The sequence below is a fragment of the Bradyrhizobium sp. AZCC 1678 genome (assembly GCF_036924765.1).
GTDB classification, from domain to species: Bacteria; Pseudomonadota; Alphaproteobacteria; order Rhizobiales; family Xanthobacteraceae; genus Bradyrhizobium; species Bradyrhizobium algeriense.
In genome coordinates, this window is record NZ_JAZHSE010000001.1 from 850689 (window position 1) to 965395 (window position 114707).

108 protein-coding genes, 3 pseudogenes and 1 riboswitch (2 of these 112 cut by a window edge) are annotated in these 114707 nt (G+C 63.1%); of the genes and pseudogenes, 52 read left to right on the top strand and 59 right to left on the bottom strand.

Annotated elements, in window-relative coordinates; all coding sequences use genetic code 11:
• Both V1294_RS04055 and V1294_RS04060 read left to right on the top strand, forming a co-directional pair.
• Positions 1–103: the 3' end of an ATP-binding protein gene (locus tag V1294_RS04055; protein ID WP_334495310.1), read on the top strand. 2057 nt of this gene lie to the left of the window's left edge; the window shows 103 of its 2160 coding nt (coding positions 2058–2160); its start codon lies beyond the left edge, outside the window; it ends in the stop codon at positions 101–103.
• Between the two features lie 47 nt (positions 104–150).
• Positions 151–1230: a response regulator gene (locus V1294_RS04060; RefSeq protein WP_334495311.1), complete on the top strand. Its 1080-nt coding sequence runs from the start codon at positions 151–153 to the stop codon at positions 1228–1230.
• 24 nt (positions 1231–1254) lie between these two features.
• Here the strand turns inward: V1294_RS04060 and V1294_RS04065 are convergent, their stop codons facing one another.
• From V1294_RS04065 to V1294_RS04090, 6 genes and pseudogenes are all read right to left on the bottom strand, one after another.
• Entirely contained in the window at positions 1255–2490 is a 1236-nt protein-coding gene (locus V1294_RS04065; protein ID WP_334495312.1) for a type II restriction endonuclease, read from the bottom strand.
• Complete coding sequence (locus V1294_RS04070) at positions 2487–2948, bottom strand: very short patch repair endonuclease (RefSeq protein WP_334495314.1); 462 nt, start codon at positions 2946–2948, stop codon at positions 2487–2489. Before V1294_RS04070 ends, V1294_RS04065 begins: the two co-directional genes overlap by 4 nt.
• The gene (dcm, locus tag V1294_RS04075; protein ID WP_334495316.1) at positions 2941–4203 is read right to left on the bottom strand and encodes a DNA (cytosine-5-)-methyltransferase; all 1263 of its coding nucleotides are present in this window, start codon (positions 4201–4203) and stop codon (positions 2941–2943) included. Before dcm ends, V1294_RS04070 begins: the two co-directional genes overlap by 8 nt.
• 93 nt (positions 4204–4296) lie before the next feature.
• Positions 4297–5485 (bottom strand): annotated as a pseudogene (locus V1294_RS04080) (flavin monoamine oxidase family protein).
• A 264-nt stretch (positions 5486–5749) separates the two neighbouring features.
• On the bottom strand, positions 5750–7576 hold the full coding sequence (typA, locus tag V1294_RS04085) for a translational GTPase TypA (protein WP_108520794.1): 1827 nt from the start codon (positions 7574–7576) through the stop codon (positions 5750–5752).
• Between the two features lie 496 nt (positions 7577–8072).
• Positions 8073–8344: pseudogene (locus V1294_RS04090) on the bottom strand (Crp/Fnr family transcriptional regulator); the annotation flags it as partial.
• 206 nt (positions 8345–8550) lie between these two features.
• On the opposite strand from V1294_RS04090, the gene V1294_RS04095 reads away from it, so the two are divergent.
• Positions 8551–8931 (top strand): response regulator, encoded by a 381-nt coding sequence (locus V1294_RS04095; RefSeq protein ID WP_334487933.1) that lies wholly within the window; start codon positions 8551–8553, stop codon positions 8929–8931.
• 22 nt (positions 8932–8953) lie between these two features.
• Here V1294_RS04095 and V1294_RS04100 read toward each other — a convergent pair whose 3' ends face one another.
• Both V1294_RS04100 and V1294_RS04105 read right to left on the bottom strand, forming a co-directional pair.
• The gene (locus V1294_RS04100) at positions 8954–10516 is read right to left on the bottom strand and encodes an alkaline phosphatase D family protein (protein WP_334495318.1); all 1563 of its coding nucleotides are present in this window, start codon (positions 10514–10516) and stop codon (positions 8954–8956) included.
• A 91-nt stretch (positions 10517–10607) separates the two neighbouring features.
• Positions 10608–12029: a TAXI family TRAP transporter solute-binding subunit gene (locus V1294_RS04105; RefSeq protein WP_334495319.1), complete on the bottom strand. Its 1422-nt coding sequence runs from the start codon at positions 12027–12029 to the stop codon at positions 10608–10610.
• 219 nt (positions 12030–12248) lie between these two features.
• Between V1294_RS04105 and V1294_RS04110 the strand changes: the two genes are divergently transcribed.
• Together V1294_RS04110 and V1294_RS04115 are read left to right on the top strand one after the other, a co-directional pair.
• Positions 12249–12554, top strand: a complete 306-nt coding sequence (locus tag V1294_RS04110) for a 4a-hydroxytetrahydrobiopterin dehydratase (RefSeq protein ID WP_334487942.1) — start codon at positions 12249–12251, stop codon at positions 12552–12554.
• A 104-nt stretch (positions 12555–12658) separates the two neighbouring features.
• Positions 12659–13045 carry a YkvA family protein gene (locus V1294_RS04115; RefSeq protein ID WP_108520845.1) on the top strand — a complete coding sequence of 129 codons (387 nt, stop codon included), beginning with the start codon at positions 12659–12661 and terminating at the stop codon, positions 13043–13045.
• A gap of 124 nt (positions 13046–13169) precedes the next feature.
• Here the strand turns inward: V1294_RS04115 and V1294_RS04120 are convergent, their stop codons facing one another.
• The 3 genes from V1294_RS04120 to V1294_RS04130 all read right to left on the bottom strand — a co-directional run bounded on the left by V1294_RS04120 (position 13170) and on the right by V1294_RS04130 (position 16835).
• Positions 13170–14342 carry a TAXI family TRAP transporter solute-binding subunit gene (locus tag V1294_RS04120; protein ID WP_334487946.1) on the bottom strand — a complete coding sequence of 391 codons (1173 nt, stop codon included), beginning with the start codon at positions 14340–14342 and terminating at the stop codon, positions 13170–13172.
• Between the two features lie 52 nt (positions 14343–14394).
• A complete protein-coding gene (locus V1294_RS04125; RefSeq protein ID WP_334495320.1) occupies positions 14395–15279 on the bottom strand; it encodes a hypothetical protein in 885 nt (294 codons plus the stop codon).
• A gap of 581 nt (positions 15280–15860) precedes the next feature.
• Positions 15861–16835 carry an NADPH:quinone oxidoreductase family protein gene (locus V1294_RS04130; RefSeq protein WP_334495321.1) on the bottom strand — a complete coding sequence of 325 codons (975 nt, stop codon included), beginning with the start codon at positions 16833–16835 and terminating at the stop codon, positions 15861–15863.
• A gap of 120 nt (positions 16836–16955) precedes the next feature.
• Between V1294_RS04130 and V1294_RS04135 the strand changes: the two genes are divergently transcribed.
• From V1294_RS04135 to V1294_RS04165, 7 genes are all read left to right on the top strand, one after another.
• On the top strand, positions 16956–17795 hold the full coding sequence (locus V1294_RS04135; RefSeq protein ID WP_334495322.1) for an SDR family oxidoreductase: 840 nt from the start codon (positions 16956–16958) through the stop codon (positions 17793–17795).
• A gap of 168 nt (positions 17796–17963) precedes the next feature.
• On the top strand, positions 17964–18620 hold the full coding sequence (locus tag V1294_RS04140; RefSeq protein ID WP_442895317.1) for an invasion associated locus B family protein: 657 nt from the start codon (positions 17964–17966) through the stop codon (positions 18618–18620).
• Between the two features lie 200 nt (positions 18621–18820).
• Entirely contained in the window at positions 18821–20038 is a 1218-nt protein-coding gene (gene rlmN / locus V1294_RS04145) for a 23S rRNA (adenine(2503)-C(2))-methyltransferase RlmN (protein ID WP_334487957.1), read from the top strand.
• Positions 20039–20184: 146 nt separating this feature from the next.
• Positions 20185–20676 (top strand): hypothetical protein, encoded by a 492-nt coding sequence (locus tag V1294_RS04150; protein ID WP_334495324.1) that lies wholly within the window; start codon positions 20185–20187, stop codon positions 20674–20676.
• Positions 20677–20770: 94 nt separating this feature from the next.
• Positions 20771–21532, top strand: a complete 762-nt coding sequence (locus V1294_RS04155; RefSeq protein WP_334495326.1) for a phosphatase PAP2 family protein — start codon at positions 20771–20773, stop codon at positions 21530–21532.
• A gap of 124 nt (positions 21533–21656) precedes the next feature.
• A complete protein-coding gene (gene argG, locus V1294_RS04160) occupies positions 21657–23003 on the top strand; it encodes an argininosuccinate synthase (protein ID WP_334495328.1) in 1347 nt (448 codons plus the stop codon).
• Positions 23004–23186: 183 nt separating this feature from the next.
• Entirely contained in the window at positions 23187–24947 is a 1761-nt protein-coding gene (locus tag V1294_RS04165) for an alkaline phosphatase (protein WP_334495330.1), read from the top strand.
• 26 nt (positions 24948–24973) lie between these two features.
• On the opposite strand, the gene V1294_RS04170 is transcribed toward V1294_RS04165, so the two are convergent.
• Positions 24974–25594: a TetR/AcrR family transcriptional regulator gene (locus V1294_RS04170; protein ID WP_334490127.1), complete on the bottom strand. Its 621-nt coding sequence runs from the start codon at positions 25592–25594 to the stop codon at positions 24974–24976.
• A gap of 226 nt (positions 25595–25820) precedes the next feature.
• On the opposite strand from V1294_RS04170, the gene V1294_RS04175 reads away from it, so the two are divergent.
• The gene (locus V1294_RS04175) at positions 25821–26777 is read left to right on the top strand and encodes a homocysteine S-methyltransferase family protein (RefSeq protein ID WP_334495332.1); all 957 of its coding nucleotides are present in this window, start codon (positions 25821–25823) and stop codon (positions 26775–26777) included.
• 53 nt (positions 26778–26830) lie between these two features.
• On the opposite strand, the gene V1294_RS04180 is transcribed toward V1294_RS04175, so the two are convergent.
• From V1294_RS04180 to V1294_RS04205, 6 genes are all read right to left on the bottom strand, one after another.
• A complete protein-coding gene (locus V1294_RS04180) occupies positions 26831–28882 on the bottom strand; it encodes an OmpA family protein (RefSeq protein WP_334495334.1) in 2052 nt (683 codons plus the stop codon).
• 186 nt (positions 28883–29068) lie between these two features.
• The gene (locus V1294_RS04185) at positions 29069–29299 is read right to left on the bottom strand and encodes a hypothetical protein (RefSeq protein WP_334495336.1); all 231 of its coding nucleotides are present in this window, start codon (positions 29297–29299) and stop codon (positions 29069–29071) included.
• Between the two features lie 92 nt (positions 29300–29391).
• Positions 29392–29778: a VOC family protein gene (locus V1294_RS04190; RefSeq protein ID WP_334495338.1), complete on the bottom strand. Its 387-nt coding sequence runs from the start codon at positions 29776–29778 to the stop codon at positions 29392–29394.
• Between the two features lie 42 nt (positions 29779–29820).
• Positions 29821–30648, bottom strand: a complete 828-nt coding sequence (locus V1294_RS04195) for an FkbM family methyltransferase (protein WP_334495339.1) — start codon at positions 30646–30648, stop codon at positions 29821–29823.
• A gap of 270 nt (positions 30649–30918) precedes the next feature.
• Positions 30919–32913 carry an ABC transporter ATP-binding protein/permease gene (locus V1294_RS04200; RefSeq protein ID WP_334495341.1) on the bottom strand — a complete coding sequence of 665 codons (1995 nt, stop codon included), beginning with the start codon at positions 32911–32913 and terminating at the stop codon, positions 30919–30921.
• Between the two features lie 87 nt (positions 32914–33000).
• Complete coding sequence (locus V1294_RS04205; RefSeq protein ID WP_334495342.1) at positions 33001–35145, bottom strand: hybrid sensor histidine kinase/response regulator; 2145 nt, start codon at positions 35143–35145, stop codon at positions 33001–33003.
• A 233-nt stretch (positions 35146–35378) separates the two neighbouring features.
• Between V1294_RS04205 and V1294_RS04210 the strand changes: the two genes are divergently transcribed.
• Together V1294_RS04210 and V1294_RS04215 are read left to right on the top strand one after the other, a co-directional pair.
• A complete protein-coding gene (locus V1294_RS04210) occupies positions 35379–35789 on the top strand; it encodes a helix-turn-helix domain-containing protein (protein ID WP_334495344.1) in 411 nt (136 codons plus the stop codon).
• A complete protein-coding gene (locus tag V1294_RS04215; RefSeq protein WP_334495346.1) occupies positions 35786–36718 on the top strand; it encodes an IS3 family transposase in 933 nt (310 codons plus the stop codon). The genes V1294_RS04210 and V1294_RS04215 overlap by 4 nt, the downstream gene beginning before the upstream one ends.
• A 554-nt stretch (positions 36719–37272) precedes the next feature.
• Here V1294_RS04215 and V1294_RS04220 read toward each other — a convergent pair.
• The 6 genes from V1294_RS04220 to V1294_RS04245 form a co-directional block, all read right to left on the bottom strand.
• Positions 37273–38427: an IS110 family transposase gene (locus V1294_RS04220; protein ID WP_334495347.1), complete on the bottom strand. Its 1155-nt coding sequence runs from the start codon at positions 38425–38427 to the stop codon at positions 37273–37275.
• A gap of 90 nt (positions 38428–38517) precedes the next feature.
• Positions 38518–39303: a succinate dehydrogenase iron-sulfur subunit gene (locus V1294_RS04225; protein ID WP_334487983.1), complete on the bottom strand. Its 786-nt coding sequence runs from the start codon at positions 39301–39303 to the stop codon at positions 38518–38520.
• A 105-nt stretch (positions 39304–39408) separates the two neighbouring features.
• A complete protein-coding gene (gene sdhA, locus V1294_RS04230) occupies positions 39409–41280 on the bottom strand; it encodes a succinate dehydrogenase flavoprotein subunit (protein WP_334495349.1) in 1872 nt (623 codons plus the stop codon).
• Positions 41281–41283: 3 nt separating this feature from the next.
• Positions 41284–41658, bottom strand: a complete 375-nt coding sequence (sdhD, locus tag V1294_RS04235; RefSeq protein WP_334490129.1) for a succinate dehydrogenase, hydrophobic membrane anchor protein — start codon at positions 41656–41658, stop codon at positions 41284–41286.
• 14 nt (positions 41659–41672) lie between these two features.
• Positions 41673–42071, bottom strand: coding sequence for a succinate dehydrogenase, cytochrome b556 subunit (gene sdhC, locus V1294_RS04240; RefSeq protein WP_334487987.1), 399 nt, complete (start codon positions 42069–42071; stop codon positions 41673–41675).
• Positions 42072–42283: 212 nt separating this feature from the next.
• Positions 42284–42481, bottom strand: coding sequence for a hypothetical protein (locus tag V1294_RS04245; protein ID WP_334495350.1), 198 nt, complete (start codon positions 42479–42481; stop codon positions 42284–42286).
• A gap of 177 nt (positions 42482–42658) precedes the next feature.
• Here V1294_RS04245 and V1294_RS04250 point away from each other — a divergent pair.
• Positions 42659–43520 (top strand): annotated as a pseudogene (locus V1294_RS04250) (sulfite exporter TauE/SafE family protein).
• Between the two features lie 18 nt (positions 43521–43538).
• Here V1294_RS04250 and V1294_RS04255 read toward each other — a convergent pair.
• The gene (locus V1294_RS04255; protein ID WP_334495351.1) at positions 43539–43844 is read right to left on the bottom strand and encodes a DUF3658 domain-containing protein; all 306 of its coding nucleotides are present in this window, start codon (positions 43842–43844) and stop codon (positions 43539–43541) included.
• 26 nt (positions 43845–43870) lie between these two features.
• The gene (locus tag V1294_RS04260; RefSeq protein ID WP_334495352.1) at positions 43871–45397 is read right to left on the bottom strand and encodes a malonate--CoA ligase; all 1527 of its coding nucleotides are present in this window, start codon (positions 45395–45397) and stop codon (positions 43871–43873) included.
• 89 nt (positions 45398–45486) lie between these two features.
• On the opposite strand from V1294_RS04260, the gene V1294_RS04265 reads away from it, so the two are divergent.
• Entirely contained in the window at positions 45487–46248 is a 762-nt protein-coding gene (locus V1294_RS04265; protein WP_334495354.1) for an SDR family oxidoreductase, read from the top strand.
• A gap of 114 nt (positions 46249–46362) precedes the next feature.
• Here V1294_RS04265 and V1294_RS04270 read toward each other — a convergent pair whose 3' ends face one another.
• A complete protein-coding gene (locus V1294_RS04270) occupies positions 46363–47286 on the bottom strand; it encodes an aminotransferase class IV (RefSeq protein ID WP_334495357.1) in 924 nt (307 codons plus the stop codon).
• Positions 47287–47468: 182 nt separating this feature from the next.
• Positions 47469–47549, top strand: a riboswitch (ZMP/ZTP riboswitch).
• Positions 47550–47584: 35 nt separating this feature from the next.
• On the opposite strand from V1294_RS04270, the gene folB reads away from it, so the two are divergent.
• From folB to V1294_RS04290, 4 genes are all read left to right on the top strand, one after another.
• Complete coding sequence (gene folB / locus V1294_RS04275; RefSeq protein WP_334487999.1) at positions 47585–47995, top strand: dihydroneopterin aldolase; 411 nt, start codon at positions 47585–47587, stop codon at positions 47993–47995.
• Between the two features lie 286 nt (positions 47996–48281).
• A complete protein-coding gene (locus V1294_RS04280; protein ID WP_334495359.1) occupies positions 48282–48836 on the top strand; it encodes a fasciclin domain-containing protein in 555 nt (184 codons plus the stop codon).
• 178 nt (positions 48837–49014) lie between these two features.
• The gene (locus V1294_RS04285) at positions 49015–49644 is read left to right on the top strand and encodes a cytochrome b/b6 domain-containing protein (protein ID WP_334488003.1); all 630 of its coding nucleotides are present in this window, start codon (positions 49015–49017) and stop codon (positions 49642–49644) included.
• A gap of 17 nt (positions 49645–49661) precedes the next feature.
• Complete coding sequence (locus tag V1294_RS04290) at positions 49662–50447, top strand: molybdopterin-dependent oxidoreductase (protein ID WP_334495361.1); 786 nt, start codon at positions 49662–49664, stop codon at positions 50445–50447.
• 156 nt (positions 50448–50603) lie between these two features.
• Here the strand turns inward: V1294_RS04290 and V1294_RS04295 are convergent, their stop codons facing one another.
• The gene (locus V1294_RS04295) at positions 50604–51797 is read right to left on the bottom strand and encodes a YbfB/YjiJ family MFS transporter (protein WP_334495363.1); all 1194 of its coding nucleotides are present in this window, start codon (positions 51795–51797) and stop codon (positions 50604–50606) included.
• 92 nt (positions 51798–51889) lie between these two features.
• Positions 51890–52753, bottom strand: coding sequence for an EamA family transporter (locus V1294_RS04300; protein WP_334488014.1), 864 nt, complete (start codon positions 52751–52753; stop codon positions 51890–51892).
• Between the two features lie 256 nt (positions 52754–53009).
• On the opposite strand from V1294_RS04300, the gene leuB reads away from it, so the two are divergent.
• Both leuB and V1294_RS04310 read left to right on the top strand, forming a co-directional pair.
• Positions 53010–54122: a 3-isopropylmalate dehydrogenase gene (gene leuB, locus V1294_RS04305; RefSeq protein WP_334495365.1), complete on the top strand. Its 1113-nt coding sequence runs from the start codon at positions 53010–53012 to the stop codon at positions 54120–54122.
• Positions 54123–54148: 26 nt separating this feature from the next.
• Positions 54149–54793, top strand: coding sequence for a DapH/DapD/GlmU-related protein (locus tag V1294_RS04310; RefSeq protein ID WP_334495367.1), 645 nt, complete (start codon positions 54149–54151; stop codon positions 54791–54793).
• Between the two features lie 623 nt (positions 54794–55416).
• On the opposite strand, the gene V1294_RS04315 is transcribed toward V1294_RS04310, so the two are convergent.
• Both V1294_RS04315 and V1294_RS04320 read right to left on the bottom strand, forming a co-directional pair.
• A complete protein-coding gene (locus V1294_RS04315; RefSeq protein ID WP_334488023.1) occupies positions 55417–55800 on the bottom strand; it encodes a hypothetical protein in 384 nt (127 codons plus the stop codon).
• Positions 55801–56019: 219 nt separating this feature from the next.
• Entirely contained in the window at positions 56020–56823 is an 804-nt protein-coding gene (locus tag V1294_RS04320) for a hypothetical protein (RefSeq protein WP_334495369.1), read from the bottom strand.
• Positions 56824–56940: 117 nt separating this feature from the next.
• Between V1294_RS04320 and V1294_RS04325 the strand changes: the two genes are divergently transcribed.
• Both V1294_RS04325 and V1294_RS04330 read left to right on the top strand, forming a co-directional pair.
• Positions 56941–57975 carry an aspartate-semialdehyde dehydrogenase gene (locus V1294_RS04325; RefSeq protein ID WP_108520717.1) on the top strand — a complete coding sequence of 345 codons (1035 nt, stop codon included), beginning with the start codon at positions 56941–56943 and terminating at the stop codon, positions 57973–57975.
• Positions 57976–58004: 29 nt separating this feature from the next.
• The gene (locus tag V1294_RS04330) at positions 58005–58559 is read left to right on the top strand and encodes a TIGR00645 family protein (protein WP_334495371.1); all 555 of its coding nucleotides are present in this window, start codon (positions 58005–58007) and stop codon (positions 58557–58559) included.
• A 169-nt stretch (positions 58560–58728) separates the two neighbouring features.
• On the opposite strand, the gene V1294_RS04335 is transcribed toward V1294_RS04330, so the two are convergent.
• A complete protein-coding gene (locus V1294_RS04335) occupies positions 58729–59373 on the bottom strand; it encodes a carbonic anhydrase (protein WP_334495372.1) in 645 nt (214 codons plus the stop codon).
• Positions 59374–59490: 117 nt separating this feature from the next.
• On the opposite strand from V1294_RS04335, the gene V1294_RS04340 reads away from it, so the two are divergent.
• Complete coding sequence (locus tag V1294_RS04340) at positions 59491–60369, top strand: HpcH/HpaI aldolase/citrate lyase family protein (protein WP_334495374.1); 879 nt, start codon at positions 59491–59493, stop codon at positions 60367–60369.
• A gap of 62 nt (positions 60370–60431) precedes the next feature.
• Here the strand turns inward: V1294_RS04340 and V1294_RS04345 are convergent, their stop codons facing one another.
• The 3 genes from V1294_RS04345 to V1294_RS04355 form a co-directional block, all read right to left on the bottom strand.
• Entirely contained in the window at positions 60432–61220 is a 789-nt protein-coding gene (locus tag V1294_RS04345; RefSeq protein WP_334495376.1) for a hypothetical protein, read from the bottom strand.
• Positions 61221–61291: 71 nt separating this feature from the next.
• Positions 61292–61897: a 3-isopropylmalate dehydratase small subunit gene (gene leuD, locus V1294_RS04350; RefSeq protein ID WP_108520706.1), complete on the bottom strand. Its 606-nt coding sequence runs from the start codon at positions 61895–61897 to the stop codon at positions 61292–61294.
• Positions 61898–62034: 137 nt separating this feature from the next.
• Positions 62035–62433, bottom strand: a complete 399-nt coding sequence (locus V1294_RS04355) for a metallopeptidase family protein (protein WP_334504485.1) — start codon at positions 62431–62433, stop codon at positions 62035–62037.
• Positions 62434–62544: 111 nt separating this feature from the next.
• Between V1294_RS04355 and V1294_RS04360 the strand changes: the two genes are divergently transcribed.
• From V1294_RS04360 to V1294_RS04370, 3 genes are all read left to right on the top strand, one after another.
• Complete coding sequence (locus tag V1294_RS04360; RefSeq protein ID WP_442895421.1) at positions 62545–62871, top strand: hypothetical protein; 327 nt, start codon at positions 62545–62547, stop codon at positions 62869–62871.
• Between the two features lie 242 nt (positions 62872–63113).
• Positions 63114–63353, top strand: coding sequence for a hypothetical protein (locus V1294_RS04365; RefSeq protein WP_334495378.1), 240 nt, complete (start codon positions 63114–63116; stop codon positions 63351–63353).
• A gap of 130 nt (positions 63354–63483) precedes the next feature.
• A complete protein-coding gene (locus tag V1294_RS04370; RefSeq protein WP_334488048.1) occupies positions 63484–63777 on the top strand; it encodes a hypothetical protein in 294 nt (97 codons plus the stop codon).
• A gap of 306 nt (positions 63778–64083) precedes the next feature.
• Here V1294_RS04370 and V1294_RS04375 read toward each other — a convergent pair whose 3' ends face one another.
• The 10 genes from V1294_RS04375 to ffh all read right to left on the bottom strand — a co-directional run bounded on the left by V1294_RS04375 (position 64084) and on the right by ffh (position 72214).
• Positions 64084–64455, bottom strand: a complete 372-nt coding sequence (locus tag V1294_RS04375; RefSeq protein ID WP_334495380.1) for a hypothetical protein — start codon at positions 64453–64455, stop codon at positions 64084–64086.
• A gap of 212 nt (positions 64456–64667) precedes the next feature.
• Positions 64668–64877 (bottom strand): hypothetical protein, encoded by a 210-nt coding sequence (locus V1294_RS04380; RefSeq protein ID WP_334488052.1) that lies wholly within the window; start codon positions 64875–64877, stop codon positions 64668–64670.
• A 100-nt stretch (positions 64878–64977) separates the two neighbouring features.
• Entirely contained in the window at positions 64978–66384 is a 1407-nt protein-coding gene (gene leuC / locus V1294_RS04385; protein ID WP_334488055.1) for a 3-isopropylmalate dehydratase large subunit, read from the bottom strand.
• A gap of 409 nt (positions 66385–66793) precedes the next feature.
• Positions 66794–67174 carry a 50S ribosomal protein L19 gene (rplS, locus tag V1294_RS04390; RefSeq protein ID WP_057852665.1) on the bottom strand — a complete coding sequence of 127 codons (381 nt, stop codon included), beginning with the start codon at positions 67172–67174 and terminating at the stop codon, positions 66794–66796.
• A gap of 103 nt (positions 67175–67277) precedes the next feature.
• Positions 67278–68012: a tRNA (guanosine(37)-N1)-methyltransferase TrmD gene (gene trmD / locus V1294_RS04395; RefSeq protein ID WP_334495382.1), complete on the bottom strand. Its 735-nt coding sequence runs from the start codon at positions 68010–68012 to the stop codon at positions 67278–67280.
• A gap of 108 nt (positions 68013–68120) precedes the next feature.
• Positions 68121–68780, bottom strand: a complete 660-nt coding sequence (locus V1294_RS04400) for a TapB family protein (RefSeq protein ID WP_334495383.1) — start codon at positions 68778–68780, stop codon at positions 68121–68123.
• Positions 68781–68851: 71 nt separating this feature from the next.
• Positions 68852–69538, bottom strand: a complete 687-nt coding sequence (locus tag V1294_RS04405; protein ID WP_334495385.1) for a hypothetical protein — start codon at positions 69536–69538, stop codon at positions 68852–68854.
• A 116-nt stretch (positions 69539–69654) separates the two neighbouring features.
• Positions 69655–70179 carry a ribosome maturation factor RimM gene (rimM, locus tag V1294_RS04410; RefSeq protein WP_334495387.1) on the bottom strand — a complete coding sequence of 175 codons (525 nt, stop codon included), beginning with the start codon at positions 70177–70179 and terminating at the stop codon, positions 69655–69657.
• A gap of 19 nt (positions 70180–70198) precedes the next feature.
• On the bottom strand, positions 70199–70531 hold the full coding sequence (gene rpsP, locus V1294_RS04415; protein ID WP_108520681.1) for a 30S ribosomal protein S16: 333 nt from the start codon (positions 70529–70531) through the stop codon (positions 70199–70201).
• Positions 70532–70669: 138 nt separating this feature from the next.
• The gene (gene ffh, locus V1294_RS04420) at positions 70670–72214 is read right to left on the bottom strand and encodes a signal recognition particle protein (protein WP_334495389.1); all 1545 of its coding nucleotides are present in this window, start codon (positions 72212–72214) and stop codon (positions 70670–70672) included.
• Between the two features lie 456 nt (positions 72215–72670).
• Here ffh and V1294_RS04425 point away from each other — a divergent pair, with 456 nt between their 5' ends.
• Positions 72671–73735: an MBL fold metallo-hydrolase gene (locus V1294_RS04425; RefSeq protein WP_334495391.1), complete on the top strand. Its 1065-nt coding sequence runs from the start codon at positions 72671–72673 to the stop codon at positions 73733–73735.
• Between the two features lie 51 nt (positions 73736–73786).
• Here V1294_RS04425 and V1294_RS04430 read toward each other — a convergent pair whose 3' ends face one another.
• Positions 73787–75358, bottom strand: coding sequence for a winged helix-turn-helix domain-containing tetratricopeptide repeat protein (locus tag V1294_RS04430; RefSeq protein WP_334495393.1), 1572 nt, complete (start codon positions 75356–75358; stop codon positions 73787–73789).
• A gap of 177 nt (positions 75359–75535) precedes the next feature.
• On the opposite strand from V1294_RS04430, the gene V1294_RS04435 reads away from it, so the two are divergent.
• The 3 genes from V1294_RS04435 to V1294_RS04445 are packed head-to-tail and all read left to right on the top strand — an operon-like array spanning position 75536 to position 81980.
• Positions 75536–78370 (top strand): calcium-binding protein, encoded by a 2835-nt coding sequence (locus tag V1294_RS04435; RefSeq protein ID WP_334495395.1) that lies wholly within the window; start codon positions 75536–75538, stop codon positions 78368–78370.
• Between the two features lie 27 nt (positions 78371–78397).
• Positions 78398–80539 carry a type I secretion system permease/ATPase gene (locus V1294_RS04440; protein ID WP_334495398.1) on the top strand — a complete coding sequence of 714 codons (2142 nt, stop codon included), beginning with the start codon at positions 78398–78400 and terminating at the stop codon, positions 80537–80539.
• The gene (locus V1294_RS04445; protein ID WP_334495400.1) at positions 80526–81980 is read left to right on the top strand and encodes an HlyD family type I secretion periplasmic adaptor subunit; all 1455 of its coding nucleotides are present in this window, start codon (positions 80526–80528) and stop codon (positions 81978–81980) included. The genes V1294_RS04440 and V1294_RS04445 overlap by 14 nt, the downstream gene beginning before the upstream one ends.
• A 14-nt stretch (positions 81981–81994) precedes the next feature.
• On the opposite strand, the gene V1294_RS04450 is transcribed toward V1294_RS04445, so the two are convergent.
• Together V1294_RS04450 and V1294_RS04455 are read right to left on the bottom strand one after the other, a co-directional pair.
• Positions 81995–82699, bottom strand: coding sequence for an SIMPL domain-containing protein (locus V1294_RS04450; protein ID WP_334495402.1), 705 nt, complete (start codon positions 82697–82699; stop codon positions 81995–81997).
• A gap of 5 nt (positions 82700–82704) precedes the next feature.
• Positions 82705–83415 (bottom strand): GyrI-like domain-containing protein, encoded by a 711-nt coding sequence (locus V1294_RS04455; protein ID WP_334495404.1) that lies wholly within the window; start codon positions 83413–83415, stop codon positions 82705–82707.
• A gap of 349 nt (positions 83416–83764) precedes the next feature.
• Here V1294_RS04455 and dapF point away from each other — a divergent pair, with 349 nt between their 5' ends.
• The 3 genes from dapF to V1294_RS04470 are packed head-to-tail and all read left to right on the top strand — an operon-like array spanning position 83765 to position 86466.
• Positions 83765–84637, top strand: a complete 873-nt coding sequence (gene dapF, locus V1294_RS04460) for a diaminopimelate epimerase (RefSeq protein WP_334495406.1) — start codon at positions 83765–83767, stop codon at positions 84635–84637.
• A gap of 5 nt (positions 84638–84642) precedes the next feature.
• Positions 84643–85911 (top strand): tRNA (N(6)-L-threonylcarbamoyladenosine(37)-C(2))-methylthiotransferase MtaB, encoded by a 1269-nt coding sequence (mtaB, locus tag V1294_RS04465; RefSeq protein WP_334495409.1) that lies wholly within the window; start codon positions 84643–84645, stop codon positions 85909–85911.
• A gap of 6 nt (positions 85912–85917) precedes the next feature.
• Positions 85918–86466, top strand: a complete 549-nt coding sequence (locus V1294_RS04470; RefSeq protein ID WP_334495411.1) for a 2'-5' RNA ligase family protein — start codon at positions 85918–85920, stop codon at positions 86464–86466.
• Here V1294_RS04470 and V1294_RS04475 read toward each other — a convergent pair.
• Entirely contained in the window at positions 86438–87073 is a 636-nt protein-coding gene (locus tag V1294_RS04475) for an RluA family pseudouridine synthase (RefSeq protein ID WP_334495414.1), read from the bottom strand. The genes V1294_RS04470 and V1294_RS04475 overlap by 29 nt on opposite strands.
• Positions 87074–87251: 178 nt before the next feature.
• On the opposite strand from V1294_RS04475, the gene ftsY reads away from it, so the two are divergent.
• On the top strand, positions 87252–88199 hold the full coding sequence (gene ftsY / locus V1294_RS04480) for a signal recognition particle-docking protein FtsY (protein ID WP_334488085.1): 948 nt from the start codon (positions 87252–87254) through the stop codon (positions 88197–88199).
• 1 nt (position 88200) lies between these two features.
• Complete coding sequence (locus V1294_RS04485) at positions 88201–88803, top strand: septation protein A (protein WP_334488087.1); 603 nt, start codon at positions 88201–88203, stop codon at positions 88801–88803.
• 52 nt (positions 88804–88855) lie between these two features.
• On the opposite strand, the gene V1294_RS04490 is transcribed toward V1294_RS04485, so the two are convergent.
• From V1294_RS04490 to ccmA, 6 genes are all read right to left on the bottom strand, one after another.
• Positions 88856–89215 (bottom strand): ComEA family DNA-binding protein, encoded by a 360-nt coding sequence (locus V1294_RS04490; protein WP_334495416.1) that lies wholly within the window; start codon positions 89213–89215, stop codon positions 88856–88858.
• Between the two features lie 102 nt (positions 89216–89317).
• Positions 89318–89911, bottom strand: coding sequence for a DsbE family thiol:disulfide interchange protein (locus V1294_RS04495; protein ID WP_334495417.1), 594 nt, complete (start codon positions 89909–89911; stop codon positions 89318–89320).
• The gene (ccmD, locus tag V1294_RS04500; protein ID WP_334495419.1) at positions 89908–90087 is read right to left on the bottom strand and encodes a heme exporter protein CcmD; all 180 of its coding nucleotides are present in this window, start codon (positions 90085–90087) and stop codon (positions 89908–89910) included. Before ccmD ends, V1294_RS04495 begins: the two co-directional genes overlap by 4 nt.
• A gap of 4 nt (positions 90088–90091) precedes the next feature.
• Positions 90092–90823 carry a heme ABC transporter permease gene (locus V1294_RS04505; RefSeq protein ID WP_334495421.1) on the bottom strand — a complete coding sequence of 244 codons (732 nt, stop codon included), beginning with the start codon at positions 90821–90823 and terminating at the stop codon, positions 90092–90094.
• 107 nt (positions 90824–90930) lie between these two features.
• Positions 90931–91599: a heme exporter protein CcmB gene (gene ccmB / locus V1294_RS04510; RefSeq protein ID WP_334495422.1), complete on the bottom strand. Its 669-nt coding sequence runs from the start codon at positions 91597–91599 to the stop codon at positions 90931–90933.
• A complete protein-coding gene (gene ccmA, locus V1294_RS04515) occupies positions 91596–92198 on the bottom strand; it encodes a heme ABC exporter ATP-binding protein CcmA (protein ID WP_334495424.1) in 603 nt (200 codons plus the stop codon). Before ccmA ends, ccmB begins: the two co-directional genes overlap by 4 nt.
• Positions 92199–92423: 225 nt before the next feature.
• On the opposite strand from ccmA, the gene acnA reads away from it, so the two are divergent.
• The 3 genes from acnA (at position 92424) to V1294_RS04530 (ending at position 96870) form a co-directional block, all read left to right on the top strand.
• On the top strand, positions 92424–95144 hold the full coding sequence (acnA, locus tag V1294_RS04520; protein ID WP_334495426.1) for an aconitate hydratase AcnA: 2721 nt from the start codon (positions 92424–92426) through the stop codon (positions 95142–95144).
• A gap of 146 nt (positions 95145–95290) precedes the next feature.
• On the top strand, positions 95291–96052 hold the full coding sequence (locus V1294_RS04525; RefSeq protein WP_334488107.1) for a DUF1223 domain-containing protein: 762 nt from the start codon (positions 95291–95293) through the stop codon (positions 96050–96052).
• Positions 96053–96498: 446 nt separating this feature from the next.
• Positions 96499–96870 (top strand): DUF2794 domain-containing protein, encoded by a 372-nt coding sequence (locus tag V1294_RS04530; RefSeq protein WP_334488111.1) that lies wholly within the window; start codon positions 96499–96501, stop codon positions 96868–96870.
• Positions 96871–96978: 108 nt separating this feature from the next.
• On the opposite strand, the gene V1294_RS04535 is transcribed toward V1294_RS04530, so the two are convergent.
• The 4 genes from V1294_RS04535 to V1294_RS04550 form a co-directional block, all read right to left on the bottom strand.
• Positions 96979–97509: a GNAT family N-acetyltransferase gene (locus V1294_RS04535; protein ID WP_334495428.1), complete on the bottom strand. Its 531-nt coding sequence runs from the start codon at positions 97507–97509 to the stop codon at positions 96979–96981.
• A 140-nt stretch (positions 97510–97649) separates the two neighbouring features.
• Entirely contained in the window at positions 97650–98441 is a 792-nt protein-coding gene (locus tag V1294_RS04540) for a Bax inhibitor-1/YccA family protein (RefSeq protein WP_108520643.1), read from the bottom strand.
• Between the two features lie 241 nt (positions 98442–98682).
• Entirely contained in the window at positions 98683–101253 is a 2571-nt protein-coding gene (locus V1294_RS04545) for an ABC transporter permease (RefSeq protein WP_334495430.1), read from the bottom strand.
• Positions 101250–101963 (bottom strand): ABC transporter ATP-binding protein, encoded by a 714-nt coding sequence (locus V1294_RS04550; protein WP_334488118.1) that lies wholly within the window; start codon positions 101961–101963, stop codon positions 101250–101252. Before V1294_RS04550 ends, V1294_RS04545 begins: the two co-directional genes overlap by 4 nt.
• Here V1294_RS04550 and V1294_RS04555 point away from each other — a divergent pair.
• The 11 genes from V1294_RS04555 to lpdA all read left to right on the top strand — a co-directional run.
• Positions 101962–102678, top strand: coding sequence for an arylesterase (locus V1294_RS04555; protein WP_334488120.1), 717 nt, complete (start codon positions 101962–101964; stop codon positions 102676–102678). The two genes, V1294_RS04550 and V1294_RS04555, sit on opposite strands and share 2 nt — an antisense overlap.
• 180 nt (positions 102679–102858) lie before the next feature.
• Entirely contained in the window at positions 102859–103395 is a 537-nt protein-coding gene (thpR, locus tag V1294_RS04560; RefSeq protein ID WP_108520635.1) for an RNA 2',3'-cyclic phosphodiesterase, read from the top strand.
• A gap of 198 nt (positions 103396–103593) precedes the next feature.
• Positions 103594–104775 (top strand): cell division protein ZapE, encoded by a 1182-nt coding sequence (zapE, locus tag V1294_RS04565; RefSeq protein WP_334495433.1) that lies wholly within the window; start codon positions 103594–103596, stop codon positions 104773–104775.
• Positions 104776–104921: 146 nt separating this feature from the next.
• Positions 104922–105890 carry a malate dehydrogenase gene (mdh, locus tag V1294_RS04570; RefSeq protein ID WP_108520631.1) on the top strand — a complete coding sequence of 323 codons (969 nt, stop codon included), beginning with the start codon at positions 104922–104924 and terminating at the stop codon, positions 105888–105890.
• Positions 105891–106024: 134 nt separating this feature from the next.
• A complete protein-coding gene (gene sucC, locus V1294_RS04575; protein WP_334488128.1) occupies positions 106025–107221 on the top strand; it encodes an ADP-forming succinate--CoA ligase subunit beta in 1197 nt (398 codons plus the stop codon).
• A 2-nt stretch (positions 107222–107223) separates the two neighbouring features.
• Positions 107224–107700: a DUF1579 family protein gene (locus tag V1294_RS04580; RefSeq protein WP_334495435.1), complete on the top strand. Its 477-nt coding sequence runs from the start codon at positions 107224–107226 to the stop codon at positions 107698–107700.
• A 46-nt stretch (positions 107701–107746) separates the two neighbouring features.
• On the top strand, positions 107747–108631 hold the full coding sequence (gene sucD / locus V1294_RS04585) for a succinate--CoA ligase subunit alpha (RefSeq protein ID WP_334357024.1): 885 nt from the start codon (positions 107747–107749) through the stop codon (positions 108629–108631).
• 133 nt (positions 108632–108764) lie between these two features.
• Positions 108765–111722 (top strand): 2-oxoglutarate dehydrogenase E1 component, encoded by a 2958-nt coding sequence (locus tag V1294_RS04590; protein WP_334495437.1) that lies wholly within the window; start codon positions 108765–108767, stop codon positions 111720–111722.
• A 152-nt stretch (positions 111723–111874) separates the two neighbouring features.
• On the top strand, positions 111875–113119 hold the full coding sequence (gene odhB / locus V1294_RS04595; RefSeq protein ID WP_334495439.1) for a 2-oxoglutarate dehydrogenase complex dihydrolipoyllysine-residue succinyltransferase: 1245 nt from the start codon (positions 111875–111877) through the stop codon (positions 113117–113119).
• An 82-nt stretch (positions 113120–113201) separates the two neighbouring features.
• The gene (locus tag V1294_RS04600; RefSeq protein WP_247782597.1) at positions 113202–113948 is read left to right on the top strand and encodes an SDR family oxidoreductase; all 747 of its coding nucleotides are present in this window, start codon (positions 113202–113204) and stop codon (positions 113946–113948) included.
• A 34-nt stretch (positions 113949–113982) separates the two neighbouring features.
• On the top strand, positions 113983–114707 hold the 5' portion of the coding sequence (gene lpdA, locus V1294_RS04605; protein WP_334488145.1) for a dihydrolipoyl dehydrogenase. The gene runs 679 nt beyond the window's last position; only the first 725 of its 1404 coding nucleotides appear in the window; it begins with the start codon at positions 113983–113985; the stop codon falls past the right edge of the window.

Below are 114707 nucleotides of genomic sequence, written 5' to 3' on the forward strand. Positions count from 1 at the left end.
AGGGTTTACACTCAAGAACAACGGAACTGGGTTAGGCTTGAACATTGCGAGAGAAGCGGCTCGCGAGGTCCAATGCGACTCTTGCTTGCCATCTCCATGTTAGGCAGGGCACTCGTTTTGAGATACGCTTTCCAAGTGTGAGGTAATTACGTGTCACAGAGGCTCCTTTTTGTCGAAGACATAAAAGCTCAACGTTTGCTATTCGAGGAAGCTCTCGAAGAATGGAACACAGCTAACGCCGACAAACAGTTTGAACTCGCAACTGCCGAAACATACGAAGCTGCGACGCAGATGCTAAGGACATCGCGATATGACGCGGCTTTGTTGGATTTGCGTCTACCCGGCGAGAATGGAAATCTTCTCGGGGAAGAGTTGGCAAAGGCGTGCGTATTTCATTATGGCATTCCAGCCGCTGTCATCAGTGGACATCCTGCAGATTTTGATCAGTCTCGGTTTAACAGAATGGTGGCAATCTTCGATAAGGGAGATGGCGACGCGTACGAGAAAGCAATTGAGTGGTTTGGTGGCCTCTCGCACATGATGACCGTGCTTTCTGGGGCGAGGCAGACAATCCAGCAACTCGGTGCAACCGTTTTCTTTCTTCGAGTGTGGCCGCGATGGAGTGCCTATGAGCGATTAAAGGGTATCGATGACAATCATCTAGTTGGGATCGTTAGTCGGCAATACGCGAGCCACGTTGCAGACATTCTGGGTATCGATTCGGAGGAAAACGTAAAGTGGCACCCTTTCGAGAACTACGTTGTTCCTGCTCTGTTAGAAGATCGGCCGCACACGGGTGATCTATTTGACTTGGACGGTGAGTTTTGGATCGTGCTTACTCCTCAATGTGACATGGCAACAGAGAAGGCCGTTAGCGTGCTCTTGGCTCGTTGCGAGCAGAAGCCGGAAAAGGCTGTGTGGGAGAAGTATGTTGCTGGGCTCCAACCCGGATCGTCCGCTTCAAAGAGGGGCGACGCCGACAGATTCTTTGGAAGGCTCGTAAATCAATCTGAGCCAGCGCAGCACTTTCTTCCGCCCCTGCATGACGGATTGCCTTTAATGGTTGATTTTAAGAATTTGCGGACGATTCCGTATGCTGATCTTAAGCAGAGTTTGAATACACGAGTTGCTTCCGTGGCTAATCCGTTTTTGGGGAATTTAACCCAGCGATTCGGCGCATATGTTAGTCGTATGGGCCAACCCAACATTGACACGAGCCATTTCGCTTGACCGCTTATCCCCGTAGTCAACCGGTCATGGCGGCTGTCGCGATCTTGCGAGTTCGACGAACTCGGTTAGACTCATCAAGGCCTTCTGTTGCGAATGTTTGAAGGTTTCATGCAATTGCTTCGGGAGCACAAGCTGGAGATGTTTTGCCCTCATTTCGTTAGTTTGATTCTCGGAAATTCCTGGCTCCAAAGTAAACAAGTGCTTTGTCTTAATCCTATTGGCTTCAGACAGGACTTGACGCCACCGATCTTTGCAAGTGGATTTTGCGCCCAGCATGATGAGGTCGTTTGCCGGAAATTCGAGTAGGCCATATTCCTTTGCACCTGGAAATAGAAAGTCCGGCTTGTTGTTGTTCTCCGTCTTCGCTCCTCTTTCGAACTTCAACTCATTCAGCCTGAAAATAGTAGCTAAGTGATTCTCTAGAGCGGAGCCGGCGCGTGATTTGCGGCGATTTTGAACGCTTAAAGAGAATTTGATAAAGCCTTCGACATCAGCCCGCTTCCCCAACATGAAGCCATCAGCAAGTCGATTTGACACGATATGCCGTTCGAGCGTTCTGAACAGCCTCTCCTCGAATTCGATCCAGGTCGTCAAGGCGTGATCGGGGCTATCTATCGCACTTACGTCAGGCGCGTGCTTGCGTACAAAGATGGAGAATTGATCCGTAGAAGGAAATCTCGGGCCAAACTTCTTCAAGAGCAGATCAAGCCACTCGTCTTCAGTAATTATTGCTTCAATCTCGATCATTTCGAGAATGTAACGGGCGGTGAACGATAGCTCTTGACCATGCTCGCGACGGAAGTCGCGCTGATTGTCTTCGAACTTATCGTCTGTCGCCTGCAGGCCGAATAACCAAAGCAACTGCTGCCTAATGGCACTATCCGAAGCGCAGCTCATCGCGAGTAAGGGGCCTGTCCTCGGCTTGCAGAAGAACAGCGTGTCGCCGGCGCGAGCCTTATAAACGACTTCCTCAGCTGCAGCCGGATAATAGAGTCTGTACTCTGGCTCCCTACGTGGTTGATTTTTCCGACTGTTGTACCACGTACCTTCAAGCTCAAGTCGAAATGGGGGAGTATCGTCTTGAAGTCTGATATATGTGACCGCAATCTTTTGCTTGCCGTCGGGCGAGCCGAGGAATTCTCGAAAGGCGTCTACGCCTTGGTACTCGTGACCACGAGACGTTTCAGGATCAATCTCTGTTGCTGCGAGGGTCTTTGCGGCTGCTCCCACAAAATACTCTGAAAGGTAGCCTTGTCTCATTTTTTGCTCGTCCCCCGCAACTCATGTTGTTCCCTGCGTGAGGAGAGCCAGCGCGCAGTTCTATCAATAGTTGATTTCGCAGGAAGCGACTCCCGTCCTTTGAGCCCGCACTCCCAGATAACGCAGCATCGCCAGCCAGCCTCTTTGAGAGCAATGATCGCGGTCTGATCAACCGTTCGATTACGATTAATCTTCTTGCGCCAGAAATCTATTCTCGTCTTCGGCCATTTGAACAGATGACAATCATGCCCATGCCAAAAGCAACCATGGACAAAAATTACGGCCCGGTGCTTGGGAAACACAAGGTCGGGCTTACCCGGCAAGCGCTTGTCGTGAAGCAGGTAGCGAAAGCCTCGCGCATGCAAGCCGCGCCGGATGATCAGTTCGGGTTTGGTATTTTTGCCGCGGATGCCCGCCATCATTCGGCTTCGAACAGCGGCCGAAACGACGTCAGCCATAAGCAAAGGCTCGTTCTGGCTCTTGGATAAACGGAAGTTCCGGCTGTTTTTCGGGTTTTCTGGCTCCGCGATTCTCAGTCGCGCTCAGAATATGCGGCTTCATAAGTTCGGCAATCGAACTGACGACCGGAACGACAACTGCATTTCCAAACTGTCTGTACGCCTGAGTGTCCGAAACCGGAATCCGAAAGTCCGACCCGTCGACGTGCCTAAAGCCCATGAGCCTTGCGCACTCACGTGGCGTCAGTCGGCGTGGTCGCTTGCGTGGTTGAGCGATCAGAACTTCTGATCCGTCCTTGAAGTAGCGCGCTGAAAGGGTGCGAGCCACGTCGTCCGGCCCGAACAGGCTGTAACCAAACCCATTGCCCTTGGCCTCGTGCTTGTTCTTGTAGTCCTTCAGATAGTTCCAGAGATGGGCAGTCAGCGTGTATTTCGGGTCAGTAGTATCGTGCGAGTCCAGAATTGATCCAAGTTTTGGCCCTTGTTCGGGAACGACAAGCTGGTCGAAGTTAAACCGGCTCTCATTCTTGAAGCCGACGATGAAGATGCGCTCGCGCTTCTGCGGAACCCATGGAGCAGAATTGATGACGCGATGATGCACCTCATATCCAAGCTCGTTGCGCAGAACATTGACGATAGTCGCAAACGTGCGACCCTTGTCATGCCGCTGCAAGTTCTTGACGTTCTCGAGAAGGAATGCCGGTGGTTGATGTTGCGCAATGATTTGCGCGAGATCAAAGAACAAGGTGCCTTGTGTGTCGCACAGAAAACCATGGGGCCGACCGAGAGCATTCTTTTTCGACACGCCCGCAATCGAAAAGGGCTGACAGGGGAAGCCCGCAAGAAGAACGTCATGTGCGGGGATCAGTGAAGGGTCCTTCGAATAATCCCTGATATCCCCGGCGATCGGATGGTCATTCCCGAAATTTTCCCGATAGGTGATTTGGGAATACTTGTCCCATTCGGACGTGAAAACGCATTGGCCCCCGATCGCATCGAAGCCGATTCTTAAGCCACCTATGCCGGCAAACAGATCAACAAACCTGAACGCCGCAGGCTTCTTTCGCTTTTCCGGCAAACGGGCCAGGTGCTCCTTCAGCCACTTGATCGCGATAGGGGAAGGCCGCGACTCACCGCTCTCATATCGAATAACCGTGCGCTCGGTGACGCCAAGTAAATCGGCTGTCTCGGACCGGGTCAGCCCCGTTTTCAGCCGAAGGGTTTCGAATTCGACCGAATGAGCGGCGCGGGTCATGAGGACTCTTTCGCTGGGATAACAATGGACAATCTGTCAGTGATTCGTCCCAGGATGTATACTTGTTCACGGTATGTTCCGTCAACAAATGGCTTAGTCCAGCGCCTCGGTTGCAGCCAAAATCTCGCCCGCCGCCCTCTCTCCGCTGTCCCGTGCCCCATGCGCGGTCGAGAAAAACTCCGGCGAGGTGGCTTCTCCCGCAAAGAACAGCCGGCCGTCGACCGGCGCGGCCAGCACTGCCCGATCCCCCGCATGGCCGGGCAGCGCGTGCGAATAGGAGCCGCGCGCGAAGGGGTCGTGGGCCCAGCGTGATTCCGCAAGCGGCCTCAGCTTGTGGCGAAAATCATTGCCGAGGATTGAGGCGATCTCGTTGATGCTCTCTGCGGCGAGCGCGCCTTCGCCGGCGTCTTCCAGCGATTGCGCAAAACGGCCGCCGAAAAAGCCTTCAATGCACGGTTGGCCGAACGGGCGCAGATGATAGGTGCCCATTGCGGTGCGCATGGTGGCGGCGCGCAGATTGCCTTCTTTCGGCAGCGCCTCCGGCTCGTCGAGCGCCAGCGTCACCTTGTCGGCGAGGCCGAGCGGCAGGCCGCGCGCGGCGTCGACTTTGGCCGGCAAGGGGCGGGTGAAAGCGGATCGCCTCGTCGGCGATCAAATTGGTCGGCACGGTGACGATGACCTTGTCGGCCATAAGCGTGCCCTGCGAGGTCTCGATGCGGACGCGCTTTGCCGAATGATCGATCAGCGTTACCTTGCAATTGAGCGCGGTCGGACATGACGCGCCATAGGCGGCAATCAGCGCACCGTAGCCCCGGCGGATGCGCCAGTTGCGGTCGGTGTCCTCATAGGCGTTCATGTCGAGCAGGGAGACCCGATCGAGCTCGCAGCCGTTGACGTAGGTCGAGATCGCATCGATCATCGGATTCCAGCGATTGCCGGGTTCGAGATAGAGGCTGGCGGCGCAGTCGCGGCCGGTCTTCGCAGCGGCCACCGCACCCTGCTCAGCGCGGTCATAGAAGGCATTCAGCGCGCGCATGAAGTCGTCGCGGTCGTCTTGCGGAAACGCCTTGCCATAGGCGCGTTCGTCCCAGGGCGGCAACGACCGGTTGATCTCGAAGCCGAGCTGCTCGGCGATCGCGACGAAGGAATTCTCGTCTGCCGAATGCAGCCAGCCGCAGCCAGCGTCGAAGGTGACGTCAGGCGAGGCCATGATGGTGTGCGCTCGGCCGCCGACGCGGTCGCGCGCTTCCAGCACGAGGACGGAGAGGCTGGAATTCTTCAGCGCATTCGCAGCGCCGAGGCCCGCGGCGCCGGCGCCGATGATGGCGACATCGACTGAGGAGGGGAGGGACGACATGCCCTTGCCTCTAGCATGTTCGCGGTCGCGTCTAAAGCCACCCCGCGCATGGCCGTCATCACTCGCCTGTGCGCAATTGCGCACTGGGGCGGGTGATCCAGTATTCCAGAGACATTTTTAATTGAATCGAGAGGGCGCGGCGTACTGGATGCCCCGCCTTCGCGGGGCATCATGACGAGAGAGTTCGGCTTACGCCACCGCTTCCTTGGCCTTTTCCGCGCGCTTGCGGTCGTTGGCGTCCAAAAACTTCTTGCGCAGGCGGATCGACTTCGGGGTCACTTCGACCAGTTCGTCGTCCTCGATATAGGCCAGCGCCTTTTCCAGCGTCATCCGGATCGGCGGCGTTAGCCGCACCGCCTCGTCCTTGGAGGTGGTGCGGATGTTGGTGAGCTGCTTGCCCTTGAGCACGTTGATCTCGAGGTCGTTGTCGCGGGTGTGCTCGCCGACGATCATGCCCTTGTAGACCTTCCAGCCCGGCTCGATCATCATCGGGCCGCGGTCTTCCAGCTTGAACATCGCGTAAGCCACTGCTTCGCCCTGATCGTTGGAGATCAGCACGCCGTTGCGGCGGCCCTGGATGTCACCCTTGTAGTTCGCGTAGCCGTGGAACAGTCGGTTCATGATCGCAGTGCCGCGAGTGTCGGTCAGCAATTCGCCCTGATAGCCGATCAGGCCGCGGGTCGGCGCGTAGAACACCAGCCGCAGGCGGTTGCCGCCGGAGGGACGCATCTCGATCATCTCGGCCTTGCGCTCGCTCATCTTCTGCACGACGACGCCGGAGTGTTCCTCGTCGACGTCGATCACGACTTCCTCGATCGGCTCCTGCCACTGGCCGGTCGCCTCGTCCTTCTGCAGCACGACGCGCGGACGCGACACCGAAAGCTCAAAACCTTCGCGGCGCATGGTCTCGATCAGGATCGCGAGCTGCAATTCGCCGCGGCCGGACACTTCCATGGCATCCTTGTCCGTCGCCTCGACTACGCGCAGCGCGACATTGCCTTCGGCCTCGCGCAGCAGGCGGTCGCGGATCATGCGAGAGGTCACCTTGTCGCCTTCGGTACCGGCGAGCGGCGAGTTGTTGACGATGAACGACATCGACACCGTCGGCGGATCGATCGGCTGCGCCACCAGCGGCGTTTCAACCGACGGATCGCAGAAGGTATCGGCGACGGTGCCCTTGGTGAGGCCAGCAATCGCAACGATGTCGCCGGCGTCGGCTTCCTCGAGCGGGGTGCGCTCGATGCCGCGGAAGGCGAGGATTTTTGTGATGCGGCCCTGCTCGATGGTCTTGCCGTCGGCGCCGAGCACCTTCACGGCCTGGTTCGGCTTGATCGAGCCCGAACTGATGCGGCCAGTGATGATGCGGCCGAGATAGGGGTTGGCTTCGAGGATGGTGCCGATCATCCGGAACGGGCCTTCCTCGACGGTCGGCGGCGCGACGTGGCGCACGATCAGGTCGAACAGCGGCTGCATGCCGGCATCCTGGGAGCCGTCCGGGCTGTCGGCCATCCAGCCCTGCTTGGCCGATCCGTACAGAATCGGGAAATCGAGCTGCTCCTCGCTGGCATCGAGTGCTGCGAACAGGTCGAACACTTCGTTGATGACTTCGGTCGGGCGCGCGTCGGGGCGGTCGACCTTGTTGATGACGACGATCGGCTTCAGTCCGACCTTGAGCGCCTTGGAGACCACGAATTTGGTCTGCGGCAGCGGACCTTCGGCCGCGTCGACCAGCACCAGCGCGCCATCCACCATGTTCAGGATGCGCTCGACCTCGCCGCCGAAATCGGCGTGGCCGGGGGTGTCGACGATGTTGATGCGGGTGTCCTTCCACTGCACCGAGGCCGCCTTGGCCAGAATGGTGATGCCGCGCTCGCGCTCCAGGTCGTTGGAGTCCATCGCGCGCTCGGTCACCTTCTGGTTTTCGCGATAGGTGCCGGATTGCTGCAGCAGGCGGTCGACGAGGGTGGTCTTGCCGTGGTCGACGTGGGCGATGATGGCGACGTTGCGAAGGTTCATGGCTCTTCTTCTGGTCGTGCATGGTGGATGCGCGATCTCACCGGAAAACCGGGACCCACTTTTCCGGATCGCGCTTCTAAAACCTGGAATACCGGCGCGTGATGACGCTTCTTCGAATTGTCATCTCGCTCCATCTATTTTGTTTGAGCATGATCTCCGGGCAAACGCGTACCGCGTTTGTCCCGAGGGAAAACCGGTACCCACTTTTCCGGATCATGCGCCGGGGGCGCTTTCCCCCCAAAAAGGAAGCCCGGCCAAAAGGACCGGGCAATACCTTACGCGTTGCGGCGCAATATATTCAGAAAACGCCAAAAAACAATGGTTTGTTTGGCATTTGGTTAGCTGATTTTGGGTGCGGAAGCCCTTCAATTGCCCCTTTCGGGGTCGGGATGGATCCCCGCAAAACCTCCTCAAAATGGCCCTTCACGGCCTCGTTGCCGCCGCAGACCGGTTCCGCAGCACATCCGGGCTGCGGACCAGGATTCGAGCCGCGCCGGCTGACGATGCCGACGACCGCGCCCTCGCGGCCGATCAGGATGGTCTCGACATCGCGGCCGCCCTCGTTGGCGACCCTGTAGGACACGAGGCTGGGGCCGCAGGGGAAATGCACCGTCTCGACATTGTCGCCGGACTGTAGAGCAAATCGTTCGGATCGGCGTCGGCTGCGACGAGGTGCGGTTCGATCAACGCGAAATCAGCGTCATTCAAACGGTGCAGTAGATTGTTGAATGGCCGCTCGCCGGCGATCCCGGCTCGTCGCGTGAGCATGAAAATTCCTCGTTTCCCTCCCAAAGACAAATAATCGGTTTGGTGCGGCCGATATGTGCACTAGTGGACAGACGGTAGAACGGACATATGGTGGTTTCAGTTCCGGAACTGGCGGATGCGCTTCTATGGGCGTCGGCTGACTTTGCGTCTTCCGGCTTCGGCCCGGGCTTCTTAATCAAATGCTGAACCTTGAACTGGCGAGAGACATGGAACCCGCCTCCTACAACGGCATACCCAACGACGTGTTGATCGTTGAAGACGATCCAATCATCGCGCTTGATTTCGAAGACACGATTTTGGGGTTTGGCGTGAAGACGGTGCGGAGCGCCGCGAACGTGGCCAAAGCGCTCGATATGATTGCCGACCGGCCGCCGGAATTCGCGCTGCTCGATGTCAGCCTCATCCGCGAGAAGAGTTTTGCCGTGGCCGAACGGCTCGAGGCGCTGAACATTCCGTATGCCTTCGTCAGCGGCTATGGCGCCGACGCCCGGCTCCCGGCCGCATTCGCGACGAAGCCGCGGCTGCCCAAGCCCTATTCGACCGACGCGCTGCAGGCGCTATTGAAGAACGGCGGCATCAGGCCTTGAGCGGTTGCGGCCGTCGCGACGGCTACACCGGTTTGGGATCGAGCGTCGTCGACCACAGCGCCACGTCGGCGCGGTCGCGCAAGGTCACCGTCATCTGGCCGGTCTTGCCGTCGATCCTGACGTGGCCGAAGAACTGCATTCCGGCCGATGGCGGCAGGTTTTGATTGCCGGGCCCCGGCGCCTTGATGAACTTCACTTCCGGTCCGAAGGTGTTGTCGAGGTCGTTCGGTCCGAACGTGCCGGCGTGCAGCGGCCCGGCGACGAACTCCCAGAACGGGTCGAACTCCCCAAACTGCGCCTTGTCGGGGTTGTAGTAGTGCGCGGCCGCGTAGTGCACGTCCGCCGTAAGCCACACGGTGTTGACGACGCCTGACGTCTTGATGAAGCGCAGGAGGTCGGCGATCTCCAGTTCGCGGCCGCGCGGCGGCCCGTCGCCCTGCGCAACGGCCTCCGAGCCTTTCTTGTTGCGAGCATCGTCATAGACGATGATGCTGAGCGGCATGTCGGAGGCGATTACTTTCCAGGTAGCGCGCGAGTTGAGCAGTGCGCGTTTCAACCAGGCGACTTGCTCGGGCCCGAGAAAATAGCTTTCCGGCCCGTAGGCCGTCTCCTGGTTCGGGCCGTTGGCGCCGCGATAGCTGCGTTCATCCAGCATGAACACGTCGAGATGGGGCCCGTAGTTGAGCGTGCGATAGACCCGCCCCGGCTCGGTGATGCTCTCGCGCATCGGATACATTTCGTGGAACGCGCGTGCCGAACGGGCCGCGAGCGCGGTGATGTTGCGTTCTTTGTAGGCCGCGGGCAATTCCTTCGACAGCGACCAGTTGTTGACGACTTCGTGGTCGTCCCACTGCACCAAGACCGGCACCTCGGCGTTGAACGCGCGCAAATGCTCGTCCATGAAATTATACTTGTGCGCGGCGCGGAACTCGTCGAGCGTTTCAGCGACCTTTGACTTTTCCGGGGTGGTCACATTCTTCCAGACCTTGCCGTCGGGCAGCGTCACCTCGCTCTTGATCGGTCCGTCGGCATAGACGGTGTCGCCGGAGTGCAGCAGGAAATCCGGGCGATGCTTGCGCATGGTGGCGAAGGTGAACATGCCGCCATCGTCAGGGTTGATGCCCCAGCCCTGTCCGGCGACGTCGCCGCCCCAGACGAAATTGACGTCGCGGCGATCGCCAGGGGCGGTGCGGAACCGCCCGACCACCGGCTCGCTCTCGATGCCGATGTGCGCGAGGTCGCGAAACCGGACACGGTAGAAAATCTCCTGCCCGGCAGGCAGGTTCTCCAGCAGCATTTTCGCGGTGAAGTCGCTTTCGGGCAGGGCCGCGATCGGCGGCAGCGTCCGCGCGTTGGCAAAGGACTCCGCCGTGGCGACTTCGACCAGCATTTGCGACGGACGGTCGGCGCGCGCCCACACCACGCCGCCGTCAGTGCCGACGTCGCCGGATTGCACGCCGCATGTCACGATCGGCCGGTCGGCGGCGCGGCTGAGATAAGGCATTGCGAGCGCGCTGATGGCGCCTGCGCCAGCGGTGGAGAGAAAACGACGCCGGGAAAATCCGCGAGAAACCCTCAACGTCATGCAAGCCTCCTTGGGTCCGGCGCCAGAATGCAATAATAGCGGCGACAGACCTAGAAAGAATTGACGACGGTTCGATTACCGGAATTGCAGATCAGGCGTTGCTGGCCGCGCGGAATTGTGCGCTCGCCCGCTGCAGGTTTTGCGGCATGCTCATCAACAGCGCCTTGCGGTCGGCCACCGCGTTGTGGAACTGCTCGATCGCGATGTTGAACGCGGTCAACGTGCCTTCCTCGATCGTCCCGTGCTCGTAGCATAGCAGCGTGTGGCGCAGAATAGCGTCCGCTTCCGACTGCATCTGGTCGAGCTCTTCCGTCGAATCGCATTGACGCGCGGTGGCGAGCATGTCGAGGAGCCGGTCGCGCTGCGAGGTGTTGACGTTGCGCTCATCCTTCTTGAGATAGCCGGCGAACCAGGCGCCGGCGGAGCCCATCGCCGACAGCGCCATTAGTGCCCACCAGATGTAATCGCTGTAGCGGTCGAGGAAGGTTTTTTCCTCGCCGTCGACAAAGGCGGCGGCGCCGGGATGAACGGGGATCGTGGCGTCCTTGTCGGTATCGGGCGTCTCGATCTTGGCGGCCAGCGGAAATTCGTTCTTCAGCGTCTGGCGGATTGCAAACAACTGCCGCGTAAAGATGGCGACGGTCGATTCCGCGACGCCCCTGCGCGCCACGATGTGGTGCGAGAAGCTGATCGTCTTGATCTCTTCCTCGGGCCGGCTCGGCGCGCTGCCAAATGTTCCGGCCGGGATCTCGGAGGCCTCATAGGCGGGATGGTTCTGCGCAATCGCCTCGGCCGAATCGATCGCGAGGAATTTCGGCGTGCCGCCGTCGCGCGCGGAGGCTGCGATTGCATCCGCCGTGATCTTGCTGTTGACCGGGCCGGCGGCAAGATAGGCGTCGGCCTTCTGGTTACGAATGGCCTCGGCAGCCTCGTTGGCGGGGAACTGGACGATCTCGACCTTCGCCGGATCGACGCCGTATTGCCGCAGGATCACCTTGAGCAGATTGACGTTGGCCTGGGTGCGGCCGACGACGCCGATGCGGCGCCCGGCGAGCTGGCCGATTTTCGTGACGGCGGGCGCGGCCTTCCTGCCCTTGGTCTTGGCCGCAGTCGGCACCCACAGCACCACGACGTTCTTGCGCAGCGTTGCCACGGCCTGCGCATTCTTCGGCACATCGAGGTCGCCCCTGATGATGGCGAGATCGGCCTTGCCTTCTCCGAGCAGATTGGCGCTCGCCACCGCGCCATCGGTCTGCACCGGGCGCAGCCGGACCACGCTGTTTCGCTGGTTGTTGAAGGCCTGGGTCAGGTTCTGAACGACCTTGAGGTCGTCGCTGTTGGCCGGGCCGACGGCGATCCGCAGGGTCACGGGCCGCATGGCAAAGTAATAGCCGGCCACCAGCGCACCGACGATGGCCAGCACGCCAGCCAGCGTGACGAAGGTCAGCCGTCGTTTCGCTGAGCGAGGCGAAGGTGGGGCCGGCTGTTCCGAAAGAAGGGGGCCGTCGGTCATCAATCCCTGGATGATCGTTGGAGGTGCAACTTCATGCCGCCGGGCACACTTACACGAGCACCCTAGCAAATTTCCCGCTTAACCATTGTTACATCTGCGTCATGGTTACCGGCGCCCCCAAAACCGCCATTTGGCACCCGCTGCGGACCCATTTAGGCGAGGGATCCCCGATGCGGCCTTCGGTGTTAGGGTGGAGGTGGTCTGAAACGGGAGGCGATCATGGCGGAACGGCTGTCGGCGGAGACACGGAAATCGGCGCTGGCGGAACTTCCCGGCTGGTCCGAGACGCCGGGACGCGAGGCGATCGGGCGGACCTTCACCTTCAGGGATTTCAACGAAGCCTTCGGATTCATGTCCCGCGCCGCGCTGGTGGCGGAAAAAAGCGACCATCATCCGGAATGGAAGAACGTCTACAAGACGGTGGACGTGGTGCTGGCGACCCACGACGCCGGCGGCGTCACCCGGCTCGACATCGATCTGGCCAAGGCGATGAATGCGATCGCGAGGCAATTGGGCGTCACCTGAGTTCGTGCGCCCGCGATCTTGCGGGGTGGGGCGGACATCCCCAATTCTTGAATCATACGATCGGCCGCGGCGATCTGCCGCGCCGGATCAGAGGGAGCGCCGCGATGGCATCGTCCGATCACACCGCAGGTTTCGATCCGGCCGACCGGCTGGCGCAGGATCGTGAGAGCGTGCGTCGGCGCTTCTGGATCAAGTTCAAGCAGGTGGTGGCGCAGCTTCCCTTCGCCGAAGACCTGCTCGCAGCCTATTATTGTGCGTTCGACAGGGAGACGCCGCGTCACGTGCAGGCGGCGCTGCTTGGCGCCGTCGCCTATTTCATTCTGCCGCTCGATTTCATGCCGGACATGCTGCCGTTGCTCGGGTTTACCGACGATGCCGCCGTCCTGGCCACCGCCATCCGCATGGTCGCGGGCCACATCACGCAGGAGCATCGCGATGCCGCCCGCGCGGCACTGAAGCGCGGGATCGACACCGCTGGAGTGACGGAATAGCCCGCGTCCAGAGCCTTTTCCGTTCCGATTGCATCGGAACGGGCTCTGGATTTTGGTTTGACGCGTTTTCTCGACGCGAGCCTGCCCGGATCAAGTCCGTGGCAGGCTTTTCGCTGGAAAACGCTTAGCGCTGCGCCGGAGCCTGCGCCCTTGCGCTTCGCTCGGCTTCCCAGGCCTGGAATTGCTTGAACAGGGTTTCCTTGTCCGCGTCCGTCTTGACGTTTGCCGCGGTCGCCGGGCTCTGTTTCAGGAATTCCTCGAATCTCGCGCGCGACACGGCCTCGACGTTATGGCTCTTGAGCCATTGCTCGGCGACCGGCAGACGCTGCCAGTCGGGCAACGGCGCCGACAGCGAGACCTCCTTCCACTTCGGGTGGAACGGCGGGTTCTGGAACGTCGGAAACTTCGTGAAAAACGCGTCCACGAACAGAGCCAGCTTGCGATAGCGGTCGGTGTTGGGGGCCCAGTTGTAGGCGGCGAGCACCGCAGGCACGGCGATCGTATCGACCTTCCCCCCTTCCGCGATCAGGTTGGGATAGTCCTTCGACGTAAGGGTCGCGGGCAGATAGTCGGTCTGCAGCGGCCGCGAATAGTCGACCGGAACGAGGTGGAAACGATCGTCCTTGAAGCCTGCGACCGACTTGTAGGGTTTGCCGCCGACGGCAATCACCGCGTCGATCTCGCCGGCCCTCATCTTCTCCATCGCGATGCGCTGTTCGAGATAGAGGAAGTTAGGCTTGATGCCGAGCCGCTCGAACACGATCGCCGCGGTGACGAAGGTGCCGCCGTTGGGAAGATCGACACTGACCTTCTTGCCGTTGAGCTGGCTGATGTTGGTGACCGATTTCGAGGCGAGGACGTACATCTCTTCATTGTAAAGCTTGGTCACATAGGTGAACTGCTTCTTGATGTCCTTTGCGAAGCCTTTTTTCTCCAGATAGTCGAGCGTGTCGGCTCGCACGATGCCGAGGTCGACGCCCTGCAGGAACAGGATGTCGGCGACGCTCTGCACAGAGCCGCGCCCGACGATCGGAAGTACGCGTAACTTGTTTCCGTCGTCGAGCACGGAAGCGAGGTCGGCACCGAATTGCACATAGGTGCCGCCGATCGTCCCCGAGATCAGTGTGACCGTATTGGCGTTCAGCGCCTGCTTGGTGGCGACCGAACCGAACTGAAAAATGGCCTTCAGGCTTTCGCTGACCTTGGCCGGATCGTACTCCGTCTCTGCCGCCCGGGCCGCCGTGTTGCTGCATGCCATCGTCATGGCGAGCAATGCCATTCCGAACAAATGTCGCATAGATACCTCTCGCGCTGGTCTTGAGTATTTCTCTAATTCAGTAATTAATTGCCTAGTTCTGCAGCTGACCGAGCCGCCGCTTCGCGTCTGCTGAACCGAGTTGGGCGGCCTTCTGATACCAAACCCGCGCCGCTGCCGGATCGGGCGTGATGCTTCGCAAGTCCTGGCTGCCCAGCACCAGCGGATCATACGTTCCCGCCAGCATCAGCGCGGCTTCCGCCTCCTGGGCGTCCGCGGCCCGTTCGAGCAGCAGTCGGGCGGAAGTGATGTCGCCGATCGCAAGCAGGCTCTTCGCCCGCTTCAGCAGCGCCGCAAGCTCATCCGGATCGATACGTCGAACCGGAGCCGCTTCACGCGTCACCGGAACGGGCTCACGAACGACCGGAGCGACCGCGACCACCGGGGTCGTCGGTGCTACCGCAGCGACCTCACGGGCGGCTTCGCGCGCCACCGGCTCCGGTACCGCGACCTTGCCCTTGAGCGCACTCTGATAGGCGGCGGCGATTTCGTCGCGCGTCGGCGATGCCGATGCCAGCGCATTGGGCGGCGTGCGGCGCGCAGCCGCAACTTCCGCTCCGGACGGTTCGGCGGCGAGCGGCGGCGCGGCAATGCGCTGCGGCTGCGCAGGCTCCGGCACCGCTGCGGCGAGCTGAGCGGGCGGCGGCGCGCTGCCGCCACCACCACCGCCGAGCGAGGCGTTGAAGATGACAGCACGGGTCGAGTCGATGGAAAACAGTGCGAGAACGGCCGCTATTGCCGATACCACCACGACGCCGGTTACGATGCGCCCCGCGCGCGCCTTCTTCAGCCCACCGCTGCCGAACCGCCGGTCACCGCCGGCGAAAGCATATTCGGAAAGCTGCTGGTGAGACTCTTCTTCGTAGTTGGAGAGGAAAAGCGGTACCGGCTCGTGCGGCGGAAGCTCCTCCGGCAGCACATCCGTCCGCTCAAACGACAGCGCAAAGGGCTGCTCGTATTGAGGCTGCTTATACTGAGGCTGCTCATACTGAGGTTCCGGCTCATATTGAGGTTCCGGCTCATACCGTAGCTGCTCTCGTAGCTGCGCGTATCGAGATTGATCCGCTTCATACAACCGTGGATCGCTGATAGCTTCGTCGAACCGGTCAAACGGATCTCTTGGCTGTGTTGGCAGCCTGGTATTCTCCGCCATGGATGATGCTCCCCACTACTGAACGCAACTACGGGCGTCCCCTGCACCTTGCTTCTTGCTCTTGTCGACGTACAGGAGCCCCTTAACTGATGGTTAAAATCGCACACGGAATGGGCTCAAAAAACGGCGGCGGCCGGTGCGAATGAGGAGATATTTTGGTATCATTGAGGCGGAGAAGCGGCATAAGCGGGTTTTGGAACACGCATTGTTACCGGGAAATGATCTCGGTGAAATGACATTGGAGACATGCGTCACACAGCGGCACAGGTCTCCGGGCCACGCATCGCACGGGCCGCTTGCGCTTCTTCAAGCGGACGACCATTCAACGGATGGCCCGGCATCGCCTCTCAGGGATGCAGGATCACCTTGCCCATCGCCTGGCGGCCGGCGAGCACCTTCAGCGCTTCGGCGGTTTGCGCCAGCGGGAACGTGCGATCGACATGCGAGGAGATCTTGCCTTCCGCGGTCCACTTCACGAGCTTTTCCAGGTTGGCGCGGTTCTTCTCCGGGTTGACCCTGGTCCATGCACCCCAGAACACGCCGCGTATATCGCAACCCTTGAGCAGCGCGAGGTTTAGCGGCATCTTCGGAATGTCGCCCGCGGCAAAGCCGATCACCAGGAAACGACCTTCCCAGGCGATCGAGCGCAATGCGGCTTCGGCGTAAGTGCCGCCGACCGGATCGAAGATGATGTCGACGCCCTTGCCGCCGGTGAGCCGGCGCAAGCCCTCCTTCAGGTCTTCCTTGCTGTAGTTCAGCATGAGCTCGGCGCCATGCGCCTTGGCAAATTCGAGTTTCTCGTCCGACGACGCGCAGGCGATCACCTTCAGGCCCATCAGCTTGCCGAGTTCGCAGGCCGCAAGTCCGGTTCCGCCAGCAGCGCCCAGCACGGCCAGCGTCTCGCCGGCCTTCGGGCTGGCGCGGTCTTCCAGCGCATGCAGCGCTGTGCCGTAGATGATGATGATGCCGGCGGCGCGATCGAAATCCAGATTGTCGGGAATTTTCACAATAGAGCTCGCGGGCAGCGCGATCTTTTCGCGCGCGCCGTTATGGCCGCAGGACGCCACCACGCGGTCGCCGACCTTCAGGTCGGTGACGCCGGCACCGACGCTTTCGATCACGCCGGCAACCTCGGCGGCCGGCGAAAACGGGAATGGCGGCTTGATCTGGTACTTGCCCTGGATCATCAGGATGTCGAAGAAATTCAGTGCCGCGGCCTTGATCGCAATCACGGCCTGTCCCGGTTCGGCCACCGGATCGGGGACGTCGGCCAGCACGAGGTCGTCGGGTTGGCAATATTGCGAGCAGAGAATGGCTTTCATGGGCGCACCTGATTTTCGGGCCGAGAATATAAGAGGCTGGCAGCTTCTTGCCGGATTTGAAGCCGGGCTACAATCCGATTCAGGCGCATGGCCTTATGGTGATCGAAGGGGATTCAAAAGATGTTTGAAAAGGGCTTGCTGGCGGGAAAGCGGATATTGGTCACGGGCGGCGGTTCGGGGCTCGGGGCTGCAATGGGGCACCGCTTCGTCGAGCTTGGCGCGGAGCTGATCATTTGCGGCCGCCGGCTCGAATTGCTGGAGGCGACGGCAGCAAAGATGCGCAGCGAACTCGGCGGCAGGGTAGGCGTGATCGGCTGCGATATCCGCGACAGTGCCGCGGTCGATGCCATGATGGAGGAAATCTGGCGCGAGGCGCCGATCGACGTGCTGGTCAATAATGCCGCCGCGACCTTCATCGCGCAGACCGAACATCTGTCGTCGCGGGCGGCGGATGCGGTCCTGGCGCCGACACTGCACGGCACGATGTATTGCACGCTCGCCGCGGGCAGGCGCTGGATCGACGGCAAGCACAAAGGCGTGGTGCTGAGCATTCTCTCGACTTCGACGATCACTGGTCGCGCCTTCACGGTGCCGTCGGCGATGGCGAAATCCGCTGTGCTCGCGATGACCCGAAGCCTTGCGGTGGAGTGGGGACCCAAGGGTGTGCGCACGGTCGCGATCGCGCCCGGCGCGTTCCCGACGCCGGGCGCTTCGGGTCAACTCCGTCCCGAGGGCCGCGATGAAAGCTGGGCGCAACGCAATCCGCTCGGGCGCGCCGGCGAGCATGGCGAACTTGCCGATCTGGCGAGCTTTCTGATTTCCGACCAGGCCGGCTATATCAATGGCGAGATGGTCGTGCAGGATGGCGGCGCGCATTTGCGCAGTTCCGGCGCCGAGGATCTGCTGCAATGGACCGATGCACAGTGGCAGAAACAGCGCGAGCGCCGGTCGAAAGGTTGAACCCGAATCCCGCGCCTTGATTCCTCAAAGGGACCTGTTACGAAGGCGCGGCTGCGACGGTGAGCAACACTGTAACTGCCTTCCCAAAAAAGCATTTCCCGGCTATCCATCCCCGGCCACGCGATGCGCCCTCGGGCCATCTTCCAGTCACAATGATGAGGGAACCAGTTGTCCGTGTTGCGAATACAGACATTTCTGGTTGCGATTGCAGTGCTGTGTGGGGCGACATCCCTCGCGCAAGCACAGGGCGCTGCTTCGAAGGGCGCCAAGGAACCTGCAAAGGAAGCGGCCAAGCCTGCGCCAGCACCGGCGGCAAAGCCGACGACGGCCAAGCCTGCGAAGCCGGAACCGGCGGCGACCGCCGCTGTCGGCAGTGCGGAGCCGACCTTGATCGGTCAGTACGGTACCTGGGGCGCCTACACGGCGACACCGAACGGCAGGAAGGTTTGCTTTGCGTTGGCGAAGCCATCGTCGTCGAAAACCAATCCGCCGAATCGTCCGCGCGATCCCGCCTACGCTTTCGTCTCGACGCGTCCGGCCGAAAAAGTCGTCAACGAAGTGTCGATCATGATCGGATACGCGCTGAAGCCGGGCTCGGAATCCTCTCTCGAGGTCGGCGGCTCGGCCTATGCGATGTATACTCAGGGCGACGGGCTCTGGATCAAGAACGCCGCGGAGGAAGAGCAGATGGTCAACGCCATGCGCAAATCCGCCGAAGTCACCGTAAAGGGCGTTTCGGCCAAGGGCACCGAGACCACGGACGTCTTCTCGCTGAAGGGGCTGGCCCAGGCGCTCGACCGGCTGGCGCAGGACTGCAAGCGCTAGGCCGCTTTTAAGCCCAGAATGACGTTGTTTAGAGGGCCTAGAAGGCCTATTTGAGTGCTACCTCGTAGGTGGGCAAAGGCGCATCGCGCCGTGCCCACCGTTAACGCTTGCGGTGGGCACGGCGGAGTTCATCATCGGGCGCGCATTCGCGCGACCCGGTGGCTTTGCCCACCCCATGTATCTCAAGAACAGAAACACAAATGACCGTCGCTTCAATCGAGAGCAGTTCCTCGGCTCAGGCTCCCCTCGAGAAGGTTCCGCTCGAGACCTATGTGCCGCCGGCAAAACCTTCGCTGATCGGCCTGTCGCGCACCGAGATCGCCGACCGACTGGGCGAGATCGGCGTTGCGCCCCCGCAGCGCAAGATGCGCACCCAGCAGCTCTGGCACTGGATGTATGTCCGCGGCGCCAAGGCTTTCGACGAGATGACCAGCATTTCGAAGGAAATGCGTGCGCAGCTGGAGCAGCACTTTACCGTCGACCGCCCCGAAGTGGTGGCCGAGCAGGTTTCCAACGACGGCACCCGCAAATGGCTGTTGCGGCTGCCGAGCGGTGACGCGTTCCAGAAGGCGCATGAAGTCGAGTGCGTCTACATTCCCGAAACCGATCGCGGCACGCTCTGCGTTTCATCGCAGGTCGGCTGCACGCTGAATTGCTCGTTCTGCCACACCGGCACGCAGCGGCTGGTGCGCAATCTCACGGCCGGCGAGATCGTCGGCCAGATCATGGTGGCGCGCGACCGCCTCAACGACTGGGCCGATCGCGAGACCCCGACCGGCAGCCGCCTCGTCACCAACGTCGTCATGATGGGGATGGGCGAACCGCTCTACAATTTCGACGCGGTGCGCGATGCGCTCTTGATCGTTGCCGACAATGAAGGCATCGGCATTTCCCGTCGCCGCATCACGCTGTCGACCTCGGGCGTGGTGCCGAACATCATCCGCACCGGCGACGAGATCGGCGTCATGCTGGCGATTTCGCTCCACGCTGTGCGTGACGAGTTGCGCAATGAGCTGGTGCCGCTAAACCGCAAATATCCGATTGCCGAATTATTGCAGGCCTGCCGCGACTATCCGGGCTCGTCGAATGCGCGGCGCATCACCTTCGAATATGTGATGCTCAAGGGCGTCAACGATTCCATGGATGACGCCAAGCTGCTGGTGAAATTGCTCAAGGGCATTCCGGCGAAAATCAACCTGATTCCTTTCAACCCGTGGCCGGGCACGAAGTATGAGTGCTCGGACTGGGAGCAGATCGAAAAATTCTCCGAATATATTTTTAACGCCGGCTACTCCTCGCCGGTGCGCACGCCGCGCGGCCGCGACATTCTCGCCGCCTGCGGCCAGTTGAAATCGGAAACCGAAAAACTGTCCGCGCGCGAGCGCCAGGCGCTGCGCGCCATGGCGATGACGGATTGATACAATGGCGCGAGCCGTCACTCAGGCCGTCATTGCGAGCGAAGCGAAGCAATCCATCTCTCGGCTTGCTGAGAGATGGATTGCTTCGTCGCTTCGCTCCCTTGCGCAAACGCTTCGCGTTTGTCGCACGCAATGACGTGTGAACCATGTCCCTGATCGGCCGCCTCTTCGTCATCCTGTTCGCCTTCCTCGCCGCCTGCTTCGTGGCGGGAATGATCGTGGTTGGCGCGGTGCTGTATCCTGAGTTCAGCGATCTCGGTGGTGGGGAGATCGACCAGAGCGCGGTCAATGTCGTGCTCGGCTTCGGCTTCATCTTTCTCTCCGGCTTCGCGCTGCTGCCGGCGCTGATCGTGGTTCTGATCACCGAGGCCTTCTATATCCGCAGCGTGCTCGCTTATGCGGTCGGCGGCGCGATCGTGGGCGCGGCCTGCTATCTCGGCCTCATTCCGTTCGATCCGGAGACGCTGAAATTCGATGGCATCGTGCGCCGCCACCTCGAAATCATGACCGGTGCGGGCATCGTCGCCGGCCTGATCTTCTGGCTGATCGCGGGCCGATCCGCCGGCGCCTGGCGAGAACCGAGGCCTCCCTTGCGGCCACCGCCGCCATTGCCGTCGCAGTCCCGGCCGCAGGCGTGATCTCTGGTCTCTTCTTCCCTTCTCCCACAAGGGGAGACAGGGAAGATGAGCTTCTGCCTTTTCATCACCAACCGCCTCGGCTAAACCCCGCGCCATGAACCGGACCGGACTTGTAATCGCGTTGGGCCTATCGCTCGTCATCGGACTGCTGTTCGGGATTTTCCCCGAACTCGACCTGAAGCTGGCGGCATTGTTCTTCGATCCCGCAAGCACATCATTTCCACTGAAACAGAGCGGTCTTGCCGCGTTCGCGCGCGACGGCGCGATGTGGATTGCCTGGGCGCTGGCGCTGCCTGCGCTGATTGCCATCGTGGGAAAGCTGGTGCGGCCGGACCGGCCGATGCTGGTTCCGGGACGAGCGGCGGTGTTTCTGCTGGTCACCATCCTGCTCTCCGCCGTCGTGCTGACCAATCTCACCTTCAAGAGCTATTGGGGACGGCCGCGGCCCGTGATGGTGGCGGAGTTCAACGGGCCCTGGCAATTCGTGCCATGGTGGGATCCGCGCGGCGAGTGCGGGCGTAACTGCTCGTTCTTCTCCGGCGAGGGCGCCACTGCGTTCTGGGCCTACGCGCCCGCGGCGCTGACCCCGCCGCCGTGGCGGCCTCTGGCCTATGTGGCGGCGACCGTGTTCGGGGTCGTAACTTCTGTGCTGCGAATGGCCTTCGGCGGGCATTTCTTTACCGACGTCGCCGCCGCCGGCCTCGTCAGCTTCTTCGTGATCTGGCTGGCCTATGCCTGGATTTACCGCTGGCCATCGACAAGGCGGTCGGATGAGCAAATCGAGGCCGCGCTGGCGCGTTGGGGCTGGCCCGGCTACCGGCTGTTGCAGCGCTGGCGCGGGCGCGAGGCGGGGTAATCCGATCCGAGCCGCCAAGGGCTATTAAAAAGGGCCATTAAACGCGTGCCCACCAGCGCGAAATTTGTTATTCGCGCCCTCAAGCCGCACACGGCATCCGCCATTTCGACCGATTGGAAGCTCGATGAGTACGATTCTGAAAAGCCTGCCCAAAGGGGAAAAAGTCGGCATCGCTTTCTCGGGCGGTCTCGACACCAGCGCGGCGCTGCTCTGGATGAAGCAAAAGGGCGCGCGCGTCTTTGCCTATACCGCCAATCTCGGCCAGCCCGACGAGGCCGATTACGACGAGATTCCGCGCAAGGCGCTGGAGTTCGGCGGCGAAAAAGCCCGCCTGGTGGATTGCCGCACCCAACTGGTCCACGAAGGTATCGCCGCCATCCAGTCCGGCGCCTTCCACGTCTCGACCGGCGGCATCGCCTACTTCAACACCACGCCGCTCGGCCGCGCCGTGACCGGCACGATGCTGGTTGCGGCCATGAAGGAGGACGGCGTCAACATCTGGGGCGATGGCTCCACCTACAAGGGCAACGATATCGAGCGGTTCTACCGCTACGGCCTGCTGACCAATCCGAGCTTGCGGATCTACAAGCCCTGGCTCGACCAGCTGTTTATCGACGAACTGGGCGGCCGCGCGGAAATGTCTGAATTCATGACCGCCAACGGATTCGCCTACAAGATGAGCGCCGAAAAGGCCTACTCGACCGACAGCAATCTGCTCGGCGCGACCCACGAGGCCAAGGATCTCGAGCACCTCGACAGCGGCATCAAGATCGTCAATCCGATCATGGGCGTGCCGTTCTGGCGCGACGACTGTGCCGTCCGGGCCGAAAAGGTCGCCGTGCGTTTCGAAGAGGGCCAGCCGGTCGCGCTGAACGGCCAGACCTTCGCTGATCCCGTCGCGCTGTTCCTTGAGGCCAACGCCATCGGCGGCCGGCATGGCCTTGGCATGAGCGACCAGATCGAGAACCGCATCATCGAGGCGAAAAGCCGCGGCATCTACGAAGCCCCCGGGATGGCGCTGCTGCACATCGCCTATGAACGCCTGGTCACGGGCATCCACAACGAAGACACCATCGAGCAATACCGGATCAGCGGCATGCGCCTTGGCCGGCTGCTCTATCAGGGACGGTGGTTCGATTCCCAGGCCCTGATGCTGCGCGAAACCGCCCAGCGTTGGGTGGCGCGCGCCGTCACCGGCGAGGTGACGCTCGAGCTGCGCCGTGGCAACGACTACTCGATCCTCAACACCGAGAGCCCCAACCTGACCTATCAGCCGGATCGGCTGAGCATGGAGAAGGTGGAGGATGCCGCGTTCACGCCGGCGGACCGCATCGGCCAACTGACCATGCGCAACCTCGACATTGCCGATACCCGCGCCAAGCTGGATCTCTACGGCAAGACAGGCTTGCTATCGAGCCCGGAAGGCTCCGACATCTTCAAGCTTGAGAGCGACAAGGGCGACAAGGGCTGAATCGGGCGGGAGTATCCTTAATTTTTCTGGATCATGCCGCGGGGCTTTGATTCCTCCCGGCCCGGCTGCCGACTCCCTGTGTTATGGAAGCGTCATTTTGCGCGGCTAGGCTCGCCGCGCCGCGCGCATGCGGCGTCGAATCTCGCCGTTCGCTGCGCCATTAGCGATCGCGGGGCATCGATCATGATCAAGCCAATTGCCGCAACCGCCGCTGCCATCCTGTTGTCGGCGTCGCCGACAGCAGCTCAAACGATCTATCCGATCGACCGCGCCGAAATCCTCGCCGGTGCCCATTTCGATTTCAAGGTCGAGTTTCCCGATCGCGTCGACCCGGCAAAACTGAAAGTGACGGTCAACGGGGCGGAATATTCCGCCGCGTTCGGCCAGAGCGGAAGCTTCGTCGATCGCGAAGATGGCAAGGACCAGTCGGCGCTGATCCTGCGCAATGTCGCATTGCCGAAACCCGGCAGCGTCACGGTTGAGGTCAGCGACGGTACGCGCAGCCGCAGCGTCGTGTGGACGGTTTATGATACCGGTCCGCGCATGGCGAAGAACGTGATCCTGTTCATCGGCGACGGATTGTCGCCCGCCCACCGTGTCGCCGCGCGCATCCTCTCCAAAGGGATTGCGGAGGGTAAGAGTCGCGGCAAGCTTGCCATCGACGACATGCCGCACATGGCGCTGGTGGCGACAGCAGGCTCGGATTCGATCATCACCGATTCGGCGAACGCCGCCAGCGCCTACGCCACCGGCCACAAGACCGCCGTCAACGCGATGGGCGTCTACGCCGACCGTACCGCAAGTCCGTTCGACGATCCCAGGGTCGAAACCATAACAAGCGTGGCGAAGCGGCGGCTTGGCCTGGCGATCGGTATCGTCACCAACACCGAGATCGAAGACGCTACGCCTGCGGCGATGGTGGCGCATACCCGACGCCGTGCCGCTTATGACGAGATCGTCGAGCAATATTTCGCCGCCAAGCCGGACGTCCTGATGGGCGGCGGTAGCGCGAACTTCCTGCCGAAGGCTGCGGCTGGTTCCAAACGCAAGGACGACATCGACTACATCGCCCGCTTTCGCGACGCCGGTTATCAGGTGGCGATGACGAAGTCCGAGATGGACGCGTCGGCGGCGAAATCGGACACGCGCCAATTGCTCGGGCTGTTTGCGACCGGCAACATGGATGGCGCACTGGACCGCAAGTTTCTCAAAGGCGGCGGGGTCAAGAAGTTTCCCGACCAGCCCGACCTGACCGAACAGGTGCAGGCGGCGCTGAACGTGCTTTCGAGGAACGAGGCCGGCTTCTTCCTGATGGTGGAGTCCGGGATGATCGACAAATACGCGCATCTCCTCGACATGGAGCGCGCCGTCTACGACACGATCATGCTCGACAACGCCGTTCGCCTGACGCGCGACTGGGTGCGCGCTCGCGGCGACGACACGCTGATCCTGGTGCTGGCGGACCACAATCATCCGAACAGCCTGGTCGGAACCATCAATGACGACATGAGCACGACGCCCAACGTGCCGCTGCGCGAACGCGTCGGCACTTACGACAAAGCCGGATTCCCCAACTATCCGGCTCCCGATGCTGAGGGCTATCCGTCACGCGTCGATGTCAGCCGGCGGCTCGCGATCTTCTCGGCGAGCCTTCCGGACCATTACGAAACCTTCCGTCCGAAGCTCGACAATCCCAACGAGCCAAGCGTCAAGGGTGATGCACCGGGTACCTTCAAGATCAACGAGAAGTACAAGGATGTCCCGGGGGCCGTGCTGCGCCTCGGCAATCTGCCGGCGATGATGGGCGCCAGCGTGCATTCGGGAGAGGACGTGATCCTGACGGCGACCGGCCCCGGCAGCGACCGGGTCCATGGCTCGATGGACAACACCGATGTATTCCGCATCATGGCGGACGCGCTCGGCCTCGCAGCCGCGGGCATGTAGAGCAAGATGGCTCTGCTTCGGTCGCGTCAGGAAAGCGATGGCGGCGCAAACATCAGCTTGACGCAGCTTCGAAAGATCAGGATCTGCCGTTCGAGACGGCTCGGATCGTTCAACGTCTTCGACATGATGATGGCGCCGTCGACGATGCAGGACAGCATGTCGGCGACATCGTCCAGATCGACCGGTTCTCTCGGCGGATACACCGCGGCGATTCCGTCGAGAATCCCGCGGAAGCGCGCGTTCCAGTCCCGCACCGACCGCGCGGTCAGTTCGCGCACTTCGCGATCGAACAACCGTTCCTGATAGCAGATGCTGGCAATCAGGCAGCCGGGATGGCCGTTCGGCAGGTCGGACATCGTCTCCGCAAGCAGCTTCAGCGAGATGAGGAAGGCCTGCAGCGGGTCGTCCGAAAGCTGATGACCGCGCGCGAAGATTTCGTCGAACAGATGATCATTCGTCGCGACATAGCGGCGAAGCATCTCGCGGGCGAGCGCATTCTTATCCTTGAAGTGATAGAAGAAGCCGCTTTTGGTGAGCCCGGCCTCGGCGATCACTTCGTCGATCGAGGTCGCGCCAAATCCCTTGGCGAGTACGGCGGCCTCGGCAATCTCGAGAATTCGCTCGCGCGTTGCCTCGCCCTTTCCCATCCGCTTTTCTAAAACTGCACTCACGGTACGGTTTCTCCCATTGCCGACGGCGCGGCGGTTTTGCGCCTCAGCCGCAACCATTTGAATTCGTATCATTTTGCAGCTTCAGGTTCATCCGCACCGCGGGCAGCCTAGGAAGCCGCGACACTATGCTGCACCAACATCGCCGGACTTAGCCGAGGCGGGGAGACCTACCGACGGCATCCAAATTTCCGGAGATGTAGAAATGGCCAAATACCGAGACGATCTTCCGCAACGGCGCGGCGGCATTTTCCTCACCGATGGCGGCATGGAAACGACGCTGATCTTCCACCAGGGAATCGAACTGCCGCACTTCGCCGCCTTCGTGCTGCTCGCCAGCGCCGAAGGCCGGCAGCAATTGAAGCAGTATTACGCGAGCTATCTCGCGGTGGCGCGCGAGCACGGCACGGGCTTCGTGCTCGACAGCCCGACGTGGCGCGCCAATCCGGATTGGGGCGTGAAGCTTGGCTACGATGCGGTCGCGCTCAAGACGATCAATGTCCGTTCGATCGCATTCCTCGAGGAGTTGCGCGCCGGTTGGGAAAGGCCGGACGCGCCCTGTGTCATCAGCGGCGCGATCGGCCCACGCGGCGACGGCTACAAGGCAGGCAACATGGAGGCTGCGGAAGCCGAGGCCTACCATCGGGCGCAGATCGCGGCCTTCGTCGAGGGCGGCGCCGACATGGTCACGGCCTATACGCTCACCAGCATCAATGAAGCGATCGGCGTCGCACGCGCAGCCAATTCGCTGGGAATACAAGCAGCCATCTCGTTTACCGTGGAGACCAATGGCCGCCTGGTGAAGGGAGAGACGTTGCGTGAGGCGATCGAGACCGTGGATCGCGAGACCGACAACGCGCCCGAATACTTCCTGATCAACTGCGCCCATCCGACGCATTTCGAAGATGCCTTGAAGGCGGGCGAGGCCTGGACGGAGCGTATCCATGGCGTCAGGGCCAACGCCTCGACGAAGAGCCATGCCGAGCTCGACGAATCCGAAACGCTCGATTCAGGTGACCCTGCCGATCTTGGGCGGCGTTACCTGAAGCTCAGGGGCGCGTTTCCGAAGATGTGCATTCTCGGCGGCTGCTGCGGCACCGATCACCGGCACGCCGCGGCCATTTGCGACGCCTGCGTCACGCCGCGGGCACTCAGCGCGTGAAACAAAAAAGGCCGGGATTGCTCCCGGCCATTTTCATTTGGTGACGAGCCGCCTCAGCGCGGCGGCGCGGTGCCGGGCGGGGGCGGCGGCAGCGAGGCCTGCCCGCCATTGAGCAGCGGCGTGATGTTGCGGATGGTGACGCGCCGGTTGATCTCGCTCGGCCCGTCGATCTGCTCCTTCGGATACTGCTCGCCATAACCCTGCGAGGTCAGGTTCTCCGCCGGCACGTTGAACTGCTGCGTCAGCAGCGTTGCGGCGGATTCCGCGCGGCGGTCCGACAGCGACAGATTGTCGACGTCGGAGCCCACCTTGTCGGTGTGACCTTCGATCAGGAACACTGCGCGCGGGTTGGCCTGGATCGCCTGGTTCAGGCCGTCGGCGATCACCTGCAGCTTCGCCGCCTGGTCCGGCGGGATCTCCCACGAACCGGTCGCGAAGTTGATGGAGTTGACGTCGATGCTCGGCATCTGCATCCGCACATTTGGGCTGTAGCGGATTTCGTCGAGCGAGTAGCGCCGGTTGATCCGTTGCACCGGCGGCGCCCTCAGGGTTTCGTAGATCACTTCCGGGGGTGCTTCGTCCGCGGCGACGATGTAGCGGTCGTATGGCATGTTGACCACTGGCGGCGGCAGATCGACATAGAAGCCGCCGACTGCTTGCGGATCGCGGTAGCTGTTGTCGATGATGATGATCTCACGGCCACGGTCGTCCCGGCGGATGCGGCGCAGCAGCCGCCCGTCACTGCCGACCACGGTGATGATCTGGCTGCCATCCGGCCGGACTACGACGGTGCGGGTTTCGCCGCCGACGGTCTGGGTCTGGATGTCGCGCGCACCATAGCGGAAGCGATAGAGATCGTTGCCGCGGACGTATTGTTGTCCGCTCGGGTCACGGATGATGACGCGGTCCGGCTCATAGTAGACCGTGCGGCCGCCCTCGGTGACCTCCCGTCGCTGGCTGTGCATGTTGGCGATGGTCGCGCCGGCCACGGCGCCTGCGACGACGCCCGCGCCGATCGCGAGCGGCGTCAGGTTTTCACGCCGTGGCTGTGGCGGTGGCGGTAGTGGCGTTGTGACCGTGGGTGCGGCCCGGAACGCGGGTGCAACCGTCGGCGGAGCGAATTGCGCCCTGCCGGGCGGGGGCGCTGCGGCTGGCGTGCCGGGGACGACACTTGGCGCCGCGGCGCCGGCGGGAGCCGCGGGTGGAGTTCCCGCGGCGGGCGGCGCGGCTGGAGCCCCCGCAGCCGGCGGCGCTGTCGGCGCACCGGGTCGCGCCGGTGGCGCTCCGGCGGCCGGAGGCGTCGGAGTGGCTTGGCCCGCAGCTGGGGGCGCGCCGGGGCGGCCAGTCGGGGCGGTTGGCGCGGCCGTCGGGGCACCCGCGGCCGGAGGTGTTGCGGTCGGTGCGCCAGGCGGTGTCGCACCGGGACGCGGCGGCGCGGCTGTGCTTCCGCCGGGCGGAGGCGCGGTCGTCGGCGATGCCGCTGGCGCGGGTGCCGCCGGTGTGGCGGCAGGCGCGGGTGGCTGCCTGGTGCCGGCGGCCGGTGGCGGCACAGGCGAAGGCGTCGCCTTCTGGGATGAAGGCGGCGGCGGGGTCGGAGCCGGTGCGGCCGGTTGCTTCGGCGCCGCAGGCGCTGCTGCTGGCGGCGGAGGTGGCGTCGGCGTCGGGCGCGAAGGTGCGGCCGCCGGGGGCGGCGGAGGCGGGGTCGGCGCCTTCGGCGCGGCAGCCGGGGGCGGCGGCGCTGGTGTCGGCCGAGGAGGAGCAGCCGCAGGAGGCGGCGGAGGTGGTGGCGTCGGGCGCGGGGGTGCAGCCGCCGGCGGCGGGGGTGGCGTCGGGCGCGGTGGCGGAGCCGCAGCAGGCGGGGGCGGCGGCGGCGCTGCTGGACGCGGAGGTGCTGCGGCCGGGGGCGGTGGAGGAGCCGGCGCCTTCGGCGCGGCAGCCGGCGGCGGAGCGCCCTTCGGCGGCGCCTTGGGTCTGCCGTCGGGGCCGACCTCTTCCTTGGCTTGCGCCACGACGAGCGGTGCGGTCTGCGCATGCGATGCGGAGGTCGCGAGCTGCGTCGCCGTCAAGGCAGTCGTGGCGAGCAGCAGGATGCGGAGGTTTGTCATGATGTCCTTGGTCCCCGGAATAGGCCTGACAGCAACGGAGCGGCCTTCATTGGCATGTCAGTTGGTCGATTGAACGGCTAATCATTAGGCCGGATTGTGGCGGCCTACAAATGGTCGGATGGTTTTTATTTCATAAGCACAATGGGTTGCATGCAGCATTATTCATTGCGCGTTCAGGCGAAGTATTCATCCGGCACCCGGATCGGTGGCAGGATTGGGTGTGCGAGGGCCATTCGGCCCGCGTATCGGTAACTCATCCGGCATCTTGCCCGGCAGCTCCTCCGGTTGTGGTGGTTGGCCGGGTTCGCGGAATGGTGGTGGCACCTCCGGGCGAGGATTACCCGGAGGGTTCTCCGGCGGAGGCTCGGTTGGTTGTCCCGGTGTCGCCGGCGGTATTTCCGGCGGTTCGATCGGCATCGCGTCTCCCGAAGTTTCAACTCCAGGAATGACAACGGCGAGGTCGGCACGAAGTTCCCGTGCCCCTCGCCAATGGAACCGGCCGGAACCGGCTATGTCGGCGTGTGGCAGACGGCCTCGATGTTGTGGCCGTCGGGGTCGAGCACGAAGGCGCCGTAATAGTTCGGGTGGTAGTGCGCGCGAATTCCCGGCGCGCCGTTGTCGCGCCCGCCGGCCGCCATCGCGGCCTTATAGAAGGCGTCCACCGTGGCGCGGTCCTTGGCCAGGATCGCGACGTGCAACGGCTTGTCCAACCCGCCTTCGCCACCGATCCAGAAATCGGGCTTTCCATTGGCGCCGAAGCCTGCCGCGGGATCGTGGCCGTGTTGTTCCTGGGTGACTTCCATCACGAGGGTGTAGTCGAGCGGCGCCAGGGCTTTCAGATAGAAGGTCTTGGAACGTTCGTAATCCGAAACCGGAAATCCGACGTGGTCGATCATCAAGCTCTCCTTCGGTTCGAGCAATGGCCGGGCAAGGGAAATTCAGCCTCGCGCCAGCAGGGTGTTGCTGCGGGTCTTGCCGGTGTCGATATAGCCTCGCGCGCGCATGTCGGCGATGCAGTCGTCCAGCCACTCGTCCTTCGACAGATGCTCGATCACGATCGCGCGGGGCCACAATGCCTGCGGTGCTTCGGCGAAGAAGCCGGTCAGCACGCGATCCTCAAAACCTTCGACATCGATCTTGAGCGCGTCGACATGCGAGACGCCGGCTTCTTCGAGGATGCGCTGCAGCCGCAGTGACGGTACCTTGATCGCCTTGGCGGAGGCGTCGCCCGACACGATGTGGCTGGCGCCGAGATTGTCGCCGTCGGTTTCGATCAGCAATTCGCCATCGTCAGGACCGGCGGCGGCCGCGACCAGTCGCACCTGGGTGAAGCCGGAGGCTGTGTTGTTGAAGGCGAGGCGCGCATGGGTGACCGGATGCGGCTCGATCGCGATCACCTTGCCGCCGGCGCCGACATGGCGCGCCAGCGCAAGCGCGTAGGTGCCGACATTGGCGCCGACATCGACGAACACCCCGCCCACGGCAACATGCGCGCGCAAGAAATCCAGCTCCTCGATGTTGTAGGCGGGGTTGAACAGCGCGCCGCGCTCGGTGGCGCTGGCCTGATGGTAGAAGCGGAACGAGGCGCCTTGATATGGCACGTCGACGGGACCCGCGCGTAGCAGATTCACCAGCCGCGACAGCCAGGGCCGGAACGCGCCACGCTTCAGTCGCGTGCGGTGGGCAAGCCGAATGATCGCGGCCTGTGCGGCATTCGGGGCGAATGCGCCGAACGGCGCGGGAGACGGATCGTTGTCGGGCGTCAAGCAAAAGTCCTCGGGTAGAAGCGCCGCATGCATAGCCGGTTTTGCGGTAGTGAAATAGGCCAATCGTAGTCATGTTCGACCGGCCTGTCGTGCCACGAATGGGGTGTCCAGCACGCCGCGGCCCATCCACGTCATTGCGAGCCAACGGGTCGGCGCGAAGCGCCGCCCGATGACAGGCTCCGCGAAGCAATCCATAGCGCGGCAAGTGGAGAGGTAGATTGCTTCGCTGCGCTCGCAATGACGGCTGGATGGATCGTGCGCATTCCTCTACTACGCCGCCTTCTTCGCAGCTTTCCGATGGCGCAGGAAGCGGCCGAGCAGGCGTCGCCTGTCCTTGCGCGGGATCAGGTTGACGTCGCTGACGAGCTTGGCGCCGCCCTTGCGTCGCTCCAGCACGATCTTGCGGCTGTGAAACGCCTCCAGCTCGGCGCGGTGGGCGACGCTGACGATGGTGGCCATCGGTAGCTCCTTGATGACGATCTCCATCATCTTCTCCTGGCTCTTCTCGTCGAGCGCGGAAGTGGCCTCGTCCAGCACCACGATATCGGGGTTGTGCAGCAACAACCGTGCGAACGCCAGCCGCTGCTTTTCGCCGCCCGACAGCGTCTGGTCCCACGGTCCTTCTTCCTCGATCTTGTCCTTGAGGTGATCGAGGCCGACCTTGTGCAGCGCGTCGCAGATCTGCTCAGTGAGCCAGTCGTCGGCCGCGCCGGGATAGGTGATCGCGCGCCGCAGCGTGCCGGACGGAATGTAGGACTTCTGTGGCAGCATGAAGAGCCGGCGATCGGGATGGAAGTTGACGCTGCCGCCGCCCCATGGCCACAGCCCCGCCAGCGCGCGAACCAACGCGCTCTTGCCGGTGCCGGATTCACCCGCCACCAACAGGCGCTCGCCGGGTTCGATCGCCACTTCGGTTTCATCGACCACCGCTGTGCCGTCGTCGAGCGTTACCGACAGATCGTTGAGGCTGAGCATGGTTTCGCCCTTGGTTTCACCGCGTTGGATGCGCCCGATGCCGTCGCCCTGCTCGGCGCGTTCGAGGCCGTCGAGCGACATCATCAGCGAGGCGATGCGGCGGGCGCAGGCGTTCCAGTCGGCAAGCCGCGGATAATTGTCGACCAGCCAGCCGAATGCCGTCTGCACGATAGTAAAGGCAGACGCCGCTTGCATCACCTGGCCGAGCGTCATGCTGCCGTCGAGATATTTGGGCGCGCACAACAATATCGGAACCACCGGCGCAATCAGCCCGGATCCCTGCGACACCACCGTAGTGCGCATGTGCTGGCCGGCGAGCCGCGCCCATTGCCGCAGCACTTTTGAAAAGGTCTTGTTGATGCCGTCGCGCTCTTCCTCTTCGCCGCCGAGCAGCGCGATGCTTTCGCCATTCTCGCGCACGCGGGTCAACGCATATCGGTATTCGGCTTCGGCCTGGTTCTTGTCCTCGGACACCTGCACGAAGCTTCGTCCGATCGCTGTGATCGAGCCGGAGGCGATCGCCGCGTAAACGATCGCAGCGATCACGAGGAAGCCGGGGATAGTGACGGTCGAGCCGCCCAATGTCAGCGTCAGCGCACCGCCGATGGTCCAGAGCACGACAATGAAGGTCGCGGCCGAGAGGAACGCCGATGTGACGCCCGCGACGAAATCCACCGGTGAGTCGGTCGCAATCCTCAAATCCTCAGCGATGCGGTATTCCGGATTCTGGTGATCGCCGCCGACCAGATTGAGCTGATAGTAGCGGCCGCTGGCCAGCCAGCGCGAGATCACCGCATTCGTCAGCCAGGCGCGCCAGCGGCGCTGGATGCCCATGCGGGCGAACACCTGCGTCACGCCGAGCAGAACGCTGCCGATCGCCAGCGGAAAAAACACGGCGGTGAGGTAATAGACGGTCGCGGCATCGCGCTTCTCGATCGCATCGAAGATCGCGCGATTCCAGACATTGATGCCGTATTGAAAGCCGACATTGGCGACGATCAGGAGCAATAGCCCGATCGAAAACAGCCACGCCAGCCGGTCGCCGTTCCTGCCCCAGTAGCCGCGCGCACTGATCCAGAACCGCGTCAGCAGATAATCCTTGCGCGCTTGCTCGGCCTCTTGCGGCGATAATTCCGGATCGGTCTCTACGACCTCCGGCGGCGGCGGTTCGACCTGATCGCCGCCTTCGGCAACGACTTCAGCAAATTCCGATTTTGTTTCTGATTCAGCGGACTTCTTCGCGTCGGATTTATTGACGCGCGGTTTGAGCTTTGCATCTCCCTTGGCCATGCCGCGATAACGCTAGGGGAAATCAGATGGTTCCTTGTGGCTTCAGCCTGCTCGCATCCTTCGCTCGCAATGACGGGCGTGGCGGGATCAAATTACTTCGTTGGCGCGCCTCACCTTGCGCAAGCGGCCCACCCCGTGCAGCACGCGCGAGAGCTGCTCGACGGAATAGGGCTTTTGCAGCAACTCGAAACCGTGGCTGCCATGTTCCGACAGCACGTGACTGTAACCGCTGGTCAGCACGACCGGCAGGTCGGCGTGCCGGCGACGGATTTCCTGGGCGAGTTCGAGGCCGGTCATGCCCGGCATGACCACGTCGGTGAACACCACATCGAAACGATCGGCGCCGACGGCCAGCTCTTCGAGCGCATGCGCGGCGCTGCCGACCAGTCGGGTAGTGTAGCCGAGATCGGCCAGTGCGTCGGTGGCGAATTGCCCGACCTCGGAATTGTCTTCGACCACCAGCACCGACATCCCGCTCCCGGCGATCGCCGTGGCATCCGCCGCCGGCGTCTGTCGCGATTTCCCGCTGCCGGCGGTGCGCGGCAGGTACAGCGTGAAAATACTGCCCTTGCCGACTTCGCTGGCGACGGCCACTTCGCCGCCGGATTGCCTGGCGAAGCCGAACACCTGCGACAGGCCGAGCCCGGTGCCATGGCCGGCCTGCTTGGTCGTGAAGAAGGGTTCGAAGATACGTTCGAACTGATCCGGCGGGATGCCGCTGCCGGTGTCGGCGACGGATACGGCGACATAGCCATAGGGATTTTGCGACAGGGGCGCGGCGTTGGGCAGACTGGCCGCCATGCCCACCGCAATCGTCAGCCGTCCGCGGCCCTCCATGGCATCCCGCGCGTTCACGGCCATGTTGATGATGGCGGTTTCGAACTGGCCGGCGTCGGCGTTGACCAGGCACGGTTCTTCCGGGCCAAGGATGACGATCTCGATGCGCGAACCGATCAGGGTGCCGATCATTTCGGCCAGCGTCTGCACGCTTCGCCCGACCTCGAACACCTCCGGCTTCAATGTCTGCCGCCGCGCGAAAGCCAGCAACTGCCCGGTCAGCTTGGCGGCGCGGGTCACGGTATCGGAGATCGCATCGATATAGCGCAACCGGCGCGGCTCCGGCAGGTCGGGCCGCCGCAACAGGTCCACCGAAGCGCGGATCACCGTGAGCAGATTGTTGAAGTCATGCGCGACGCCGCCGGTGAGCTGGCCCAGCGCCTCCAGCCGCTGGCCGTGCTTGAGCGCTTCTTCGGCCACCTGCCGCTTCTCGGCCTCGAAATAGAGATGGCGCGTCCGGCGCAAGGCCAGCCCCAATAGGGCAAACAGCAGCGCGGTGGCCGGCGCGCCGAAGATCAGATGCTGGCTCATGGTGGACAGCCAGCGCGCGCGGATCGCCGAGGTCTCGAGGCCGGCGCCGACATAGATCGGGTATTCGGCGAGCCGCCGGTAGCCCAGGCGGCGTTCGATGCCGTCGGTCGGCGATGTCACCGTGATGAGGCCGGGCGTTGGACTGGCGGCGATTGCTTTCCCGATCGGGCCCTTGGGGTCGAGACGGATGTCGCGGTCGACGGTGGGGAAACGCGCCAGCACGGTGCCGTCCGTCCGGCCAAGCACGAAGTAGCTGCCGGGCTCGCGGCCGATCCGGGCGTAGTAATTCTCGAAATATTCCGGGAACACGGAAGCCTGCAGCACGCCGGCGAAGCCGCCATCCTCGCTCGGCCGTCGTCGGCTGACGCCGAAGAACGCGGCGCCCTGATAGGGCGGCCGCGGCTTCAGCGCTTCACCGATATAGGTTCCGATATCGCCGGCCGCCGCGTGGGCCCTGAAATAATCCCGGTCGGAAAAATCGATCCCGGGTGCCGGCACCACCAGGCTGTTGACGAGGGCGTGGCCCTTGGCGTCGAAAATCCAGGCCGATTTCACCTGCGGCAGCGAAGCGACCAGTTGTTTCAGCCGCAGATGCAGCAATTGCTCGCGCGCAACGATCTCGGCGTCGGGAACGTCGCGGATGATCTCGGCCATCTCCGACAGGCTGCGGTCGATGGTCTCGAACACTTTCAGCGCATGTTCGTGCGCGACATCCAGCGCGCGTTCGATTTCGCGGTCGGCGGTTTCGCGGATCGAGACCCAGGAGACGGCGGATGCAAATACAAACAGGGCCAACGGGAGGGCCAGCGAAGCGACCATCATCCATTGCAGTAGTCTCAGCGAATTACGTTGCTCGATCCGCACGGGCGCTCCGGCTCCGCGCCGAGCTTAACGCAATCTTTCGTTGAGAACAAAGTTGGGCGACGAAGGGAACTTCCTTCCGGACGGATCGATCATAATCGATTCAAATATCGCCATTCCCGGTCCGGTAGCTCTTCGTGGCCCGGATGGAGCGGAGCGTAATCCGGGATTCTCACTGGAGTGCACCCCAAAAGTGAGACACGGGAAATTAGGGACAGTTCTCTAACGGAGAACGCATGTCCAAGAAATCTCCCCGTATTTTCAGCCGAGAATTCAAGCTTGAGGCGGTGCGCCGCATTTTGGCGGGCGAGCGCATAAGGGCTCTTTCACAGGAGCTGAATGTGCTGCGCAAGGATCTCTATGCATGGCGCGATCTGTTTCGGGCGGGCGGGGCGGAGGCGCTGCGGCCGCTGGGTCGACCGCGGAAGGGCACTGCCGTTGTCGCGGCGAAGGTGACGGAGCGGGCGCGCGAGGTTGCGGCTGGCGACATTGCCGCGCCAGAGCGGGTTGCCGAACTTGAGCGCAAGATCGGCCAGCAGCAGATCGAGCTCGATTTTTTTCGGCAAGCCTTGCGGCGGGTCAAGGAAGCACGCCGGCCGAACGCCGGACCTGGCGTGACGGGATCTACGCGGTCATCCAGGCGATGACGATCCCCCTGCTGCAAGGCGAACTCACGATTGAGCGGATGTGCGTGCTGGCTGGCGTCAGCCGGGCCGGCTACTACCGGCACTGGGCGGCCTCCGCCCCGCGCGTGGAAGAAGCCGCTGTGCGGGACGCGATCCAGCGGTTGGTGCTTGCGTACACGCATTACGGCTATCGCCGGATCGCCGCGCAGTTGCGACGTGAAGGCTTTGCGGTGAACCGCAAACGCGTGCTGCGCCTGATGCAGCAGGATAATCTGCTGTGCCTGCGGCGGCGGCCGTTTGTGCCGGTTACGACAGACTCGCGCCACTCCTGGCGCGTGGTACCGAACCTGGCCCGCGGCATGGTGCCGAGCGGCCTCGACCAGCTCTGGGTGGCGGACATCACCTACATCCGGCTGCAGGAAGAGTTCGCCTATCTCGCCATCGTGCTCGATACCTTCAGCCGGCGCGTGGTCGGCTGGGCCCTGGAAACGCACCTGGAGGCGCGCCTGGCGATCGCCGCACTCTCCATGGCGCTGGAGGCGCGCCGGCCAACGCCCGGCAGCCTGATCCACCACTCCGACCGCGGCATCCAATACGCCTGCGGCGACTACACTGAACTACTCCAGCGGCACGACATTGCCCCAAGCATGAGCCGGGTTGGCAATCCCTACGACAATGCCAGAGCCGAGAGCTTCATGAAGACCCTCAAGCAGGAGGAGGTCAACGGCCAAACCTACCGCGATGCGCAGCATGCGAAAAATGCCATCGGCACCTTCATCGAGGAGGTGTACAACCGCCAACGGCTGCACTCGGCGCTGGCTTACCGGCCTCCCGCCGAGTTCGAAGCAAATCTACCGGGCTGCGGGGCTGCTGCGCAGCAGCCCCGCAGCCCGGCCGCTATCTCTCAACCCGCCCTGCCGCCACAAGCGGCGGGCACAACCTGTCCCTGATTCTTGTGTCTCACAGCAGGGGTGCACTCCACACGGCCGGATAAACCTGTCCCGGATTTCGCTTCGCTCCATCCGGGCTTGTATGGGGTTGTGGTTGTCAAGGGGAATGATTGATCAGGGCATGTGTTGCTCCCGGTCGTTGTCGTGGAGCGCGCTGCGCTCGCAGTGGCTGTTTCGTTCCGATGGTTGATCGCTGCGCCAGGCGCGGCCGCGGTCAAGGTTGGCCGCAGGCCACCGCCGGAGGCGGCGCGTAGCGACCTTGACGGCGGCAAGGCTGGCGCGAAGCTTTCGGATCGGAACGTTTTGGTGCGCGCGGTGAGCGGGTTGACGCGACATCCTGGACTGGGCCGTGACGTTGTTATGCGGCAGACACCGCATCAACTTGTATCCGGTCGGGTGTGGTGACCCGGACCCTGATCTTTCATGCACGGGTGAAGGTAAGGCCCAGAAGAGACGGGACCCATCTACGAAAGCGGAATCCGAAGACCCAAACCCGGGTTCGGTCACACGTCTGTCCTGGGTCACGTCGGCCGTCATTGGCGCACCGGCGTTCGTTAGAGGCTTGGGCGCAGCGCCGCGCCGGTTGGCACGAGGCCGGTTTCCAGATAGCGCCACAGTGCCACCATCAGCTTGCGCGCCAGCGCTACGATGGCGATCTTGCGGATGCGGCCCTTGAGGTTGCCAACCCGCGCGCGGAACCAGCGGCTCAGCTCGCTGTCGGGCTGATGGCTCAGCCACAGCCAGGCGAGCTCGATTGCGGTCGTTCGCGCCCGGCGATTGCCCGCCTTGCTGATGCCTTGTTGTCGACGGCGGGCGCCGCTGTCGTAGGGCATGTCGGTCAGTCCGACGCAACTGCCGACCTGACGCCGGTTCTTAAAGTCACGGTAGAAGACCTCGTTGGCCAGGAGCTGGGCGATGTGCGGGCCGATTGCCTTGAGTTGGGCAAGCTGAACCGCCTTCGCCTCGACCGAGTCCTTTGCCGGTGCCCGATGCGCGGCCGCATTCGCCGCCTCGAGCGCCTTGATCTGCGTGTGCACCAATACCAGCCGCTCATGCTCGCGGCGGATCTCGTCCTTCAGCCGTGGCGGCAGAACGCGCCCATCGCCGGTACGCACCTCGTCCAGACCCGACAAGAAGCCCGGCTTCAGGGGCATGACATCGCGGATGCCCTGGCCATGCAGCAGCCCCTTGATCCGGTTGCTGTGCCCGGTGCGCTCCTTCAGCAGCCGCTCGCGCTCGCGCGTGCGCCGTTTGCGATCCTCGTCCTCAGGCGTGGGAACCCGAACCATGCTGCAAACCCGCGGTTCGCCCCGCAGATACGCCAGAAACGAGCGCATCAACTGCGCCAGGTCGATCCGATCGGTCTTGGCCCGCCGGGCCCGCCGGTTCACCTCGATGCTCGACGCATCGATCTCGTAATTGAGTACCTCGTTGTCGGCCAGCCAGCGGTGCAGCCAATGACCGTCGAGACCCGCTTCATAGCAGGACAGAATACGAACCGGCTTCCCCGCCTGCGCCGCCTTCGCCCGAGCCTTGACCAGCAAACCCGACAGCGCCGCCAGGTCGCCCCCATCAATCCGGTAACGGCTCATCTTCTCGCCGCCAGGCATCATTATGCCCAGCTGCCATTTCGCCTTGCTCAGTTCGAAAGCAATGTAAACCGTGCCATACTCGCAGCCGGCGGGTGTGCCAGTGTGATCAGTGCGCATCGTTGATCCTCCGGGTGGTTGGGTGCTCGCAAACTCAGCTTACCCCTGACCACCTGCCACCCCATAGGATCTACGGGACAGCGCCAGCCCCTAGATCTGGCGCTCGACCATCTTCAGCTTGAGTTCGGCGATGGCTTGCGACGGGTTCAGGCCCTTCGGGCAGGCCTTGGCGCAATTCATGATGGTGTGGCAGCGGTAGAGCCGGAACGGGTCTTCGAGGTTGTCGAGCCGTTCGCCGGTGGCCTCATCGCGGGAGTCCGACACCCAGCGATTCGCCTGCAGCAGCGCCGCCGGCCCCAGGAAGCGGTCGCTGTTCCACCAATAGCTCGGGCAGGAGGTCGAGCAGCAGGCGCAGAGGATGCACTCGTAGAGGCCGTCGAGCTTTTCGCGGTCCTCGTGGCTCTGCTTCCATTCCTTCTGCGGCGTCGGCGTAGTGGTCTTCAGCCACGGCTCGATGGAAGCGTATTGCGCGTAGAAATTGGTGAGGTCGGGCACCAGGTCCTTCACGACCGGCTGGTGCGGCAGCGGGTTGACCTTGACGGCGCCGCCCGCGGCCACGTCGTGCATCGACTTGGTGCAGGCCAGCGTGTTCTGGCCGTCGATATTCATGGCGCAGGAGCCGCAGACGCCTTCGCGGCAGGAGCGGCGGAAGGTCAGCGTCGGATCGATATGGTTCTTGATCCAGATCAGGCCGTCCAGCACCATCGGCCCGCAGTCGTTGATGTCGACGTGATAGGTGTCGACGCTCGGGTTCTTGCCGTCGTCAGGATTCCAGCGATACACCCTGAACTCGCGCGTCTCGGTCGCGCCCGCCGGCATCGGCCAGGTCTTGCCGCCGGTGATCCTCGAGTTCTTGGGAAGTGCGAATTCAGCCATATGTCCTGCCTCTGCCGTTCTTCTCGTCATTGTCGGGCTTGACCCGGCAATCCATCCTCTTTTGAAGCCGGATGCGCGGAACAAGTCCGCACATGACAAGTACGATCAATACACCCGCGCCTTCGGCGGGATGTACTGGACGTCGTTCGTCATCGTGTAGTCGTGCACCGGGCGATAATCGATCGTGGTGTTGCCGCCATGGTCGATCCACGCCAGCGTATGCTTCATCCAGTTCTTGTCGTCGCGCTCGGAAAAGTCCTCGCGCGCATGCGCGCCGCGGCTTTCGGTGCGGTTCGCCGCCGAATCCATCGTCACGACCGCCTGCGCGATCAGATTGTCGAATTCGAGCGTTTCGATCAGGTCGGAATTCCAGACCAGCGAGCGGTCGGTGGTGGCGACGTCGCCGATGCCGCCATGGACCTTGTGGATCAGGTTCTGGCCTTCGTGCAGGATCTCGCCGGTGCGGAACACCGCGCAATTGCTCTGCATGACGTGCTGCATGCCCTCGCGCAGCTTCGCGGTCGGCGTGCCGCCGGAGGCGTAGCGATAGCGATCGAGCCGGCCGAGCGCCAGATCGGAAGAATCCGCCGGCAGGTCCGGTTGCTTGCCGCCCGGCGTCAGTTTTTCCGCAAGCCGCAGCGCAGCCGCGCGGCCGAACACGACGAGGTCGATCAGCGAGTTGGAGCCGAGGCGGTTGGCGCCGTGCACGGACACGCAGGCGGCTTCGCCGATCGCCATCAGGCCGGGCACCACCGCATTGTCGTCGCCGTTGATCTTGGTCAGCACTTCGGCGTGATAATTGGTGGGGATGCCGCCCATGTTGTAGTGCACGGTCGGCACAATCGGGATCGGCTCGCGGGTGACGTCGACATTGGCAAAGATTTTTGCCGATTCGGAAATGCCCGGCAGCCGTTCATTCAGCACCTTCGGGTCGAGATGGTCGAGGTGCAGGTAGATGTGGTCCTTCTTCTTGCCGACGCCGCGGCCCTCGCGGATTTCGATCGTCATCGAGCGCGAGACGACGTCGCGGGAGGCGAGGTCCTTGGCGGAGGGCGCGTAACGCTCCATGAAGCGTTCGCCCTCGGAATTGACGAGATAGCCGCCTTCGCCGCGGGCGCCCTCGGTGACGAGGCAGCCCGAGCCGTAGATGCCGGTCGGGTGGAACTGGATGAATTCCATGTCCTGCAGCGGGAGACCGGCGCGCAGCACCATGCCGCCGCCGTCGCCGGTGCAGGTATGCGCCGAAGTGCAGGAAGCGTAGGCGCGGCCGTAGCCGCCGGTCGCGAGGATCGTGGTTTGCGCGCGGAAACGATGCAGCGTGCCGTCGTCGAGCTTGAGCGCGATCACGCCGCGGCAGACGCCCTGGTCGTCCATGATCAGGTCGATGGCGAAGAACTCGATGTAGAATTCGGCCGAATGGCGCAGCGCCTGGCCGTACATCGTGTGCAGCATGGCGTGGCCGGTGCGGTCGGCCGCGGCGCAGGTGCGCTGCGCCTGGCCCTTGCCGTAGTCCATGGTCATGCCGCCGAACGGGCGCTGATAGATCTTGCCGTCCTCGGTGCGCGAGAACGGCACGCCCCAATGCTCGAGCTCGTAGACGGCTTCCGGCGCGTTGCGCACCATGTATTCGATCGCGTCCTGGTCGCCGAGCCAGTCCGATCCCTTGACGGTGTCGTACATGTGCCAGCGCCAGTCGTCCGGATGCATGTTGCCGAGCGACGCCGAAATGCCGCCTTGCGCGGCGACCGTATGCGAGCGGGTCGGGAACACTTTGGTGATGCAGGCGGTGCGCAGGCCGGCTTCCGAGCAGCCGACCACGGCGCGCAGGCCGGCGCCGCCGGCACCGACCACCACCACGTCGTAGGTGTGGTCCTCGATCGGATAGGATTTACCGTTGGTGGCAGGACTACTTCCGATTCCGCCACCGCCGTTGGTGGCCTTGCCGTTGCCTTGAGCAGCCGTCCTTTGAGTAGCCATGGGTTACACTCCCGATGACAATTTAAGGATCGCGTAAATCGAGGCCAAGGCCACCGCGATACAGAAGAAATTATTGGCCATCACGCTGGCGAGCTTCAGCTTCTCGTGGTGCACATAGTCCTCGATCACGATCTGCATGCCGATCCGCATATGCCAGGTGCTGGCGATGATGAAGAGGACCAGGATGATCGCGATCGGCAGCGAGCCGAGAATTTGCGCGGCGCCGGCCTGATTGCGGCCGATCAGCATCAGGACGATCACGATGACGGGCATGATCAGGAGCACCATCGCCACCGCCGTCAGGCGCTGGCGCCAGAAATCGGTGGTGCCGGAATGCGAGGAACCGAGATTGCGGACGCGGCCGAGCGGCGTGCGCATCGAGCGAGGGCCGCTCATCGTCCGCCTCCGACCGTATAAGCGATGATCCAGACCAGCACGGTCAGCGAAATTCCCGCGATCAGCGCGCCCCAGGTCAGCGCCTCGCGCTCATTGGCCTTGAACCCATAGCCGAGGTCCCAGAAGAGGTATCGGATACCGCTGCACAGATGATGCAGCAGCGCCCACGTGTAGCCGAACACGATCAGCTTGCCGATAATGCTGCCGGTAAAGGCCTGGACATTGGCGTAGGCCCCCGGGCCGGACGCCGCGGCAATCAGCCACCAGGAGAGCAGCAGGGTGCCGAAATAGAGCGCGATTCCGGTGGCGCGATGGATGATGGAAAGCGCCATCGTCAGGGTGACGCGATAGGTCTGCAAATGGGGCGATAGCGGTCGTTCGATCCTGGCGGTCATTCGGCGGCTTCATGTTGTGTGGAACCGCGGCCGGCCCATGGGGATGCGCGGTAGATGAATTCTATTTACGTAGTCGCACCAGTCCGCGCAACGATCAAATCGCTTGAAATGGAACTAGCGTTCATTGCTAGGAGGCTATGAAACGCGATTAATCAGCGGCTTGGTATACCACGACCATTTGGCACGATTTAAGAATTGAATATTGATTCTGTTTATCGATCAACGCGGGCCTGCGCACCTGGCGGATCGACGCCGCGCCAGTGTTCGACGAGGTAGTCGACGAAGGCCCAGATCGTCGGCGAAGCGAGCCGCGACGGCTGAAACATCAGGTGCAATGGCGTCGATGCCGGCTCGTAGTCGGCGAGCAGCCGCACCAAGTGGCCGGCGGCCAGATCGGCCTGGCCTGCCACGACGGCACCCGCACGACGCCGGGCCTTCCCTCGGCAGCAGTGGCGAGCGCGTCGAGGCTATTCATCCAGAGCCGACCCGATATGCGGATTTTGCGGCCCGCTTCGAAGCAGCTAAGTCTCGCGGAACGGCCATCCAGACGCGCGGCCGCAGGTTCTGAACGTGGGATGCTCACAGACATGGTGGCCGGCCTCGATCCCCAGGAACTCATCGAACTCGCCTTGCTCCTGATCGCGGTGGGGGCGTTGTCGGGATTTCTGGCCGGCGTGTTCGGCATCGGCGGCGGCGCCATCCTGGTGCCGGTGTTCTACGAATGCTTCCGGCTGGCCGGCGTGCCGCTGGAGGTGCGGATGCCGCTCTGCATCGGCACCTCGCTTGCGATCATCATCCCGACCTCGCTCTCTTCGTTTCGCGCTCATTACAACAGGGGCGCGGTCGACCTGGACATCCTCCGGCGCTGGTGGCTGCCGGTCGTGCTCGGTGTTACGGCCGGCAGCGTCACTGCACGCTTTGCGCCGGAGCGCCTGTTCAAGATCGTGTTCGTGATAGTGGCGTGGTCGGCGGCGGCGCGGCTGTTGCTGGCGCGGGAAAGCTGGAAGCTCGGCGACGACGTGCCGAAGGGCTTTCTGATGCGTGTCTACGGCTTTTTCGTCGGGCTGTTATCGACCTTGATGGGCGTCGGGGGCGGACTGTTCGCGAACATGCTGATGACGTTCTACGGCCGGCCGATCCATCAGGCGGTCGCGACCTCGTCGGCGATTGCGGTGTTGATCTCGATCCCCGGCGCGATCGGTTATGTCTATGCCGGCTGGCCCGCCGCGGCGCGCTTTCCCGACGTCGCCCGCGCTGCAACTGCCATTCACGCTTGGCTATGTCTCGCTGATCGGCGCGCTATTGGTGATGCCGACCACGCTCGTTACGGCTCCGCTCGGGGTGAGGGTTGCGCACGCGTTGTCGAAACGCGCGCTGGAAATGGCGTTCGGCGCGTACATGTTCATTGTCGGCGGCAGGTTTGCGATCAGCCTTTTGAACGGGCAGTAGCCGTTCGGCGCAGGCGGCCTAGTCCTTCAGTCGCACTTCGCTATGACGCCATTTGCGGAGATCGCCGGCGCCTTCGATCCGATCAGACTCGGCTAACGCCCCGATGCGGGCGCCGAGGATCTCCTCATTGATTGCCAGATCGAGCTCCTCGCATCGCTTCATTGCCCTGGCGATGATCATCGCGGTCTTCTGCAACCGTGAGGTCATGACCGAAAAGATGAGCTGGTCGAGATCAGCTTCGGATATCGAATCTGGAAGAGAAACCTCTTCCCATCGAAGCGTGCTGCTAATGGCGGGAATTTCACCGGAAGGTGCCTTGCCCATTGTCCGTCCCCCCAGGCCTACGGCACCTACTTCGCGTATATCTTCGCGTAGGTATCCCGCAAAATATTCTTCTGCACCTTGCCCATGGCATTGCGCGGCAGTTCGTCGACCACGAACACACGCTTCGGCATCTTGAACTTCGCGAGCCTGCCGTCGAGCGCGTTCAGCACGCCCGCTTCGGTGATATCGGCGCCCTTGTTGCAGACCACCACGGCGGTAACGCCTTCGCCGAAATCGGCATGCGGCACGCCGATCACGGCGGATTCGATCACGCCCGGCATGGCGTCGATCTCGCTCTCGATTTCCTTCGGGTAGACGTTGAAGCCGCCCGAGATCACCAGGTCCTTACCGCGGCCGAGGATGTGGACATAGCCCTTGGGGTCGATCTTGCCGAGATCGCCGGTGATGAAGAAGCCGTCGTCGCGGAATTCGGATTTTGTCTTCTCCGGCATCCGCCAGTAACCCCTGAACACGTTCGGGCCCTTGACCTCGATCATGCCGATCTCGTCGCGCGCAATCTCCTTGCCGGTCTCGGGATCGGTGACGCGGACGGAGACGCCGGGCAAGGGATGACCGACCGCGCCGGGTACGCGCTCGCCATCATAGGGGTTGGAAGTATTCATGTTGGTTTCGGTCATGCCGTAGCGCTCGAGCACGGCGTGCCCGGTGCGCGCCGACCACTCGCGGTGGGTATCGGCGAGCAGCGGCGCGGAGCCCGAAATGAACAGCCGCATATGCTTGGTTGATTCCTTCGACAGCGCCGGGCTTTGCAAAAGCCTTGTGTAGAAGGTCGGCACGCCCATCAGCACGGTGGCGCGCGCCATCAGCTTGATGATCATTTCGGGATCGAACTTCGGCAGGAAGATCATCGAGGCGCGGGCGAACAGAGTGACGTTGCTCGCCACGAACAGGCCGTGGGTGTGGTAGATCGGCAGCGCGTGGATCAGCACGTCCTTATTCGTGAAGCGCCAGTAGTCGACCAGGCTGTAGGAGTTCGACGCCAGATTGTCGTGCGTCAGCATCGCGCCTTTGGAACGGCCTGTCGTGCCCGAGGTGTAGAGGATCGCCGCAAGGTCGTCATTGGCGCGCGCGACGGTTGCAAACGCAGCTTCCGCTTTGGCGGCGGCATCCGTGAGCGATCCCGTTCCGTCGGGCCCAAGCGTTTCGACTTTTGCCTTCACCTTCGCCGCGATCGCGCCGATGCCTTCCGCCTTCGAAGGATCGCACACGACCAGCGACGGTTCGGCGTCGGAGATGAAGTAGTCGAGTTCGTTCAGCGTATAGGCGGTGTTGAGCGGCAGGTAGACCGCGCCCGCGCGCACGGTCGCGAGATACAGCACCAGCGCCGGCACTGATTTCTCGGTCTGGGCTGCGACGCGGTCACCGGGCTTGACGCCGCGCGACACCAGCACGTTCGCCATCTGCCCGGCGCGGGCAATCAGATCGCCATAGCTGATATGCGTGCCATCGAGCATTTCGATCGCGAGCCGGTTCGGATCGTCGAGCGTGTCGAACAGGCGGGAAAACAGGTTGGCGTTGGCGGTCGTGTTCATGCATCATTCCCTGAGAGGGCGCTGGCCTGCGGAATTTCGCCGGCTGGAATAGCAAGAACGACCTTCATAAAGCAACGGAGACAGTTTGCATGACAAATAGCGGGAAACGCGTGGCCTGGGTGACGGGCGGTGGCAGCGGAATCGGCGCGTCAGGGGCGGAATTCCTGGCGGCGGATGGCTGGATCGTGGTGGTTTCGGGCCGGCGCAAGGACGCGCTGGACAAGGTGGTGGCAAACATCACCAAAAAGGGCGGCAAGGCCGAGGCGATCGCGCTCGATGTCAGCAACAAGGCCGACGTGGACAAGGCGGCGGAACAGATTCTCGCCAATCACGGCCGGATTGATCTCTTGGTCAACAGCGCCGGCATTAACGTGCCGAAGCGAAGCTGGGCCGACATGGAAGTGGACGGCTGGGACAAGGTCGTCGATATCAACCTGAATGGCGTGCTCTACTGCATGCGCGCGGTGCTGCCGGCGATGCGGAAGCAGCAGGACGGTTGCATCATTAACGTCGCGTCCTGGGCCGGCCGTCACGTCTCGAAAATGCCGGGCCCGGCCTACACCACCACAAAACATGCGGTGCTGGCGCTGACCCATTCCTTCAACATGGATGAATGCGTCAATGGCCTGCGCGCCTGCTGCCTGTCGCCCGGCGAGGTCGCGACCCCGATTTTGAAGCTGCGCCCCGTGGTGCCGTCAGAAGAAGAGCAGGCGAAAATGCTGCAGCCGGAAGATTGCGGTCGCACCATTGCCTTCGTCGCCAGCATGCCCGCGCGGGTGTGCATGAACGAGATCCTGATCAGCCCGACGCATAATCGCGGGTTCATCCAGACGCCGCACAATCGGGATTAGGACGAACTCCCTCCATCGTCGTCCCTGCGAAAGCATGCGAAAGCAGGGACGACGAGAGAGATGGGGCGTCACGGCACGGCTCGGGCTCTCAAAAGTTTCGCAAATCACGATAATTCAGTCGCCGGCCTCGGCCTCCAGGGGGCGGACCGGCGTCCGGTGCCAGCCCTCCTCGTGCTTGCGCCAGTAGGTGTCCTTGAGCCGCATTGAGATCGGCCCGGGCCGATCGTTGCCGAGGATGCGCGCGCCGATGCGCGACGCGGGCATGACGCCGCCGGCCGTCGTCGCCAGGAAGACCTCGTCCGCGTGGTCGAGCGCCGATCGGGGAATCGGTTCAACCGCAGCCTCGATGCCGAGTTCGGCGCAGAGCTCCAGCACCGATCGGCGCGTGATGCCGTGCAGGCTGCCGCGATCTGATGTCGTCACCCTTCCGTCCTTCACGAGGAAGACGTTGAAGCCCGGCCCTTCAGTCAAGAAACCTTGCGTGTCGCACAGCACTGCGGTGTCGAAATTGGCGTCGTGCGCCTCCAGCAGGCCGGAGGTCAGATCGTTCCACTGATAGTTCTTGACCGTGGGATCGACCGAGGCGTCGGGCACGCGCGGCGTCGAGGCGACCCAGACATGGGCCCCGCGCGCCTGTACGTCCTTCGGAACGACATCGATCCAGGGCAGCGCATAGGCGATCAGGTGGTTTTCGCAATCGGCCGGCCGGCGTGATCCCGCAACGCGCGGCCGTCCGCGCGAGGCCACCATCGCGACATAGGCGTCCGAAAGGCCGGTCAGCGCCACGCAGCGATGCAGGATCGCCTCGATCGCGGTGCTGTCTTCCGGTGGCCGGATCCGGCGCTTCGCCATCGAGCGCTCGAAACGATCGAGATGGTCGGCAAGCCGGAAGAAGCCGCCCTTGAACACATGCACGACGTCGTAGACAACATCGGACCGCGTAAAACCCCAATCCGTGACGGGCAGCGTCGCTTCGGCGATCGGGACGAAGCGCCCCCTGACATAGCCGGCACCCTCGGCGAAGATCGAGTCCTTCATGCGTCATCTCCCAAGCATCACACAGGTATCGCAAGGGCTCCAGCCATCCCAAGCCGTTGCGCGGCGCCACAGTAATGCCAGTTATTGGTAACCGTACAATTCCACATTCATTGCAGCGCTCCGAAGCCAGCTCGGAAATGTCAGGCTCACCCTTGAGCCGCGTCGATTGTGCCTCTATACAAGCAATCTCGCGCGACTGGCGATCGCAGATGGAGCACCATCGGGAAGCGCGAGGAATTGCGCCGCGCGCCTGGGCAATCGGATAATCCGATCCACCTTCTCGTGAAGGAGCGGCCCAATGTTGACGACCATCCAGATCGCCGGATTGCAGACCTTCGGATACCATGGCTTGTTCGAGGAAGAACGCAGCCTCGGCCAGAAATTCACCTTCGACATCGACGCGACGTTGAATCCGGCTCCAACGCACCGGGACGACAGATTGGATGCATCGATCCGCTACGATGCCGTGGTGGACGCCGCGGTGAGCCTCGCCGGCGCGATGAAATATCAAACGCTGGAAGCGCTCGGGGAGGCCGTTGCGATCGGCCTGCTGCGACGCTTTGCATTGATCGACACCATCACCGTTGGCGTGTCCAAGTTCAGCCCCCCAATCCCGCATACGCTCAGCAAGGTCGGAATCGCGGTGCGCCTGGCGCGATCCGATCTGGCGAATTCGCCGACGGCGGAGGCGCTGGAAGTACTTGTCTAGATTGTTGCGTTAGCTTCGTAGATCCTCCGGGTGGTTGGGTGGTCGCAAACTCAGCTTACCCCTGACCACCTGCCACCCCATAGGATCTACGGGTGTCCGTCGACGCACGGCCTGCCCCCGCAAAAGTTTCAGCCATCACGATAATTTATTCGCCGAAACCGGCCGAAAAACCTCCCGTAGCTCGGCCCAACGACGACGAAATCAACCCGGTCCATCGGCCTGGCGTCGTTGTTTTCAGCACCGGCGGATGCCCCGCCGGCCATCGCAATCCTCGGGAGAAGATTCCATGTCCAAACGTATTGCACTTCTGTCCGCCGCCGCCTTCAGCGCACTGGCTTTCACCGCCTCCATCACCGCGCCCGTCAGCGCGGAGGAAAAGACCGTGATGGTCGGGGGCGCGGCAATGTTCCCCTCCAAGAATATCGTCCAGAACGCCGTCAACTCGAAGGATCACACCACGCTGGTTGCCGCGGTGAAGGCCGCCGGTCTGGTCGAAACCCTGGAAAGCAAGGGCCCGTTCACGGTGTTCGCGCCGACCAACACCGCCTTCGGCAAGCTGCCGGCCGGCACCGTCGAGACGCTGGTGAAGCCTGAGAACAAGGCGACCCTGACCAAGATCCTCACCTACCATGTCGTGCCCGGCAAGCTCGCCGCGTCCGACCTGAAGGACGGCATGAAGCTCAAGACCGCCGAAGGCGAGCAACTCTCGGTCAAGCTTCAGGACGGCAAGGTCTGGATCATCGACGCCAAGGGTGGAACCTCGATGGTCACGATCTCGAACGTCAATCAGTCGAACGGCGTGATCCATGTGGTCGACACCGTGCTGATGCCGGCGTCCTGAGCTCCCGCGCGCCCCTGACTGGTCCCAACAGGGCGTGTGGATTGGCGAGCCGGGGCAACCCGGCTCGCTTTTTTGTGAACCCGATACGCGCCGTGCATCGATCTGATAGCGTCATGGCAGTAACGGAAAGCCGGTTCCCGGCGTATAATTGGTAGCGAATTGCAAGCGGGGAAGAGCCATGTCGGCCGTAACAGTCAGCGACGAACACGCCGCGTCAACCAAGGCCAAGGTCATTCAGCCGGCCTGGGTGCGGGCGCTGCATTGGACCAACGCCTTCGCGATGGTTTTGATGATCATGTCGGGATGGCAGATCTACAATGCCTCGCCGCTGTTCGATTTCCGCTTCTCCCCGAGCATCACGCTGGGCGGCTGGCTCGGCGGCGCGCTGCTCTGGCATTTCGCCGCGATGTGGCTGTTGATGGTCAACGGCCTGATCTATCTGACTGTGGGTCTTGCCACCGGCCGCTTCCGCAAGAAGCTGCTGCCGATCACGCCGGAGGGCGTGATCTCGGATACCAAGGCGGCGCTTACCGGAAAACTATCACACGACGATCTCACCAAATACAATTACGTGCAAAAATTGCTTTACGCCGGAATCATCGTCGTCGGCATCCTCATCGTGCTGTCGGGCCTGGCGATCTGGAAACCTGTCCAGTTGCAATATCTGACGGCGCTGTTCGGCGGCTACGAGGCCGCCCGCTACGTCCATTTCTTCTGCATGGCTGGCATCGTCGCCTTCATGGTGGTTCATGTCGCGCTCGCACTTCTGGTGCCGAAGAGCCTGCGCGCCATGATCATCGGCCGCTAATTCAAGGGAGCACGGTCATGGGCCGCATGCGCAACCTCCTCATCCCCGGCGTCGACAAGACGCTCCTCATCAGGGACGCGGTGAAGACGATGCCGGATCTCACGCGCCGGCGCTTTATCTCGGGCGGCGCCAGCCTCGGTGCGCTTACGCTGCTGACGGGTTGCGACGTGACCGACAGTTTTTCGGCCGAGGAGATGCTGAAGCAGGTCTCGAAGTTCAATGACGGCGTGCAGGCGTTGATCTTCAACCCCCATGCGATGGCGCCGACCTTCCCGGAAAGCGCCATCACAAAACCGTTCCCGTTCAACGCCTATTACGACCTCGAGGAAGCGCCTACGGTCGACGGCGAGAGCTGGAAGCTCGAGGTGCGCGGTCTGGTCGAAAACAAGAAGTCCTGGACGCTGGAAGAACTCTATCAATTGCCGCAGGTCAAGCAGGTCACGCGCCACATCTGCGTCGAAGGCTGGAGCGCGATTGGAAGCTGGACCGGCACGCCGCTGCGCGATTTCCTGAAAGTGATCGGCGCGGATACCCGCGCGAAGTATGTCTGGTTCCAGTGCGCCGACAAGGACGGCTACAACTCGCCGCTCGACATGGCGACCGCGCTGCATGCGCAGACCCAGATGACCTTCAAGTTCGGCGACGATATCCTGCCGCGCGCCTACGGTTTTCCGATGAAGATCAGGGTGCCGACCAAGCTCGGCTTCAAGAATCCGAAATATGTGATGTCGATGGAAGTCACCAACGACTACAAGGGCGGCTTCTGGGAAGACCAGGGGTATAATTCGTTTAGTGGGAGTTAATCAGAGCGAACTGCCTCGTCGTCCCTGCGAACGCAGGGACCCATAACCACAGGATTTCGTGGTTATGCGAAGCTGTTGCTCCAGCCTTCTCCAAAATTCAGATCACGCGGTATGGGTCCCTGCGTTCGCAGGGACGACGCGCGGATAGAGAACGCATCATGTCGAAATTTTCGGCCCGACCTTCCTCTGAAACGCCGACAGCACCGCGCCCAGCGCCAGCATCGCCGCGGATACATTCAGCGCAAACGACAGGCTGCCGACCGCGTCCGTGATCGCGCCGACCACGATCGGTCCGAGCGTCTGGCCGATGCCGAATGAAATCGTCAGGGCTGCAATCGCCGTCGGCCAGGCCTGCGGCGGATAGTTGAAGCGGACGAAAGCGGTGGTGGAGCCGACCACCGCGAAGAAGGCGACGCCGAACACCAGTGCTGAGATCGCGAGCAGCCATACCGAATGCCCGAAGATCGGCAGCGCCGCGCCGACGGCGTTGGTGCCGAGGATGATGGTGGTGGCGAGTCCGCCGCGGTCGAGCGCCAGCACGCGCCGCCACACCCATGGGGTCACAAATGCGCTGAGGCCGATCAGGCCCCAGAATGCGCTCTGTGCCAGCGCGCCGCCGCCGGCGTCGCGGACGTAGGCGATCATGAAGGTCATGTAGGCGATGTAGCCGGCGCCGAACAGGAAGTAGCCGATCAGATAGACCAGCACCGGCCGGATGGAGAATTTGGCCGGCGCCGCGCTGTCGATCGCAGCACCGCTGCCGAGCGGCGCCAGCAACAGCGGCAGGATCAGGACGGCGCAGAGCAGCGTCATGGCCCACCACACGATCCACCACGATCCGGGCCCAAAGCCCTGCAGCACGAATGGCGCGATCAGGCCCGATGAGATAATGCCGAGCCCCGGCCCGGCATAATACAGGCTGAGCAGGAAGTTGGCGCGTTCGGGGCGTGTTTGCGCGATCGTGGCGGCCAGTGCCGCGCCGCCGACGAACCCACCCGCCGCGCCGACACCCGCCAGTAATCGCGCAAAGCTCAGCACGAAAAAATTGCCGGAGACGGCGCATAGCGCCAGCGAGGTGATGGCGGCAAGCGTTCCCCAGCGGACGGTTTGCGGCAGCCCGAAGCGCCGAATCATCCGTGAGGCAAGCAACGCGCCCGCCAGGTAACCGACGGCGTTGATCGTGTTCATGAAGCCGGCCGCGGAATAGGACCAACCGAGCGCGTCGCGCATGTCGGGCAGCACCAGCGCATAGGCGAAGCGGCCGATTCCGAGACCGATCGTTGGCGCAAGCGATAGAATGAGGATCAGCCACGCAGGGTGCGCGTAGATGTGTTGGTCGGGGGCTTTCACAAAATTCTCCGGCGGCGGCCATTCTGGCAGGCAAAGCGGCCGTTGCACAGCGGCACGGGGAGCAACGGTGTCTTGCCAATCCCGCAACGGGATCAGCCAATCAGCACCAGGGCTACGCCGAGCACCGTCAGTGCAGATCCCGCCACGATGCGTGCGGTGATCTCGATGTGCTTGAGCAGCATCGCGCTCAGCGCCACCGTGACCAGCGGATAGATCGCGGCCAGCGGCGCCACCAGCGTGATCGGACCGTTGCGGACCGCGGCGAACAGCGTCAGCGCGCTGAGGCCGTTGCTGATCCCCGTCATCGCAAACCAAAAGAGACCGGCACGCGGCGCCTGCACCAGAAAGCTGCCCTTGCGGACGCGCTGCACCGTCAGCACCACCAGCGAGGACATGACGTAGCCGATCAGGCAGGCCCAGAGCGGACTTGGCCAGACCGCAAGCCCGAGCTTGACGATCGGCGGCACGACGCCGCGGATCAGCGCGCTGCACAGCGGCAACAGCAGCGCCCAGCTTCGCCAATGGCCGAGGTCGCGCGGGCGGGTCACGGTGATGATCGCAGCCCCGGCGACCGCCACGACGAGGCCGAGGAGTTGCGGCGGATGCAGCGGCTCGTGCAGCAGGATCACCGCCGTTGCCACCGCAAACAGCGGCGCGAGGTTGCCGAGGGTGGAGGTGATCACGGGCCCGAGCGACCGGTTCGAAGCAAAGGTCAGCAGCGTCAGCGAAGCCGGGAAGAACAGGCCGATGGCGATGAAAATGGGCAGGCCGTGCCAAACCACCGGCTCGTCCTGGAGGATCAGCGGCGACAGCAGCAGGAACAGCACCGTGAAGGAGGGGACGCTAATCGCGGCCCCCGACAACGGCTCGACGGTCCGCAAGCCGAGCTGTGCCAGGACGACCCCGGCGCCCAGGAAGAAGGCCGAGGCGAAGGCGTAAATGATGGCTGATGTCATGAGGTCCGTCTGGGTGCCTTCTTGAGGGGGCGCGGGTTGCTCGTTCCCTGCCTTTTTGGCCTGCCTGCGATGCCTTGCCAATCCGCTTCCGGCGTTTTAGCACTCCGCCCGGAATTCACATTTTCCGTCATGCCCGGCCTTGTGCCGGGCATCCACGTCTTACTGCCAACGCAAACGGGACGTGGATGGCCGGGACATTTGGGCGAAGACGCGCTTCGCGCTTTTGCCCGGCATTGACGAACTGGAGGTAAACCACATGGCGACCCATAAACTGCTGCTTCTCCCCGGCGACGGCATCGGCCCCGAAGTGATGGCCGAGGTGCAACGCCTGATCGACTGGCTGAACAAGCAGGGCATCGCGTCATTCGAGACCGAGCAGGGTCTGGTCGGCGGCTCGGCCTATGACGCACATAAGGTGTCGATCTCGGAAGGTGACATGGCCAAGGCTGTGGCTGCGGACGCCATCATCTTCGGCGCCGTCGGCGGGCCGAAGTGGGACAGCGTGCCCTACGAGGTGCGCCCCGAGGCGGGTCTCCTGCGGCTGCGCAAGGATCTCGGCCTGTTCGCCAATTTGCGCCCTGCGGTGTGTTACCCGGCGCTGGCGGATGCCTCCAGCCTGAAGCGCGAGGCGGTCGAAGGCCTCGACATCATGATCGTGCGCGAACTCACCGGCGGCGTCTATTTCGGCGAGCCGAAGACGATCACTGATCTGGGCAACGGCCAGAAGCGCGCCATCGATACCCAGGTCTACGACACCTATGAAATCGAGCGCATCGGCCGCGTCGGCTTCGATCTGGCGCGCAAGCGCCGCAACAAGGTGACCTCGATGGAAAAGCGCAACGTCATGAAGTCGGGCGTGCTTTGGAACGAGGTCATGACGGCGGTGCATGGGCGCGAATACAAGGACGTGACGCTTGAACATCAGCTCGCCGATTCCGGCGGCATGATGCTGGTGAAGGCGCCGAAACAGTTCGACGTCATTGTAACCGACAATCTGTTCGGCGACATGCTGTCGGACATCGCGGCGATGCTGACCGGTTCGCTCGGCATGCTGCCTTCGGCCTCGCTCGGCGAAGTCGACGCCAAGACCAAAAAGCGCCGCTCGCTGTTCGAGCCGGTGCACGGCTCGGCGCCCGATATCGCAGGCCAAGGCCTCGCCAATCCGATCGCGATGATCTCCTCGTTCGGCATGGCGCTGCGCTATTCCTTCGACATGGGCGCGCTGGCCGACAAGGTCGATGCGGCGATCGCAGCCGTGCTCGCCAGCGGACTGCGTACCGCTGATATCAAGTCTGAGGGCACGACGGCTGCCTCAACCACGCAGATGGGCGAGGCGATTTTGAAGGAATTGCAGAAGCTGCACAGCTAGAGTCGTAGCCCGGATGGAGCAGTCTGATGGACACCTCGCATCGCCCCAAGCTCGCGGAAACAATTGTCCATGAAACGGTGCGGCTGCGTGAGGCGCAGATCGGCCGGCGTTGCGAAGTCCTGAACAACACGCGCATCGAATATGCCTCGCTCGGCGACTATTCCTATCTCGGGGAGAATTGCGAGGTCGCCGACGCCGTGATCGGGAAGTTCACGGCGATCGCCAATTCGGTCCGGATCGGCGCGCCGAACCATCCCATGGGCCGGCCATCGCAGCATCGCTTCACCTATTGCCCGGAATATTACGAGCCGACGGCGACGCGCGACCGCGACTTCTTTGCGGAGCGCCGCGGCGACCGGGTGATCGTCGGCAACGATTGCTGGATCGGCCATGCCGCCATCCTGCTGCCGGGCGTGACGGTCGGCGACGGTGCGGTGATTGCTGCGGGCGCCGTCGTCAGCCGCAGCGTGCCGCCCTATACGATCGTCGGCGGCGTTCCCGCGCGAGCGATCCGCAAGCGCTTTCCGGATGCAGTTGCCGAAAGCCTGCGCCGCATCGCCTGGTGGGACTGGCCGGATGAGATCATCTTCGAGCGCCTGGGCGATTTCCGCTCCGAGGCGATCGAACAATTTTGCGAGCGGTATGACCCGGCTCTGCCTCCGAGCAGGTAGATCGACGGGGCGGAATCGGCGAGCGCGCTGTCGTCCCGGCCCGTAAACGCAACTGCGCACCAGGGCGTGTGCTCATAAAGCGAATGTCGGCTCTCGCGGCCCAGCGGATCCTAAAAAATAAGTTATAGCATTACCGCTCGTGACCCAGAACGGCCCTCAGCCATAACGCCACCATCACGGTGCGCGCTTGTATCTCGGCGTGCTATTCAGTACCACGCCGGAATATATATCTCTTGATTTCCATAGCGTATCACCGGCGCTACGGGCGGGCCGTATGGATCGACCCGGTCGTCCTGAGGGCGATAACGATATCGTGGAACGATATTATAATCCCAGTAAGGCGTTGTCGTTACCACGGGTACCCTGACGAGTTCACGAACGACTTTGGCCTTCCGCGCATGCGCTGCAGCACTGAACGTCCCCAGGTTACACAGGATCAGGGCCGTTCCGAGAGCTACGGTCATTATCCTCATGCCTCGACCTCCTTGCCGCAGATGCAAATTAACAAGCACCTGCTCATAACCGTTCCGGGTGATTAAAGGCGACGACGCGCCCTGACTGGGCCGCGGGTTTATGAGTACACATCCTGGTTCGAGACGACGCGGGATTGCTCTTCCGCTAAATCAATACAGCGGGAATTGGGTCGGCTGGCCGCCCAAATCTGACGGTGGGTTGAGCGGCTGGCGGTCGATCGGGCGATTCAGGTTTTCGCGCGCGAACGTTGGATACCCGTATGGCGACGGGAAGGCGTAGTCCAGGAACTTGCGGTCGCCTGGCAGCACCTCGGTGCCGGCATCGAGCCATGAGCGCGTAGTGACGAAGACGCGGGTGCGCGGGCCCTGCTGGTAGGAACGGTTGGGACCGTTCGCCCCGTAATAAGGGCGGCCGTCCCGGTCATATCGCTGCTGCTTGGACTGGGCGTTGGCGGAAGCCGAGCCAATCGCGACGAGGGCAGCCGCGGCAAGCAACATCGCGAGCTTGCTCGCAGCGGGGAATTTTCGGGTCATTGCATCCTCGTCATTGTCCCGCCCTTACAGGTTGGCGGATCGTCAGATCTGATTACAGACATTGTAGCCACGGCGGGACCATCGTCGCTAGGTCAATTGCGCCACACCGCGCCGGAATAATGCGGCACGAAGCGAAAAAGTTTCATGAAAACCAGTGTCTTGGCTGCTTGTTGCCACAATTGTGAGAGGCCGCGGAAGCAGACCCCGCCAAACGCCGGATTACAGGGCGCCGCGCAAATGCGGGTTATCGGCGCCCGTCACCCAATCCGCTGACAAGACCGGCGCGCCCGATGTCGCGCAATCGCTGCGCCTGACTTCGGCGTGGGCGAACAATTCCGTCAGTTTTGTATCGTTTCCGGCCGTCAGCAGAATCAGCCGGTTCAGCATGCAGCCGATCGCGGTGCGGCGGGCCGGCAAATCCTCGCCCAGGCATGACCAGCCGGAGAGACGGAATTTCGGCTCATCGACATGCCTATAAAATCGGAGGCAGGCGCGGGCGGCCTCGGTGCCGCCGACCCGGCGAAACAGAGTCACGGCGCCGAACTTGCTGTCGATGATGCCTGCCGCCTCCAACTCGCGCGGGCCAGCCGGATCCATCCTTGCGGCAAGGTAGCCGGCCGCCGAGCCGACCTGATCGATTTCTTCACCCGGACGATAGATTTCGAGCTCGGCGACCGGCGTGCCGCCGATGCCGCTCCAGCGGAACACGTCCTTGCGACCACCCTCGGGATGCCGAAAAACTTCGTAAGTCTCTGTCTTGCCTGGAAAAATGAGCTGGCTTACCGCGAACGCAGGCGCTGTGCGTCCGGCCTGGCTCCAGGTGTTCGGCGACGTCTCCATCGCCGTCACATCGGGCAAATGGTGCCATAGCGCGGTACCGCAAATGGCCATCAGCGCCAGCGTCATCAGATAGGCGCAGAGCCGTGCCAGCGTGCCGCAGACCTCGTCAACGAAGCTTGCCAGCGCCGGGTGAATTCTCGTCGTATAAGGGGAATTGGCCGAACCGGCCGGAAACGAATGCATCAAACGCCCAAACACAGCCGTCAAACGTTGTCATATCGGTGTTTCTCGCATAGAAGCGCTGCCTTCTCCCTTTCCGCTTGACGCGGCGGGGCGGCATTTTTCCTCGGAGAGTGAACGATGGGTTACAAAGTCGCTGTCGTCGGTGCGACCGGCAATGTCGGGCGCGAAATGCTCAATATTCTCGACGAGCGCAAATTCCCCGCCGACGAGGTCGTGGTGCTGGCCTCGCGCCGCAGCGTCGGCGTCGAAGTGTCCTATGGTGACCGCACCCTGAAGGTCAAAGCGCTCGAGCACTATGACTTCTCCGATGTCGATATCTGCCTGATGTCGGCCGGCGGTTCGGTGTCGAAGGAATGGTCGCCCAAGATCGGCGCTGCCGGTGCGGTGGTGATCGACAACTCATCCGCCTTTCGGATGGATCCGGACGTGCCGCTGATCGTTCCGGAAGTGAACGCGGATGCGACCGCGGGCTTTGCCAAGAAGAACATCATCGCCAACCCGAACTGCTCGACCGCGCAGCTCGTGGTCGCGCTGAAGCCGCTGCACGACAAGGCCACCATCAAGCGCGTCGTGGTTTCGACCTATCAATCGGTCTCGGGCGCCGGCAAGGACGCGATGGACGAGCTGTTTTCGCAGACCAAGGCCGTCTACACCAACAGCGAACTCATCAACAAGAAGTTCCCCAAGCGCATCGCCTTCAACGTCATCCCGCACATCGACGTCTTCATGGAGGACGGCTACACCAAGGAAGAGTGGAAGATGATGATGGAGACCAAGAAGATTCTTGATCCCAAAATCAGGCTGACCGCCACCTGCGTGCGCGTGCCGGTGTTTGTCGGCCATTCCGAGGCCGTCAACATCGAGTTCGAGAATCCGATCACGGCTGATGAGGCGCGCAACATCCTGCGCAATGCGCCGGGTTGCCTGGTGATCGACAAGCAGGAGCCCGGCGGTTACGTCACGCCGTATGAGGCTGCCGGCGAAGACGCGACCTATATCAGCCGCATCCGCGAGGACGCCACGGTGGAAAACGGCCTGGTGCTGTGGTGCGTCTCCGACAATCTGCGCAAGGGCGCGGCGCTGAACGCCGTGCAGATCGCCGAATGCCTGATCAACCGCAAGCTGATCACCGCGAAGAAGAAGGCGGCGTGAGTTAAGCGCGTCGAGGAGCCGGGATTGTCATGACGGAAGAGCCGGCTCCCTATCGCCACAATCCGCAGCTCAAGCGCGCCGAGCGCGGCTTCGAGAGCCTGCTCTTCAACAGCCGCTGGTTGATGGCGCCGTTCTATTTCGGCCTCGTCGTCAGCCTTGCGGTGCTGTTGTTCAAATTCTGCGCGGTGCTGTGGGAGTTCATCGTCCACGCGCCGGGCTCCAAGGAATCCGACATCATCCTCGGCGCGCTGGCGCTGATCGATCTCTCGCTAACGGGCAACCTGATCCTGATCGTGGTGTTCTCGGGCTACGAGAATTTCGTCTCCAAGATCGATCCGGGCAGCCATCCGGACTGGCCGGAATGGATGACCAAGGTCAGTTTCGGCGGGCTCAAGCAAAAGCTGATGGCCTCGATCGTCGCGATCTCGGCGATCCAGGTGCTGAAGGCCTTCATGAACATCGACGCCGCCTTCGATCCGACAAAGCTCGCCTGGCTGGTCGGCGTCCATCTGGCGTTCGTGGTTTCGGCCTTCATGCTGGCGATATCCGACCGATGGGGCGGCGGCGACCACGGCGGCGAATAGTGATTCGTTGGGTGGGCAAAGCCACCGGGTCGCGCGAATGCGCGCCCAGCGACGAGCGCAATTGCGCTCGCACAGTGATGACAGGCTCCGCGTGCCCACCATTCAGCATTGCGATCGAGGACAGGTGATGGACACGGCGCGTTGCGCCTTTGCCCATCTACGCGACCGCCTATGCCGCTTCGCTCACGCTGCGGAATTCCTTCGCTTCCGGGTCGAGCACGAACAGCGAGCCTTCGGCGACGCCGAAATAGGCGCCGTGCAATTCCATCTCGCCGCGCTCGACGCGGCTGCGCACGAACGGAAACGTCATCAGGTTTTCGAGTGAGCGGAACACCGCGGCCTTCTCGATCCGCGTGGTGAAATCCTGCCTTGTCTCGTGCTCGCGCTGGCCGACCTTTTCGCCCGGCTTGATGAACATCGCCATCCAGCGGCCGATGAAATCGCCCGGCGACAGCGGGTCGATATCGTCGATGAAGGCGCGGATGCCGCCGCACTGCGCATGGCCGAGCACCACGATGTGCTTGATGTGCAGCACCTGTACCGCGTATTCCAGCGCCGCCGACACGCCGTGGGCGCCGCCGTCCGGCTGGAAGACCGGTACCAGATTGGCGACGTTGCGTACCACGAAGAGTTCACCGGGGCCGGCGTCGAAAATCACTTCCGGCGAGACGCGCGAATCGCAGCAGCCGATCACCATCACGGCGGGCGACTGGCCGCGCTCGGAAAGTTCCCGGTAGCGCGTCTGTTCGGTCGGCAGCCGCTGCGAGGTAAAGGCCCGGTAGCCGTCGAGCAGGTGTTGCGGGAATGGAGCCATGGTGTCCTGTCTGTACCCGAGCATGGCTAACCATAAGCCGATGACGGGAACAAGGCTTTCGGACCCCGGTTTGAAATGTTAGGGCGTGGGGCTCGAAGCCTCCAGAGGAACCAGCCCATGATCCGTCCGCGCCGCAGCCTGTTGTTCATGCCGGGGTCGAACGCGCGGGCGCTGGAAAAGGCGCGCAGCCTGCCGGCCGACGGCATCATTCTCGACCTCGAGGATTCGGTGGCGCCGGACGCCAAGGCGATGGCCCGCGACCAGATCGCAAAAGCCATTGCGGCCGGCGGGTTCGGCAAGCGCGAGGTGCTGATCCGCGTCAACAGCCTCGATACGTCGTGGTGGGTCGACGACGTCACCATGGCCGGCAAGGCCCGGCCCGACGGTATCCTGGTTCCCAAGGTTTCCACCGCGGCCGATCTCAACGCCATCGCCAACCGCCTGAGCGACATCAATGCCGATATGTCCATTCGGGTCTGGGCCATGCTCGAAACCGCGCGCGGGGTGCTGGACGCCGACAAGCTCGCGGCGGCATCGAAGGATTCCGAGACCCGGCTTGCGGGCTTCGTGTTCGGGCCCAATGATATCTCGCGGGAGACGCGGATCCGCATGCAGCCCGGCCGCGCGGCGATGATCCCGATGATTACGCACTGCATCCTGGCGACGCGCGCGCACGGGCTCGAAATTCTCGACGGGCCCTACAGCGACATCAGCAATATTGATGGCTTTGCGACCGAATGCGCGCAGGGCCGCGATCTCGGCTTCGACGGCAAGACGCTGATCCATCCGAGCCATATCGAGGCGTGCAACGCCATTTTCACGCCGCCGGCCGAGGAGGTCGAGCAGGCGCGCAAGATCATCGCGGCATTCGAGAAGCCGGAAAACGCCTCACGGGGCGCCATCCAGCTCGACGGGCGGATGGTGGAGCGGCTGCATGCCGACATGGCGAAGCGGACGATCGCGATTGCGGACGCCATCGCGGCGATGGGGCACTGAAATCTTTGCTCAACGGCGTTTCTTCCTTCCCTTGTGGGAGAACGTAAGACAGCACGCTGCGGCTACGAGCCGAATCTCTCTGCCGCCCAGGCATAAAGGCTGCCGGGCATCGGCTTTTCGCCGCCGCGGCCTTTCGGCGAGATGTGCAGGCCGACGATCTCGGGATCGGCGAGCAGGCCTGAAAAATCCGCCGGCTCGAAGAACAGTTTCGGCTCGGCATGCACAGCGTAGAAGGATTGCTTCGGCAGCGCGTGCTGCAATTCACCCGAGCGGCGCGCGAGCGCAGTCAGCGCTGCCGGGCCGTAGATTGCGACGCGGATGTCGGAGAGACGGCTCGATCGGCGTCGCAGCTGGCGCAGCATGAAGGTGAGGCGATGACGCAGCGCCAGCCAGTCCGGCGTCAGATCCTCCTGCTCCATCAGATCCTCGAATGCCAGCACGATCGGATCGTCTGACGGCAGGTACAGCACCGAATTGCCGAGCTGGCGCGGCCGTTCCCAGGCGAAATAAGGTTTGGCCGGATCGATCTCGACCGGCTTCAGCAACAGCACATCGGCGTCGAGCCACAGGCCGGCCTTTTCGGCCATCAGCCGCATCCGGAAAAAGTCGCTGAACTGCAAAATGGTCCAGTCGCGCCAGCTTCCGTCCGGCTCGGGCGGGCGCAGCCGTTCGGAAAACGAATGCGGCAGGATCGCCTCGGCCTCGGCATTGCCGACGCCGTCGGGCAGGCCCGGCAGCGGATCGAAACTGTAGACGGTGACCTTGTGGCCGGCGGCGACCTGCGACCGCAGGCAGGTCAGCCGCAGCCCGTCGAGCCGGCCGTGCCAGAAAGTGACGACGTCAGGCCGCATCCGCGTCGCCTCCGCTTAACGAAAGAGCCCCGATGTGATCGGGGCTCTCGTAACACGATCAGGCGACACGATCACGCCCAGGCGCGCTCTTTCTTCAGCTTCGCCTCGTAATCGTCGATCGACGATTTCTTTTCCATGGTCAGGCCGATGTCGTCGAGGCCGTTCATCAGGCAGTGCTTGCGGAACGGATCAATCTCGAACTTCACCTTGCCGCCGTCGGGGCCACGGATCTCCTGGTTGGCGAGGTCGATGGTCAGGGTGGCGTTGGCGCCGCGCTCGGCGTCGTCGAACAGCTTGTCGAGGTCGTCCTGGGTGACGCGGATCGGCAGAATGCCGTTCTTGAAGCAGTTGTTGTAGAAGATGTCGCCGAACGAGGTCGAGATCACGCAACGGATGCCGAAATCCAGGAGCGCCCACGGCGCGTGCTCGCGGCTGGAACCGCAGCCGAAATTGTCACCGGCGACCAGCACCTTGGCGTTGCGGTAGGCCGGCTGGTTGAGCACGAAGTCCGGATTCTCGCTGCCGTCATCCTTGTAGCGCTGCTCGGAAAAGAGCCCCTTGCCGAGGCCGGTGCGCTTGATGGTCTTCAAATACTGCTTCGGGATGATCATGTCGGTGTCGACATTGATGATCTTCAGCGGCGCCGCGACGCCTTCCAGTGTGGTGAACTTTTCCATCGATCGCACTTCCCGGTTGAAATGGGGGCAAGGCCGATAATTTATCGCGAATATGGCCCCTGCAAAAGGCCGATTTGCGCATAGGCCGCCTGTTCTGGCGCGATTGGGCGAACGGCGCCTGGTCGCCCGAAAACGCCTTAGCCCGCGGAGGCCTCGATCGCCTCCATATCGGCGTCCGACAGCCCGAAATGGTGCCCGATCTCGTGGATCAGGACGTGGCGGACGATATGGCCCAGCGTTTCCTCATGCTCAGCCCAGTAGTCGAGGATCGGCCGGCGGTAGAGCCAGATCATGTTGGGCAGGCGGGCGACGTCGTCGTTGCTCTGCTGCGGCAGGCCGATGCCCTGGAATAAGCCGAGCAGGTCGAACTCGCTTTGCGCCTGCATTTCGTCCAAAACCTCGTCGGTCGGAAAATCGTCGACGCGGATGACTACACCCTGGCACAGGGTTCGAAACGTCTTTGGCAGGCGCTCGAACACCTCATGCGCCATGGCTTCCATCTCGGCGAGCGAGGGGGCTTTTGCTTCGGTCCACATCAGGACGTATTTAGCGTGTGTTATGCCCGTGCGCATCCTGGTTTTGCGGAGTTGACCTCGGCGCGCCAATCGGGGACCGTACGGGGGATATCAGGCGTGGGTGGACTGAAGATGAAGCGGATTGTGACGATCGCAGCATGGGCTGCTTTTGCCGGGCTCCTGCTCCCCGGTACGATGGCGCAGGCGCAGACGGCATTGCCGGAGCTGCGGGTCGGGGTGGCGCTGAAGCCGGTCGTCACGGATGTGTCCGCGCAGCGCCGGCGGCCGCTGCGGCGGGTGCCGATCTATCGGCAGGAGGAATGGGCGCCCGACGTCTACCCGCGCTACAACCCCGGCCCCAACGCCGTGCGCTCTTGCACCGCGCATTACGTGCAGGAGTACCGGCCGAGCGGCACGGTGATCACCCCGCGCATGAACTGCTACTGGCGGCCGGGCTAGATTTTTTCTTCCATTTTTTGACGCGTCCTGACGCGACGGGGATTCGGCTTTTGCGTTGAAGTCGCGACGGCGTCCTGCGCCGGTTGGCGTGCGCAAGGGATTGCGGCGAGCCGCAGCCGTCATCCGTTCATCTTCGTGACGCATTCATTCAGAGCCCATTCAAGTCGCTCGCGTCAGATTGCGTACAGCGTTGCGGCGAGCGATTCGGCGCAGACGTGGACACCGACCCAAGGAGAGCATTCATGCAGTTCACGAAAGTTTTGGGGCTCGCCGCCGTTGGCGCGTTGCTCGCGCTCGCAGCTCCAGCCGAGCGCGCCAATGCGCTGTCGCTCAGCAATCCCGGCGCCGCCGCGGCGGTTCAGGAAGACGCCAGGCTGGCGACCACGGAAGTGCATTGGCGGCATCGTCACCATCATCGGTGGCACCGCTGGCACCATCACCGCGGCCATCACCACCATCACCGCCACTGGCACCGCTGGTAAGTGCGACAGCTTGGCGCAGATATCGCACAGGTCCGCTTCATTGCGGGCCTGTTTTCGTTTTGGCTGGGCCTTGAAACTGGCGGGATTGCTGCGCGTATTTGATGGTCGTGATCAACGAGAGGAGTCCGTCATGAAGAGCTTGATCGGGGCAGCCTTTGTCGCAAGCGCGCTCGTGGTTGCCGGATCGGCCGCGATCGGTCCGGTCGTCGCGGCGCCGCAGACGAAGGCGCAGAGCGCCGGCACATCCGACGTCACTGATTTCAGCGCACACCGCTATAACAGGCGCTACTATCGTCATTACGGCTACTATCGTCCGTACGACCGTCCCTATTACTACAATCGGCCGGTCTACTATCGGCCGTATCCCTATGACTCGCCGGCGCCGTTCACCTTCGGCATCGGGTTCGGGCCGTTCTGGTGGTGAGCGTGCACAACTTCGGTCAGCCGCAAAAAATCTCTTCAGCGCTCCTTCCTGCGCATTCATGGCGCGTTCACGTGCCTGTCTCTAATTTCACATTGGGAGCGATCGCAAAGGGATGCGACGGGGCCAACCGCAGTGCGGCGCAAGGCACCGTTGCCGGTTAGGGAGGATTCATCCATGTCGATATCGAATCCCGGACGCGGCCTAGTCCGCTGTCTGGGCGTTACTGCTGCGGCGGTATTCGCGCTCGCAGCGACATCACAACAGCGCGCCGAGGCGCTCTCGCTTGCAAGTCCCGGCGCGGCGCCTTCAGTAAAATACGCAACCGACGGACTGACGACCCAGGTTCAACACCGCGGTGGGATGGGCGGCGGCGGCTTTCGCGGTGGTGGCGGCGGTGGTGGTTTCCATGGCGGCGGCTTCCGTGGCGGCGGTGGCGGCGGCTTTCATGGCGGTGGCTTCCGCGGCGGCGGAGCGGCATTTCATGGCGGCGGTTTCCGCGGTGGCGGCGCGGCCATTCACGGCGGTGGATTCAGAGGTGGTGGGATGGCGATCCACCGTGGCGGTTTTCGTGCGGCGCCGGTCTTCCATGGCGGCGGCCACCGCTTCGCACATCGTCACGCGTTCCTCCGGCCTCACGTCTTCCATCGGCCGCACTTCCACCACCGGCGCCACTTCCACAGCCGCTTCTACTTCGCGCCGGCCTACTACACGTACCCGGCCTACTATTATCCGCGCCGCTGCCGCGTGATCTTGACCTATTACGGGCCGCGCAAGATCTGCCGTCCGTGGTGGCGCCACCGCTATTACGCATACCGGTATTGGTAAGATCAGGCTGAAACGAAACAGGCGCCCCGTTCGGCGCCTGTTTTTTTGAGCGGCAAACGCTCAGTTCAATCCCAATCCTTGCCTTCCCAAGGCTTGATCTTCCAAGGGGTCAGCTTCGCCAGCCGCCACTGTGCCCAATGTTCCGGCGGCCAGTGACTGAGGCGCGAGGTTTCCTTGGCGACGGGCTGCAGGTCGACGATGCGCGGCGCCATGCGCCGCCGCACCTGCCGCGTCGCCTCGCTGATCATATCGACAAATTCAGGCTTGTCCGTCACGGCCAGGTCCCTCGCGAACGCGCTTCGCAAGGGACCACTCTGCGCTCTGCCTGTTAACGTGGCGTTGCCAGAACGTCTCGCTATCTAGGCAAAGGGAGGATTAACGCCACTCCCTGATGTCGACGAAGTGCCCGGCGATCGCCGCCGCTGCTGCCATGGCCGGCGACACCAGATGGGTGCGGCCCTTAAAGCCCTGGCGGCCCTCGAAATTGCGGTTCGAGGTCGAGGCGCAGCGCTCTTCCGGGGACAGCTTGTCGGGGTTCATGGCGAGGCACATCGAGCAGCCCGGCTCGCGCCATTCGAAGCCGGCCTTGATGAAGATCTTGTCGAGGCCCTCGGCTTCGGCCTGTTCCTTCACGATGCCCGAACCCGGCACGATCATCGCATTGACGTGGGCGTTGACCGTCTTGCCCTCGGCGACTTTCGCCGCGGCGCGCAGATCCTCGATCCGGCCGTTGGTGCAGGAGCCGATGAAGACGCGATCGAGCTTGATGTCGGTGATCTTCGTCCCCGCCGCCAGGCCCATATATTTCAGGGCGCGGTGCTTCGACAGCCGCTTGGCCTCGTCCGCGATCTTGTCGGGATCCGGCACGAAGCCTGTGATCGACACCACGTCCTCGGGCGAGGTGCCCCAGGTCACGATCGGCGGCAGCTTTGCCGCGTCCAGCCGGATCTCGTGGTCGAAATGCGCGCCGTCGTCGGAGCGCAGCTTTTCCCAATAGCGCATCGCGGCGTCCCAGTCGGCGCCCTTCGGCGACTTCGGGCGGCCTTTCAGGAATTCGAACGCCTTTTCGTCCGGCGCGATCAGGCCGGCGCGGGCGCCGCCCTCGATCGACATGTTACAGACCGTCATGCGGCCTTCCATCGAGAGCGCACGGATGGCGTCGCCGGCATATTCCAGCACGTAGCCGGTGCCGCCGGCGGTGCCGATCTCGCCGATGATCGCCAGGATGATGTCCTTGCCGGTGACGCCGTCGGGCAATTTGCCGTCGACCACCGCGCGCATGTTTTTTGCTTTTTTCTGGATCAGCGTTTGCGTCGCCAGCACGTGTTCGACTTCCGACGTGCCGATGCCGTGCGCCAGCGCGCCGAACGCGCCATGGGTGGAGGTGTGGCTGTCACCGCAGACGATGGTGGTGCCGGGCAGCGTGAAGCCCTGCTCGGGGCCGATCACGTGGACGATGCCCTGGCGCTTGTCGAATTCGTTGAAATATTCGACGCCGAACTCCTTGGCGTTGTCCGCCAGCGCCCGGATCTGCTCGATGCTTTCAGGGTCGGGATTGGGTTTGCTGCGGTCGGTGGTCGGGACGTTGTGATCCACGACGGCCAGCGTCTTTTCCGGCGCGCGAACCTTGCGCCCCGTCGCGCGCAGGCCTTCGAACGCCTGCGGCGAGGTCACTTCGTGCACCAGATGGCGATCGATATAGAGCAGGCATGTGCCGTCATCGGCTTCGTGCACCAGATGGTCGTTCCAGATCTTGTCGTACAGTGTGGTCGGTTTGGACATGAGCGTAAGCTCCAAAATGAAATTCTGTGTGAGCGGTCAAGCGCGGATACGCGCAAGCAACGGACGTCGGCGCAGCATCAAGCTGCGCGCGTAAGCTCGGATGTCGCCGACGTCGCGAACCGTCCGAAGAACCGGCCGGGCAGCCGCGAGCGATCGTCGATGACGATGGGTGCGACGCGCGAGCCCGCAGAATTCGTCCGATCTAGAACCATTCCAGCCTCATAGCACATGAGGTATCTAAGGGCGATATGCGTTTGTGACCACCCGTCATTGCGAGCGAAGCCAAGCAATCCACCTTCCCGCCCGGGGATAGATGGATTGCTTCGCTGCGCTCGCAATGACGGGGAGGCGCAACAAAAAAGCGCGGGGCAAAACCCCGCGCTTTTCGTCACATCTCCTGGGAGACGAATTACTCGCCGACGGCGGTCGCGCGGTCCTGCTTCTCGACGATGCGGGCCGACTTGCCGCGCAGTTGGCGCAGGTAATACAGCTTGGCGCGACGCACCTTGCCGCGGCGCACCACCTTGATCGAGTCGATCATCGGCGACATCACCGGGAACACGCGCTCTACGCCTTCGCCGTAGGAAATCTTGCGGACGGTGAAGCTCTCGTTGAGCCCGCCGCCGGAACGGCCGATGCAAACGCCTTCATAGGCCTGCACGCGGGTACGCTCGCCTTCGACCACCTTGACGTTGACGATCACGGTGTCGCCGGGGCCGAATTCCGGAATCGACTTGGTCGCCGACAGCTTTTCGAATTGCTCTTTTTCGAGCTGTTGAATGAGGTTCATTGAAATCTCCATCGGCGGCGCGCCCGGCAGCGGGCTGCGCGACGTCCATCTATCCTGCCATTGCGCGGATTTGGCGCTCGTATAAGGCATAGGCGGGCGCTTGTCACCCGTCTGTCGTTCTTTTTGTGCCTTTTTGGCCGGGCCTCGCGGCCCATAAATCCGGCCGGCGCGTCCGGGTCAGGGCCTCGGCTTCGGCCCGGCGCCATGCCGCCACTTTGGCATGGTCGCCTGAGATAAGGATTTCCGGGATGCCGCGGCCCTCGAACTCCTGCGGGCGGGTGAATTGGGGGTATTCCAGTAGTCCTTCGGAAAAGCTTTCGTCCTCGCCCGAGGCCTGCTTGCCCATCACACCCGGCAAAAGCCGCACGCAGGCGTCGATCAGGGTCATCGCGGCGATCTCGCCACCGGACAGCACATAGTCGCCGATCGAGACCTCCTCGAGGTGCCGGGCTTCGATGACCCGCTGATCGACTCCCTCGAACCGGCCGCAGACGACCAGCGGCCCGGGGCCAGCGGCGAGTTCCGCCACAAGCGACTGGGTCAATGGCCGACCCCGCGGGCTCATCAGCAGGCGCGGGCGATCCTGGCCAGCGTCCGCGGCATCGATCGCCGCCGCCAGCACATCGGCCCGCAGCACCATGCCCGGGCCGCCGCCGGCCGGCGTGTCATCGACGCTGCGGTGGCGGTCGGTCGCGGAATCCCTGATGTCGCGCGCCTCCAGTTCCCATAGGCCTGAAGTCAGCGCCTTGCCGGCCAGGCTGATGCCGAGCGGCCCGGGAAACATCTCGGGGAAAAGCGTGAGGACGGTGGCGCGCCATATCGTCGGAGAAGAGCTCATGGGCTCTCGTTACGGCACCACGGCCGTAACGTCGAGACTCTGTGTCACCGCAGTTCTGAGTCGCTCTTGCGCCGGGGCAGGAGGGCCCGACAACGACATCGCAAACGGCTATTTCTTGCGGCCGTACTCGATGAGCTCCATGGAATTGTTGGCGAGCAGGTTGCCGTTCCCACGTGCAACCAGGGTGCGCTTTACCCAGTGGTCGATCGATGGGGCGTACCAGGTCTGCTGCTTGATTTCCATTTTGCGGGTTGGGTCGTTGGTTGGCCGCCTGGAGACCGTCGTTTCGATCTTGAATGTCTCGAACGTGCCCGCCTTCGTGGTGATGGTTTCCTGACCTACGACCTGCGAGCGGCCGGACCGCTTCCAGATGTTGCCATTGCCGGCGTTGACGTCGTCGCCCTGGAATTTCCAGCTTGCGTCTGCTTTCAGCGGCAACTGGATTCCTGAGCCATCGTGGGGCTGGTACTTCCACGGAGCCGCGCCTTTCAGATTCCAGGATCGGTCGAAGACATTGAACCCGCCCTCGCTTTCCTTGCCCTGGGTAGTAAAGCGAACGCTGATTTCGGTGGGCGTCACCTCGGTGACCAGACTTTTCCGAATCGCCTTGACCGTTCCGCTGATCTCGTCTCGCACTTCATAGGTCCAGAAGTCGCCCTGCAGCGGCTCTTCCATCGAGATCACTGGCTTGGCCGCCGCGGATCCGGACTGGGCCGGTGCCTCGCTCGCAGTCTGCGCCTGCACGTTGCCGGCGAGCAGGTAAATCATCCCCATCATCACGTAACGATACATCGGCTACCCCCGGGGCATTTCTCATTTATGGAATGTGCGACGACCAATCAGCGGCGGCCGTATTCGACCAACTCGGCAGCGCTCCTGTCGCGGACCTTGCCTTCCGACCTGCTGACATGGGTGCGCTTCACCCAATGATTGATCGCGGGCGCGTACCAGGTCTGCTGCTCGGATAGATATTTTTTGGTCGCATCGTTGGAGTTGCGCGACTCGTAAGTCGTCTCGATTCTGAATGTCTCGAAGGTGCCGGCGCGGGTGGTCAAGGTTTCCTTCGCGGTCACCTTCGAAGTGCCTGAGGTCTTCAGACTGACACCGGAAGATGTGTTGGAATCGGTGGACTTGAAAGACCATGTCTTCCCGATCGCAAGGGGCGCACGAATGCCCGTGCCGTCATTTGGCGTAGAACGCCAGGTGCCGGTATTGATGAGATCCCACGCGCGGTCATAGGTGTAGTAGCCGCCGTTGGGTCGACCGAGAACGGCGAGCCTGACGCTGATTTCCTTAGGGGTTATGTCGGTGATGGTGTGGGTAACCGTCGACTTGAGATCGCCGGAGATGTCGTCGCGAAGCTCGTAAGTCCAGTGGTCGCCAATCTGCGGATCCTCCATGGTCTCCTGCGGGCTGGGCGACTCGGTGGATGCGGGGGCAGGCGGTTGGCTCGGCGGCGTCTGGGCGGACAGGACGCTCGCGGACGCAAGCAGGCCAATCGTTGCCAGAAGGCAGCGGCGCATCATGGAAAACTCCGGATTTTCAGAAATCACTCTCGGGCGGGAAACAACCCAAAGGTGAACGAGCCGGATGTTAAGTGCAAGCTCTTTGTCGGCGGCGCTTGAAGTCCGTCATCACGCTGTCATTCGGCTGAGCGGGCGTCGTCGCCTTCGATTTCGTGCGGCAGTTCGATCACCACGCGGCGGCCTGCGAGATCGACCGTCGGCACCACCGCATTGGTGAACGGCAGCAGCATGGTCGGCCCCTGCGGCGGCGCGATCTCGATAATGTCGCCGGCGCCGAAATTATGGATCGCGATCACGCGGCCGAGCGGCTCATCCGTGGCGTTGACGGCCGCCAGCCCGATCAGGTCGGCGTGATAATATTCGTCCTCATCGGTCTCGGGCAGTTTTTCGCGCGCGACATAGAGCTCGATGCCGTTGAGCCGTTCGGCGTCCTCGCGGGTGGCGATGCCCTTCAGCGTCGCCACCAGATGGTCCCTGGCCTCGCGGACATGCGTCACCTCGAACTGGCGCGCGCCGTCCTTGGTCATCAGCGGGCCGTAATGTTTTACGGCCAGCGGATCTTCGGTGAACGTCCACAGTTTCACCGCGCCGCGCACGCCGTGCGCAGCGCCGATACGGGCGACGCAAATCGGTGCTGCCACCGTCGTGCGCCGCTACGCTTTACGCCTTTGCGGCGGCTTCGGCGCGCGCCTTGCGCTCCTTGCGCGGCACGGCCTTTTCCGGGTTGCTGCGGGCGGGGCGCTTGACGATGCCGGCGGCATCCAGGAAGCGGGTCACGCGATCCGACGGCTGCGCGCCCTTGGCGAGCCAGGACTTCACCTTGTCCATGTCGAGCTTCAGCCGCGACTCATTATCTTTCGGCAGCAGCGGGTTGAAATGACCGAGCCGCTCGATGAAGCGGCCGTCACGGGGAAAGCGCGAGTCGGCAACGACGACGTGATAGACCGGGCGCTTCTTGGTGCCTGCGCGAGCGAGGCGAATAACGACTGACATTTGGTTCTCCTGAGTGTGGGTTAATTGAAAGTCTGTTTGGTCGAATTCGTCATTGCGAGGAGCGAAGCGACGAAGCAATCCAGCTTGGTTCTTGGCGAAGGGTGGATTGCTTCGCTGCGCTCGCAATGACGGAAGAGGTCATTTCTTCTTCCCGGGAAAGCCGCCGAGGCCCGGCAAGGTCGGCTTGCCGCTGAGGCCTGTAAGGCCCGGCACATTCGGCAGTCCCTGACGCAGGCCGACCGGAAGATCCTTCGGCAAATTCGGTAGGCCGCCAGCGCCGCCCTGCATCTTGTCGGCCAGCGCCTTCATTTCTTCCGGCGAGGGCGGCTTCATGCCGCCGCCAAAGCCCATCGCCTGCGCGATGCCGGCCATCGGGCCGCGCTTGCCCGAGCCCATGGCCTTCATCATGTCGGCCATGTTCCGGTGCATCTTCAGGAGCTTGTTGACCTGCTCGACATTCTGGCCGGCGCCCGCGGCGATGCGCTTCTTGCGGCTGGCTTTCAGGATGTCAGGGTTCTTGCGCTCGGCCCGCGTCATCGAATCGATGATCGCGACCTGGCGCTTCAAAATCTTGTCGTCGATCCCGGCGGCGGCGATCTGATTCTTCATCTTGGCAACGCCGGGCATCATGCCCATCAACCCGCTGATGCCGCCCATGTTCGCCATCTGCAGCAACTGCTCGCGCATGTCGGTCAGGTCGAACTGGCCCTTGCGCATCCGCTCGGCGGTGCGCGCGGCCTTTTCGGCGTCGATATTCGCCGCCGCGCGTTCGACCAGCGACACCACGTCGCCCATGCCGAGGATGCGGCCGGCGATGCGGCTCGGATGAAAATCTTCCAGCGCGTCGGTCTTTTCGCCGGTGCCGATCAGTTTGATCGGCTTGCCGGTGACCGCGCGCATCGACAGCGCGGCGCCGCCGCGGCCATCGCCGTCGACGCGCGTCAGTACGATGCCGGTGAGGCCGACGCGCTGATCGAAGGCGCGCGCGAGATTGACCGCGTCCTGGCCGGTCAGGGAATCCGCGACCAGCAGCACTTCATGCGGATTGGCCGTGGTTTTGATCTCGGCCGCTTCGCTCATCATCTCTTCGTCGAGCGTGGTGCGGCCGGCGGTGTCGAGCAGCACCACGTCATAGCCGCCGAGCTTGCCGGCTTCGAGGGCGCGTTTGGCGATCTGCGCCGGCTTCTGGCCGGCCACGATCGGCAGCGTCGGAATATCGAGGTCGCGGCCGAGCACGGCCAATTGCTCCATCGCCGCCGGGCGGTAGATGTCGAGCGAGGCCATCAGCACCTTGCGCTTGTCGCGCTGGGTCATGCGGCAGGCGAGTTTTGCGGTGGTGGTGGTTTTGCCGGAGCCTTGCAGACCGACCATCATGATGGCGACCGGCGGCACCGCATTGAGGTCGATGGTCTGGCCGTCGGAACCAAGCGTGGCGATCAGTTCGTCATGGACAATCTTGACCACCATCTGGCCGGGCGTCACCGACTTGACGACGGTGGCGCCGACCGCCTGCTCGCGGACGCGGTCGGTGAAGCCTCTGACCACGTCGAGCGAGACGTCGGCTTCCAGCAGCGCGTGGCGCACCTCGCGCATCGCGGCGTCGACATCGGCCTCCGACAGCGAACCGCGGCCCGTCAGCCGATCGAGTATCCCACCAAGCTTTTCCGACAGATTGTCGAACAATGCCGTTGTCCTTTGTCCTGCTGTTCGCAGGCGCTATATCGATTCATCCACCACTGTCATCGCCCGCCTTGTACGCAATTGCGCACAAGGCGGGGTATGACGACCTACATATGTCTCGGCGGAACACGCCGAAACGATCGTCCAAACGCTTTCGCGCCCGAGGGCGCATCGCGCTGTCGGGCGTTGGCCTCCGGTCTCATGGGCCGGGCGGCGGGTCGAAAAGAACGTCTTTCCGAGAAAGTGCGCGGGTTAAACGCCGGGAAGGGGCGGAAGTCAAGGAGAAACTGGGGTATAATGCCCCGCGAGCTTAGTTCTAAGGCTCTGAAGCATCGACGCTTTTAGCGTTTAGGACAAGTCGGAGCGCGCGTGCCCTTTTACCGCAGGTTCCAAGTTGAGCCATGACACGCCATATAAAGCCCCATGTCATCCACTCTCTCCCGCCCTTCGCGATCTTCCGTGCCCATCACCCGCCGCCGTGTCTTTACAGTGCTTGCCGGCGCCGCCGCAGCCATCGGTGCGCCCTCGATCTGGATCAGCAATATGAAGACCTATGACGGCCCCGTTTCCGATCATTTCGACGGAACCCGCTTCTTCGATCCCGATGGCGCGCCGCCGAAATCATTGGCCGAGGTGCTGCGCTGGCAGTTCGGCACCGATCGCAAACGCGCGAGCTGGCCGGATTGGGTGCCGAATGCCCACAGCGATACGCCGCCGCCGCGCGTCAGCGATGACAAGGTGCGGCTGTCCTATGTCGGCCACGTCACCTGGCTGATCCAGACCCGGGATCTGAACATCCTCATCGATCCCGTGTGGTCGATGCGGGCCTCGCCGGTTTCCTTTGCCGGGCCGCGGCGGCACAACGATCCCGGCATCGCCTTCGACGCGCTGCCCAAGATCGACGTCGTGCTGGTCTCGCACGGTCATTACGACCATCTCGACATCGCGACGCTGTCGAAGCTTGCAGAAAAGTTTTCGCCGCGCGTGATCACGCCGCTCGGCAACGACGTCACCATGCGTGATACGGACAGCGCGATCAAAGCCGAGGGATTCGACTGGCAGGATCGCGTCGAACTCGGCAACGGCATCGCGGTGACGCTGGTGCCGACGCGGCACTGGTCGGCGCGCGGATTGTTCGATCGCAACAAGGCGCTGTGGGCGAGTTTTGTGCTGGAGACGCCGGCGGGGAAACTCTACATCGTCTGCGACTCTGGTTACGGCGAGGGCAAGCATTTCCGCCGCGTCGCCGAGAAGCACGGGCCGCTGCGGCTGGCGATATTGCCGATCGGCGCCTATGAGCCGCGCTGGTTCATGAAGGACCAGCACATGAATCCGTCCGATGCGGTGAAGGCGCTCGCCGATTGCGGCGCGCAAGAAGCGCTGGCGCATCATCACGGCACGTTCCAGCTGACGGATGAAGCGATCGACGAGCCGGTCAATGCGCTGGCCGATGCGCTCAAGGAGGCGAAGATTCCGCCCGAGCGGTTCGCGGCGCTGAAGCCGGGGCAGGTGGTGGAGATTTAAAGCCGTGTTCAAGCGAAGTGGGTTCGCGAAGAAAGCGCGTCAAACAAATTCCTAGTCCAGACCGGCCCGCCGAAGACCTTCCAGATAATGTTCGAGGTCGGCCGCGTGCTGGATCGGCACGTGATCCCTGACCCAGGCGAGCGAAACACTGGGCTGCGCGCGACGCAATTCCTGGAGCGCAGCAGTGGCGATCTCCAGAGACGCGGTCATGCCGGCGGCAGCGGTCAGCACACGGTGGGCGGCGGCGTAATCGCTGCGGAGGCGGACGGCGGTCCGCGCCATCTGCAACGCCTCGTCGTAATTGCGTCCGATATATTGGGCCATGCAGGCAGAGCCGTAGTAAAGCGCCAGGAACGGATCGCGCGGGCTGAGCCGGATCGCGCGGCGGGCCGCCTCGACGCCTTCTTGCCAGCGGCCGCAAAATCCCAATGCGGCGGCATAATAGTTTTGGACCTGCGAAAAATTCGGATTGAGGCGCAGCGCCAGTTCGAATTCGGCCAGCGAATCGTCGAAGCGTCGCGTGATCAGATAGACCGCGCCGAGCGCAAAATGCGCCCATGCGTCCTCACTGTCGGCCCGGATCGCCGCCAGCGCCGTACTTTCGGCGATTGGCACGATGTCCTTTAACTCGACCCATCCCATGTGGGCGCCGAATGTATAACTGGCGCCGAGCACGCCGAGCGCCTGCCCGTTGTTGGGATCGATGCCAATCGCCTTCTGCAACAGATCTTGCGCGATGGCGTGATCCTGCTGCGTCACGCGCCAGTAATAAGAAAGCCCGCGCATCACCAGGTCCCAGGCGTCGAGGTTGCCGGGCGGCTTGCGCCGGGCACGAAAATTCTCGGCTGCGTAGAGCTGCGGCTCGATCGCAGCGACAATCGCCTCGGTGATCTCGTCCTGCACAGCGAATATATCGGCGACGTCGCGGTCGTAACGTTCCGCCCAAACGTGGCTTCCGTTGGCGACGTCGTTGAGCTGCGCGGTAATGCGTACGCGCCCGCCGCTTTTGCGCACGCTGCCTTCGAGCACGTAGCCGACGCCAAGATCCTTGCCCACTTGCTTCAAATGGACGGCCCTGCCCTTGTAGACGAACGAAGAGTTGCGCGCGATGACGAAGAACCAGCGCAGCTTCGATAGCGCGGCGATGATATCTTCACTGATGCCGTCGGAAAAATAATCCTGCTCCGGATCACCGCTCATGTTGCTGAAGGGCAGCACGGCGATGGCAGGACGATCAGGAAGCGGCGGAGCGGGTTGCGAGAGCTTGCCCGCTGCATCCGGAGGCGAATCGATTGCGTGGGGCGCCTGGTCTGCTTGTGTGCGTACCTCGCCAGTGAAGCGGAGACCCTTACGCGCGATGGTGCGGATCAGCTTCTGATCGCGGCCGTTGTCGCCGATTGCCCTTCGCGCCGCGTAGATGCGGCTTGTCAGCGTCGTGTCCGATGCGCTGCGTCCCCGCCAGACAGATGCAATGAGGTCATCCTTGGTGACGACGCGATCGCGATTCTGGATCAGGTAAATCAGCAGATCGAGCACTTGCGGTTCGACCTCAACCGATTCCGGTCCGCGGTGTAATTCGCGAAGATCAGTATCGAGGATGTGATCGACAAGAATGAATCGCACGTTGGTGACCCAGCCGGCAGTGGTCACCGGGTCGTGAACCATATCACAGTTGGGAAAACAATCAGAAAATCTGGACCACAATTCAAGGCCGCCTGAAGCGAAGCTTCAAGTCTGGCACGCGAGCTGCGGCTAAGCGTGACGCTGAGGGGCTTATCTCTTCGGAAGGAATTTTTTAGCATGGCTGTCAAGGCGTCATTTTCTCCCAACGGCTTTCTCTCGGTCTTCGGCGACGTAGCCACCAACAGCGTTAAATTAAGTCGCGATGCGGCAGGTAACATTCTCGTCAACGGCGGTGCTGTCCCGATCACGGGAGGTAAAGCAACCGTCGCCAACACCATCAAAATCCAGGTGTTCGGTCTCGACGGCAACGACACGCTCACGATCGACGAAGCCAACGGCGCAATGCCTGCTGCCGAGATGTTCGGTGGCGCTGGCAACGACACGCTCACCGGCGGCTCGGGCAACGACCAGCTGTTCGGCCAGAATGGCAACGACATCCTGCTCGGCAAGGGCGGCAGCGACCTGCTGTTCGGCGGCGCCGGCAACGATACGCTCACCGGCGGCGACGCGGACGACCAGATATTCGGCGGTGCCGGCGACGATCGCATGATCTGGAATCCGGGTGACGACAGCGACCTGCTCGAAGGCGGCGACGGCACCGATACTGCCGAGGTCAATGGCGGCAACGGCGCCGAAACGTTCACGATCACCGCCAACGGTACCCGCGTGCGCTTCGATCGCATCACCCCCGCGCCCTTCTTCCTCGATATCGGCACCACCGAGAACATCGTGGTCAACGCCAATGGCGGCGACGACGTCATCACGGCCGGCAACGGTCTCGCCGCCCACGTGAAGCTGACCCTGGACGGCGGTGCGGGCAACGACACCATCACCGGCAGCGACGGCGCGGATATGCTGATCGGCGGCGATGGCAATGACCTTATCATTGGCGGTCGCGGTAATGACACGGCCATGCTTGGTGCCGGCGACGACACGTTCGTCTGGAATCCCGGCGATGGCAACGACACCGTCGAGGGCCAGGACGGCACCGATACGCTGCAGTTCAACGGCTCCAACATCACCGAGAATATCAACATCACGGCCAATGGCACCCGCGGACGCTTCACCCGCGACGTCGCCAATATCACGATGGACACCAACGGCGTCGAGCGCGTCAACTTCGCGGCTCTCGGCGGCGCCGACAACATCACGGTCGGCGATCTGAGCAATACCGGCATCAAGCAGGTTGCGCTCGACCTGAGCGCGACGCTCGGCAGCGGCACCGGCGACGGTGCGGCCGATCAGGTGACGGTCACCGGCACCGGCGGCAACGACCAGATCCAGGTGGTGGCCGGTGCCGGCAGTTCCGTGACGGTCAGCGGATTGGCGGCGCAGGTTTCCATCACCGGCGTGGAAAGCGCCAACGACGTGCTGACGGTCAACGCCGGCGCCGGCAACGACGTCATCAATGCCCAGACCGCATCCATCAAGCTCGTCATCGACGGCGGCGCCGGCAACGACACCATCACCGGCGGCCGAGGCGCCGACACTTTGATCGGCGGCACCGGCAACGACACCGTTGTCTGGAATCCCGGCGAGGGCAGCGATGTCGTCGAAGGCGGAACGGGTACGGACACGCTGGTCTTCAACGGCTCCAACGCCGGCGAGCTGATGGACATCTCGGCCAATGGCGGCCGGACGCGGCTTACCCGCGACGTCGGCGGCATCGTCATGGATCTCAACGCCGTCGAGAAAATACAGCTCAACGCCCTGGGAAGCGCCGACACCATCACGGTCAACGATCTGGCCGGCACCGGCGTCACGCAGGTGGCGATCGACCTCGGCGCCACGCCCGGTGCCCCGGGTGGTGACAGCCAGCCGGACACCGTGATCGTCAACGGCACCGTCGGCAACAACGCCATCAGCGTCGTCAAGAGCGGCGGATCGCTGGTTGTGAACGGCCTGGCCGAGCAGGTAACGATCGCGAACGCCGAAGCCGGCGACGCGCTGGTGATCAACGGCGGCCAGGGCAACGACACCGTCGATGCCTCCACGATCGCGGCCGGCGCGGTCAAGTTGACGCTCAACGGCGGCGTCGGCGATGATGTCATCAAGGGCAGCGCCGGCGATGACCTCGTCTTCGGCGGTAGCGGCAACGACACGGCGTTGCTGGGCGCCGGCAACGACACCTTCGTCTGGAATCCAGGCGACGGCAACGATACCGTCGAGGGTCAGGCCGGTATGGATACGCTCTTGTTCAACGGCGCAAACATCAGCGAGAACATTGATATCTCGGCCAATGGCAGCCGCGCGCGGCTGACACGTAACGTCGCCGGCATCGTCATGGACCTCAACGGTGTCGAGAACATCCAGCTCAATACGTTGGCTGGTGTCGACCTCATCACGGTCAACGATCTGACCGGAACCAACGTCACTCAGGTCAATCTCGATCTGGGCGGCAATGACGGGGCGGAGGACACGGTCGTCATCAACGCAACCAACAGCGACGATGTGATCACAGTCACCAACAATAATGGTGTCATCACGGTGTCAGGTCTCGCGGAGGACGTGACGATCAAGGGGTTCGAGGCCAATGATCGCATCGTGATCAATGGCCTCGGCGGCGACGATATCATTGAGGCGTCGGGAATGGGAACGGGCATCTTGCTCACCGCCAATGGTGGCGACGGCGATGACGTCCTGGTTGGCGGTCCCGGCAATGACATTCTGACAGGTGGCGCGGGCGACGATGTCCTGCTTGGCGGCGCCGGGCAGGACGTGCTCGACGGCGGGCCTGGCGACAACATCGTCATTCAGGATAGCGGCTTCAGCTTCCTGCCTCCGGCCGCTCCGGCGGAGAGCGCTTCGATGTCGGATGCCGCGAGTGCCGCTCTGCTCGGGCAGTTCATGGCATCGAGCTTCGTCACGGCGGGCGAGGGCCATGGTGAGATGCCGATTGCCGATCCGCAAGCCGGTCAGCAGCCGGCGTTGGCAATGCCGCAGCACGCGTAAGCACGACGCTGCCCTGGAGAAATAGTGATGAGCGCTGAAACCGACAGCACGCGACGAGTCGACTCGGGACTCGAAGCTCTCGTGACGTTGTTGCATTTCCAGGGCGTCGCGGCCGATCGCCAGCAGATCAGGCATCGGTTCGGAACGGACAAGATTGGCGCATCGGAGATTCTCCGGTGCGCCAAGGCTCTCGGATTGAAGGCCCGGGCCTGCCGCACCGATTTGTCGCGGCTTGCCAGGATACCCTTGCCCGGGATTGCGAGCTTGCGCGACGGCGGCTTCATGGTGGTTGCCAAGGCCGACGACGAGAAAGTTCTGGTTCAGTCGCCGACGGAATCCAGGCCCACCTTGATGACGAAGGCCGAGCTTCTCGCCATCTGGGACGGCGGCTTGATCCTGATGACACGCCGCGCCGGATTATCCGATGTCACCCGACGCTTCGACATCACCTGGTTTCTCGGTGCGATCCACAAATACCGGCATCTCTTGGGGGAAGTGCTGGTCGCGTCGTTCTTCTTGCAGATATTCGCGCTGGTATCGCCGCTGTTCTTCCAGGTGGTCATCGACAAGGTGCTGGTGCATCGCTCGCTGAGCACCCTCGACGTGCTGATCATCGGCCTGGTGGCGATCTCGATGTTCGAGACCGTGCTGGGCATCCTGCGAACCTATCTGTTCTCACATACCACCAACCGCATCGACGTCGAACTCGGAGCGCGCCTGTTCAATCATCTGCTGGCCCTGCCGATGGCCTATTTCCAGGCGCGTCGCGTCGGCGATTCGGTCGCGCGGGTGCGCGAACTTGAGAACATCCGCAATTTCCTTACCAGTTCGGCCCTGACGCTGGCGATCGACCTGCTGTTCACCTTCGTATTTCTGGCGGTCATGTTCGCCTATTCGCCGCTGCTGACCTGGATCGTGCTCGGCTCGTTCCCGTTTTACATCGCGATCTCGGCCGGCGTGACGCCGCTGTTCAGGCGGAGGCTCGACGAGAAATTTCGGCGCGGCGCCGAGAATCAGGCTTTTCTGGTCGAGAGCGTGACCGGGATCGAAACGCTCAAGGCGATGGCGGTCGAGCCGCAGATGCAGCGGCACTGGGAAGAACAGCTTGCCGGTTACGTGGCGGCGAGCTTCCGAGTCTTGTGTCTCGGCAATACTGCTAGCCAGATGGTGCAGTTCGTCAGCAAGGTCGCCAGCGCGGGTATTCTGTATTTCGGTGCCAGGCAGGTGATCGACGGCGGCCTGTCGGTCGGTGAACTCGTGGCCTTCAGCATGCTGTCCGGGCGGGTCAGCGCGCCGGTATTGCGTCTCGCGCAGGTTTGGCAAGATTTTCACCAGGCGCGGCTGTCGGTCCTCAGACTGGGCGACATCCTCAACACGACGGCTGAACCGACCTATTCGGCTGGGCGCACCCAGTTGCCCGCGATCCGCGGCAACATCACCTTTGACCACGTGACATTCCGCTATCGCGTCGACGGACAGCAGGTGCTGCATGACGTCAGTTTCGATGTGCCGGCCGGGCAAATGGTCGGCATCGTCGGGCCTTCAGGATCTGGCAAGAGCACGTTCGCGAAGCTGGTGCAGCGGCTCTATGTGCCGGAAAGCGGGCGCGTCCTGATTGACGGCATGGATCTCGCGATGGCGGACCCCGCCGGGCTACGCCGCCAGATAGGCGTCGTCCTGCAGGAAAACGTGCTGTTCAACCGCTCGGTGCGCGAGAATATCGCGCTCAGCGATCCGGCCATGCCGATGGAGCGCGTCATCGCTGCGGCGACGCTGGCGGGGGCGCATGAGTTCATCCTCGAACTGCCTGAAGGCTACGATACCATTGTCGGTGAGCGGGGCTCGACCCTCTCCGGCGGCCAGCGCCAGCGTATTGCGATAGCCCGCGCGCTGATCGCCGATCCGCGCATCCTGATCTTCGACGAGGCCACAAGTGCGCTCGACTACGAGAGTGAGCGCATCATTCAGCAGAACATGAAAGAGATCGCCAAGGGACGAACCGTTTTGATCATCGCGCATCGGCTCTCCACCGTGCGATCAGCGGATCGCATCGTCACGATCGAACGCGGTCGCCTGGTCGAGGACGGCACCCACGACGCTCTGGTCAAGACCGGCGGCCGTTATGCGGCGCTGCATCGGATGCAGGGAGGAATCTATGAAGTCGGTTAGCCGCGCCTTGCCCGTCAAGCAGACGCAAATCGTCGTTCCGTTCAAGCGCGTGCAGGAGCGGCGCAGTGACGAACTCGCGTTCCTGCCGGCCGCACTGGAGATCATGGAGACGCCGCCATCGCCGGTCGGCCGTTTGACCGTGATAATCATCATTTTTCTGTTCGGCGCGGCGGTGATCTGGTCCTGGTGGGGAACGATCGACATCGTGGCGTCGGCGACCGGCAAAATCGTGCCGAGCGGCCGCACCAAGGTGATCCAGCCGTTCGAGACCGGCGTGGTCCGCGCCATTCGGGTGCAGGACGGACAGGCCGTCAAAGCCGGCGAGGTGCTGATCGAGCTCGATCCGACCGTCAACGCGGCTGAGCGCGACCATCTGCACAACGATCTCCTCGCCGAAAAACTCAACACTGCGCGGCTGCGCGCGGCGCTCGCGGCCGTGGACGATCGCGAGGCCGACTTCACGCCGCCTGCCGGCGCGGACCCGATACTGGTCAGCGCGCAGCGCCAACTCTTGCTCAACCAGGTGACGGAGCACCGCGCCAAGATCGCCGCGCTGGCGCGGCAGCAGGCGCAGAAGGAAGCCGAACAGGCCACCACGGGGGCCACCATCCACAAGCTCGAGGCCATGATCCCGGTGGTCCAGCAGCGCGTCGATATTCGCAAGACCTTGATGGAAAAGGAGCTGAGTTCGAAGATCAGCTATTTCGAGGTTTTGCAGTTGCTGGTCGAACAGCAGGAGGAACTCAGCGTTCAGAAGAGTCATCTGCAGGAAGCCGAGGCCGCCGTGGCGGCTATTCGCGAGACGCGCGGCCAGGCGGTGGCAGAATACCGTCGCGCGTTATCAGACGAACTCGCAAAGGCCGAGCAAAAGGCAAGCGGGCTTGCCCAGGACCTGATCAAGGCTGAACGGAAGACCGGACTTCAGCAGCTTGCTTCACCGGTTGATGGCGTGGTGCAGCAGCTCGCGATCCACACGGTCGGCGGCGTCGTCACGCCCGCACAGGCCCTGCTGGTGATCGTTCCCCGCGATAGCCGGCTCGAAATCGAGGCGATGGTCTCGAACCGCGACATCGGCTTTGTCCATCCCGGCCAGCAAGCCGAGATCAAGATCGATACCTTCAATTTCACCCGCTACGGCCTGCTGCGCGGTGAGGTTCTCGGCGTTTCGCAGGACGCTATCATCCGCGACCAGCCACAAGACCGCCCCGGCGATCGACGGGTAGGAGCGCAGAACGACACCAGCGAACCGAAGGGGCAGGAGCTGAACTACAGCGCGCGCATATCGCTCGACCGTGCCAAAATGCGGGTCGACGACCGGATGGTCGATTTGTCGCCGGGCATGGCAGTGACGGTGGAAATCAAGACGGGATCGCGCACCATCTTGAGCTATCTGCTCTCGCCGCTACTTCGCTATCAGCAGGATGTTCTGCGCGAACGGTGAGGACGCTGAAACAACTATTCCTTCGGCTTGATCGTCCAGGACACGCTCACCGTCACTGAAAGCGTCTCCTCGCCTTGCGCGACCGGTGCGCCGGCGGCCATGGGCGCGGCCACCTTGCCACGGTGTAACGGCACGGGCGCGCCTTCCTCGGAAATGCTGATCGGCTCACCGAGCGTCACGCCGGCAGCCTTGGCATAGATCTCCGCCTTGCGGCGCGCGTCCGCGATCGCTTTCTCGCGGGCCTCGTCCAGATGTTTTGAGGCCTGCGTTACTGTAAAATTGATGCCGCCGATCTCGTTGGCGCCGGCGCCGACCAGCACGTCGATGATGTTAGCGACCTTGGCCACATCGCGAATCCTGACCGTGACACGGTTGCTGGCGCGGAAGCTTACGATACCTGGTGTGCGCTCCGAGGCCTTGGACGACGTCGCAAATTGCGGTTGCAGCGACAGCCGCGAGGTCTGGTAGTCCTTTTCCTCGATGCCGGCGCCCTTGAGCGCCGCCAGCACCTTGCCCATCGCCGCGTTGTTGGCATCTGACGCCTCGCGCGCGGTCTTGGCGTCCGACGTCACGCCGCCGTCGATCTGGGCCTGATCCGGCGGCACCGACACATTCGCTTCGCCGGTCACGGAAATCGCAGGCGGCGGCATCGTCTGCGCCAATGCGGGCACAGCGGGCCACGTGGCGGCCACGGCCGCAAGGACGAGCGAATACTTCATCCTTCTTACCTCAGCGGCACGTAGACGTTGATCACCAGCTTGTCCTCTGCCGTCTTCAGGGGGTCGGTGATGTATTCCTCGATGAAAGTATCCTTGGCCTCGAGCTTCTTGTCGTCGAGGTGGTTGGTGATCGCCTCGTAGGTGTTGTCCATGTTGTCGTAGGAGCCGCGATGGACGAACTTCAGCGCCTTGCCGTCGGGCGACTTGCCCATGCTCATGTCCTTGGTCAGGTTCTTGACGTCCTGATCGACCGGAATCTGGGCCAGGAACGTAAAACCGGTATCGTCGGTCGAGGTGTAGACGATCATCGAATTGCCCGTGGCCTTGATGCCCTGCTTGTCGAGCACGGCGGTCAGCGCCTTGAACGCATCGATCAGGGTGTCGAAGGCCGCGTCCCAATTCGCGGTGCCCTTGATGATAACCACTTTCTTGGGCTCGAGGGCGAACTCTTCGCCGAAGGGGTCGGCGGCCTGGACGCCGGCGGCGGGAGGAGGGGGCGCGGGCAACGGGGCTTTTTCCGCCGTGGGGGCATCCGCGGGCGACTTGGTTTCGGCCGGCGGCGGGACCGGAACCGCTGATGGTGCGGGGCTGGGCACAGCCGACGGGCTCGCGGCCGGCGAGGCTGAGGGCGCCGGCGATTGCGCCAGGGCGGCCCCGCCAAACGCAACCATGGAGAGTGCGACCAAGGCCGCACGGAAAGTGCTGATACGGTTCATTTCAGGTATTCTCCATCCCACCCCACCCTGGCGGCGGCATGTCCCGGTCCGCGCCCGCCAGAATGGTGCCATTTTCTAACACGCAAGGTCCGCTTTCGTCCCATGACAGATGCGTCATACGCCCCTGCGTACTGGTGCTCCAATTCCGAAGCTCGCAAATGTATGCGGCTGGCGCTTATGCGAGCTTCGGAATTAAGAGGAGCACCAGCAAGTTTGTCGTTTCCCTGGTGAGGTGAATTTGCAGTTCCTATGAAGTAGTTACGGCGAAACTGATAGGAACTGCAAATTCACCTCACTAGCCAATTGGCCATCATTCGCCATATAAGGCAGGCAGAATTTGGGAAATTTCATGAGCGCGCTCGCCAACCACGCATTTGCCAAGATGAACGGCATCGGCAACGAAATTGTCGTGGTGGATCTGCGCGATTCCAAGGCCGCCGTGACGGCTGAGGAGGCGCGTGCGGTGGCCTCCCCTGCGGGCGTGCCCTATGACCAATTGATGGTATTGCAGCCGCCGCGCCTGCAGGGCACCGAGGCCTTCATCCGTATCTACAACAATGACGGCTCGGAGGCCGGCGCCTGCGGCAACGGCATGCGCTGCGTGGTGCGCCGCCTGTTCGAGGAGACCGGCCAGACCGCCGTGACGTTTGAGACCCGCGCCGGCCTGTTGAACTGCTGGCAGGGCCCGGCGCCCGATCTCTACACCGTCGACATGGGCGCGCCGAAATTTGCCTGGCAGGATATCCCGCTGGCGGAAGAATTTCGCGACACCCGCTATATTGAACTGCAGGTTGGGCCGATCGATGCGCCGGTGCTGCATTCGCCGTCGGTGGTCTCGATGGGCAATCCGCACGCGATCTTCTGGGTCGACGATGTCAACGCCTATGATCTCGAACGATTCGGGCCGCTTCTGGAAAACCACCCGATCTTCCCGGAGCGCGCCAACATCACGCTCGCCCATATCGTCGATCGCGACCACATCACGATCCGCACCTGGGAGCGCGGTGTCGGCCTGACCCGGGCCTGCGGCTCGGCCGCGTGTGCGGCTGCGGTCGCGGCGGCGCGGCTGAAGCGCGCCAATCGGTCGGTCGAGATCACGCTGCCCGGCGGCAAGCTTGCGATCGAATGGCGCGAGCGCGACGACCATGTGCTGATGACCGGCACCGCCGATTTCGAATATGAAGGCCGCTTCGATCCCGCGCTGTTCGCCAGCGTCGCCTAGGAACAATGAGCGTCGACGTCCTCACCTTCGGCTGCCGTCTCAACGCGTTCGAATCCGAGGTGATCGCCCGCGAGGCGGAGCGCGCCGGCCTTTCCGATACCGTCGTCATCAACAGCTGCGCGGTTACCAACGAGGCGGTGGCGCAGGCGCGGCAATCGATCCGGCGGCTGAAGCGCCAGCGGCCGGATGTGCGCATCGTCGTCACCGGCTGCGCGGCGCAGACCCAGCCGGAAATGTTTGCCGAAATGACCGAGGTCGATCGCGTCGTCGGCAATGACGACAAGATGCGCGGCGAGGCGTGGCGCGACGCGCGCGCGGCGTTCGATGCCGGTTTTGGTGTCGAGACAAGTGAAAAGATCGCCGTCGCCGACATCATGGCGGTGCGCGAGATGGCGCCGCATCTGCTCGACGGCTTCAAGGCCGGCTTGCCGCGCGTGTTCGTGCAGGTGCAAAATGGCTGCGACCATCGCTGCACCTTCTGCATCATTCCCTATGGCCGCGGCAATTCGCGCTCGGTGCCGATGGGCGCCGTCGTCGAACAGGTGCGCGCGCTGGCCGAACGCGGTCATGCCGAGATCGTGCTGACCGGTGTTGACCTTACGAGCTACGGCGCCGATCTGCCGGGGACGCCGAAGCTTGGGCAATTGACCCGGCAAATCCTGCGGCATGTACCGGAGCTGAAGCGCTTGCGGATTTCATCGATCGATTCCATCGAAGCCGATCGCGATCTGCTAGACGTCATCGCCGATGATGAGCGGCTGATGCCGCATCTGCATCTGTCGCTGCAATCCGGCGACGACATGATTCTGAAGCGGATGAAGCGCAGGCATTCGCGGCAAGACGCGATCGAATTCTGCGCCCAGGTGCGGCGGCTGCGCCCCGATATCACGCTGGGGGCCGATATCATCGCAGGCTTCCCGACCGAGACAGAAGAGATGTTCGCGCGTTCGCAGGGTCTCGTGGACGAATGCGATCTCACCTTCCTGCACGTGTTTCCTTACTCCAAGCGCCCGGGCACGCCTGCCGCGCGGATGCCGCAGGTAGCGGGCGGCGAGATCAAGGAGCGCGCGAAGCGATTGCGGGCGGTGGGTGAGGCGGCATTGCGGAAGCGGCTGGCGGCAGAGGTAGGTGCGACGCGCGAAGTCTTGATCGAGGGCGACAAACAGGGCCGCACGGAACATTTTCTGCCAGTCGCGATATCGGGTGAAACGCCCGGTGCTGTGCGGCGGCTTGCAATCACCGGGCACGATGGTTCGCGATTGACCGGAGGCTAGCCCGGCATGGCCTATGCGGTGAGCCTGCTCTTCAACGCTGAAATGGCGGACGCGGTCTCGGCCCGTTGGCAGCGCCTCGCCGATGCTGGCTTTTCGCGTTCGATGGTTGATCTCGGATACCACCCGCATCTGACATTGGCGGTTTATGACGAGTTGGCCGTGGAGGCGGCGAGCGCCGCTCTTGATCGGGTCTTCGACAATGTCGAGCGGATACCCGTCACCTTGACTGGCTTTTCGACATTTGGAGCCGGCAGTGGCGTTTGCTACGCGGCTCTGGCCTCTTCTCCCGATCTCGTGCGGTTACATGCCACGATCGTTACTGCGATCGGCGAAACTTGCAGGCCCCATTACCAAGCGGGGCGCTGGACGCCCCATTGCACTCTGGCAACGGGCATGACGGACGTCGAGATAGATCACGCGAGGAATTTACTCGCAAAGGATTGGCGGTCTCTTGCGGGCACATTCGAGATGGCGGATCTGGTCGAGTTTGCCCCGGTCGCCGGCATCAAGCGCTGGCCCCTGGCACTTACTCCCCGTTCCACCCGCACTTCCTGAGCCGCTCGCGCATATGTTCCGGCGCCGGCGCGGTCACGCGCACCGGTTCCTTGTTCTTCGAAATCGGAATCACGATCTCGCGGGAATGCAGATGCAGGATCGGTTCGCCAAAACGAGGTCCGTTGCCGTAGATATTGTCGCCGACGATCGGCCAACTCATGGCTGACGTGTGCACGCGCAATTGATGGGTGCGGCCGGTCACCGGTTCCAGCGCGAGCCAGCAAAGGCCGTCGCCGCGGCCGCGCACTTTCCAGTTGGTGACGGCCTTCTGCCCGTCCGGGTCCGGCTTCTGCCACCAGCCGCGCTCGACGTTGAGCCGCCCGAGCGGCATGTCGATGGTGCCTTCGTCCTCGGCAGGTCCGCCCTCGATCACCGCCCAATAGGTTTTTCCAATCTTGCCGTGCTTGAACAACAGGCCGAGCGAGGCGGTGGCCTTGCGATGGCGTCCCAGCACGAGACAGCCGGAGGTATCCTTGTCGAGCCGGTGGGCCAGCACCGGCGGCCGCGGCAGGCCGAATCGCAAGCCGTCGAAGGACGCTTCCAGATTGGCGCCGCCCTTGGGGCCGCGATGCACCGGCAGGCCAGCAGGCTTGTCGATCACAAGCATCAGCCCGTCGCGGTGGAGCACCCGGGCCTGGATTTCTTCCGCCGTTAATCCGGGGACATCAAAGGATGCCCCGGGGACATCAAGGGATGCCCCGGGAACAGTGAAGGATATCCCGGGAACAGCGATGGGTTTGTTGTGACTTCCGCTCATGGCGCGAAACCGCTAACACGTCCCCGACATGAGCGATACCACTCCCGGAACCCCCAAATTGAGCTGGTGGCGGCGGCTTTCTAGCGGCCTGAAGCGGACCTCGAGTTCGCTCGGCTCGGCCGTTGCCGACCTCGTCACCAAGCGCAAGCTCGACCGCGCCATGCTCGACGATATCGAGGATGTGCTGCTGCGCGCCGATCTCGGCACTGCCGTGGCGGTGCGGATAGCCGATGCCGTCGGCGCCGGCCGTTACGACAAGGCGATCTCGGCCGACGAAGTGAAGACGGTGGTTGCGACCGAAGTCGAGAAGGTGCTGGCGCCGGTGGCGAAGCCGCTGGAGATCGACGCAGCGCAAAAGCCGTTCGTCATTCTCGTGGTTGGCGTCAACGGCTCGGGCAAGACCACCACCATCGGCAAGCTTGCCGCGAAACTCAGCGCCGAGGGCCGGAAGATCATGATGGCGGCCGGCGACACGTTCCGCGCCGCGGCGATCGAGCAGCTCAAGGTCTGGGGCGAGCGCACCAGGTCGCCGGTGATATCAGGCGCGCAGGGCTCGGATTCGGCAAGCCTCGCCTTCAACGCGCTGACCGCGGCGAAGGAACAGAATATCGACGTGCTGCTGGTCGACACCGCCGGGCGGTTGCAGAACAAGGCCGAGCTGATGAACGAACTCGAAAAGGTTGTTCGCGTCATCAAGAAGGTCGATGCATCGGCCCCGCATGCGGTGCTGCTCGTGCTCGATGCCACGGTGGGACAAAATGCGCTGTCGCAGGTCGAGGCATTTCATCGTACCGCTGGCGTCACCGGCCTCGTGATGACGAAGCTCGACGGCACCGCGCGAGGCGGCATCCTGGTGGCGCTGGCGGAGAAATTCAAACTGCCCGTGCACTTCATCGGCGTCGGCGAAGGCATCGACGATCTCGCGCCGTTCACCGCGCGCGACTTTGCCAACGCGATTGCAGGAATCGAAAGCTAAGATGGACAAGAACCAGCCGCATCCGGTGTTCAAGCTCGCGACCGAACTCGGTCCGCTCATCGTGTTCTTCGTGGCCAACGCGAAGTTCAACCTGTTCGTGGCGACCGGCGCCTTCATGGTGGCGATCGTGGCCGCGATGATCGCCTCCTATGTGGTGGTGCGGCATGTGCCCATGATGGCGATCGTCACCGCCGTCATCGTGTTGGTGTTCGGCACGCTGACATTGGTGCTGCACGACGAAACCTTCATCAAGGTCAAGCCGACCATCATCTACGGCCTGTTCGCCGCGATACTCGGCGGCGGTCTGTTGTTCGGCCGCTCGTTCATCGCGATCCTGTTCAATCAGATGTTCAACCTGACGCCGAAGGGCTGGCGCATCCTGACCATGCGCTGGGCGTTGTTCTTTCTGGCGATGGCGGTCCTGAACGAAATCATCTGGCGCACGCAGTCGACCGACTTCTGGGTCACCTTCAAGGCGTTCGGCGCGGTCCCGCTGACGATGGTCTTTGCGATTTCTCAGATGCCGGTGATCAAGCGCTACCATCTGGAGCCGGCCACGCTCGAGGCGAGCGAGGCGGAAGCGGGCGATGTGAGCAAGGGCTGATCAAAAAGAAAAACGCACCGGCGCGGGGGCGCGCCGATGCGTTCTGCGAAGATCAGCTCTTCTGCTTGGCGATGATCTTGTCCTTGATCTTGTCGTAGGTCGCCTGCGGGACAATGCTCTTCTGCACCAGCTCGTCCTTGCCCTTGTACGGGCGGCCCGCGATGATCTTGGCGGAATAGGCCTTGCCGACACCCGGCAGCGCGTCGAGCTGGTCGGCGGTCGCCGAGTTGATATCGAGCAGTTCCGCCTTGGGCGCCGGCGCCATCTTCGACTCCGAGGCCTTCGGCGCGGGCGCCATCTTGCTGTCGGATTTGGTTGCGGGCTGCGCGGTCTGGGCCATCGACGGGGTCGCCGTCAGCATGCCCAGGGTGAGTGCGGTGGCGAGAAGAGAAGTGAGCGTGAAATGACGCATAGGGTGTCCCTCCAAGGACGGTTCAGGTAACGCCCTAAAACTAGCTGCGAATTCGTGGCGGCGCCATGGCTCTAAAATGAACGATAGATAAAAGGCCGAGAATTATTTGCTCAATGCCTTCTCGATCTCGACCTTCAGCACACTGTCGAGATTGGCCGGCGTCACCGGCCCGACCAACTTGTAAAGAATGGTGCCGGCGCGGCCGACGACAAAAGTTTCAGGCACGCCATAGACGCCCCATTCGATCGAGCCGCGGCCATTGGCATCGACGCCGACCATGCTGAACGGATTGCCGTAGCGGCCGAGGAAGCGGCGGGCGTTATCGGGGGAATCCTTGTAGTTGATGCCGACGATCTGCAGCCGCGTGTCCTTTGCCAGCGCGGTCAGCAGCGGCGCCTCGTCGTGGCACGGCACGCACCAGGACGCCCAGACATTGACGACGGAGACCTTACCCTTGAAGGCGGCGGGATCGAGCCCGGGGACCGGCGCCCCGTTATGGACGAGGCCTTCCAACGCCGGCAGCGCTGTCTGCGGCGCCGGGCGGCCGATCAGGGCGGAGGGGATTTTTGAGGGATCGCCGCCATACAGCCGCAGCAGGAACAGCGCGGCGACGGCCATGAAACCGATCAGCGGCAGCGCCACCAGCCAGCGCCGACGGCGCGGCGGCCCATCCGACGCTGTGGGCGGCGCGGTCATCGGATGTCCGTCGCCTGGCGGCCGGAGCGCCGGGTCACGCCGCTGGCCTCGAGTTCGCGCAGGCGCTCCTTCTGGAGGCGATAGTCGATCGTGATCCAGATGATGAGAAGTACCACGACCGCCGCCACCAGCGTGTAGGACGTCACGATAAAGGAAGCGTAGGGTCCGAGCGACATCGCGTCACGCCGCCTGCTGGCTGGCTTGCAACATCTGCAAGCTGCGCACGCGCCGGCGCAAGATCTCGTTGCGCATCGCCGCCAGATGCAGCGTGACGAACAATAGCGAGAAACCGACCGCCATCACCAGCAGTGGAATCAGGAACGCCTTGTCGAGCGTAGAACCGCCCATTCGTATCACGGCCGCCGGCTGATGCAGCGTGTTCCACCAGTCGACCGAGAATTTGATGATCGGCAGGTTGAGCGCGCCGACCAGGGTCAGGACGGCGGCGGCCCGCGCCGCCCGCGCCGGATCGTCTACTGCGCGCCACAGCGCCATCAGGCCGAGATACATCAGGAACAGGATCAGGACCGAGGTCAGCCGCGCATCCCATTCCCAATAGGTGCCCCACATCGGCCGTCCCCACAGCGAACCGGTGACCAGTGCGAGAAACGTGAATGCCGCGCCGATCGGCGCGGCGGCCTTGGCCGCGACATCGGCCAGCGGATGCCGCCATACCAGCGTGCCCAGCGCGGCAATGCTCATGACGCCCCACACGAACATCGCCAGCCACGCATTGGGTACGTGGATGAACATGATCTTGACGGTGGCGCCCTGCTGATAGTCGTCGGGCGCCATCGCCGCCTGGTAGAAGCCCACCAGCAGCAGGATCGCGGTCGCGCCCGCCAGCCACGGCAGCACGCGCGCCGTCAGCGACAGGAATTTGGTGGGATTGGCGAGGTCGATCAGCGTCATGGCATCCTGATAGTCGTCAGCGGCGGGGCAGGCAATGCGGCTTGGTTTGTTTCATGTGGCCTCCGCGAGAGTTGATCGGCGTCAAGTCATTGTCAGTCCAAGCCATCTCAGTCCAGACCATGCCGCAGGCTGGCCGCAGCCGCGAACGGCCCGATCACGAAACTGACCAGCGAGATCGCGCAGAGAATCGAAAACGGTGTTCCAAACGGCAGTGGGCCTGTGATGGCCGCCTGTGACGCCGCGACGCCGAAGATCAGTACCGGGATCGACAGCGGCAGCACCAGTACCGCCAGCAGCAACCCGCCGCGGTGCAGTGTCACGGCCAGCGCCGCGCCGATCATTCCCGTAAACGTCAGCGCTGGTGTTCCCACCAGCAGCGTCAGCGCCACCGCCGAGGTCGCCGTGGCGTCGAGATTGAGCATCAGCCCCAGCACAGGGGTTGCCACGATCAGCGGCACGCCGGCGGCTAGCCAGTGGGCCAGCGCTTTCGCGGCACAGGCCAGTTCCAGCGGCGCCCGGCCCATCACGATCAGGTCGAGCGAACCGTCCTCGTGATCGGCCGTGAACAGGCGGTCCAGCGTGAGCAGGCTGGCCAGCAGCGCGCCGAGCCAGAGGATCGCCGGTCCGAGCCGCGTCAGCAGTGCCAGATCGGGCCCGATCGCGAACGGCATCAGCACCGTGACGGTGAGGAAAAACAGCACCCCGATCAGCGCCCCGCCGCCGACGCGAAGGGCGATCTTGATGTCCCGGCGAATCAATGCGGCGAGGACGCTCACTTGGTTTCCCCCATCCGCAGTTCCCTGGCCTCGATCCCAAGCGGGGTATGGGTCGCGGCGATGATGATGCCACCACTGGCGAGATGATCGCGCATGACGCCGACGAAAAGGTCTTGCCCGGCGGTATCGAGCGCCGAGGTCGGCTCGTCCAGCAGCCAGACCGGCCGCCGCACCACCAGCAGGCGTGCGATCGAAAGCCGCCGCCGCTGCCCGGCCGAGAGATACGCCGCCGGCAGATGGGTGGCATGGCCGAGCCCTACAGCTTTGAGGCATTGGCTGAGGTCGCCGGCCGCGCCGCCGAGAAAATCGCGCCAGAACGCGAGGTTCTCCTGCACGCTCAGCGCAGGCTTCAGCGCGTCGCGATGGCCGAGATAGTGGGATTGCTCCTGTAAGGTCAGCTCGGCCTCGCTGCCCTCCAGGTCGACCGACCCGCCCGCCGGCACCAGGAGGCCCGCGATCAGGCGCAACAGCGAGGTCTTGCCGGAGCCGTTCGGGCCGACCACGGCCAGCACCTCGCCGGAAGCGGCTTCGAAATCGAGGCCCGAGAACACACTGCGGCCGCCCCTGATACAGTCGATTTGGCGTCCGGAGAGCCGCATTTTGCTTTGTCACAGCCCTCTGAAATTGATGGGTACCGCGTCAGAATTTGTGGGTACCGCATTGCTGCAGCACGCTTGTCGATGTGGCGGCGCTTCTAGAAAGATTCTATAAGCCCGGAACTTGATGCAGCACACAATCGGCGGCTGCAAGCCGATAGGCCAGCCTAACGCTGATGGTGTTTAAATACCCTTGCCGGGTATAACTGGAATTTGGGATTTCCTGACATGACCTCGCTCGACAGCTTCAAATGCCGCAAGACCCTCAAGGTCGGCAGCAAGACCTACGTGTATTACAGCCTGCCCGCCGCCGAGAAGAACGGTCTGAAGGGAATTTCCAAGCTGCCCTATTCGATGAAGGTGCTGTTGGAAAACCTGCTGCGCAACGAGGACGATCGCACGGTCAAGAAGGCCGACATCATTGCGGTGTCGAAATGGCTCAGCAAGCGCAAGCTCGAGCATGAAGTCGCCTTCCGCCCGGCGCGTGTGCTGATGCAGGATTTCACCGGCGTGCCGGCGGTGGTCGATCTCGCCGCGATGCGCAACGCGATGCAGGCGCTCGGCGGCGACGCCGAGAAGATCAACCCGCTGGTGCCGGTCGATCTCGTCATCGACCACTCGGTGATCGTCAACTTCTTCGGCGACAACAAGGCGTTCGGCAAGAACGTGGTCGAGGAATACAAGCAGAACCAGGAACGCTACGAGTTCCTGAAATGGGGCCAGAAGGCGTTTTCGAACTTCTCCGTGGTGCCGCCCGGCACCGGCATCTGCCATCAGGTCAATCTCGAATATCTGGCGCAGACGGTGTGGACCAGGAAGCAGAAGATGACGGTCGGCAAGAAGACCGGCACCTTTGAAGTCGCCTATCCGGATTCGCTCGTCGGCACCGACTCGCACACGACCATGGTCAACGGCCTCGCCGTGCTCGGCTGGGGCGTCGGCGGCATCGAGGCGGAAGCCTGCATGCTCGGCCAGCCGCTGTCGATGCTGCTGCCGGAAGTGGTCGGCTTCAAGCTCAAGGGCCAGCTCAAGGAGGGCGTCACCGCGACCGACCTGGTGCTGACGGTGACGCAGATGCTGCGCAAGCAGGGCGTGGTCGGCAAGTTCGTCGAATTCTTCGGCCCCGGCCTCGATTTCCTCTCGGTGGCCGACAAGGCGACCATCGGCAACATGGCGCCGGAATACGGCGCGACCTGCGGCTTCTTCCCGGTCGACGCTGCGACCATCGATTACCTCAAGACCTCCGGTCGCAAGGCGGATCGCGTCGCGCTGGTTTCGGCCTACGCCAAGGCGCAGGGCCTGTTCCGCACCGCGAAATCAACGGATCCCGTGTTCACGGAAACGCTGACGCTCGATCTCGGGGATGTCGTGCCGTCGATGGCCGGCCCCAAGCGCCCCGAAGGCCGTGTCGCGCTCCCTGCAGTTTCCACCGGCTTCGCGACAGCGCTGGCCGGCGAATACAAGAAGCCGGAAGGCGCCGAGAACCGCTATTCGGTCGAGAACCGCGACTTCGATCTCGGCCATGGCGACGTCGTGATCGCTGCGATCACCTCCTGCACCAACACCTCCAACCCGAGCGTGCTGATCGGCGCGGGCCTCCTGGCGCGCAACGCTGCCGCCAAGGGCTTGAAGGCAAAGCCGTGGGTGAAGACCTCGCTTGCGCCCGGAAGCCAGGTGGTCGCGGAATATCTTTCCAATTCCGGCCTGCAGAAGGAGCTCGACAAGGTCGGCTTTAACCTGATCGGCTTCGGCTGCACGACCTGCATCGGCAACTCGGGTCCGCTGCCGGAGGAGATTTCGAAGTCGATCAACGACAACGGCATCGTCGCCGCCGCCGTGCTGTCGGGCAACCGCAATTTTGAGGGCCGCGTCAGCCCCGACGTGCAGGCCAACTACCTGGCCTCGCCGCCGCTGGTCGTGGCCTATGCGCTCGCCGGCACGGTGACAAAGGACCTCGCGGTCGAGCCGATCGGCGAGGGCAAGGACGGCAAGCCGGTGTACCTGAAGGACATCTGGCCGACGACCAAGGAGATCAACGCCTTCATGAAGAAGTTCGTGACGGCCACGATCTTCAAGAAGCGCTATGCCGACGTGTTCAAGGGCGACACCAACTGGCGCAAGATCAAGACGGTCGAGAGCGAGACCTACCGCTGGAACATGAGCTCGACCTACGTGCAGAACCCGCCCTATTTCGAAGGCATGAAGAAGCAGCCCGACCCCATCGTCGACGTGGTCGATGCGCGGATTCTGGCGATGTTCGGCGACAAGATCACCACCGACCACATCTCGCCGGCCGGTTCGATCAAGCTGACTTCGCCTGCCGGAAAATTCCTCAGCGAGCACCAGGTGCGTCCCGCCGACTTCAACCAGTACGGCACGCGGCGCGGCAATCACGAAATCATGATGCGCGGCACCTTCGCCAACATCCGCATCAAGAACTTCATGCTGAAGGGCGCCGACGGCAATATTCCGGAAGGCGGCCTTACCAAGCACTGGCCCGACGGCGAGCAGATGTCGATCTACGACGCGGCGATGCAGTACCAGCAGGAGAGCGTGCCGCTGGTGGTGTTCGCCGGCGCCGAATACGGCAACGGTTCGTCGCGCGACTGGGCCGCCAAGGGCACCCGCCTGCTCGGCGTCCGCGCCGTGATCTGCCAGAGCTTCGAGCGCATCCATCGCTCCAACCTGGTCGGCATGGGCGTGCTGCCGCTCACCTTTGAGGACGGCACGTCGTGGACATCGTTGGGCCTGAAGGGCGACGAAAAGGTGACGATCCGGGGCCTGCAGGGCGACCTGAAGCCGCGTCAGACCCTGACGGCCGAGATCGTGTCCGGTGATGGCGCGCTGCAGCGCGTGCCGCTGCTTTGTCGCATCGATACCCTCGACGAACTCGAGTACTACCGAAACGGCGGCATTCTGCATTATGTGCTGCGCAAACTTGCCGCCTAACGCGGATTTGTGATCAGTGCCTCACTGCGAAGTGAGTAGCGAGCCGGAAGAAGGCGGCCTATGACAAGGCCGCTTTCGCGCGTCTGGGGCACGCATTCAGGATGTCAAATCATGCCCAGTAAAAATACGGACGGACGGTTCGGCCTATGATAGCGATGATGGCCTATAGCGGCATATCGCGATGGTCCGGTGCGCTCAGCGTCTGCGCGATCATTGCCGTGATCCGCCCGGCTCATGCCGATCCGCGCGCCGTGGTCGAACTGTTTACGTCGCAGGGGTGTTCGTCGTGTCCGCCGGCCGATCAGATCGTCGGCGAACTCGCCAAGGACCCCAACGTGATCGCGCTGAGCATGCCGATCGACTACTGGGACTATCTTGGCTGGAAGGACACGCTGGCGGACTCGCGTTTCAGCGCGCGTCAGAAAGCCTACTCGCATGTACGCGGCGACCGCAACCTCTACACGCCGCAGATGATCGTCAACGGTTCGGCGCAGGTGATCGGCAGCGATCGTGCCGCCATCGAAGGCGCCATCAAGAACACGAGCAAAGCCGAGGGCGTGATGTCGGTGCCGGTGACGATGACGTTGTCGGGCAAGCTGATCAACGTGTCGGTCGAGGCGAGCAAGGTGTCGGCGACGGGGCGCGGCGAAGTCTGGCTTTGCTCGGTCTCGCGGGCGGTGCCGATTTCGATCGGGCGCGGCGAGAATCGCGGCCAACAAATCACCTACTACAACGTGGTGCGCAATATCGTGAAGGTCGGCGACTGGAACGGCGGCGCAGGAAGCTGGACCGTTCCGCTGGAAAATATTTCCCGCGACGGCGTCGATGCCGCGGTCGTCTATGTCCAGGACGGCAACCGCGAAAAGCCGGGCCCGATGCTCGGCGCTGCCTTCACCGCGCTGCGCTAGCTGGCGCTCGTGTAGCTCCATCCGGGCTACACAGCCGGCGAAGCCGCGCGTGGCGTTTCAGAGCGGGCCCACAAACGAAAAAGGACCAACTTTCGTTGGCCCAGTATCGGGATTAGCTCCCTCTGCGAACAGGCCCGATCCCGACGGCCCCGGGGGGCTGGGGGCTGAGGAATCCGGAACCGAAAGGACCGGGCCAACGCAGGATTTTCTTGTCGCAATCCAGCGGGGCGGGCGGTTGGCGGAAGTGGGGCAGCAATAAGATTCCGCTAACGATCCCGTGAATCGATGTTTCCCGCGATGCCGGGCGGTTCCGCGCGGTTTCCTTCGTGTTTACACCCCTTGCGGCGTCCTGCGGTTAGCGCGATCATGTAAATCTCGGCACGCGCCCGAAAAGTGGGGACCGGTTTTCGGAACGAGAGCATGCCTGAGATGACAGGAGGCGCTCCATGAGCTCGATATCGGAGGACACCGATCCAAGCGAGAGCCGCGCAGTGGCGCGGACCGCCACTGCAACTCCCCCGCCGAATCGTGTCACGTTCAATCGTCTCGAACTCAACCGTATCCTCAATCTGTATGGGCGCATGGTCGCCGACGGCGAATGGCGCGACTATGCCATCGACTTTCTGAAAGACCGCGCGGTGTTCTCGGTATTCCGCCGCGCCTCCGAGGTTCCAATCTACCGCATCGAGAAAGATCCGCGGCTCGCGCGCAAGCAGGGCATGTACAGCGTGATATCGGCGACCGGGCTGATCCTGCGCCGCGGCCACGAACTCGAGCGCGTGCTGCTGGTGATCGACCGCAAGCTGGCGCTGGTGTAGCGAAGCCGCCGTAGGGTGGGCAAAGGCGCACTTGCGCCGTGCCCACCACCCATCCCCGATGTTAGTCGCGAATGGTGGGCACGCTTCGCTTTGCCCACCCTACAAATCTCAATCCCCCGGCACCGTCGACCCGCCTTCACCGAGCGCGCGCTGCATCATCACGGTGTCGAGCCAGCGGCCGAACTTGAGGCCGACATTGGCGTGCGTCCCGATCATCTGGAACCCGCATTTGGTGTGAAGGCCGATCGAGCCGGCATTGGCGGAATCGCCGATCACGGCGATCATCTGCCGGTAGCCGCGCGCCTCGCATTCGGGGATCAGCCGCTGCAACAATTGCAGGCCGATACCGCGGCGGTGGGTCGAGGGTTGCAGATAGATGGAATTCTCCACCGTAAAACGATAGGCCGGCCGCGGGCGATAGGGCCCCGCATAGGCGTAGCCGATCACGCGGCCTTCGACGACGGCAACGAAATAGGGAAAACCGCTGTCCATCAGCACCCTGAATCGCCGGGTCATCTCGGCGAGATCGGGAGGGATCAGCTCGAACGTCGCGGTGCCGTAGCGTACCGCGTGCTCGTAAATTTCGGTGATGGCGGGGAGGTCGGCCTCGGTGGCGGAGCGAATTTCGGGAACGGACATGGAGCAAGATTAGATTTTTTCGCGCAGAAGGGAAGCGGGTTCGAGGCTTCTTCCCTCTCCCATAAGGGGGAGAGGGAAGGGGCAAAAGAAAAGCCCCGGCCGCGAGGCCGGGGCTTCAACTCGTACCTGGTCGGTAGCGACTAGTCGCGCTGGCCGAGCAGCTGCAACAGCAGCGTGAACAGGTTGATGAAGTTCAGGTAGAGCGACAATGCACCGGTAATCGCCGCTTTCTCTGCAATCTCGCCGCCTTCAGAGGCGTAGCCGTAGATGTAGTCATTCTTCAGCCGCTGGGTGTCCCAGGCGGTGAGGCCCGCGAACACCAGCACGCCGACCACCGAGACGATGAACTGCAGCATCGAGCTCGCCAGGAACAGGTTGACCAGGCTCGCGATGATGACGCCGATCAGGCCCATGAACAGGAACGACCCCATGCCGCTCATGTCACGCTTGGTGGTATAGCCGTAGAGGCTCAGTGCGCCGAACGTGGCCGCGGTGATGAAGAACACCCGCACGATCGAGGTATGCGTATACACCAGGAAGATCGACGACAGCGAAATGCCCATCAGCGCCGAGAACACCCAGAACAGCATCTGGGCGGTCGCAGGCCGCAGCCGGTTAATGCCGGCCGAAATCGCAAACACCATGGCCAGCGGCGCGAGGATGAACAGCCACTTCAGGGGGCTGACATACATCGCGTAGCCGAACTGCGTCAGGTAGGCATTGCCGAACCGGGCGACGGCGCCGGCCTGATCGGTGGTCACCGCAGCCATGTAGACGCCGAGCGCTGCAAGGCCGGTGATCGCCAGGCCGATGCTCATGTAGTTGTAGATGCGCAGCATGTAGGCGCGCAGACCGGCATCGACTGCCGCAGCGTCAACGCGTCCGGCGGCCCGGCCGAAAGGAGATACGTAGTTACGGTCTAGGTCCGACATGGTCGAATTCCCGTTGGTTGCCCGGCGGAGCGCAAGGGTTTGCGGCGCCGGTTAGATTTCTATCTCAGCTGTCCCGATTTGCTGACATTATTCCAGGTCATCAAGCCGGCCACTGAACTTGGCTGGTATGTGGGAAACTAACACATTCGACGCAAGCTTCCACGCGCGGCTGAATGTCGCTTCTCGCAGCAAATTCCGCGTAAAAGCAGCGTTAACCCCGCCTTTCCGCCGCTACAAATTGTCACAAATTCCGCAACACGCTGGCCGGCTTCTGGTTCAGGGCCAACAACGTCCCGGCGAGCCCCAGTCCTACCGTGACGATGAGGGCGGCCGCGACCACGCCTGCGGCGCTGCCGGCCTGCCAGATGAAACCGAGCGTCATCAGCCGGGTCACGATCAGCCAGGCCGCGATCGAGCCCGCGATCACGCCGAAAACCGCCGTAGCGAGGCCGATCATCAGGTATTCCAGCGCGTAGGCGCCGAGCAGCCGCGCCCGGGTCGCGCCGAGCGTCTTCAGAATGACCGCGTCGTAGACCCGGTGGCGGTGGCCGGCCGCCAGCGCGCCGCCCAGCACCAGGATCGCCGAGATCAGCGTCACCGCGCTGGCGCCGCGGATGGCGAGCACGAGGTTGGTGATGACGGTGCCGACGGTTTCCAGCGCCTCACGGACCCGCACGCTGGTGACCATCGGGAAGGCGTCCGCGACCTGTTTGATGATCCGGGCGTCGCCGGCGGCGTCCGGATGGACTTCGGACAGGGTCGCAACATGGCTGTGCGGCGCGCCCTTGAAAGCATTGGGCGAGAACACCAGCACGAAATTGATGCCGAGCCCCTGCCAGTCGACGTTGCGCAGGTTGCTGATCCGGGCCGGAATGTCGCGGCCGAGCACGTTGACCACGATTTCGTCGCCGATCTTGAGTTTTAGCCCGTCGGCGATCTTCTTCTCCAGGGAGACCAGCGGCGGGCCGCTATAGTCGGCGCGCCACCATTCGCCCTCGACAACCTTCGAGCCTTTCGGGACTTCGCCGGTATAGGTCAGGCCGCGGTCGCTCTGCAGCACCCATTCGGAATCCTGCGAGGGCTTGAGCTCGTCGGCCTTGACGCCCCGGGCGGCGACGATGCGTCCGCGCAACATCGGCACGTCTTCAACCGTCGATTGCGGCGCGACCTGTTTGAGGAAGGCGCCGAAGCGGTCGGCATCGGCCGTCGGAATGTCGATGAAATAGAACGAGGGTGCTTTCTCCGGCAACGCCGCCAGGAATTGCCGGCGCAGATTGCCGTCGATCTGGGTGATGGTGACGAGGACCGCGAGCCCGAGGCCGAGCGACATCACGACCGAGGGCGTCAGCGCGCCGGGCCGGTAGATGTTGGCGATCGCCAGCCGCAGCATGGTGATTCGGGATCGGGGCATGCGGCGCGCCAGCGCCATCAGCCCGGCGGCGACGCCGCGCAGCAGCGCGAACACCGCCACCGAAGAGACGACGAACACGGCCGCGACCCGCTTGTCATAGGCAAGCCCGATGGCGACCGCGACCAGCAGCGCGATCACCACCGCCATCAGCGCGAGGTAGCTCCAGCGCGGCCGGTGCCATTCGCGCGCGACCTCCTCGCGAAACAGCGCTGCGACCGGCACGTCATGCACCCGGCCGAGCGGCCATAGTCCGAAGGCGAGCGCGGTGAGCAGGCCATAGACGAACGACAGCGCCAGCTCATCGAAATGCAGGGCAGGGATCACCGGCAATGGCAGCAGCTTGCCGAACACGCCGACGATGAGGAACGGCAACGCCGCGCCGGCGGCGAGCCCGATCACCGAGCCGACCGCGGCGAGCAGGATCACCTGCGTCAGATAAATCGTGAAGACGTCGCGCCCGGTGGCGCCCAGCGCCTTGAACGAGGCGATGACGTCGCGGCGGCGATCGATATGGCTCTTGACCGCGTTGGCAACGCCGACGCCGCCGACCAGAAGTGCGGCGAGGCCGACCAGCGTCAGGAACTGGGTGAAGCGATTGATGGTTCGTTCGAGCTGCGGCGAGGCATTGCTGCTGCTGCGGATCCACCAGCCGGCTTCCGGCAGGGCGCTGCGCGCGCTCTCGATCATTTGGTTGGCGGAGCGATCGTCGGCCGCATTGTCCGGCAGCTTCACGCGGTAGATCCAGCGCACCAGGCTGCCGGGCTGCAGCAAGCCGGAGGCGCGCAGGCTCGCTTCGCTGACGAGAACGCGCGGGCCCAATCCGACATTGCCGGCGAGCTTGTCCGGCTCGGCGACAACGACGCTGCGGATCTGGAGGCTGGCATTGCCGATTGTGATGCGGTCGCCGAGCTTCAGATCGAGCCGCGCCAGCAGCGTGGAATCGACCGCGGCCCCGAACGCGCCGTCGCGCTCGGCCAGGAGATCCGCCATCGGCATTTTGGGCTCGAGCGTCACCTGCCCGAGCATCGGGTAGTTGCCATCCACCGCCTTGAGTTCGACCAGCGCCAGCTTGCCGTCGTTACTGCGGGCCATCACGCGCAGCGCCGCCGCCACCGAAACCTGGCCGCGCGCGCGCAGGAATGCGATTTCCTCCGGCTTGGCCTCGCGCTGGATCAGCGAGAACGCCACGTCGCCGCCGAGCAGCGTGCGGCCCTCGCGCGTCAAACCTTCGCTGAGGCTGGCTGCGACCGAGCCGACGCCGGCAATCGCCATCACGCCAAGCGCGATGCAGGCGATGAAGACATAAAAACCGCGCAAGCCGCTACGCAGTTCGCGAAGCGCGTAGCGCACGGCAAGGGATGACGCGCGGCTCCGATAGGCCGGTTCGGAAATGACGCTCATGAATGGCCGTCGATCCGGCCCGAGCGCAGCCGCACGACGCGGTCGCAGCGCTGCGCCAGCGAACTATCGTGCGTTACCAGCACCAGGGTCATGCCGCGCTCGGCGTGCTTGGTGAACAGGAGATCGACGATCTGCTTGCCGGTGGTTTCATCGAGATTGCCGGTCGGCTCGTCCGCAACGAGAATGGCGGGATCTGGCGCCAGCGCGCGGGCCAGCGCCACGCGCTGCTGCTCACCACCCGACAATTGCGTCGGATAATGATGCAGCCGATCGCCGAGCCCGACCGACGCCAACTCCTGCGCCGCGCGTGCTGCCGCGTCAGGATTGCCGGCGAGCTCCAGCGGCACCGCGACGTTTTCCAGCGCCGTCATGGTCGGGATCAGATGAAACGACTGGAACACGATGCCGACCTGGCGGCCGCGGAAGCGCGCCAGCGCATCCTCGTCGAGGGCATTGAACGGAGTGCCGTTGACCACCACCTCTCCGCTGTCAGGACGTTCCAGCCCCGCCATCACCATCAGCAAGGTCGATTTGCCCGAGCCTGACGGGCCGATCAGGCCGATCGCCTCCCCCGGTGCCACACTAAGGCTGATATCTTTCAGGATATGAACGCGGGCGGCACCTGAGCCGAGCGAGAGGTTGACATTGGAAATGGCAATGGTGTCCGGCTCGACGCCGGCCAGTGAAGAGGGTTCGATGAGACTGTCCATGGCTCGGTCATATGGCACTTACGCCACTCGGGTCGAGGGCTTGAAACGGATGTTTGCGCACATACGCGTGTTGATTATGGCTTTGATGACGGCCGGACCGGTTTTTGCCCAGTCCCAAGTCCATTCTCCTGCCACCGCACCCGCCAAACCGGTCAAAATGGTCGTCCTCGGCGATTCCTTGAGCGCCGGCCTCGGCCTGCAGGCCACGGCGGCGTTCCCCGCCCGCCTACAAAAAGCTTTGAGCGACAAAGGGATAAAGGTCGACATGATCAATGCCGGGGTGTCCGGCGATACCTCGTCCGGCGGCCGCGACCGGCTGGACTGGTCGATCCCTGAGGGAACCGAGGCGGTGATTCTCGAACTTGGCGCCAACGACGCGCTGCGCGGCATCGACCCCGCCGTCACCCGAACGGCATTGACTGAAATCCTGACGCGACTGAAGGCGCGCAAGATCGCCGTTCTGCTGTGCGGAATGCTTGCGCCGCCCAATTACGGCAGCGAATACGCCGCGCGCTTCAACGCGATCTATCCGGAGCTTTCCAAATCCTTCGGCGTCCCGCTCTACCCGTTCTTCCTGGAAGGGGTCGCGGCAGACGCCAAACTCAACCAGGCGGACGGGCTGCATCCGACCGCCGAGGGCGTCGATGTCATCGTGAAAAATATTCTGCCTATGGTGGAGGCATTTCTCGGCACGATCTCGAGGCAACCGAGTTGAAAAAGATGCAAACGAATAACCTTGCTGCTGGTTTTCCCCGTAGCATTCCGGTCTGCTGGCGCCGCGTGCTTCGCAGGGTCATATAAGTCGGGTAGGAATTAGTGATCGGTGATTCGTCACCGGGTTTGCTGTCAGGCGTGAGCCTCCAAAGCTGACGCCTTCGCATCGAGGATTTTTGCGATGCCGCGTTTGTTTGCTGGACTGGAAATTCCGGCCGAGATCGGCCAGAGCCTTTCCAATTTGCGTGGCGGCCTTCCTGGCGCACGCTGGATCGATCCCGAAAATTACCACGTCACCTTGCGCTTCATCGGCGATATCGACGGCATGTCGGCGAATGAAATCGCCTCGATGCTGTTTCGGATCAACCGCAAGCCGTTCGAGGTCAAGGTGCAGGGCCTGCAGAGTTTTGGCGGCAAGAAGCCACGCGCGGTGGTCGCTTCTGTCGAGCCGAGCCGGCCGCTGATCGAGCTGCAGGCCGAACTCGAACGGCTGATGCAGCGGATCGGGCTCGATCCCGAGGGCCGAAAATTCACGCCGCACGTGACGCTGGCGCGGCTGCACGATGCGTCGAGCCAGGACGTGGCCGATTATCTCTCGGTGCGCGGCTACTTTCCGAGCCGGACGTTCATGGCCTCCCGCTTCGTGCTGTTTTCGTCGCGCGCCTCCACCGGCGGCGGCCCCTATGTGGTCGAGGATTCCTACGCGCTGAGTGCGTGAGCCGTAGCCCGGATGGAGCCAACGGGTCGCGCGAATGCGCGCCCGATGACAGGCTCCGCGAAATCCGGGGCAGGCCTATCCGCTTGTTACAGAACCCCGGATTGCGCTGCGCTCCATCCGGGCTACGCAGCTTCATTTGCATGGCCCCGGCATCATTCAAGGCTTGCAATTTCTCTTCGCTTGAGGCCGAAAGGGGCCATGCTGTCGACCGACCCCACCTCGTTCCGCGCGCAGTATCAGGCGCTGGTTTCCTCCGGCGCGATCGAGGCCGATCCTGCGCAGGCCGACGCCGCCGAGGCGTTCAGCGCGCTTGAGGAACGGCTGTCGAGCTACAAGCCGGCGCGCAAGCTCAGCCTGCTTGGCCGGTTGTTCGGCGACAAGAGCGAGCCGCCGCCGCGGGGGCTTTACGTTCACGGCGAGGTCGGCCGCGGCAAGACCATGCTGATGGACCTGTTCTTTCAGCACTCGCCGGTCGCGCACAAGCGCCGCGCCCATTTCCACGAATTCATGGCCGAGGCGCATGAGAAGATCTACGCCTATAGGCAGAACATCGCGCGCGGTGAAATCGCAGACGGCGACGTGATCGAGCTGACAGCCAACGCCATCTTCGACGAGGCGTGGTTGTTGTGCTTCGACGAATTCCACGTCACCGACATCGCCGACGCCATGATCCTCGGGCGGCTGTTCTCAAAACTGTTCGAGCTCGGCACCGTCGTGGTGGCGACCTCGAACGTCGCGCCCGAAGATCTCTACAAAGGCGGGCTCAACCGCGCGTTGTTCCTGCCGTTCATTTCGCAGATCGAAGATCGCATGGACGTGCTGCGGCTCGACGCGCGCACGGATTTCCGCCTGGAAAAACTCGCCGGCGTGAAGATGTGGCTGACGAACGATCCGGAAGCCGAATTCGTCCTCAACCGCGCCTGGGGCAGGATGACCGGCAACGCGCCGTGCAAGTCGCGCGACATCGCTATCAAGGGCCGCAAGCTGCATGTGCCATGCTCGGCGCACGGTGTGGCGCGGTTTTCCTTCGCCGATATCTGCGAAAAGCCGCTGGCCGCGTCGGACTATCTGCGGCTGGCGCACGATTATCACACCATCCTGATCGACCGCATTCCTGTCATGGATTACGCCGAGCGCAACGCCGCCAAGCGTTTCATCTCGCTGATCGATACGCTCTATGACAATGCCGTGAAGCTGATGGCGTCGGCCGAGGCCGATCCGGTGTCGCTGTACCTGGCAACCGATGGCAATGAGGCCAACGAGTTCAAGCGGACCTCGTCACGGCTGATCGAAATGAGCTCCGAATCCTACCTGGCGCTCCCGCACGGCCGGAAGGATTCCGCGGCGAGCGGGTCGAGCACGGGGCTGGTGGAAACGTAGTCTTTCGCTGGCATACCTGACCGAAATCGAGGCAGGGTCTAGAATCGGGCATGCCCCGGCTTGAACCGGTCATTCGAAAGGGATAACCAGCCATCCAACTTCCTTATCCACACCCCTCATCTTCGTCTCAGAAGGACAAATTTCCCATGGCGCGCGACAAGATTGCTTTGATTGGCTCCGGTCAGATCGGCGGAACGCTGGCTCACCTCGTCGGCCTGAAGGAGCTCGGCGATGTCGTGATGTTCGACATCGCGGAGGGCGTTCCCCAGGGTAAAGCGCTCGATATCGCGCAGTCTTCGCCGGTCGACGGTTTCGACGCCCATCTCACCGGCGCCAATTCCTACGACGCGCTTGATGGCGCCAAGGTCTGCATCGTCACCGCCGGCGTGCCGCGCAAGCCCGGCATGAGCCGCGACGATCTCCTGAGCATCAATCTCAAGGTCATGGAGCAGGTCGGCGCCGGCATCAAGAAATATGCCCCCGACGCTTTCGTCATCTGCATCACCAACCCGCTGGATGCGATGGTGTGGGCGCTGCAGAAGGCTTCCGGCATGCCGCACAAGAAGGTGGTCGGCATGGCCGGCGTGCTCGACTCCGCGCGTTTCCGTTATTTCCTGGCCGATGAATTCAACGTCTCGGTCGAAGACGTCACCGCCTTCGTGCTCGGCGGTCACGGTGACACCATGGTGCCGCTGACCCGCTATTCCACCGTCGCCGGCATTCCGCTGCCCGACCTCGTCAAGATGGGTTGGACCTCGCAGGCGCGCATCGACGAGATCGTCGACCGTACCCGCAACGGCGGCGCCGAGATCGTGAACCTCCTCAAGACCGGTTCGGCGTTCTATGCCCCGGCCGCTTCCGCGATCGCGATGGCCGAGAGCTACCTCAAGGACAAGAAGCGCGTGCTGCCCTGCGCCGCCTATCTCAACGGCGAATACGGCGTGAAGGACATGTATGTCGGCGTCCCCGTTGTCATCGGCTCGAAGGGGGTCGAGCGTATCGTCGAGATCGAGCTGGCCGGTAAGGACCGCGAAGCCTTCGACAAGTCGGTCGGCGCGGTGCAGGGCCTGGTCGACGCCTGCAAGAAGATCGCGCCCGACCTGTTGGGCCGTTGATTTTACTCAGCTTTCGCCCCTTCGCGGGGGCGGAAGCGTTTTCAGGGTTGCAGTTCTATTGGTATATGGTATGCCAACTACCAATGCCGGTGAACTGTAGAACTCGCCGCTAAAGGGTTTTGGGGAGCGTCCAGATGAATATCCATGAATACCAGGCCAAGGCTCTGCTGCATGAATTCGGCGTGCCGATTTCGCGCGGTGTGCCGGTTCTGAAGGCCTCGGATTCGGATGCCGCCGCCAAGACGCTTCCCGGCCCGGTCTGGGTGGTGAAGAGCCAGATCCATGCCGGCGGCCGCGGCAAGGGCAAGTTCAAGGAAGCCTCCGCCGGCGACAAGGGCGGCGTTCGCATCGCCAAGTCCGTTGCCGAGGTCAATGAATTCGCCAAGCAGATGCTGGGCGCGACCCTCGTCACGATCCAGACCGGCGCGCACGGCAAGCAGGTCAACCGCCTCTACATCGAGGAAGGCTCCGACATCGACAAGGAGTTCTATCTCTCGATCCTGGTCGACCGCGAAACCAGTAAGGTGGCGTTCGTGGTTTCGACCGAGGGCGGCGTCAACATCGAGGAAGTCGCGCACAATAATCCTGAGAAGATCGTGACCTTCTCGGTCGATCCGGCGACCGGCATCATGGGCCATCACGGCCGCACGGTCGCAAAGGCGCTCAATCTTTCCGGCGATCTCGCCAAGCAGGCCGAGAAGCTGGTGGTGCAGCTCTATAACGCCTTTGTCGCCAAGGACATGGCGATGCTGGAAATCAATCCGCTGGTCGTCACCAAGCAGGGCCTGTTGCGCGTGCTCGATGCGAAAGTGTCGTTCGACGACAACGCCATGTACCGGCATCCCGAAGTGGCCGCGCTGCGCGACGAGACCGAGGAAGACGCCAAGGAAATCGAGGCGTCGAAATACGATCTCAACTACGTCACGCTCGACGGCACCATCGGCTGCATGGTCAACGGCGCCGGCCTCGCGATGGCGACGATGGACATCATCAAGCTCTACGGCATGGAGCCCGCCAACTTCCTCGATGTCGGCGGCGGCGCCAGCAAGGAGAAGGTGGCGGCGGCCTTCAAGATCATCACCGCCGATCCGAACGTGAAGGGCATCCTGGTCAACATCTTCGGCGGCATCATGAAGTGTGATATCATTGCCGAAGGCGTGGTCGCCGCCGTCAAGGAAGTCGGCCTGAAAGTGCCGCTGGTGGTGCGGCTCGAGGGCACCAATGTCGATGCCGGCAAGAAGATCATCCGCGAAAGCGGCCTCAACGTGGTGCCGGCCGACAATCTCGACGATGCCGCACAGAAAATCGTGAAAGCCGTCAAGGGAGGCTAGCGATGGCTGACCATCTCGCCGCACCGATGCCGCTGGAAGAACACCGCAAGCTCGGGGTGTTTGCCGGCGAATGGGCCGGCGAGGAAGTGGTCTATCCGTCGCGCTGGACCGCCGGCGGTCCGGCGACCTCGCATGTGGTGGCGCGGATGGATCTCAACGGCTTCTATTTGATCCAGGACGCCCGCCAGATGCGCGACGGCAAGGAAACCTTCGCCACCCATGGCGTGTTCACCTACGACCGCGACGACCGGCACTACAAATTATTCTGGCACGATTCGCTCGGCTACTATTCGCCGGCACCGGCCTCCGGCGGCTGGACCGACAAGACGTTGATCCTGGTGCGGGGCTCGCTCCGCGGCAACGCGCGCCACGTCTATGAAGTCGTCGACAACGACAACTACACCATGAAGATCCAGTTCTCGCCTGACGCCGAAGGATGGGCCGATGTGCTCACCGGCGTTTACCGGCGAATTCACTAAACCCATCGTTCATCGTTCCCGGTCACCTACGAAAGCGTTCGCAACCATGTCCGTTCTGATCGACAAGAATACCAAAGTCATCTGCCAGGGTTTCACCGGCAAGAACGGCACGTTCCATTCGGAAGCCGCGATCGCTTACGGTACCCAGATGGTCGGCGGCACCTCGCCGGGCAAGGGCGGTTCGAAGCATCTTGACCTGCCCGTCTTCGACACCGTCGCCGAAGCGCGCGAGAAGACCGGCGCAGATGCCTCCGTGATCTACGTTCCGCCGCCGGGCGCGGCGGATGCGATCTGCGAAGCGATCGATGCGGAAATTCCGCTGATCGTCTGCATCACCGAGGGCATTCCGGTGCTCGACATGGTGCGCGTCAAGAGATCGTTGAGCGGATCGAAATCGCGGCTGATCGGGCCGAACTGCCCGGGCGTGATGACCGCCGGCGAATGCAAGATCGGCATCATGCCGGCCAACATCTTCAAGCCCGGCAGCGTCGGGATCGTTTCCCGTTCGGGCACGTTGACCTACGAAGCGGTGTTCCAGACCACCCAGGAGGGCCTCGGCCAAACCACTGCGGTCGGCATCGGCGGCGACCCGGTCAAGGGCACCGAATTCATCGATGTGCTGGAAATGTTCCTCGCCGATCCCAAGACCACCTCGATCATCATGATCGGTGAAATCGGCGGCTCGGCCGAGGAAGACGCCGCCCAGTTCATCAAGGACGAGGCCAAGCGCGGCCGGAAGAAGCCGATGGTTGGCTTCATCGCCGGCGTCACGGCCCCTCCCGGCCGCCGCATGGGCCATGCCGGCGCGATCATCTCCGGCGGCAAGGGCGACGCCGGATCCAAGACCGCGGCCATGGAAGCGGCCGGAATTACGGTCTCTCCGTCGCCGGCACGGCTCGGACATACCCTTGCCGAAAAGTTGAAATCGTAATTCAATTCTTGGTTCTTTTCGGGGCGAAGTTTCGCATTAAATAGGGTAAGGGGTACTTATCCCGCTGATCCGGTTTCCGGATCGGCGATGCGCCGTCTTCCACGCGCAAACCGAAAATTACCAGGACGCCATCATGTCTCGCCAGGACGCGAATGCAGCATTTGCCCTCTCCTCATTTTTGCAGGGCACCAACGCCACCTACATCGACGACCTCTATGCCCGCTACGAGCAAGACCCCGCATCGGTCGACGCCGAATGGCAGGAATTCTTCAAGAGCCTGAAAGACACCCCGGCCGACGTCCAGAAGAACGCCGAGGGGCCCTCCTGGGGCCGCGACAACTGGCCACTCACCCCGCGCGACGAACTGACCTCGGCGCTGGACGGCAACTGGGTCACCGTCGAGAAGGCGGTCGGCACCAAGCTTGCCGCCAAGGCGCAGGCCAAGGGCGCCGAGCTGTCGGCCGCCGACATCAACCAGGCGACCCGCGATTCGGTCCGCGCCTTGATGCTGATCCGCGCCTACCGCATGCGCGGTCATTTCCACGCCAAGCTCGATCCGCTCGGCATCGAGGCGCAGCGCGACCGCGAAGAGCTCGATCCGCGCACCTATGGCTTCACCGAAGCCGATTTCGACCGCAAGATCTTCCTCGACCACGTGCTCGGTCTCGAATACGGCACGCTGCGCGAAATCGTCGCGATCTGCGAGCGCACCTACTGCCAGACGCTCGGCGTCGAGTTCATGCACATCTCCAACGCCGCGCAGAAGGCCTGGATCCAGGAGCGCATCGAGGGTCCGGACAAGGAAATCAGTTTTACCCGCGAGGGACGCCGCGCGATCCTCAACAAGCTGGTCGAAGCCGAGGGGTTTGAAAAGTTCTGCGATCTCAAGTTCACCGGCACCAAGCGTTTCGGCCTCGACGGCGCTGAATCGCTGATTCCAGCGCTCGAACAGATCATCAAGCGCGGCGGCAATCTCGGCGTGAAGGAGATCGTGCTCGGCATGCCGCATCGCGGCCGCCTCAACGTGCTGACGCAGGTCATGGGCAAGCCGCACCGCGCGCTGTTTCATGAATTCAAGGGCGGCTCCGCCAATCCGGACGCGGTCGAAGGCTCCGGCGACGTCAAATACCATCTCGGCGCGTCGTCCGACCGCGAGTTCGATAACAACAAGATCCATCTGTCGCTGACCGCGAACCCGTCGCATCTCGAAATCGTCGACCCCGTCGTGCTCGGCAAGGTTCGCGCCAAGCAGGACCAGCACGGCGATCCGCCGGATATGCGAATTTCGGTGCTGCCGATGCTGATGCATGGCGACGCGGCGTTCGCCGGCCAGGGCGTCGTGGCTGAATGCTTCAGCCTGTCCGACCTGAAGGGCTACCGCACCGGCGGCTCGCTGCATTTCATCGTCAACAACCAGATCGGCTTCACCACCTATCCGCGCTACTCGCGTTCCTCGCCCTATCCGTCCGACGTGGCGAAGATGATCGACGCGCCGATTTTCCATGTGAACGGCGACGATCCGGAAGCGGTGGTGTTCGCGGCCAAGGTCGCGATCGAGTTCCGGCAGAAATTCCACAAGCCTGTCGTCATCGATATGTTCTGCTATCGCCGCCATGGCCACAACGAGGGCGACGAGCCGGCGTTCACCCAGCCGGTAATGTACAAGCGGATCGCCTCGCATCCGTCGACACTGGAGATTTATGCCAGGCGGCTGATCGCCGACGGCGTGATGACCGAGGGCGAGGTCGAGAAGGCCAAGGCCGATTGGCGCGCGCGGCTCGATGCCGAGCTCGAGGCCGGTTCCGGCTACAAGCCCAACAAGGCCGACTGGCTCGACGGCAAGTGGGCGGGCTTCAAGTCCGCCGACCAGGAAGAGGAAGCCCGCCGCGGCGTCACCGGCGTCGACGTCAACATCCTCAAGGATATCGGGCGCAAGATCACCAAGGTGCCGGACGGCTTCCGTGTTCACCGCACCATCCAGCGCTTCCTGGAAAACCGCGCCAAAGCCATCGACAACGGCGTCGGCATCGACTGGGCGACCGGCGAGGCGCTGGCGTTCTGCACGCTGCTGCAGGAAGGCCGTCATGTCCGGCTGTCGGGCCAGGACTCGGAGCGCGGCACTTTCTCGCAGCGCCATTCGGTGCTGATCGACCAGGAAGACGAGAGCCGCTACACACCGTTCAACCATCTCGGCCACGATCAGGGCCATTACGAGGTCATCAACTCGCTCTTGTCCGAAGAGGCGGTGCTCGGTTTCGAGTACGGCTATTCGCTGGCCGAGCCGAAGGCGCTGGCGATGTGGGAAGCGCAGTTCGGCGACTTCGCCAACGGCGCGCAGGTGCTGTTCGATCAGTTCATCTCGTCGGGCGAGCGCAAATGGCTGCGCATGTCCGGCCTCGTCTGCCTGCTGCCGCATGGCTATGAAGGGCAGGGGCCGGAGCATTCCTCGGCGCGGCTCGAGCGTTTCCTGCAGATGTGCGCCGAAGACAACATGCAGGTGGTGTATCCCACGACGCCTGCGAATTACTTCCACGTGCTGCGGCGCCAGTTGCATCGCGAAATCCGCAAGCCCCTGATCATGATGACGCCGAAGTCGCTGTTGCGGCACAAGCGCGCGGTCTCGCAGCTCGACGAACTGGGGGCGGATACCACCTTCCACCGCATCCTGTATGATGACGCCCAGATGCGGCCCGACGAGAAGACCAGGCTCACGCAGGACGACAAGATCCGCCGTGTCGTGCTGTGTTCGGGCAAGGTCTATTACGATCTCTACGAGGAGCGCGAGAAGCGCGGCATCGACGACATCTACATCATGCGCGTCGAGCAGCTCTATCCGGTGCCGCTCAAGGCGCTGGTGCAGGAGCTCGGTCGCTTCAAGAACGCCGAAGTGGTCTGGTGCCAGGAAGAGCCGCGCAACATGGGGGCGTGGCACTTCATCGAGCCCTATCTCGAATGGGTGCTGAACCAGATCCATGCGCCGAACCGGCGTCCGCGTTACGCGGGCCGCGCGGCGTCGGCCGCAACCGCCACCGGTTTGATGTCGAAGCACCAGGCGCAGCTCAAGGCGATGCTGGATGAGGCGCTGAACTAGCAATTGCCCCAAGTCGTCATGCCCGGGCAAAAGGCGCGAAGCGCTGTCTTCGCCTCAAATGTCCCGGGCATCCACGTCTTGCTTTGTGAAAATTGTCTTAGGGCGTGGATGGCCGGGACGAGCCCGGCCATGACGCAAAGAGGAAAAAGACCATGACTGAAATTCGTGTTCCGACGCTCGGCGAGTCCGTGACGGAAGCCACCATCGGCCGCTGGTTCAAGAAAGCCGGCGAGGCCGTCGCGGTGGACGAGCCGCTGGTCGAGCTTGAGACCGACAAGGTCACCATCGAGGTGCCGGCGCCATCAGCCGGTGTGCTCGGCGAGATCGCGGCCAAGGACGGCGAAACCGTCGCCGTCGGCGCGCTGCTTGGGCAGATCAATGACGGTGCGGCGAGTGCTGTGAAGCCGGCCGCCGCACCTGCCAAACCCGTAGCAGCTCCGGCTGCAGCGCCAGCTGCCGCTGCACCTGCTGCGGCTCCGAAGGCTGTGGCATCGGATGCGCCGCTGGCGCCGTCGGTTCGAAAACTCTCCGCCGAAAGCGGCATCGATGCCGCGACCGTGCCGGGCTCCGGCAAGGACGGCCGCGTCACCAAGGGCGACATGCTGGCCGCGATCGAGAAGGCGGCGTCCGCGCCGACCCCGGTCAATCAGCCGGCCGCTTCCGTGCAGGTGCGCGCGCCGTCTCCGGCTGACGATGCCGCGCGCGAAGAGCGCGTGAAGATGACGCGGCTGCGCCAGACCATCGCGCGGCGGCTGAAGGACGTGCAGAACACGGCGGCGATGCTGACGACCTTCAACGAGGTCGACATGACCCACATCATGGCGATGCGCACACAATACAAGGACGTGTTCGAGAAGAAGCATGGTTCGAAGCTCGGCTTCATGGGCTTCTTCACCAAGGCCGTCGTGCAGGCGCTGAAGGATATCCCGGCCGTCAACGCCGAGATCGACGGCACCGATTTGATCTACAAGAACTACTACCACATCGGCGTCGCCGTCGGCACCGACAAGGGCCTGGTCGTGCCCGTGGTGCGCGACTGCGACCACAAGTCGATCTCCGACATCGAAAAGGGAATCGCCGATTTCGGCCGCCGCGCCCGCGATGGCCAGCTCAAGATCGACGAGATGCAGGGCGGCACCTTCACCATCACCAATGGTGGCATCTACGGTTCGCTGATGTCGACGCCGATCCTGAACGCGCCGCAGTCCGGCATCCTCGGCATGCACAAGATCCAGGAGCGGCCGATGGTGGTCGGCGGCAAGATCGAGGTCCGCCCGATGATGTATCTGGCGCTGTCTTACGATCACCGCGTGATCGACGGCAAGGAAGCGGTGACCTTCCTGGTCCGCGTCAAGGAAAGCCTGGAAGACCCCGCACGTCTGGTGCTGGATCTCTAACGCCATCGGCTTTGCCCGCGCCGGTGTGAAAGGCCGGCGCTGCGAGCCATGGATCGATGCGCGCCGACTTGTGGGGGCTGATATGACGGACAAGGTTGTTGTGATCACCGGCGGTAGCCGCGGCATCGGCCGCGCCACCGCGCTCGCTGCCGCCGCGCGCGGCTTTCGCGTCGTGGTCGGCTACGCCAGCAATGAGGCGGCGGCGAAGGAAGTCGTCGCCTCGATCGAGCGCAAGAACGGCAAGGCGATTGCCGTGAAATGCGATGTCGGCAGCGAGGCGGATATTCTCGCGCTGTTCGCTGCCGCCGACGAATTCGGAACGCTAGGGGCGCTCGTCAATAATGCTGGCATCGTCGGCCCGTCGGCGCGGGTCGAGGACATGTCGGCCGAGCGCATCCAGCGCATGATGGCGGTCAACGTCACCGGCAGCATCCTGTGCGCCCGCGAAGCCGTGAAGCGGATGTCGACCCGCAAGGGCGGCGAGGGCGGCGTCATCGTCAATCTTTCCTCGGTCGCGGCGAAACTCGGCTCCCCCAATACGTATGTCGACTATGCGGCTTCCAAGGGCGCGGTGGATTCCTTCACCGTCGGTCTCGGCCATGAAGTCGCCGGCGAGGGCATTCGCGTGGCCGCGATCCGCCCCGGGCTGATCGATACCGAGATTCATGCTTCCGGCGGCGAACCCGATCGCGCGCATCGGCTGGCGCACATGGTGCCGATGCAGCGCGTCGGCACCGCGGATGAAATCGCCAACGCCATCGTCTGGTTGATCTCGGACGAGGCGTCCTACGTCACCAGCGCCATCCTTGATGTCTCGGGTGGGCGGTAATACCTGACACGTTTCTCAGCTACAGGACTTCATCATGGCTTCCTACGATCTCGTCGTCATCGGCACCGGCCCGGGCGGATATGTCTGCGCGGTGCGCGCGGCGCAACTCGGCATGAAGGTCGCCGTGGTCGAGAAGAACGCGGCACTCGGCGGCACCTGCCTCAACGTCGGCTGCATGCCGTCGAAGGCGCTGCTGCATGCCTCCGAAATGTTCGAGGAGGCCGCGCACTCATTTGCGAAAATGGGCGTCAGCGTTTCCACGCCAAAACTCGATTTGCCCTCGATGATGAACTTCAAGCAGCAGGGCATCGACGGCAACGTCAAGGGCGTCGAGTTCCTGATGAAGAAGAACAAGATCGATGTCATCAATGGCAAGGGCAAGATCCTCGGCGCCGGCAAGGTCGAGGTCACGGGCAGCGACGGCAAGGCGCAGACGGTCGAGACCAAAAACATCGTCATTGCCACCGGCTCCGATATCGCGCGGCTGAAGGGCATCGAGATCGACGAAAAGCGCGTGGTGTCGTCGACCGGCGCGCTATCGCTGGAAAAAGTGCCGGAGAAGCTTCTGATCATCGGCGCGGGCGTGATAGGGCTCGAGCTTGGCTCGGTCTGGAAACGGCTCGGCGCTGAGGTCATGGTGGTCGAATTCCTCGACCGCATCCTGCCGGGCATGGATGGCGAGGTTGCAAAGCAATTCCAGCGCATGCTCGAAAAGCAGGGCTTTGCGTTCAAGCTCGGCGCCAAGGTCACTGCCGTCGA

Bases quoted from the DNA above. Each gene is read 5' to 3' on its own strand.
- V1294_RS04065 (WP_334495312.1), bottom strand. From the start codon at position 2,490: ATGAGACAAGGCTACCTTTCAGAGTATTTTGTGGGAGCAGCCGCAAAG.
- V1294_RS04070 (WP_334495314.1), bottom strand. From the start codon at position 2,948: ATGGCTGACGTCGTTTCGGCCGCTGTTCGAAGCCGAATGATGGCGGGC.
- dcm (WP_334495316.1), bottom strand. From the start codon at position 4,203: ATGACCCGCGCCGCTCATTCGGTCGAATTCGAAACCCTTCGGCTGAAA.
- typA (WP_108520794.1), bottom strand. From the start codon at position 7,576: ATGAACCTTCGCAACGTCGCCATCATCGCCCACGTCGACCACGGCAAG.
- V1294_RS04095 (WP_334487933.1), top strand. From the start codon at position 8,551: ATGGAACCCGCCTCCTACAACGGCATACCCAACGACGTGTTGATCGTT.
- V1294_RS04100 (WP_334495318.1), bottom strand. From the start codon at position 10,516: ATGACGTTGAGGGTTTCTCGCGGATTTTCCCGGCGTCGTTTTCTCTCC.
- V1294_RS04105 (WP_334495319.1), bottom strand. From the start codon at position 12,029: ATGACCGACGGCCCCCTTCTTTCGGAACAGCCGGCCCCACCTTCGCCT.
- V1294_RS04110 (WP_334487942.1), top strand. From the start codon at position 12,249: ATGGCGGAACGGCTGTCGGCGGAGACACGGAAATCGGCGCTGGCGGAA.
- V1294_RS04115 (WP_108520845.1), top strand. From the start codon at position 12,659: ATGGCATCGTCCGATCACACCGCAGGTTTCGATCCGGCCGACCGGCTG.
- V1294_RS04120 (WP_334487946.1), bottom strand. From the start codon at position 14,342: ATGCGACATTTGTTCGGAATGGCATTGCTCGCCATGACGATGGCATGC.
- V1294_RS04130 (WP_334495321.1), bottom strand. From the start codon at position 16,835: ATGAAAGCCATTCTCTGCTCGCAATATTGCCAACCCGACGACCTCGTG.
- V1294_RS04135 (WP_334495322.1), top strand. From the start codon at position 16,956: ATGTTTGAAAAGGGCTTGCTGGCGGGAAAGCGGATATTGGTCACGGGC.
- rlmN (WP_334487957.1), top strand. From the start codon at position 18,821: ATGACCGTCGCTTCAATCGAGAGCAGTTCCTCGGCTCAGGCTCCCCTC.
- V1294_RS04150 (WP_334495324.1), top strand. From the start codon at position 20,185: ATGTCCCTGATCGGCCGCCTCTTCGTCATCCTGTTCGCCTTCCTCGCC.
- V1294_RS04155 (WP_334495326.1), top strand. From the start codon at position 20,771: ATGAACCGGACCGGACTTGTAATCGCGTTGGGCCTATCGCTCGTCATC.
- argG (WP_334495328.1), top strand. From the start codon at position 21,657: ATGAGTACGATTCTGAAAAGCCTGCCCAAAGGGGAAAAAGTCGGCATC.
- V1294_RS04165 (WP_334495330.1), top strand. From the start codon at position 23,187: ATGATCAAGCCAATTGCCGCAACCGCCGCTGCCATCCTGTTGTCGGCG.
- V1294_RS04170 (WP_334490127.1), bottom strand. From the start codon at position 25,594: ATGGGAAAGGGCGAGGCAACGCGCGAGCGAATTCTCGAGATTGCCGAG.
- V1294_RS04175 (WP_334495332.1), top strand. From the start codon at position 25,821: ATGGCCAAATACCGAGACGATCTTCCGCAACGGCGCGGCGGCATTTTC.
- V1294_RS04180 (WP_334495334.1), bottom strand. From the start codon at position 28,882: ATGACAAACCTCCGCATCCTGCTGCTCGCCACGACTGCCTTGACGGCG.
- V1294_RS04185 (WP_334495336.1), bottom strand. From the start codon at position 29,299: ATGCCGATCGAACCGCCGGAAATACCGCCGGCGACACCGGGACAACCA.
- V1294_RS04190 (WP_334495338.1), bottom strand. From the start codon at position 29,778: ATGATCGACCACGTCGGATTTCCGGTTTCGGATTACGAACGTTCCAAG.
- V1294_RS04200 (WP_334495341.1), bottom strand. From the start codon at position 32,913: ATGGCCAAGGGAGATGCAAAGCTCAAACCGCGCGTCAATAAATCCGAC.
- V1294_RS04210 (WP_334495344.1), top strand. From the start codon at position 35,379: ATGTCCAAGAAATCTCCCCGTATTTTCAGCCGAGAATTCAAGCTTGAG.
- V1294_RS04215 (WP_334495346.1), top strand. From the start codon at position 35,786: ATGACGATCCCCCTGCTGCAAGGCGAACTCACGATTGAGCGGATGTGC.
- V1294_RS04220 (WP_334495347.1), bottom strand. From the start codon at position 38,427: ATGCGCACTGATCACACTGGCACACCCGCCGGCTGCGAGTATGGCACG.
- V1294_RS04225 (WP_334487983.1), bottom strand. From the start codon at position 39,303: ATGGCTGAATTCGCACTTCCCAAGAACTCGAGGATCACCGGCGGCAAG.
- sdhA (WP_334495349.1), bottom strand. From the start codon at position 41,280: ATGGCTACTCAAAGGACGGCTGCTCAAGGCAACGGCAAGGCCACCAAC.
- sdhD (WP_334490129.1), bottom strand. From the start codon at position 41,658: ATGCGCACGCCGCTCGGCCGCGTCCGCAATCTCGGTTCCTCGCATTCC.
- sdhC (WP_334487987.1), bottom strand. From the start codon at position 42,071: ATGACCGCCAGGATCGAACGACCGCTATCGCCCCATTTGCAGACCTAT.
- V1294_RS04255 (WP_334495351.1), bottom strand. From the start codon at position 43,844: ATGGGCAAGGCACCTTCCGGTGAAATTCCCGCCATTAGCAGCACGCTT.
- V1294_RS04260 (WP_334495352.1), bottom strand. From the start codon at position 45,397: ATGAACACGACCGCCAACGCCAACCTGTTTTCCCGCCTGTTCGACACG.
- V1294_RS04265 (WP_334495354.1), top strand. From the start codon at position 45,487: ATGACAAATAGCGGGAAACGCGTGGCCTGGGTGACGGGCGGTGGCAGC.
- V1294_RS04270 (WP_334495357.1), bottom strand. From the start codon at position 47,286: ATGAAGGACTCGATCTTCGCCGAGGGTGCCGGCTATGTCAGGGGGCGC.
- folB (WP_334487999.1), top strand. From the start codon at position 47,585: ATGTTGACGACCATCCAGATCGCCGGATTGCAGACCTTCGGATACCAT.
- V1294_RS04280 (WP_334495359.1), top strand. From the start codon at position 48,282: ATGTCCAAACGTATTGCACTTCTGTCCGCCGCCGCCTTCAGCGCACTG.
- V1294_RS04285 (WP_334488003.1), top strand. From the start codon at position 49,015: ATGTCGGCCGTAACAGTCAGCGACGAACACGCCGCGTCAACCAAGGCC.
- V1294_RS04290 (WP_334495361.1), top strand. From the start codon at position 49,662: ATGGGCCGCATGCGCAACCTCCTCATCCCCGGCGTCGACAAGACGCTC.
- V1294_RS04300 (WP_334488014.1), bottom strand. From the start codon at position 52,753: ATGACATCAGCCATCATTTACGCCTTCGCCTCGGCCTTCTTCCTGGGC.
- leuB (WP_334495365.1), top strand. From the start codon at position 53,010: ATGGCGACCCATAAACTGCTGCTTCTCCCCGGCGACGGCATCGGCCCC.
- V1294_RS04310 (WP_334495367.1), top strand. From the start codon at position 54,149: ATGGACACCTCGCATCGCCCCAAGCTCGCGGAAACAATTGTCCATGAA.
- V1294_RS04315 (WP_334488023.1), bottom strand. From the start codon at position 55,800: ATGACCCGAAAATTCCCCGCTGCGAGCAAGCTCGCGATGTTGCTTGCC.
- V1294_RS04320 (WP_334495369.1), bottom strand. From the start codon at position 56,823: ATGCATTCGTTTCCGGCCGGTTCGGCCAATTCCCCTTATACGACGAGA.
- V1294_RS04325 (WP_108520717.1), top strand. From the start codon at position 56,941: ATGGGTTACAAAGTCGCTGTCGTCGGTGCGACCGGCAATGTCGGGCGC.
- V1294_RS04330 (WP_334495371.1), top strand. From the start codon at position 58,005: ATGACGGAAGAGCCGGCTCCCTATCGCCACAATCCGCAGCTCAAGCGC.
- V1294_RS04335 (WP_334495372.1), bottom strand. From the start codon at position 59,373: ATGGCTCCATTCCCGCAACACCTGCTCGACGGCTACCGGGCCTTTACC.
- V1294_RS04340 (WP_334495374.1), top strand. From the start codon at position 59,491: ATGATCCGTCCGCGCCGCAGCCTGTTGTTCATGCCGGGGTCGAACGCG.
- V1294_RS04345 (WP_334495376.1), bottom strand. From the start codon at position 61,220: ATGCGGCCTGACGTCGTCACTTTCTGGCACGGCCGGCTCGACGGGCTG.
- leuD (WP_108520706.1), bottom strand. From the start codon at position 61,897: ATGGAAAAGTTCACCACACTGGAAGGCGTCGCGGCGCCGCTGAAGATC.
- V1294_RS04355 (WP_334504485.1), bottom strand. From the start codon at position 62,433: ATGTGGACCGAAGCAAAAGCCCCCTCGCTCGCCGAGATGGAAGCCATG.
- V1294_RS04360 (WP_442895421.1), top strand. From the start codon at position 62,545: ATGAAGCGGATTGTGACGATCGCAGCATGGGCTGCTTTTGCCGGGCTC.
- V1294_RS04365 (WP_334495378.1), top strand. From the start codon at position 63,114: ATGCAGTTCACGAAAGTTTTGGGGCTCGCCGCCGTTGGCGCGTTGCTC.
- V1294_RS04370 (WP_334488048.1), top strand. From the start codon at position 63,484: ATGAAGAGCTTGATCGGGGCAGCCTTTGTCGCAAGCGCGCTCGTGGTT.
- leuC (WP_334488055.1), bottom strand. From the start codon at position 66,384: ATGTCCAAACCGACCACACTGTACGACAAGATCTGGAACGACCATCTG.
- rplS (WP_057852665.1), bottom strand. From the start codon at position 67,174: ATGAACCTCATTCAACAGCTCGAAAAAGAGCAATTCGAAAAGCTGTCG.
- trmD (WP_334495382.1), bottom strand. From the start codon at position 68,012: ATGAGCTCTTCTCCGACGATATGGCGCGCCACCGTCCTCACGCTTTTC.
- V1294_RS04400 (WP_334495383.1), bottom strand. From the start codon at position 68,780: ATGATTTACCTGCTCGCCGGCAACGTGCAGGCGCAGACTGCGAGCGAG.
- V1294_RS04405 (WP_334495385.1), bottom strand. From the start codon at position 69,538: ATGATGCGCCGCTGCCTTCTGGCAACGATTGGCCTGCTTGCGTCCGCG.
- rpsP (WP_108520681.1), bottom strand. From the start codon at position 70,531: ATGTCAGTCGTTATTCGCCTCGCTCGCGCAGGCACCAAGAAGCGCCCG.
- V1294_RS04435 (WP_334495395.1), top strand. From the start codon at position 75,536: ATGGCTGTCAAGGCGTCATTTTCTCCCAACGGCTTTCTCTCGGTCTTC.
- V1294_RS04440 (WP_334495398.1), top strand. From the start codon at position 78,398: ATGAGCGCTGAAACCGACAGCACGCGACGAGTCGACTCGGGACTCGAA.
- V1294_RS04445 (WP_334495400.1), top strand. From the start codon at position 80,526: ATGAAGTCGGTTAGCCGCGCCTTGCCCGTCAAGCAGACGCAAATCGTC.
- V1294_RS04450 (WP_334495402.1), bottom strand. From the start codon at position 82,699: ATGAAGTATTCGCTCGTCCTTGCGGCCGTGGCCGCCACGTGGCCCGCT.
- V1294_RS04455 (WP_334495404.1), bottom strand. From the start codon at position 83,415: ATGAACCGTATCAGCACTTTCCGTGCGGCCTTGGTCGCACTCTCCATG.
- dapF (WP_334495406.1), top strand. From the start codon at position 83,765: ATGAGCGCGCTCGCCAACCACGCATTTGCCAAGATGAACGGCATCGGC.
- mtaB (WP_334495409.1), top strand. From the start codon at position 84,643: ATGAGCGTCGACGTCCTCACCTTCGGCTGCCGTCTCAACGCGTTCGAA.
- V1294_RS04470 (WP_334495411.1), top strand. From the start codon at position 85,918: ATGGCCTATGCGGTGAGCCTGCTCTTCAACGCTGAAATGGCGGACGCG.
- V1294_RS04475 (WP_334495414.1), bottom strand. From the start codon at position 87,073: ATGCTTGTGATCGACAAGCCTGCTGGCCTGCCGGTGCATCGCGGCCCC.
- ftsY (WP_334488085.1), top strand. From the start codon at position 87,252: ATGAGCGATACCACTCCCGGAACCCCCAAATTGAGCTGGTGGCGGCGG.
- V1294_RS04485 (WP_334488087.1), top strand. From the start codon at position 88,201: ATGGACAAGAACCAGCCGCATCCGGTGTTCAAGCTCGCGACCGAACTC.
- V1294_RS04490 (WP_334495416.1), bottom strand. From the start codon at position 89,215: ATGCGTCATTTCACGCTCACTTCTCTTCTCGCCACCGCACTCACCCTG.
- V1294_RS04495 (WP_334495417.1), bottom strand. From the start codon at position 89,911: ATGACCGCGCCGCCCACAGCGTCGGATGGGCCGCCGCGCCGTCGGCGC.
- ccmD (WP_334495419.1), bottom strand. From the start codon at position 90,087: ATGTCGCTCGGACCCTACGCTTCCTTTATCGTGACGTCCTACACGCTG.
- V1294_RS04505 (WP_334495421.1), bottom strand. From the start codon at position 90,823: ATGACGCTGATCGACCTCGCCAATCCCACCAAATTCCTGTCGCTGACG.
- ccmA (WP_334495424.1), bottom strand. From the start codon at position 92,198: ATGCGGCTCTCCGGACGCCAAATCGACTGTATCAGGGGCGGCCGCAGT.
- acnA (WP_334495426.1), top strand. From the start codon at position 92,424: ATGACCTCGCTCGACAGCTTCAAATGCCGCAAGACCCTCAAGGTCGGC.
- V1294_RS04525 (WP_334488107.1), top strand. From the start codon at position 95,291: ATGATAGCGATGATGGCCTATAGCGGCATATCGCGATGGTCCGGTGCG.
- V1294_RS04530 (WP_334488111.1), top strand. From the start codon at position 96,499: ATGAGCTCGATATCGGAGGACACCGATCCAAGCGAGAGCCGCGCAGTG.
- V1294_RS04535 (WP_334495428.1), bottom strand. From the start codon at position 97,509: ATGTCCGTTCCCGAAATTCGCTCCGCCACCGAGGCCGACCTCCCCGCC.
- V1294_RS04540 (WP_108520643.1), bottom strand. From the start codon at position 98,441: ATGTCGGACCTAGACCGTAACTACGTATCTCCTTTCGGCCGGGCCGCC.
- V1294_RS04545 (WP_334495430.1), bottom strand. From the start codon at position 101,253: ATGAGCGTCATTTCCGAACCGGCCTATCGGAGCCGCGCGTCATCCCTT.
- V1294_RS04555 (WP_334488120.1), top strand. From the start codon at position 101,962: ATGGCTCGGTCATATGGCACTTACGCCACTCGGGTCGAGGGCTTGAAA.
- V1294_RS04550 (WP_334488118.1), bottom strand. From the start codon at position 101,963: ATGGACAGTCTCATCGAACCCTCTTCACTGGCCGGCGTCGAGCCGGAC.
- thpR (WP_108520635.1), top strand. From the start codon at position 102,859: ATGCCGCGTTTGTTTGCTGGACTGGAAATTCCGGCCGAGATCGGCCAG.
- zapE (WP_334495433.1), top strand. From the start codon at position 103,594: ATGCTGTCGACCGACCCCACCTCGTTCCGCGCGCAGTATCAGGCGCTG.
- mdh (WP_108520631.1), top strand. From the start codon at position 104,922: ATGGCGCGCGACAAGATTGCTTTGATTGGCTCCGGTCAGATCGGCGGA.
- sucC (WP_334488128.1), top strand. From the start codon at position 106,025: ATGAATATCCATGAATACCAGGCCAAGGCTCTGCTGCATGAATTCGGC.
- V1294_RS04580 (WP_334495435.1), top strand. From the start codon at position 107,224: ATGGCTGACCATCTCGCCGCACCGATGCCGCTGGAAGAACACCGCAAG.
- sucD (WP_334357024.1), top strand. From the start codon at position 107,747: ATGTCCGTTCTGATCGACAAGAATACCAAAGTCATCTGCCAGGGTTTC.
- V1294_RS04590 (WP_334495437.1), top strand. From the start codon at position 108,765: ATGTCTCGCCAGGACGCGAATGCAGCATTTGCCCTCTCCTCATTTTTG.
- odhB (WP_334495439.1), top strand. From the start codon at position 111,875: ATGACTGAAATTCGTGTTCCGACGCTCGGCGAGTCCGTGACGGAAGCC.
- V1294_RS04600 (WP_247782597.1), top strand. From the start codon at position 113,202: ATGACGGACAAGGTTGTTGTGATCACCGGCGGTAGCCGCGGCATCGGC.